Annotated in this window: 106 protein-coding genes (2 of these 106 only partly in view); 56 read left to right on the top strand and 50 right to left on the bottom strand. The window is 76.0% G+C overall.

Features of this window, described 5'->3' with window-relative positions; genetic code table 11:
* The 4 genes from CHC04_RS08940 to CHC04_RS08925 all read right to left on the bottom strand — a co-directional run.
* A protein-coding gene (locus CHC04_RS08940) for an FAD-dependent oxidoreductase (RefSeq protein ID WP_281252209.1) crosses the window boundary here: on the bottom strand, window positions 1-1,683 show its 5' portion. It extends 33 nt beyond the left edge of the window; the window shows 1,683 of its 1,716 coding nt (coding positions 1-1,683); the start codon lies at window positions 1,681-1,683; its stop codon lies off the left edge, out of view.
* Between the two features lie 71 nt (window positions 1,684-1,754).
* Window positions 1,755-2,561, bottom strand: coding sequence for an SDR family NAD(P)-dependent oxidoreductase (locus tag CHC04_RS08935; protein WP_089403577.1), 807 nt, complete (start codon window positions 2,559-2,561; stop codon window positions 1,755-1,757).
* Entirely contained in the window at window positions 2,558-4,069 is a 1,512-nt protein-coding gene (locus CHC04_RS08930) for an APC family permease (protein ID WP_217897266.1), read from the bottom strand. Before CHC04_RS08930 ends, CHC04_RS08935 begins: the two co-directional genes overlap by 4 nt.
* 513 nt (window positions 4,070-4,582) lie before the next feature.
* On the bottom strand, window positions 4,583-5,161 hold the full coding sequence (locus CHC04_RS08925; protein WP_089403576.1) for a TetR/AcrR family transcriptional regulator: 579 nt from the start codon (window positions 5,159-5,161) through the stop codon (window positions 4,583-4,585).
* 283 nt (window positions 5,162-5,444) lie between these two features.
* Between CHC04_RS08925 and CHC04_RS08920 the strand changes: the two genes are divergently transcribed.
* The 9 genes from CHC04_RS08920 (at window position 5,445) to CHC04_RS08875 (ending at window position 15,994) form a co-directional block, all read left to right on the top strand.
* Window positions 5,445-6,215: an SDR family NAD(P)-dependent oxidoreductase gene (locus tag CHC04_RS08920; protein WP_217897265.1), complete on the top strand. Its 771-nt coding sequence runs from the start codon at window positions 5,445-5,447 to the stop codon at window positions 6,213-6,215.
* A gap of 24 nt (window positions 6,216-6,239) precedes the next feature.
* Window positions 6,240-7,073 carry a MoaF C-terminal domain-containing protein gene (locus tag CHC04_RS08915; protein ID WP_089403574.1) on the top strand — a complete coding sequence of 278 codons (834 nt, stop codon included), beginning with the start codon at window positions 6,240-6,242 and terminating at the stop codon, window positions 7,071-7,073.
* 415 nt (window positions 7,074-7,488) lie between these two features.
* Complete coding sequence (locus tag CHC04_RS08905; RefSeq protein ID WP_089403572.1) at window positions 7,489-8,451, top strand: MBL fold metallo-hydrolase; 963 nt, start codon at window positions 7,489-7,491, stop codon at window positions 8,449-8,451.
* Window positions 8,452-8,459: 8 nt separating this feature from the next.
* Window positions 8,460-10,073: an FAD-dependent monooxygenase gene (locus CHC04_RS08900; protein ID WP_089403571.1), complete on the top strand. Its 1,614-nt coding sequence runs from the start codon at window positions 8,460-8,462 to the stop codon at window positions 10,071-10,073.
* A gap of 20 nt (window positions 10,074-10,093) precedes the next feature.
* Entirely contained in the window at window positions 10,094-11,299 is a 1,206-nt protein-coding gene (locus CHC04_RS08895; RefSeq protein ID WP_089403570.1) for a homogentisate 1,2-dioxygenase, read from the top strand.
* Complete coding sequence (locus CHC04_RS08890; RefSeq protein ID WP_089403569.1) at window positions 11,296-12,135, top strand: hypothetical protein; 840 nt, start codon at window positions 11,296-11,298, stop codon at window positions 12,133-12,135. Before CHC04_RS08895 ends, CHC04_RS08890 begins: the two co-directional genes overlap by 4 nt.
* Window positions 12,132-13,340 (top strand): fumarylacetoacetase, encoded by a 1,209-nt coding sequence (gene fahA / locus CHC04_RS08885; protein WP_089403568.1) that lies wholly within the window; start codon window positions 12,132-12,134, stop codon window positions 13,338-13,340. The genes CHC04_RS08890 and fahA overlap by 4 nt, the downstream gene beginning before the upstream one ends.
* Window positions 13,337-14,785 carry an aldehyde dehydrogenase family protein gene (locus CHC04_RS08880; RefSeq protein ID WP_089403567.1) on the top strand — a complete coding sequence of 483 codons (1,449 nt, stop codon included), beginning with the start codon at window positions 13,337-13,339 and terminating at the stop codon, window positions 14,783-14,785. The genes fahA and CHC04_RS08880 overlap by 4 nt, the downstream gene beginning before the upstream one ends.
* Before the next feature lie 84 nt (window positions 14,786-14,869).
* Complete coding sequence (locus tag CHC04_RS08875) at window positions 14,870-15,994, top strand: NDMA-dependent alcohol dehydrogenase (protein WP_089403566.1); 1,125 nt, start codon at window positions 14,870-14,872, stop codon at window positions 15,992-15,994.
* Here CHC04_RS08875 and CHC04_RS08870 read toward each other — a convergent pair.
* Together CHC04_RS08870 and CHC04_RS08865 are read right to left on the bottom strand one after the other, a co-directional pair.
* Complete coding sequence (locus CHC04_RS08870) at window positions 15,991-16,743, bottom strand: IclR family transcriptional regulator (protein ID WP_089403565.1); 753 nt, start codon at window positions 16,741-16,743, stop codon at window positions 15,991-15,993. The genes CHC04_RS08875 and CHC04_RS08870 overlap by 4 nt on opposite strands.
* Window positions 16,740-18,206, bottom strand: coding sequence for an APC family permease (locus CHC04_RS08865; protein ID WP_089403564.1), 1,467 nt, complete (start codon window positions 18,204-18,206; stop codon window positions 16,740-16,742). Before CHC04_RS08865 ends, CHC04_RS08870 begins: the two co-directional genes overlap by 4 nt.
* Window positions 18,207-18,424: 218 nt before the next feature.
* Here CHC04_RS08865 and CHC04_RS08860 point away from each other — a divergent pair, with 218 nt between their 5' ends.
* From CHC04_RS08860 to CHC04_RS24535, 4 genes are read left to right on the top strand one after another with little or no spacing between them, the layout of a single operon-like run.
* Window positions 18,425-19,900: an APC family permease gene (locus CHC04_RS08860; RefSeq protein WP_089403563.1), complete on the top strand. Its 1,476-nt coding sequence runs from the start codon at window positions 18,425-18,427 to the stop codon at window positions 19,898-19,900.
* Window positions 19,901-19,911: 11 nt separating this feature from the next.
* The gene (locus CHC04_RS08855) at window positions 19,912-21,828 is read left to right on the top strand and encodes a primary-amine oxidase (protein ID WP_089403562.1); all 1,917 of its coding nucleotides are present in this window, start codon (window positions 19,912-19,914) and stop codon (window positions 21,826-21,828) included.
* A complete protein-coding gene (locus CHC04_RS08850; protein ID WP_089403561.1) occupies window positions 21,825-22,262 on the top strand; it encodes a hypothetical protein in 438 nt (145 codons plus the stop codon). Before CHC04_RS08855 ends, CHC04_RS08850 begins: the two co-directional genes overlap by 4 nt.
* A 25-nt stretch (window positions 22,263-22,287) precedes the next feature.
* Window positions 22,288-23,253: a helix-turn-helix transcriptional regulator gene (locus CHC04_RS24535; protein WP_217897264.1), complete on the top strand. Its 966-nt coding sequence runs from the start codon at window positions 22,288-22,290 to the stop codon at window positions 23,251-23,253.
* A 22-nt stretch (window positions 23,254-23,275) separates the two neighbouring features.
* On the opposite strand, the gene CHC04_RS08840 is transcribed toward CHC04_RS24535, so the two are convergent.
* Window positions 23,276-24,382 carry a class II histone deacetylase gene (locus tag CHC04_RS08840; protein WP_089403560.1) on the bottom strand — a complete coding sequence of 369 codons (1,107 nt, stop codon included), beginning with the start codon at window positions 24,380-24,382 and terminating at the stop codon, window positions 23,276-23,278.
* 195 nt (window positions 24,383-24,577) lie between these two features.
* On the opposite strand from CHC04_RS08840, the gene CHC04_RS08835 reads away from it, so the two are divergent.
* On the top strand, window positions 24,578-25,933 hold the full coding sequence (locus CHC04_RS08835) for a cytochrome P450 (RefSeq protein WP_217897263.1): 1,356 nt from the start codon (window positions 24,578-24,580) through the stop codon (window positions 25,931-25,933).
* 72 nt (window positions 25,934-26,005) lie between these two features.
* Here the strand turns inward: CHC04_RS08835 and paaZ are convergent, their stop codons facing one another.
* Genes paaZ through paaK form a run of 3 tightly spaced genes read right to left on the bottom strand, consistent with a single transcriptional unit; the run spans window position 26,006 to window position 30,014 of the window.
* Entirely contained in the window at window positions 26,006-28,063 is a 2,058-nt protein-coding gene (gene paaZ, locus CHC04_RS08830) for a phenylacetic acid degradation bifunctional protein PaaZ (protein WP_089403559.1), read from the bottom strand.
* Window positions 28,064-28,080: 17 nt separating this feature from the next.
* A complete protein-coding gene (locus tag CHC04_RS08825; protein ID WP_089403558.1) occupies window positions 28,081-28,677 on the bottom strand; it encodes a TetR/AcrR family transcriptional regulator in 597 nt (198 codons plus the stop codon).
* The gene (paaK, locus tag CHC04_RS08820; protein WP_089403557.1) at window positions 28,674-30,014 is read right to left on the bottom strand and encodes a phenylacetate--CoA ligase PaaK; all 1,341 of its coding nucleotides are present in this window, start codon (window positions 30,012-30,014) and stop codon (window positions 28,674-28,676) included. The genes CHC04_RS08825 and paaK overlap by 4 nt, the downstream gene beginning before the upstream one ends.
* A gap of 223 nt (window positions 30,015-30,237) precedes the next feature.
* Here paaK and paaA point away from each other — a divergent pair, with 223 nt between their 5' ends.
* The 6 genes from paaA (at window position 30,238) to CHC04_RS08790 (ending at window position 34,568) form a co-directional block, all read left to right on the top strand.
* Window positions 30,238-31,224, top strand: coding sequence for a 1,2-phenylacetyl-CoA epoxidase subunit PaaA (gene paaA / locus CHC04_RS08815; RefSeq protein WP_089403556.1), 987 nt, complete (start codon window positions 30,238-30,240; stop codon window positions 31,222-31,224).
* Window positions 31,221-31,589 carry a 1,2-phenylacetyl-CoA epoxidase subunit PaaB gene (gene paaB, locus CHC04_RS08810; RefSeq protein WP_089403555.1) on the top strand — a complete coding sequence of 123 codons (369 nt, stop codon included), beginning with the start codon at window positions 31,221-31,223 and terminating at the stop codon, window positions 31,587-31,589. The genes paaA and paaB overlap by 4 nt, the downstream gene beginning before the upstream one ends.
* A 93-nt stretch (window positions 31,590-31,682) precedes the next feature.
* Complete coding sequence (gene paaC / locus CHC04_RS08805) at window positions 31,683-32,591, top strand: 1,2-phenylacetyl-CoA epoxidase subunit PaaC (protein WP_089403554.1); 909 nt, start codon at window positions 31,683-31,685, stop codon at window positions 32,589-32,591.
* 5 nt (window positions 32,592-32,596) lie between these two features.
* On the top strand, window positions 32,597-33,091 hold the full coding sequence (paaD, locus tag CHC04_RS08800) for a 1,2-phenylacetyl-CoA epoxidase subunit PaaD (protein WP_245817078.1): 495 nt from the start codon (window positions 32,597-32,599) through the stop codon (window positions 33,089-33,091).
* A complete protein-coding gene (gene paaE, locus CHC04_RS08795) occupies window positions 33,091-34,167 on the top strand; it encodes a 1,2-phenylacetyl-CoA epoxidase subunit PaaE (protein WP_089403552.1) in 1,077 nt (358 codons plus the stop codon). The genes paaD and paaE overlap by 1 nt, the downstream gene beginning before the upstream one ends.
* Entirely contained in the window at window positions 34,164-34,568 is a 405-nt protein-coding gene (locus tag CHC04_RS08790; RefSeq protein WP_089403551.1) for a thioesterase family protein, read from the top strand. The genes paaE and CHC04_RS08790 overlap by 4 nt, the downstream gene beginning before the upstream one ends.
* 18 nt (window positions 34,569-34,586) lie before the next feature.
* Here the strand turns inward: CHC04_RS08790 and CHC04_RS08785 are convergent, their stop codons facing one another.
* The gene (locus tag CHC04_RS08785) at window positions 34,587-35,432 is read right to left on the bottom strand and encodes a DivIVA domain-containing protein (protein ID WP_089403550.1); all 846 of its coding nucleotides are present in this window, start codon (window positions 35,430-35,432) and stop codon (window positions 34,587-34,589) included.
* Complete coding sequence (locus tag CHC04_RS08780) at window positions 35,429-36,568, bottom strand: globin domain-containing protein (RefSeq protein WP_089403549.1); 1,140 nt, start codon at window positions 36,566-36,568, stop codon at window positions 35,429-35,431. The genes CHC04_RS08785 and CHC04_RS08780 overlap by 4 nt, the downstream gene beginning before the upstream one ends.
* 175 nt (window positions 36,569-36,743) lie before the next feature.
* On the opposite strand from CHC04_RS08780, the gene CHC04_RS08775 reads away from it, so the two are divergent.
* Window positions 36,744-37,991, top strand: a complete 1,248-nt coding sequence (locus CHC04_RS08775; RefSeq protein WP_089403548.1) for a globin domain-containing protein — start codon at window positions 36,744-36,746, stop codon at window positions 37,989-37,991.
* A 136-nt stretch (window positions 37,992-38,127) separates the two neighbouring features.
* Here CHC04_RS08775 and CHC04_RS08770 read toward each other — a convergent pair whose 3' ends face one another.
* Complete coding sequence (locus CHC04_RS08770) at window positions 38,128-39,423, bottom strand: FAD-binding oxidoreductase (RefSeq protein ID WP_176449909.1); 1,296 nt, start codon at window positions 39,421-39,423, stop codon at window positions 38,128-38,130.
* Window positions 39,424-39,599: 176 nt separating this feature from the next.
* On the opposite strand from CHC04_RS08770, the gene CHC04_RS08765 reads away from it, so the two are divergent.
* Entirely contained in the window at window positions 39,600-42,518 is a 2,919-nt protein-coding gene (locus CHC04_RS08765; RefSeq protein ID WP_089403546.1) for an AfsR/SARP family transcriptional regulator, read from the top strand.
* On the opposite strand, the gene CHC04_RS08760 is transcribed toward CHC04_RS08765, so the two are convergent.
* On the bottom strand, window positions 42,497-42,925 hold the full coding sequence (locus CHC04_RS08760; RefSeq protein WP_245817120.1) for a mismatch-specific DNA-glycosylase: 429 nt from the start codon (window positions 42,923-42,925) through the stop codon (window positions 42,497-42,499). The genes CHC04_RS08765 and CHC04_RS08760 overlap by 22 nt on opposite strands.
* A gap of 101 nt (window positions 42,926-43,026) precedes the next feature.
* Window positions 43,027-43,407: a hypothetical protein gene (locus CHC04_RS24070; RefSeq protein ID WP_176449891.1), complete on the bottom strand. Its 381-nt coding sequence runs from the start codon at window positions 43,405-43,407 to the stop codon at window positions 43,027-43,029.
* Between the two features lie 207 nt (window positions 43,408-43,614).
* Between CHC04_RS24070 and CHC04_RS08755 the strand changes: the two genes are divergently transcribed.
* Window positions 43,615-44,304, top strand: coding sequence for an alpha/beta fold hydrolase (locus tag CHC04_RS08755; RefSeq protein ID WP_245817077.1), 690 nt, complete (start codon window positions 43,615-43,617; stop codon window positions 44,302-44,304).
* A 9-nt stretch (window positions 44,305-44,313) separates the two neighbouring features.
* Here CHC04_RS08755 and CHC04_RS08750 read toward each other — a convergent pair whose 3' ends face one another.
* Window positions 44,314-45,057 carry an alpha/beta hydrolase gene (locus CHC04_RS08750; protein WP_089403545.1) on the bottom strand — a complete coding sequence of 248 codons (744 nt, stop codon included), beginning with the start codon at window positions 45,055-45,057 and terminating at the stop codon, window positions 44,314-44,316.
* Between the two features lie 64 nt (window positions 45,058-45,121).
* On the opposite strand from CHC04_RS08750, the gene CHC04_RS08745 reads away from it, so the two are divergent.
* Entirely contained in the window at window positions 45,122-46,318 is a 1,197-nt protein-coding gene (locus CHC04_RS08745) for an MFS transporter (RefSeq protein WP_089403544.1), read from the top strand.
* A 10-nt stretch (window positions 46,319-46,328) separates the two neighbouring features.
* Here the strand turns inward: CHC04_RS08745 and CHC04_RS24065 are convergent, their stop codons facing one another.
* Both CHC04_RS24065 and CHC04_RS08735 read right to left on the bottom strand, forming a co-directional pair.
* Window positions 46,329-46,484 (bottom strand): hypothetical protein, encoded by a 156-nt coding sequence (locus CHC04_RS24065; protein ID WP_176449908.1) that lies wholly within the window; start codon window positions 46,482-46,484, stop codon window positions 46,329-46,331.
* A gap of 68 nt (window positions 46,485-46,552) precedes the next feature.
* On the bottom strand, window positions 46,553-47,737 hold the full coding sequence (locus CHC04_RS08735) for an FAD-dependent oxidoreductase (RefSeq protein ID WP_089403542.1): 1,185 nt from the start codon (window positions 47,735-47,737) through the stop codon (window positions 46,553-46,555).
* Window positions 47,738-47,865: 128 nt separating this feature from the next.
* Between CHC04_RS08735 and CHC04_RS08730 the strand changes: the two genes are divergently transcribed.
* A complete protein-coding gene (locus tag CHC04_RS08730; RefSeq protein ID WP_089403541.1) occupies window positions 47,866-48,609 on the top strand; it encodes a dienelactone hydrolase family protein in 744 nt (247 codons plus the stop codon).
* Here the strand turns inward: CHC04_RS08730 and CHC04_RS08725 are convergent.
* Window positions 48,599-49,078, bottom strand: coding sequence for a VOC family protein (locus CHC04_RS08725; RefSeq protein ID WP_176449907.1), 480 nt, complete (start codon window positions 49,076-49,078; stop codon window positions 48,599-48,601). The two genes, CHC04_RS08730 and CHC04_RS08725, sit on opposite strands and share 11 nt — an antisense overlap.
* Before the next feature lie 160 nt (window positions 49,079-49,238).
* Between CHC04_RS08725 and CHC04_RS08720 the strand changes: the two genes are divergently transcribed.
* A complete protein-coding gene (locus CHC04_RS08720) occupies window positions 49,239-52,001 on the top strand; it encodes an AAA family ATPase (RefSeq protein ID WP_141233743.1) in 2,763 nt (920 codons plus the stop codon).
* Between the two features lie 23 nt (window positions 52,002-52,024).
* On the opposite strand, the gene CHC04_RS08715 is transcribed toward CHC04_RS08720, so the two are convergent.
* Window positions 52,025-52,306, bottom strand: coding sequence for a PspC domain-containing protein (locus CHC04_RS08715; RefSeq protein WP_089403539.1), 282 nt, complete (start codon window positions 52,304-52,306; stop codon window positions 52,025-52,027).
* A 140-nt stretch (window positions 52,307-52,446) separates the two neighbouring features.
* Here CHC04_RS08715 and CHC04_RS08710 point away from each other — a divergent pair, with 140 nt between their 5' ends.
* Window positions 52,447-53,421, top strand: coding sequence for a YihY/virulence factor BrkB family protein (locus tag CHC04_RS08710; protein ID WP_089403538.1), 975 nt, complete (start codon window positions 52,447-52,449; stop codon window positions 53,419-53,421).
* 132 nt (window positions 53,422-53,553) lie between these two features.
* On the opposite strand, the gene CHC04_RS08705 is transcribed toward CHC04_RS08710, so the two are convergent.
* Together CHC04_RS08705 and CHC04_RS24060 are read right to left on the bottom strand one after the other, a co-directional pair.
* Entirely contained in the window at window positions 53,554-54,582 is a 1,029-nt protein-coding gene (locus tag CHC04_RS08705) for an LLM class flavin-dependent oxidoreductase (protein WP_089403537.1), read from the bottom strand.
* A 141-nt stretch (window positions 54,583-54,723) separates the two neighbouring features.
* Window positions 54,724-54,879, bottom strand: coding sequence for a hypothetical protein (locus CHC04_RS24060; protein WP_176449906.1), 156 nt, complete (start codon window positions 54,877-54,879; stop codon window positions 54,724-54,726).
* A gap of 213 nt (window positions 54,880-55,092) precedes the next feature.
* Here CHC04_RS24060 and CHC04_RS08700 point away from each other — a divergent pair, with 213 nt between their 5' ends.
* Both CHC04_RS08700 and CHC04_RS08695 read left to right on the top strand, forming a co-directional pair.
* The gene (locus CHC04_RS08700; RefSeq protein ID WP_089403536.1) at window positions 55,093-56,745 is read left to right on the top strand and encodes a glycoside hydrolase family 13 protein; all 1,653 of its coding nucleotides are present in this window, start codon (window positions 55,093-55,095) and stop codon (window positions 56,743-56,745) included.
* Window positions 56,746-56,749: 4 nt separating this feature from the next.
* The gene (locus CHC04_RS08695; RefSeq protein WP_089403535.1) at window positions 56,750-57,127 is read left to right on the top strand and encodes a YchJ family protein; all 378 of its coding nucleotides are present in this window, start codon (window positions 56,750-56,752) and stop codon (window positions 57,125-57,127) included.
* Between the two features lie 6 nt (window positions 57,128-57,133).
* Here the strand turns inward: CHC04_RS08695 and CHC04_RS08690 are convergent, their stop codons facing one another.
* The gene (locus CHC04_RS08690; protein WP_089403534.1) at window positions 57,134-57,802 is read right to left on the bottom strand and encodes a response regulator; all 669 of its coding nucleotides are present in this window, start codon (window positions 57,800-57,802) and stop codon (window positions 57,134-57,136) included.
* The gene (locus tag CHC04_RS08685; RefSeq protein ID WP_089403533.1) at window positions 57,799-59,433 is read right to left on the bottom strand and encodes a sensor histidine kinase; all 1,635 of its coding nucleotides are present in this window, start codon (window positions 59,431-59,433) and stop codon (window positions 57,799-57,801) included. Before CHC04_RS08685 ends, CHC04_RS08690 begins: the two co-directional genes overlap by 4 nt.
* A gap of 125 nt (window positions 59,434-59,558) precedes the next feature.
* On the opposite strand from CHC04_RS08685, the gene CHC04_RS08680 reads away from it, so the two are divergent.
* Complete coding sequence (locus tag CHC04_RS08680; RefSeq protein WP_089403532.1) at window positions 59,559-60,941, top strand: cation:dicarboxylate symporter family transporter; 1,383 nt, start codon at window positions 59,559-59,561, stop codon at window positions 60,939-60,941.
* Between the two features lie 67 nt (window positions 60,942-61,008).
* Window positions 61,009-62,181 carry a lycopene cyclase family protein gene (locus CHC04_RS08675; RefSeq protein ID WP_176449905.1) on the top strand — a complete coding sequence of 391 codons (1,173 nt, stop codon included), beginning with the start codon at window positions 61,009-61,011 and terminating at the stop codon, window positions 62,179-62,181.
* Here the strand turns inward: CHC04_RS08675 and CHC04_RS08670 are convergent.
* Window positions 62,147-63,691, bottom strand: coding sequence for an APC family permease (locus CHC04_RS08670; RefSeq protein WP_089403530.1), 1,545 nt, complete (start codon window positions 63,689-63,691; stop codon window positions 62,147-62,149). The two genes, CHC04_RS08675 and CHC04_RS08670, sit on opposite strands and share 35 nt — an antisense overlap.
* A gap of 117 nt (window positions 63,692-63,808) precedes the next feature.
* On the opposite strand from CHC04_RS08670, the gene CHC04_RS08665 reads away from it, so the two are divergent.
* Window positions 63,809-66,139: an ATP-binding protein gene (locus CHC04_RS08665; protein WP_141233742.1), complete on the top strand. Its 2,331-nt coding sequence runs from the start codon at window positions 63,809-63,811 to the stop codon at window positions 66,137-66,139.
* Here the strand turns inward: CHC04_RS08665 and CHC04_RS08660 are convergent.
* Window positions 66,109-66,780, bottom strand: a complete 672-nt coding sequence (locus CHC04_RS08660) for a hemerythrin domain-containing protein (protein ID WP_089403985.1) — start codon at window positions 66,778-66,780, stop codon at window positions 66,109-66,111. The two genes, CHC04_RS08665 and CHC04_RS08660, sit on opposite strands and share 31 nt — an antisense overlap.
* A gap of 158 nt (window positions 66,781-66,938) precedes the next feature.
* Between CHC04_RS08660 and CHC04_RS08655 the strand changes: the two genes are divergently transcribed.
* Complete coding sequence (locus CHC04_RS08655) at window positions 66,939-68,420, top strand: HNH endonuclease signature motif containing protein (protein WP_089403528.1); 1,482 nt, start codon at window positions 66,939-66,941, stop codon at window positions 68,418-68,420.
* A 200-nt stretch (window positions 68,421-68,620) separates the two neighbouring features.
* Here the strand turns inward: CHC04_RS08655 and CHC04_RS08650 are convergent, their stop codons facing one another.
* From CHC04_RS08650 to CHC04_RS08630, 5 genes are all read right to left on the bottom strand, one after another.
* Complete coding sequence (locus tag CHC04_RS08650; protein ID WP_089403527.1) at window positions 68,621-69,064, bottom strand: hypothetical protein; 444 nt, start codon at window positions 69,062-69,064, stop codon at window positions 68,621-68,623.
* 161 nt (window positions 69,065-69,225) lie between these two features.
* Window positions 69,226-70,440 carry a low temperature requirement protein A gene (locus tag CHC04_RS08645; RefSeq protein WP_089403526.1) on the bottom strand — a complete coding sequence of 405 codons (1,215 nt, stop codon included), beginning with the start codon at window positions 70,438-70,440 and terminating at the stop codon, window positions 69,226-69,228.
* A gap of 25 nt (window positions 70,441-70,465) precedes the next feature.
* Window positions 70,466-72,253: a potassium channel family protein gene (locus tag CHC04_RS08640; RefSeq protein WP_245817076.1), complete on the bottom strand. Its 1,788-nt coding sequence runs from the start codon at window positions 72,251-72,253 to the stop codon at window positions 70,466-70,468.
* A gap of 23 nt (window positions 72,254-72,276) precedes the next feature.
* Window positions 72,277-72,663 (bottom strand): DUF6394 family protein, encoded by a 387-nt coding sequence (locus CHC04_RS08635; RefSeq protein ID WP_089403525.1) that lies wholly within the window; start codon window positions 72,661-72,663, stop codon window positions 72,277-72,279.
* Window positions 72,664-72,791: 128 nt separating this feature from the next.
* Window positions 72,792-74,615, bottom strand: a complete 1,824-nt coding sequence (locus tag CHC04_RS08630) for a flavin-containing monooxygenase (RefSeq protein WP_089403524.1) — start codon at window positions 74,613-74,615, stop codon at window positions 72,792-72,794.
* Between the two features lie 103 nt (window positions 74,616-74,718).
* Here CHC04_RS08630 and CHC04_RS08625 point away from each other — a divergent pair, with 103 nt between their 5' ends.
* The 5 genes from CHC04_RS08625 (at window position 74,719) to CHC04_RS08605 (ending at window position 80,183) form a co-directional block, all read left to right on the top strand.
* Window positions 74,719-75,918 (top strand): GAF domain-containing protein, encoded by a 1,200-nt coding sequence (locus tag CHC04_RS08625; RefSeq protein ID WP_089403523.1) that lies wholly within the window; start codon window positions 74,719-74,721, stop codon window positions 75,916-75,918.
* Between the two features lie 39 nt (window positions 75,919-75,957).
* Complete coding sequence (locus tag CHC04_RS08620) at window positions 75,958-76,272, top strand: DUF2795 domain-containing protein (RefSeq protein ID WP_089403522.1); 315 nt, start codon at window positions 75,958-75,960, stop codon at window positions 76,270-76,272.
* Window positions 76,273-76,366: 94 nt separating this feature from the next.
* Window positions 76,367-77,899, top strand: a complete 1,533-nt coding sequence (locus CHC04_RS08615; RefSeq protein WP_089403521.1) for an ATP-dependent DNA ligase — start codon at window positions 76,367-76,369, stop codon at window positions 77,897-77,899.
* A 76-nt stretch (window positions 77,900-77,975) separates the two neighbouring features.
* Window positions 77,976-79,577: a GGDEF domain-containing protein gene (locus CHC04_RS08610; protein WP_089403520.1), complete on the top strand. Its 1,602-nt coding sequence runs from the start codon at window positions 77,976-77,978 to the stop codon at window positions 79,575-79,577.
* Between the two features lie 18 nt (window positions 79,578-79,595).
* A complete protein-coding gene (locus CHC04_RS08605) occupies window positions 79,596-80,183 on the top strand; it encodes a peroxidase-related enzyme (RefSeq protein ID WP_089403519.1) in 588 nt (195 codons plus the stop codon).
* A gap of 12 nt (window positions 80,184-80,195) precedes the next feature.
* Here CHC04_RS08605 and CHC04_RS08600 read toward each other — a convergent pair whose 3' ends face one another.
* On the bottom strand, window positions 80,196-81,317 hold the full coding sequence (locus CHC04_RS08600) for an alpha/beta hydrolase fold domain-containing protein (RefSeq protein ID WP_089403518.1): 1,122 nt from the start codon (window positions 81,315-81,317) through the stop codon (window positions 80,196-80,198).
* Between the two features lie 221 nt (window positions 81,318-81,538).
* Between CHC04_RS08600 and CHC04_RS08595 the strand changes: the two genes are divergently transcribed.
* On the top strand, window positions 81,539-82,996 hold the full coding sequence (locus tag CHC04_RS08595; protein ID WP_089403517.1) for a M1 family metallopeptidase: 1,458 nt from the start codon (window positions 81,539-81,541) through the stop codon (window positions 82,994-82,996).
* 32 nt (window positions 82,997-83,028) lie between these two features.
* Window positions 83,029-84,045: an LLM class flavin-dependent oxidoreductase gene (locus CHC04_RS08590; RefSeq protein WP_089403516.1), complete on the top strand. Its 1,017-nt coding sequence runs from the start codon at window positions 83,029-83,031 to the stop codon at window positions 84,043-84,045.
* On the opposite strand, the gene CHC04_RS08585 is transcribed toward CHC04_RS08590, so the two are convergent.
* Window positions 84,031-84,954: a diacylglycerol/lipid kinase family protein gene (locus CHC04_RS08585; RefSeq protein WP_245817075.1), complete on the bottom strand. Its 924-nt coding sequence runs from the start codon at window positions 84,952-84,954 to the stop codon at window positions 84,031-84,033. The genes CHC04_RS08590 and CHC04_RS08585 overlap by 15 nt on opposite strands.
* Before the next feature lie 57 nt (window positions 84,955-85,011).
* On the opposite strand from CHC04_RS08585, the gene CHC04_RS08580 reads away from it, so the two are divergent.
* Window positions 85,012-86,166, top strand: a complete 1,155-nt coding sequence (locus CHC04_RS08580; protein ID WP_217897260.1) for a MalY/PatB family protein — start codon at window positions 85,012-85,014, stop codon at window positions 86,164-86,166.
* 9 nt (window positions 86,167-86,175) lie between these two features.
* Here CHC04_RS08580 and CHC04_RS08575 read toward each other — a convergent pair whose 3' ends face one another.
* From CHC04_RS08575 to CHC04_RS08565, 3 genes are all read right to left on the bottom strand, one after another.
* A complete protein-coding gene (locus tag CHC04_RS08575) occupies window positions 86,176-86,649 on the bottom strand; it encodes a DUF3237 domain-containing protein (RefSeq protein WP_089403514.1) in 474 nt (157 codons plus the stop codon).
* A 151-nt stretch (window positions 86,650-86,800) separates the two neighbouring features.
* Window positions 86,801-88,177 (bottom strand): FAD-dependent oxidoreductase, encoded by a 1,377-nt coding sequence (locus CHC04_RS08570; RefSeq protein WP_089403513.1) that lies wholly within the window; start codon window positions 88,175-88,177, stop codon window positions 86,801-86,803.
* Window positions 88,178-88,203: 26 nt separating this feature from the next.
* On the bottom strand, window positions 88,204-88,644 hold the full coding sequence (locus tag CHC04_RS08565) for a flavodoxin family protein (RefSeq protein ID WP_089403512.1): 441 nt from the start codon (window positions 88,642-88,644) through the stop codon (window positions 88,204-88,206).
* 140 nt (window positions 88,645-88,784) lie between these two features.
* Here CHC04_RS08565 and CHC04_RS08560 point away from each other — a divergent pair, with 140 nt between their 5' ends.
* On the top strand, window positions 88,785-89,354 hold the full coding sequence (locus tag CHC04_RS08560) for a hypothetical protein (RefSeq protein WP_089403511.1): 570 nt from the start codon (window positions 88,785-88,787) through the stop codon (window positions 89,352-89,354).
* Between the two features lie 74 nt (window positions 89,355-89,428).
* Here CHC04_RS08560 and CHC04_RS08555 read toward each other — a convergent pair whose 3' ends face one another.
* Both CHC04_RS08555 and CHC04_RS08550 read right to left on the bottom strand, forming a co-directional pair.
* Window positions 89,429-90,121 (bottom strand): hypothetical protein, encoded by a 693-nt coding sequence (locus tag CHC04_RS08555; protein WP_089403510.1) that lies wholly within the window; start codon window positions 90,119-90,121, stop codon window positions 89,429-89,431.
* An 83-nt stretch (window positions 90,122-90,204) separates the two neighbouring features.
* Window positions 90,205-91,578 carry a vanadium-dependent haloperoxidase gene (locus tag CHC04_RS08550; protein ID WP_141233740.1) on the bottom strand — a complete coding sequence of 458 codons (1,374 nt, stop codon included), beginning with the start codon at window positions 91,576-91,578 and terminating at the stop codon, window positions 90,205-90,207.
* Between the two features lie 263 nt (window positions 91,579-91,841).
* On the opposite strand from CHC04_RS08550, the gene CHC04_RS08545 reads away from it, so the two are divergent.
* Genes CHC04_RS08545 through CHC04_RS08535 form a run of 3 tightly spaced genes read left to right on the top strand, consistent with a single transcriptional unit; the run spans window position 91,842 to window position 93,696 of the window.
* Entirely contained in the window at window positions 91,842-92,444 is a 603-nt protein-coding gene (locus CHC04_RS08545) for a TetR/AcrR family transcriptional regulator (RefSeq protein WP_089403508.1), read from the top strand.
* Window positions 92,445-92,465: 21 nt separating this feature from the next.
* A complete protein-coding gene (locus tag CHC04_RS08540) occupies window positions 92,466-93,137 on the top strand; it encodes an enoyl-CoA hydratase-related protein (protein ID WP_089403507.1) in 672 nt (223 codons plus the stop codon).
* 22 nt (window positions 93,138-93,159) lie between these two features.
* Window positions 93,160-93,696, top strand: coding sequence for a putative immunity protein (locus CHC04_RS08535; RefSeq protein ID WP_089403506.1), 537 nt, complete (start codon window positions 93,160-93,162; stop codon window positions 93,694-93,696).
* A 12-nt stretch (window positions 93,697-93,708) separates the two neighbouring features.
* On the opposite strand, the gene CHC04_RS24055 is transcribed toward CHC04_RS08535, so the two are convergent.
* Together CHC04_RS24055 and CHC04_RS24530 are read right to left on the bottom strand one after the other, a co-directional pair.
* Window positions 93,709-94,062, bottom strand: a complete 354-nt coding sequence (locus CHC04_RS24055; RefSeq protein ID WP_176449904.1) for a DUF1036 domain-containing protein — start codon at window positions 94,060-94,062, stop codon at window positions 93,709-93,711.
* Between the two features lie 2 nt (window positions 94,063-94,064).
* Entirely contained in the window at window positions 94,065-94,274 is a 210-nt protein-coding gene (locus CHC04_RS24530) for a hypothetical protein (RefSeq protein ID WP_217897259.1), read from the bottom strand.
* Between the two features lie 181 nt (window positions 94,275-94,455).
* Here CHC04_RS24530 and CHC04_RS08525 point away from each other — a divergent pair, with 181 nt between their 5' ends.
* Window positions 94,456-95,352: an SDR family NAD(P)-dependent oxidoreductase gene (locus tag CHC04_RS08525; RefSeq protein ID WP_245817074.1), complete on the top strand. Its 897-nt coding sequence runs from the start codon at window positions 94,456-94,458 to the stop codon at window positions 95,350-95,352.
* Here the strand turns inward: CHC04_RS08525 and CHC04_RS08520 are convergent.
* Window positions 95,330-96,133 carry a helical backbone metal receptor gene (locus tag CHC04_RS08520; protein WP_245817073.1) on the bottom strand — a complete coding sequence of 268 codons (804 nt, stop codon included), beginning with the start codon at window positions 96,131-96,133 and terminating at the stop codon, window positions 95,330-95,332. The two genes, CHC04_RS08525 and CHC04_RS08520, sit on opposite strands and share 23 nt — an antisense overlap.
* The gene (icmF, locus tag CHC04_RS08515; protein ID WP_089403503.1) at window positions 96,130-99,366 is read right to left on the bottom strand and encodes a fused isobutyryl-CoA mutase/GTPase IcmF; all 3,237 of its coding nucleotides are present in this window, start codon (window positions 99,364-99,366) and stop codon (window positions 96,130-96,132) included. Before icmF ends, CHC04_RS08520 begins: the two co-directional genes overlap by 4 nt.
* Before the next feature lie 90 nt (window positions 99,367-99,456).
* Between icmF and CHC04_RS08510 the strand changes: the two genes are divergently transcribed.
* The 3 genes from CHC04_RS08510 (at window position 99,457) to CHC04_RS08500 (ending at window position 102,661) form a co-directional block, all read left to right on the top strand.
* The gene (locus CHC04_RS08510; protein WP_089403502.1) at window positions 99,457-101,202 is read left to right on the top strand and encodes a SpoIIE family protein phosphatase; all 1,746 of its coding nucleotides are present in this window, start codon (window positions 99,457-99,459) and stop codon (window positions 101,200-101,202) included.
* An 83-nt stretch (window positions 101,203-101,285) separates the two neighbouring features.
* Window positions 101,286-102,065 carry a sporulation protein gene (locus CHC04_RS08505; RefSeq protein ID WP_089403501.1) on the top strand — a complete coding sequence of 260 codons (780 nt, stop codon included), beginning with the start codon at window positions 101,286-101,288 and terminating at the stop codon, window positions 102,063-102,065.
* Complete coding sequence (locus CHC04_RS08500) at window positions 102,056-102,661, top strand: NUDIX hydrolase (RefSeq protein ID WP_342743493.1); 606 nt, start codon at window positions 102,056-102,058, stop codon at window positions 102,659-102,661. The genes CHC04_RS08505 and CHC04_RS08500 overlap by 10 nt, the downstream gene beginning before the upstream one ends.
* Before the next feature lie 90 nt (window positions 102,662-102,751).
* Here CHC04_RS08500 and CHC04_RS08495 read toward each other — a convergent pair whose 3' ends face one another.
* The 6 genes from CHC04_RS08495 to CHC04_RS08470 all read right to left on the bottom strand — a co-directional run bounded on the left by CHC04_RS08495 (window position 102,752) and on the right by CHC04_RS08470 (window position 107,017).
* Complete coding sequence (locus CHC04_RS08495) at window positions 102,752-103,909, bottom strand: RNA polymerase sigma factor (RefSeq protein ID WP_217897258.1); 1,158 nt, start codon at window positions 103,907-103,909, stop codon at window positions 102,752-102,754.
* Window positions 103,906-104,313: a YciI family protein gene (locus CHC04_RS08490; RefSeq protein ID WP_089403500.1), complete on the bottom strand. Its 408-nt coding sequence runs from the start codon at window positions 104,311-104,313 to the stop codon at window positions 103,906-103,908. The genes CHC04_RS08495 and CHC04_RS08490 overlap by 4 nt, the downstream gene beginning before the upstream one ends.
* A gap of 217 nt (window positions 104,314-104,530) precedes the next feature.
* Window positions 104,531-104,911 (bottom strand): DUF4267 domain-containing protein, encoded by a 381-nt coding sequence (locus CHC04_RS24050; RefSeq protein WP_089403499.1) that lies wholly within the window; start codon window positions 104,909-104,911, stop codon window positions 104,531-104,533.
* Window positions 104,908-105,465 (bottom strand): hypothetical protein, encoded by a 558-nt coding sequence (locus CHC04_RS24045; protein ID WP_089403498.1) that lies wholly within the window; start codon window positions 105,463-105,465, stop codon window positions 104,908-104,910. Before CHC04_RS24045 ends, CHC04_RS24050 begins: the two co-directional genes overlap by 4 nt.
* Window positions 105,462-106,094 carry a class I SAM-dependent methyltransferase gene (locus CHC04_RS08475; RefSeq protein WP_089403497.1) on the bottom strand — a complete coding sequence of 211 codons (633 nt, stop codon included), beginning with the start codon at window positions 106,092-106,094 and terminating at the stop codon, window positions 105,462-105,464. The genes CHC04_RS24045 and CHC04_RS08475 overlap by 4 nt, the downstream gene beginning before the upstream one ends.
* 32 nt (window positions 106,095-106,126) lie before the next feature.
* The gene (locus tag CHC04_RS08470; RefSeq protein ID WP_245817071.1) at window positions 106,127-107,017 is read right to left on the bottom strand and encodes an alpha/beta fold hydrolase; all 891 of its coding nucleotides are present in this window, start codon (window positions 107,015-107,017) and stop codon (window positions 106,127-106,129) included.
* 50 nt (window positions 107,018-107,067) lie between these two features.
* Here CHC04_RS08470 and CHC04_RS25235 point away from each other — a divergent pair, with 50 nt between their 5' ends.
* The 4 genes from CHC04_RS25235 to CHC04_RS25230 all read left to right on the top strand — a co-directional run bounded on the left by CHC04_RS25235 (window position 107,068) and on the right by CHC04_RS25230 (window position 109,131).
* On the top strand, window positions 107,068-107,193 hold the full coding sequence (locus CHC04_RS25235) for a hypothetical protein (RefSeq protein ID WP_281252208.1): 126 nt from the start codon (window positions 107,068-107,070) through the stop codon (window positions 107,191-107,193).
* Between the two features lie 171 nt (window positions 107,194-107,364).
* Window positions 107,365-108,072 carry a GAF and ANTAR domain-containing protein gene (locus CHC04_RS08465; protein ID WP_089403496.1) on the top strand — a complete coding sequence of 236 codons (708 nt, stop codon included), beginning with the start codon at window positions 107,365-107,367 and terminating at the stop codon, window positions 108,070-108,072.
* Between the two features lie 187 nt (window positions 108,073-108,259).
* A complete protein-coding gene (locus CHC04_RS08460) occupies window positions 108,260-108,904 on the top strand; it encodes an endonuclease V (protein WP_089403978.1) in 645 nt (214 codons plus the stop codon).
* 95 nt (window positions 108,905-108,999) lie between these two features.
* A complete protein-coding gene (locus tag CHC04_RS25230; RefSeq protein WP_281252207.1) occupies window positions 109,000-109,131 on the top strand; it encodes a hypothetical protein in 132 nt (43 codons plus the stop codon).
* A 210-nt stretch (window positions 109,132-109,341) separates the two neighbouring features.
* Here CHC04_RS25230 and CHC04_RS08455 read toward each other — a convergent pair whose 3' ends face one another.
* On the bottom strand, window positions 109,342-110,904 hold the full coding sequence (locus CHC04_RS08455; protein ID WP_089403495.1) for an MFS transporter: 1,563 nt from the start codon (window positions 110,902-110,904) through the stop codon (window positions 109,342-109,344).
* A 61-nt stretch (window positions 110,905-110,965) separates the two neighbouring features.
* Complete coding sequence (locus CHC04_RS08450) at window positions 110,966-111,373, bottom strand: RidA family protein (RefSeq protein WP_089403494.1); 408 nt, start codon at window positions 111,371-111,373, stop codon at window positions 110,966-110,968.
* A 56-nt stretch (window positions 111,374-111,429) separates the two neighbouring features.
* Here CHC04_RS08450 and CHC04_RS08445 point away from each other — a divergent pair, with 56 nt between their 5' ends.
* The 3 genes in view from CHC04_RS08445 to CHC04_RS08435 are tightly spaced (at most 54 nt apart) and all read left to right on the top strand, a layout consistent with a single transcriptional unit that may run on beyond the window.
* The gene (locus CHC04_RS08445) at window positions 111,430-112,041 is read left to right on the top strand and encodes a TetR/AcrR family transcriptional regulator (RefSeq protein WP_089403493.1); all 612 of its coding nucleotides are present in this window, start codon (window positions 111,430-111,432) and stop codon (window positions 112,039-112,041) included.
* 54 nt (window positions 112,042-112,095) lie between these two features.
* Entirely contained in the window at window positions 112,096-113,031 is a 936-nt protein-coding gene (locus CHC04_RS08440; protein ID WP_176449902.1) for a helix-turn-helix domain-containing protein, read from the top strand.
* Window positions 113,028-113,549, top strand: the 5' portion of a protein-coding gene (locus CHC04_RS08435) for a dihydrofolate reductase family protein (RefSeq protein ID WP_089403492.1). It continues 21 nt past the right edge of the window; 522 of the gene's 543 nt are visible here — the first part of the coding sequence; it begins with the start codon at window positions 113,028-113,030; its stop codon lies beyond the right edge, outside the window. The genes CHC04_RS08440 and CHC04_RS08435 overlap by 4 nt, the downstream gene beginning before the upstream one ends.

Below are 113,549 nucleotides of genomic sequence, written 5' to 3'. Positions count from 1 at the left end.
CAGAGTCCGCCATGTAGCGGTGAAACCGTCGGGAAGTGAGACCACGTTGCCCGGGGTGAGTCGGATCTTCGCCCCATCGGAGGTCTCCAGTTCGGCCTCACCTTCGAGGACGTGGATGGTCTCGCTGCCGGCCACCGCGTAGGGCAGCTCGGCGCCCTCCACGGGGCCGATCCGCCAGATGCCGGCGGCCAGCACGCCCTGGGGACGCTGGCTCTGCACCAGCCAGTGGACCTCGCCGAGCTTCTGGCCCTGGACGACGAACGGCTCCCAGGTCTCGGGGGTGACGGTGGCCTGCGCAACGGTGCTGGTGGTCATGTCCTTCTCCTCGTTCTCCGGGGTGGGGGTGGTGCCGGTCGGGTCGGCCCAGGAACGGACCGTGGCCGCCGCGTCGAGACCGCTCTGGATGGCGCCGTCGACAAAGCCGGCCCAGCCGTCGGCGTAGTCGCCGCCGGCGAACAACAGCCGCCCGTGCGGACGGCGCAGCTGCGCCCATCCACCGGTCAGCTGGCCGGTGCGGAAGGTGGCCCAGGTCTCCCGGCTCAGCGGATCGGCGACCCAGTCGTAGGTGACGGACTCGACGACCTCGATGTCGGGGATCCAGCCGCGCAGGATCTCCTGGACGGCATCGGCGTCGTTGCCGTCGAACGCGGCGGCGTCGGGTCCGAAGCCGACGATGATGCTGGTGCCGTCCTCGAGGTGGTACTCCGGCCAGGCGAAGTTCAGCGGGTGGCCGGAGGGCGCCTGGACGAGGAAGGAGCGGTGCCCGCGGATCCTGGCCCAGATCTTGGTGCCTGTGGAGTTGAGGCCGGTCTCGACGAACTCGGCCTCGGCAGCGGGCAGCGGCGGGTCGAAGGTGATGCCGCGCAGCGCGTTCACCGGTGCGGTGACGATGACGGCGTCGGCGGCGAGGACCTCCCCGTCGGTGGTCCGGACCTGAGCGCCGTCCTTGAGGTAGCTGATCGCCTCCACCTGGGTGCCGAGGGTGACGGTACCGCGGACGTCGGCGGCAATCCGCTCGTACAGCCCACGCATCCCGTCGGCGAGCTTGTAGGCCAGCGTCGTGTCGTTGAGCAGGTCGAAGTCGTTGCCCGCCAGCGCGAACCAGCGCAAGGCCATGGTGGCTGACCCCGTCTGCGAGCTGCCGTTGAAGCAGGCCGTCCAGAACGCGTCGGCGAGGTCGATCTCCTCCCGGCTGAGACCGGACTCCCGCAGGCGCTCGATCAGTGGCTGCTGGTCGAGGGCGAGGAACTCCTCGCGCCGCTTGCGGCCGTCCTCGTCCGCGGCGTCCAGCACAGCGAGCACGTCGTGCGGCTCGGGGAAGTACCTGGCCGAGCCGGCGACCACGGCTTCATGCGCCCGGGCGCCGCGTTCGGCCAGCTCCTCGGGCGAACCCTCGACGAGCTCGCCGTCGGCGATCCAGTAGGCATGCTCGGGGATCGGGCTGCGCACGATCTTCTGCCGGTAGCGGGTGATCTCGGCCCAGATGTGCGGCTGGAGCCAGTGCACCCACGTGCCACCCATCTCGAGCTGGTGGCCGAGGCGGTGGTCGGTCCAGGTGCGCCCGCCGATGCGGTCCCGGGCCTCCAGCACGGTCACGCGGTGACCGGCCGCACCCAGCTCCCGGGCGGCCACCAGCCCGGCGAATCCGGCGCCCACGACGATGACGTCCAACTGCGTGTTCATGACGGGCCTTCCTGGGCCGGTGGGTCGAACGACCGAAGGTTCGTCGCCCGGCCTCGTTGGCGAGGTGGTGGTCATGCCGCTCCCTCCGTGGTCGGAAGAGTCGCGTCCGGCAGGAAGGCGAGGCTGCCGGCGTCCATGGCCGTACTGCCGCCGTCGACAGGCAGCACGACGCCGTGCACGTAGGAGGCGGCCGGGGACAGCAGCCACGCGATGGCCTCGGCGACCTCGGTCGGCGCGGCGGGCCGTCGCTGCGGAACGGCGGCGGTGACCCGGGCGTAGGTCTGCTCGAGATCGAGGCCGAGCGGGCCGCCCAGATCGACCATCTCCTGGTCCGCCATCTCGGTGCGGACCCATCCCGGAGCCACGCAGTTGACGCGCACGCCACGCGGCCCGAGGTCGACGGCGAGGTCCTGGGTGAACATGTGCAGCCCGGCCTTGCTGGCTCCGTAGGCCACGTAGGACGGTGCGCCCCGCAGCCCGGCGACCGAGCCGACAGTGACGACGGCCCCGCGACTCGCGACCAGCGCGTCGACGGCGGCGCGGACCATGAGGAACGGCGCGGTGAGGTTGATCCGCAGCGTCTCCTTCCATGCCTCCACAGTCGTCGTGCCGACGGTGCCCGGGTACGCCACACCGGCGTTGAGGACGAGGGCGTCCAGGCCGCCGAACCACTCCTGCGCCGCGGCGACGGCCGCCGCGGCACCCTCGGGGGTAGCCACGTCACCTGGCAGCGCCCGGGCACCGGTGCGAGCGGCGACCTCGTGCAGCGGGCCCGACCGGCGCCCGCAGGCCACGACCTGGTCGCCGCGGGAGGTAAGGGCCTCGGTGACGGCAGCGCCGATCCCGGAGCCCGCGCCCGTCACGACGACGACGCTCACGGGGTGCCGCTTGACAGGTCCGTGGAGAAGTCCACGGAGCGCTTGACCGTCGCACGCGCCCACCCGGCAGCGGCGCACAGCGGGATGCCCAGCAGCAGCCACTTTCCCGCACCGGTTCCGCCCAGGATGTCGTAGTTGGCGATCGCCAGGTACAGCACGGTGGCGAAGCCGATCAGGGCGATGGCCGGTGCGGCCTTCGTCTGCCAGGCGCTCTCCTCCACCTCGGTGCGAGAGAAGAAGGCGAGCATGGCCACGCAGGTGAGGACGAGGACGGCGATCAACGCGACGGTGCCCAGCGCCAGCAGCCAGAAGAAGGTGATCCCGATCGGGTCGGCGCCGGCGAGCTCGAACCCGGTCAGCACGAGAATCTCCATCACGCCGATGGCGATGGCAGCCACGGCCGGCGTGCCGTTGCGAGCGGTAGTACGTCCGAGAGACGCGGGAAGGACTCCGGCGCGGCCGAGGGCGAAGAGGTAGCGGGCGAACATGTTCGCGAAGCCGATGAGCATCGCCAGGAAGCTGGTCACGACCAAGACGTCGAGCAGGGTGACGAACCAGCCGCCCACGTACTCGCCGGCCAGGTCAGGAACGAAGGTGCCGGTGGCGAGCTTGTCGCCAGCCTGCTGCTGGACGGCGTCGAGCCCGGCCGCGTTCGACAGGCACCAGGTGGTGAAGGCGTAGAAGATCCCGATGAAGGCGATGGACAGGTAAGCGGCCCGCGGGATGGTGCGGCGTGGGGTCTTGGCCTCCTCGGAGAAGACCACGGTCGCCTCGAAGCCGGTGAAGCATGCGAAGGCGAACAGGAACGCCACGCCGAGCCCGGCATTGAAGACGTTGCCGGGGTCGAACCCCGCCAGGGACGCTCCGGAGGTGCCACCGCCGTCACCGAGGATCGCCAGGTCCAGAACCACGAAGGTGAGCACCTCGATGGTCACCAGCACACCCAGGACGCGCAGGCTCATGTCCACTCCGCGCGCCGTCAGGGCGGTCACCAGGATGATGGAGAGCAGCAGGATGATCTCGCGGGGGACGTCGAGCCCGAGGCGGACGGACAGCAACTGCTCGGCGAAGACGCCGTACTGGCTCAACAACCCGCACAGCAGCGACACGTAGCAGAGCACGGTCACCCCAGCAGCAGCGGCGCCCGCGCGAGCGCCGAGGCCGCGGGCGATGTAGGCCACGAATCCGCCGGCGTTGGTGATGTGCCGGCTCATCGTCACGTAGCCCACGCTGAAGACGGCGAAAAGCAGTGCAGCCAGGAGGAACACCGCGGGTGTGCCGGGACCCACAGTGGCGAAGACGACGGGAGATCCGCCGACGATCGCTGCCATGGGGGCGACGGCCGCGATGACGAAGAAGGCCACGCCGAACACCCCCAGCCGATTGCGGCGTAGCCCGCTGCCCTGCATGAGGGTGGCTGTCTGGGTGGGGACCTGGCCGGTGCGCCTGTCCTGCCCGCTGGGGGCAAGTGGCTGGCTCGGCCCGTCGAAGGAACCGGTGTCGACCATCGAAGGTCCTTCCTGCAGAGCTTCCGAGGAAGTCGCGAGGGGCGTCGGGGAGGCGGTGGCAGAGCCGGACGCAACGGGGGTCCGCGGGATCGGGGACCGGCAACGCCATGGAGCCCGTCCTGGCCCAAACTGGCCAGTTGGACAGTGACGGGTGACACAGGATGGTGCCGGTCACGGCGGGACTGGTCAAGTGGATAGCGAGGGATTCTTCCCGTAGCGCTCGGCGCGACCTGGAGGGAGGCCGCGTCAGCGGCCTACAGCCCTTCCCCCGTCCGTTTCCCCGGCGGAGGACTCCTCAGAAGACCCCGCGCGACGAGCGCCTCAAGGCGGACGCCCGGGCCCACAGCAGTCCGAGTCGCGATGGTGAAGCGATCCCCGGACGCGGAAGCCGGCGACGGCGGCGCGGTCGCCGGGTGGTAGCTGCCCCTGCGTTCAGACCACGCCCGCCAGGCGGTGGGCCGAGATCGCTCCTAGACGCGCTCGACACAGCCCTGGCGTGCGAGCCCAGCTACCTCAGCGCAACCGGCCGAGCAGCCCGCGCAGTCGGTCGAGCGCCCCCTGCGTCGCCTCGGTCTCACCGAGGGAGACCTGCTGGAACACGAGACCGTCGAGCGCCGCGAACACCAGATGCACCAGGTCCGGATCGTCGGGCAGACCACAGGCTTGCAGCTCGGTGTGCAGAGCCTCCCGATACGCCTGGTAGAGGCGCTCCACGTGAGGGCGGAGGGCCGGTCGCCGGCGCGATTCGAGGATGAGCTCGTACTGGAACACCGCGTCGTCGGTCTCCTGCTCGAACCACGTCTGAACGCCCACGAACAGCGCCTCGACGTCGCCACTTCCGGGGGCCGAGCTGAGCGAGGCCACGCCGTGCTCGAGGGAGTACTGCAGGGCCTCTTCGATCAGAGCGTCCCGCGTACCGAAGTGGTGGGCGACGAGCCCGTGGGCCACGCCTGCCTCCGCCGCGACCGAGCGGTAGGTCAGGTGACGCAGCCCCTGGGTCGCACCCACATGCACCGCGGCGGCCAGTAGCGCGGTCCGCCCCTCTCCGTACCGAGGTCCCTCCCGCTGGGGCGAGGTCCTGGCGACAGTCATGGCGTAGCTCCCGGCGACGAAGTTCCAGTTCGGTGGTGCCACAGGTCCGCGCTCGCTGCAACGAGCCTCGCACGACCACGAGGACGTCCCCGACATCGAGCGAGCATGCCCTCGCGGAATCTCGCTGTCCACTTGACCAGTTCTGTGAGCTTCGTGCATCGTGTGCCAGCGGTCACTCCCGCCCGGGATGTTCGGAGTCCATGTCGGCGGGACCGTCGCGTTCGACCGCGCTCACCAGTGGATCTCGACCGGCCGCAGCCGCATTCCCTCGACAGGAGCACCCGTGGACCTGCACCTGACGAACCGCGTCGCGCTCGTCACGGGCGGCGCCTCGGGCATCGGGCGTGCCTGCGTCGACGCCCTGCTCGCCGAGGGCGCCCGCGTGGCCGTCCTCGACCGCAGCGCCGACGGCGAGACCGTCGTAGACGGGCTGCGGCAGCGGGGGCTCCCCGTCGAGTTCGTCCAGGCGGACGTCACCGTCGAGGCCGAGGTGGCCGACGCGGTGGCTCGGACCGTCGACTCCTTCGGCCGGCTGGACACCGTGCTCGGCTGCGCAGGCGTCTCCGGTCCGGTCGGGACCCTTGCGGCCGATGTGTCCGAGCGGGACTGGGACCGGGTGATGGCCGTCAACGTCAAGGGCAACTTCCTCGTCGCCAAGCACAGCATTCCCCGGCTGGCCGGAAGTGACGTCGGGACCATGGTCTTCATCGCGTCGGATTCGGCTCTCGTCGGGTTCGAGGGCATGACGCCCTACTGCACCTCCAAGGGCGCGGTCCTCCAGCTCACCCGGGCGTTGTCCGTCGATCACCCCGGCATCCGCGTCAACTGCCTGTGTCCGGGCGTTGTGGACACCCCGATGTCCCGCGCAGACCTCGGCCGCCCGCAGGGCTTCGCGGGGGTCGGCCTGCCGGTGATGCAGCCCGAGCAGATCGCGGCGCACGCCGCCTTCCTCGCCTCGCCCGTGAGCGCGCCGATCAACGGGTCACCGATCGTGTCCGACTTCGGCTACGTCGCCCGCTCCGCGCTGCCCCCGCTCGACTTCGACACCCCCTGACCGAATCCCCATGGAGGACCTGACATGACCACCACCCCCGCCTTCAGCTGGGCGAAGGACGACTGGGCGTCGTTGACCGAGATGGCCGACGGATTCGACGAATACCGCCCACCGCTGTCCGCTGCGCTCGCGGGCCGACGTCTGGAACTGCGATGCCGCGTTCCGGGCGAGGCTGGCACGGACTTCACGCTGATCCACGAGTTCGAGGCGGAGACCCTGCGATGGACGGTGCAGGACGGCGCCGGGACACGCGACGGGTCCGAGACCTACGAGCTGTTCGAGATGCAGCCGGGCCTGTTCTTCCTGCACTACCGGCGCAGCGGTGAGGACCACCCGGTCGTCGTCACCATGGCGCTCGACACCGACAGCGGCCAGGCCACCGGCACCGTCGGCGAACTCGGCCTCCGGCCGGAGCCTCACCTGGCTCGTCAGCGCTGGTTCCAGGGGCAGCTCGCCGGAACCGACGCCACCGGCAACGGTGCGCACCAGCGAACGACCGAGCTGATCGGCCACCGAGTCCGGTACGCCTACAGCAGCGACGACGTCTACGACCACGTCTACCTCAACGAGAACCTGTTCACGTGGCTGTGCCTCGGCGGCGCCGAGCTCGGCGTCGGGGACACCGACAGCGCCACGTACTGGAAGCTGCGGGACGAGACCTATCTGTTCTCCTGGCTGGAGAAGAACGTCGGCGTCGAGGGCATGGTGCTCATCGACCTGGCCGCCCTGCGCACCGTGGGCATCCAGTTCGGCCTCGATCAGCAGAGCGGTGATCTGGTGAACCTGACGATGGGGGCCTACGCGCAGGACTTCGGCCGGGTGCCCGGGGTGGACGAGAGCCGCCCGCGCCCCGCCTGACCGGCCCCCCATCACGAGTCGGCGCTGTGGCCGCACCGGTCACACGCCGGCCGTGGCACCGTCGTCGCGATCATCCCTGGCTCGTCGCCGTACCGGTCATCGGGGCCGACGTCTGGTCCACGACAGCCTCGAGCAGGCCGAGGCGGCCAACGCGGAGGCCGTCGAGATGCCTGCTGTCGGCCGGATCGCCGCCGTCCCCCAGACCGTCTCCATCGACACCGCCTGGATGCCGGTCGACCGACCACCCCCAGGCCAGCCGCGCCCGGGTGCCCAGCACGCGCTTGGCACCCGGACGTCGCCATTCGAGCGACTTCGCAGTCCCCCCTTGTGTCACAGGCCACTCGCCCGTACCGTTGAACCGGTAAAGGAACGTGCTGTTCGACTATCGAACGGCGGCGGATCAGGAGATCCCCTCATGGCAACCAAGCCCTTTGCTTCTTCCGCTGATCTGGGCGTCAAGGAGCAGACCCTCGAGGTGCTCGCCGACGGCGTGTACGCGCTGACCGCCGAGGGCGACCCCAACCTCGGTGCCATCGAGGGTGAGGACTTCCTCGTCTGCTTCGAGGCGCTGGCCACCCCCGTCGCGGCCCGCCGCTGGCTGGCCAAGCTGCGCGAGCACACCGACAAGCCGGTCCGCTACCTGGTGCTCAGCCACTACCACGCGGTCCGCGTGCTGGGCGCCAGCGCCTTCGACGCCGAGGTCATCGTCAGCTCCGAGCAGACCAAGGGCCTGATCGCCGAGCGCGGCCAGCAGGACTGGGAGAGCGAGTACGGCCGCATGCCACGGCTCTTCGAGGAGCCCGAGTCCATACCCGGCCTCACCTGGCCCACGATGACGTTCCGCGACAAGCTGACCATCGAACTCGGCGGCGACCGCGGCGAGCTGGTGCTCGAGTTCCTCGGCCGCGGTCACACCGAGGGCGACATCGTCGCCTGGATCCCGAAGCACGAGATCCTCTTCGCCGGCGACCTGGTCGAGTCCCAGGCCGCGCTCTACACCGGCGACGCGTTCCACTTCGACTGGGCCGCCGGCACCCTCGACCGGGTCAAGGCCCTCGGCGCCCGCCAGCTCGTCGGCGGCCGCGGCGCCATCGCCCGGGGCCGGGACCAGGTCGATGCCGCGATCGAGCAGACCCGCGACTTCCTCCTCACCATGCAGCGCACCGTCGGCGACGTGCACCGCGCCGGTGGCACCCTCAAGCAGGCCTTCGAGGCCACCCACACCGCCCTGGCCCCGAAGTACGGCAAGTGGCCGATCTTCGAGCACTGCCTGCCCTTCGACGTCCAGCGCATCTGGGACGAGATGGACGGCATCGAGCGCCCCGTCATCTGGACGGCGGAGCGCGACCGTCAGGTGTGGGACGAGCTGCAGGGCTGACGACGGCGATGACTACTCCCTCCACGAGCGCGCCGGTCCTGGTGCTGGGTTGCGGTCCGGTCGGCCAGACCACCGCCCTCCTGCTGGCCCGCTGGGGCCTGTCCGTCGTCGTCCTGGACGGGCGCCCCGAGCGGGACGTGATCGGCAGCAAGGCCATCTGCCAGCAGCGCGACGTCCTCGATGTCTGGGACGCCGTCGGCGTCGGCGCGGAAGTGGCCCGCCGCGGCGTCACCTGGACGACCGCCCGGACGTTCCACCGCGACAAGGAGCTCTTCAGCTTCCAGTTCGCCGACCGCGGGAAGTCCCCATTCCCCCCGTTCGTCAACATCTCGCAGTGCGAGACCGAGCGGCTGCTCGACGAGCGCATTGCCGCCGAACCGCTGATCGAGGTCCGCTGGGGGCACCGCGTGACGGCCATCCAGCAGGACGGGTCCGGCGTGACCGTCACGTGCGCGACCGCGAACGGCGCCACGTCGGTGCGAGGCTCGTACACGGTCGCGTGCTCCGGCCCCCGCAGTGACGAGGTCCGGGCGGCCCTCGGGCTCACCTTCGAGGGCGAGACGTTCGACGACTACTTCCTCATCTGCGACATCCGCACGGACATGCCGGGCTGGGAGACCGAGCGGCGGTTCTACTTCGACCCGGAGTGGAACCCCGGCCGGCAGGTGCTGATCCACCCCTGCCCCGACTCCACGTTCCGCATCGACTGGCAGGTGCCGCCGCACTTCGACCTCGCGGAGGAAGAGGCTTCCGGCGGCCTCGACCGGCGGATCCGCCAGGTGATCGGCGACCGGCCCTACGAGATCGTGTGGAAGTCGGTCTACCGCTTCCACTCCCGGGTCGTCGACCGGATGCGGGTCGGGCGGGTGCTCATCGCCGGCGACGCGGCGCACCTCGTCTCCCCCTTCGGTGCCCGGGGCCTGAACTCGGGCGTGCTGGACGCCGAGAACGCCGCCTGGAAGATCGCCTTCGTCCTCCACGGTTGGGCCCCCGAGTCGCTCCTGGACAGCTACCACGACGAGCGGCACGCCGCGGCGCTGGAGAACCTGGCGGTCACCGGCGACACCATGCGGTTCCTCGTGCCGGGTAGCGACGAGGAGGCAGCCCGCCGCCTGGACGTCCTGGAGCGGGCGGCGACCGACGCTGCCGCCCGGGCCCAGGTGGACTCCGGCCGGCTCGCCGAGCCGTTCTGGTACGTCGACTCGCCGCTGACGACCCCCGACGAGCGGCGGCCGTTCCCCGGCCGGCCGGCTCGCGGCGACGTCCCCGTGCCGGCACCGGGTGTCCTGGTTCCCGACTGCCCGATCAGCGTGCCGGGCCGGCCCGAGCCGGGGCGGCTGCGGCAGCTGGCCCGTTCCGGAGTCACCGTGCTGGTCGGGGACGACGCCGCGCTGCCCTCCCTGCCGGAGACCCTGGCAGCGCACCTGCCCGTCGCCGTGCACCGCATCAGCGATCTCGACTCCGGCCCCACCCTGCGCGACGCGCTCGGCGCCCGCCCGGACGAGATCTGGGTGCTGCGCCCCGACGGTCACGTGGCGGCCGTCCTCACGCGCTCCGCCGACGTCGCCCCCGCGGTGGCCCGGCTGCTCGACCGCTCGGTTCTCAGCCCTGTCCTGGCCTGACCGTTCCTGGAGGCACTCCCATGGCGTTCTACAAGCAGGTGGGCAGCGTCCCGCCGAAGCGGCACACCCAGTTCCGCGCCCCCGACGGCAGCCTCTACTCCGAGGAGCTGGTGGGTGAGGAGGGTTTCTCCTCCGACTCCTCGCTGCTCTACCACCGCGGCGTCCCCTCGGCGATCGTCGACGCCCGCCCCTGGGAGCTCCCCGACCAGACCCTCACCCCCAACGCCCCGCTGACGCCTCGGCACCTCAAGCTGCACGACCTGTTCGCCGGCGAGGAGCACAAGGCCACCGACCCGGTGACCGGCCGGCGGCTGGTGCTCGGCAACGGCGACGTCCGCATCTCCTACGCCGTGTCGTCGCTGACCAGCCCGTACTACCGCAACGCCACCGGCGACGAGTGCGTCTACGTCGAGCGTGGCAGCGCCACCGTGGAGACCACCTTCGGCGGACTGGAGGTCGGCCAGGGCGACTACGTGGTCATCCCGCGCACCGTCACGCACCGCTGGATCCCGACCGGCGCCGAGCCGCTGCGCACCTACGCGATCGAGGCCAACAGCCACATCGCCCCGCCCAAGCGGTACCTGTCGAAGTACGGGCAGTTCCTCGAGCACGCGCCGTACTGCGAGCGCGACCTGCGCGGCCCCACCGCGCCGCTGCTGGCCGAGGGCACCGACGTGGAGGTCTACGTCAAGCACCGCGGCAGCGGTCCCGGCGGGCTCAGCGGCACCGTGCACGTCGTCCCGGAGCACCCCTTCGACGTCGTCGGCTGGGACGGCTGCCTCTACCCGTACGCGTTCAACATCGCCGACTACGAGCCGATCACCGGCCGGGTGCACCAGCCGCCGCCGGTGCACCAGGTCTTCGAGGGCGCCAACTTCGTCATCTGCAACTTCGTGCCGCGGAAGGTCGACTACCACCCGCAGGCGGTGCCGGTGCCCTACTACCACTCCAACGTCGACTCCGACGAGATCATGTTCTACGTCGACGGCGACTACGAGGCCCGCAAGGGCTCCGGCATCGGCAAGGGCTCGATCTCGGTGCACCCCGGCGGGCACTCCCACGGGCCGCAGCCCGGCGCGGTGGAGCGCTCGCTGGGCGTCGAGTTCTTCGACGAGCTCGCGGTCATGGTCGACACCTTCCGGCCCCTCGACCTCGGCGAGGCCGGCCTCGCCGTCGACGACGGGAAGTACGCCTGGACCTGGTCGGGCCGGGGCCCCTCGGCATGACGGGCCTGTTCACCGGGTTCTTCGACGACGCGGCGCTGTTCCCGCCCGGCGACGCGCCGATGGCCGCCGCCGTGCCGGCGCACCGCGAGCTGCGGGCCCGGCTCGGGGACCTGGTGGGGCCGTTCGTGGTCCCCGCCGCCCGGCTCGACGAGCTGGCCGCGCACCTCGGGGACGGCGGTCCGCTGGGCGTCTCGCTGATCGCGGCGGCCGGCGACCTGCCGGCCGCCGCGGCAGGAGTCGGGTCCGACCCGCGGCTGCGGCTGGCCGCCGTCGAGGTGCCCGTCGTCGCCGACGCGGACGCCGCGCGGGAGGCGCTCGCCGTGGCCGCCGGCGTCGTGCCCGACGGCGTCCCGGTGGCCGTCGAGGTGCCGCGCACCGCCCCCCGCGACGCCGTCCTCGACGCGCTCGCCGGCACCGGCGCCCGCGCCAAGCTGCGCACCGGGGGGCTGCGGGCCGACCTGTTCCCCTCCGCGGGCGAGCTCGCCGGCACGCTGGCCGCCTGCGTCGCCCGCGGCGTCGCGGTCAAGTGCACCGCCGGCCTGCACTCCGCGCTCGCGCACACCGACCCCGCCACCGGCTTCGCCCACCACGGCTTCCTGAACGTCCTGCTGGCGGCCGACGCGCTGGCCTCGGGGGCGACGGCGGAGGCCGCGTCGGACGAACTGGCCCGCACCGACCCCGCTGCCGTGGCCGGTGCGGTGCGCTCCTGGCCGGCCGACCGCGCCGCCCGCGCCCGCGCCGTGTTCACCTCCTTCGGCACCTGCAGCGTGCTCGAGCCGGTCGACGACCTCGTCGCCCTCGGCCTGCTGCCCTCCCTCGACAGGACCCCGGCATGAGCTGGCTCGACCTGCCCGACGACACCGGCTTCGGCGTCGACAACCTGCCCCACGGCGTCTTCTCCACGCCCGGCACCGCACCGCGCACCGGGATCGCCATCGGCGACGCCGTGCTCGACCTCGCCGCGGCCACCGGCGACGAGGTGCACGCCACCGGCTCGCTCAACGCCTTCCTGGCGCGCGGGCCGGGGGCCTGGGCCGACCTGCGGGCGCAGCTGACCGGGTGGCTCACCGACGAGGCGCACCGCGGCCGGGTGGAGCCGCACCTGGTGCCGCGGTCGGAGGTGACGCTGCACCTGCCGGTGGAGGTCGCCGACTACGTCGACTTCTACAGCTCCCGGCACCACGCCGAGAACCTCGGCCGGATGTTCCGGCCCGACTCCCCGCCGCTGACGCCTAACTGGCAGCACCTGCCCATCGGCTACCACGGCCGCGCCGGCACCGTCGCCGTCTCCGGGACGCCGGTGGTGCGACCCAGCGGGCAGCGCAAGGGCCCCGCCGACGACGCCCCGACCTTCGGCCCCTCACGGCGCCTCGACATCGAGGCCGAGGTCGGCTTCGTCGTCGGGGCCGGCTCGTCGCTGGGCGCGCCGGTGCCACTGGGCGCCTTCGCCGACCACGTCTTCGGCGTCTGCCTGGTCAACGACTGGTCGGCCCGCGACATCCAGTCCTGGGAGTACGTGCCGCTGGGGCCCTTCCTCGGCAAGAGCTTCCTCACCTCGGTGTCCCCCTGGGTGGTGCCGCTTGCAGCCCTGGAGGCCGCGCGGGTCGCCCCGCCGCCCCGCGACGTGCCGCTGCTGCCCTACCTCGACGACGCCGGCACGCAGCCCTGGGGGCTCGACATCGCGATCGAGGTCCGCCTCAACGGGGAGCTCGTGTCCTGCCCGCCGTTCGACCTCATGTACTGGACCGCCGCCCAGCAGCTGGCCCACACCACGGTCAACGGTGCGAGCCTGCGCACCGGGGACCTGTTCGCCTCCGGCACGGTCTCCGGCCCCCGGCCGGACCAGCGCGGCTCGTTCATCGAGCTCTCCTGGGGCGGCGAGGAGCCGCTCACCCTGTCCGACGGCTCCACCCGCACCTTCCTCGAGGACGGCGACGTCGTCACCCTCACCGCCACCGCGCCCGGCACCGGCGGCGGCCGCATCTCCCTCGGCGAGGTCACCGGCCGCGTCGAGCCCTCCCAAACCGAAGGACCGCGATGACCACCCCCACCGTGACCGAGCCCGTGACCACCACGGCGCAGACCCCGACCTACGACGAGCTGCTGGCCGCCGTCACCGACCCCGCCGGCCGCGAGGTCCTCGACCCGGCCACCGGTGAGGCCGTCGGCCGGGTCGCCGACCGGTCCGCCGACGACGTCGACGCCGCCGTCGCCCGGGTCCGGGCCGCGCAACCGGCGTGGGCCGCCCGTCCCGACGCCGAGCGCATCGAGCTGCTGCTGGGCGCGGCCGAGGCGATCGAGGCGGCCGCCGAGCCGCTGGCCGAGCTGCTCTCCCGCGAGCAGGGCAAGCCGCTCAACGGCCCCAACGCCCGCTTCGAGGTCGGCGCCTGCGCCGCCTGGCTGCGCGCCACCGCGGCCACCGAGCTGCCCGTGGAGACCGTCGTCGACGACGGCAAGACCCGCGCCGAACTGCACTACCGCCCCGTCGGCGTCGTCGGCGCCATCGGCCCGTGGAACTGGCCGATGATGATCACCGTCTGGCAGGTCGCCCCCGCGCTGCGGATGGGCAACACCGTGGTGGTCAAGCCCTCGGAGTACACCCCGCTCAGCGTGCTGGCCCTGGTGCACGTGCTGAACGGCGTACTGCCCGCTGACGTGCTCACCGCCGTCGCCGGCGGCCGCGACGTCGGCGCGCGCCTGTCGGCCCACCCCGACGTCGACAAGGTGGTGTTCACCGGCTCCACCGCCACCGGCCAGGCCATCATCAAGAGCTCGGCCGACACCGTGAAGCGCCTGACCCTGGAGCTCGGCGGCAACGACGCCGGCATCGTGCTGCCCGACGTCGACCCCGCGGCCATCGCCGAGGGCCTGTTCTGGGGCGCCTTCATCAACACGGGCCAGACCTGCGCCGCCCTCAAGCGCCTCTACGTGCACACCGACGTCTACGACGACGTCGTCGCCGCCCTCACCGAGGTCGCCAAGGCCATGCCCATGGGCCGCGGACTCGACGAGGCCAACGTGCTCGGCCCGCTGCAGAACCGCGCGCAGTACGAGATCGTCGCCCGCCTCGTCGACGCCGCCCGCGACTCGGGCGCGCGGATCCTGCTCGGCGGCGACCCCGACCCCGACGCGCCCGGGCACTTCTACCCGACGACGCTGGTCGCCGACGTCGACGACGACAACCCACTGGTGGCCGAGGAGCAGTTCGGCCCCGCGCTGCCGATCGTGCGCTACGACGACGTCGAGCAGGCGATCGCCATGGCCAACCGGCTCGACGTCGGCCTCGGTGCCTCGGTGTGGAGCAGCGACCGCGACGCCGCCCGCGCCGTCGCCGCCCGGCTGCAGGCCGGCACCGTGTGGATCAACTCCCACGGCGGCGTGCACCCGATGATCCCCTTCGGCGGGCACAAGAGGTCCGGCTACGGCCTCGAGTTCGGCGTCGAGGGCCTCAAGGCCGTCGCCGTCCCCCAGGTCATCAACGGCTGAGCCGTCAACGGCTGAGGCGTCAACGGCTGAGGCGGGCACGTCCGCGGAAGTGCCCGAGCCACCCCTGCTCAGAGAGGAGCCCCCGTGCCCATCACCACGAAGGTGTCGCTGGTCCGCCAGGCCCCCGGCACGTACGAGACCGCCACCGTCGAGCTCGACGACCCCCGCCAGGGCGAGGTGACCGTCAAGATCGCCGCGTCGGGGCTGTGCCACTCCGACGACCACGTGGCCACCGGGGACGTCCCGGTCGGGATCTACCCGTTCGTCGGCGGCCACGAGGGCGCCGGCGTGGTCACCGCCGTCGGGCCGAACACCCCGGGCTTCGAGGTCGGCGACCACGTCGTCTTCTCGTTCCTGCCCGCCTGCGGGAAGTGCGAGTTCTGCGCGCAGGGGATGAGCAACCTGTGCGACCTGGGCGCCTCGCTGCTCACCGGCGCCCGCGCGGAGGACCCGACCAGCTTCCGGATGAGCGAGAACGGGCAGCCGGTGGGCCAGCAGTGCGGCATCTCCACCTTCGCCGAGTACACGACCGCCTCCGTCGACAGCGTCATCAAGATCGACCGGGACATCCCGCTGAAGGCCGCCGCGCTGGTCGGCTGCGGCGTGCCCACCGGCTTCGGCTCGGCGGTCAACTCCGCGAACATCAAGCCGGGCGCCACGGTGATCGTCATGGGCATCGGCGGGATCGGCGCCAACGCGCTGCAGGGCGCGGTGCACGCCGGCGCGACGACGGTCATCGCCGTCGACCCGGTGGCGGCCAAGGCCGAGTGGGCGCAGCAGTTCGGCGCCACCCACTTCTTCGAGGGCATCGACGAGGCGGCCGAGTACGCGCGGTCGATCACCAACGGGCAGGGCGCCGACGCCACGATCGTCACCATCGGCGTCGTGCAGGGCGAGCACGTGGCGCAGGCGCTGGCCAGCGTCCGCAAGGCGGGCACCGTGGTGCTCACCGGGCTGGGCGACCTCACCGCCGTCGGTGCGCCCATCTCCCTCGGCGACCTCACGCTCATGCAGAAGCGGCTGCAGGGCTCGCTGTTCGGGGAGTCCAACCCCCGCCACGACGTGCCCAACCTGCTGCGCATGTACCAGGCCGGCCAGCTCAAGCTCGACGAGCTGGTGACCAGGGAGTACACGCTCGACCAGGTCGCGCAGGCCTACGAGGACATGCACGCCGGCCGCAACATCCGCGGCGTCGTCGTCTTCGACTAGCCGAGCAGCGGGCCGAGGCGGCGGGCGAACCCCTCCGCCAGCCCGGCGGGCGCGGCCAGCGCGGCGGGGGCGGCGCCCCGGACGGTGACCACGACCGCGGCCACCAGCGCCCCCGCCGGCGCCCGCACGGGGACCGCCGCGCACGTCAGGTCCTCGTGCACCTGCCCGGCCTGCACCGCCCACCCGCGCCGGCGCGTCTCGCGCAGCTCGGCGTCGAGGTCGGCCGGCCGCACGACGGTCCGGTCGGTGAGCCGGTGCAGCCGGGCGGGGCTGAGCACCTCCTGCCAGTCGGCCTGCTCGGCCAGCAGCAGCTTGCCGGGCGCGGAGGCGTGCAGGTGGCGCTCCACGAGCTCCGGGGCCTGCAGCGGGTGGTCGGGGTCGACGTCGGCGCAGTGCAGCGTGGAGGACGTGCACAGCACCAGGTGGACGCCGGAGCGCACCTGACCGCGCAGCTCGGCCACCACCTCGCGGGCCGCGGTGCACAGCGGCGCGGTGGCGGCGGCGCCGGTGAGGCGGGCGGCCTTGCGGCCCATCGCGAAGCCGTGCAGGTCGGGCAGCCGCACCAGGTACTCCTCCCCCACCAGCAGGTTGAGTAGCCGGTAGGTGGTGGCCGGCGGGAGCCCGAGCTCGTCGGCGACCTCCTTCGCCGTCACGCCGGCCCCGACCCGGGCCACCGTCTCGAGGATGGCCAGCGCGCTCTGGACGGCCTTGGGCTGGCGCCCGGTGAGCCCCCGGTCGATGGCCGTCATCGCGGCGGCTCGGCCGCGACGCTGCCCGGGAGCACGCTGCTGGCCGTGGCCTGGTCGTACACGCCGACCCCGCGCAGCCGCTCCGGGGCGCGCCACCGCAGCCACAGCGCCCACGCCACCCCGGGCGCCAGGGCGGCGAGGAACACCGTCGCCGTCGCCTCGCCGTCCCACCGCGCGGCGCCGCCGACGGTGACCAGCAGCCCGGCCAGGCCCACCGCCGCGGCCAGCACGCCGCCGAGGAGCGGGAGCACGGTGAGCTCCCCGATCCGGCGCAGGAACAGCGGCATCGCCAGGCAGGCCAGCACGTAGGCGACCAGGTAGCCGAAGGCCGAGACGGTGAGCGAGCCGACCAGCACCGACAGCGGCCGGGCCCCGAGGGCGAGCGCGACGACCGGCACGCCGACGACCGCCGGCACCACCAGGGCCAGCGCCCGGTGCGGGGTCTCGAACCGGCGGTGCGTGCGGCCCAGGGTCCGCGGCAGCACCTCCTCGCGGGCCATCGAGAACAGCACCCGCCCGAGGGCGTTGGTCGAGCCGGTGACGCAGGCGAAGAACGACGCGGCGATGCCCAGGTCCAGCAGCCGCCGCAGGACCACCAGACCGTTGCGGTCGGCGAGCTCGGCGACCGGGACCGGGCTGGTCAGCACGTCCAGCGGAGCGGCGCGCAGGAGCACCACCTGGGCTCCCGCGGCCGCGAACACGAGCACCCCGGCCACGGCCGGGGTCCACAGCACGGCACGGGGGACGGCGACGAGCGGGCGGCGCGCCTCCACCCCGAGCACGGCGGCGCTCTCGAAGCCCATGAACGCGGTGACGCCGAGCACCACGCCCACGGCCAGCCCGCCCCCGTGCAGCGGCGCGTCGACGACGGGCGCCGCGGTGTCGGGGGCGCCGCGGGCGACGACCAGCAGCACCCCGAGCACGACGACGACCAGCAGCACCGACACGACCTCGAGGACCAGGGCGACCCGGGCCGACAGCTGGATGCCGCGCACCGCGAAGGTGGCGGCCAGCAGCCCGAGCCCGCCGGCCAGCAGGGCGACGACCGACGGCGTCGGCTCGAGCCCGAACAGCCCGGCGCCGTAGAGGGCCGAGCCGACCAGTGCCGACATCGCGACGGCGGCGTAGCCGATCAGCAGCGCCCAGCCGCCGACGAGCGCGCCGACCGGGCCCAGGCCCTTCGCGGTGTAGCTGTACGTGCCGCCCACCGCGGCCATGCGGCGCCCGAACTGGGTGAGACACCAGCCGATGAGCAGCACCAGGGCGGTGGCCGCGACGAACGCCGGCAGCGTGGCCGCCCCGGCCTCGACCAGCACGATCGAGGGGACGACGACCATCGCCGCCGTCGGGGCCAGTGCCGACACCGACTGGGCGAGCACCTCGGCGAAGCTGAGCCGCCGCCGGCGCAGCCCCTCGACCGGCGACCGCGCGGGCAGCCGGACGGCGGTGCTGCGCTGCGCCATGCCACTCCCCTCGACTGCTGCGCGAGGGTAGGGCAGACCGCGTGTCGTCGAGGCCCTCCCCGAATGAGAAAACGTGACCGCCGTCTCCCGTTCGGTGTAACGAGAACGTTTCCGCTTCATGACGGCCGTGTAACCGCGCACCTCGCGGGCCGGGTCAGGCTTCCCAGCCATCGCCGTCCGCCCGGCAGCCCGCGCTGCCGCCGCCCCGGAGGTCGCCCATGGCCACCGTCTCCGACCCACCACCGGCCGCGCCGGTCACCGGCACCGCCGAGCGCCACCGGCTGACCGGCCGCCTCGGTGCCGGCGCCATCGTCTTCATGGTGGTGGCCGCCGCCGCCCCCCTGACGGTCATCGCGGGCTCGGTCCCCATCGGCATCGCCGCGGGCAACGGCGCCGGCTACCCGGCGATGTACGTCGTCGCGGCCGTCGTCCTGCTCTTCTTCGCCGTCGGCTTCACCGCCATGACCCGCCACGTGCCGAACGCCGGCGCGTTCTACTCCTACGTCGGCACCGGGCTCGGCCGCGGCGCCGGGCTGGGCAGCGCCCTGGTCGCGCTGATCAGCTACGTGACCGTGCAGGGCGCCGTCTACGGCTACGTCGGGTTCCTCGTCGACGACCTGGTGACCGGCTACGGCGGGCCGTCGCTGCCCTGGTGGCTGTGGACCGCCGTCGTCCTGGCCGTCACCGGCCTGCTCGGCTACCGGCACATCGAGCTGTCCAGCAGGGTGCTCGGGGTCCTGCTCGTCGCCGAGGTGGGCATCGTCCTGGTGCTCGACGCCGCGGTCGTGTTCCAGGGCGGCGGCGACGAGGGCCTGTCCACCGCGCTGGTGCGGCCCGACGAGGTCCTCTCCGGCGCTCCCGGCATCGGGCTGATGTTCGCCATCGCCGGCTTCATCGGCTTCGAGGCGACCGCGATCTTCCGCGACGAGGCCCGCGACCCCGAGCGGACCATCCCCCGGGCGACCTACCTGGCGCTGGCCATCATCGGGGTCTTCTACACGCTGTCCTCCTGGGCCATCGTGAGCGCATGGGGCGACAGCGCGATCGTCGACGCCGCGGCCGCCGACCCGGGCGGGATCGTGGTGACCACCGCCGCGGACTACGTCGGCACGGCCGCGGCCGACGTCATGCAGGTGCTGTTCGTGACCAGCCTGTTCGCCGCGATCCTGTCGTTCCACAACGTGCTGTCGCGCTACGTCTTCTCCCTCGGCAACACCGGCGTCCTGCCGATCGCCTGCGGCCGCAGCCACACCCGGCACGCCTCACCGCACGTCGCCTCGCTGGTCACCACCGCGGTCGGCGGCCTGCTGATGGCCGTGTGCGCCCTCGCCGGGCTCGACCCGGTGCTGGAGATCTTCACCTGGCTGGCCGGCATCGCCAGCGTGGGCATCGTCGTGCTGATGCTGCTGGCCTGCGTCGCCGTCGTCGTCTTCTTCCGCCGCACCGGCCTGGACCGGCGGCCGTGGCACACCCTCGTCGCCCCCGGCCTCGGCGCGGTCGGCCTGGCGCTGATCCTCGTGCTGCTCGTCCGGAACCTGCCGCTGCTCATGGGCGGCTCCACGCCGCTCGGCGTCGGCGCCGGCGTCCTGCTCGCCGTCGCCCTCGCCTCGGGCTGGCTGCTCGCCCGCGCCCGCCCCCACGCCGCCCGCGACCTCACCGCCGCCACCCCCGCCGACCACGCACCGCAGATCTGAGGAGGAACCCGATGACCCTGACCGCCCCCCGGTCCACCGCCACCCACCCGCTGTCCCGGCTCACCGCCGAGGAGATCACCGCCGCCGCCGCGATCGTCCGCGACGCCGGGCTGGTGAAGGAGAGCTCGAAGTTCGTCTACGTCGGCCTGGTCGAGCCGCACAAGCGCGACGTGCTCGCCTGGACCCCGGGCGAGCCGATCGAGCGGCGGGCGCGCGTGCTGCTGCTCGACCGCGCCACCGGCGACGGCCGCGACCTGACCGTCTCGATCACCGGCGGCACGGTCGTCGAGGACCTCGAGATCGACGGCGCCGCCGACGGCCAGGTGCCGATCCTCGACGCCGAGTTCGAGGCCATCGAGCCGATCCTCGCCGCGGACGAGCGCTGGGTCGCGGCGATGGAGAAGCGCGGCCTGCAGGTGGCCGACGTGCGGGCCGTGCCGCTGTCGGCCGGCTCGTACTTCCCGGACGAGTCCGGGCACCGGATCGTCCGGGTCCTCGGCTTCCACCAGGCCGACCCGGCGGACCTGCCCTGGGCGCACCCGGTCGACGGCGTCGTCGCCTACGTCGACATCACCCGCGGGGTCACCACCGCCGTGCACGACCACTTCGACCTGGCGGTCCCGGCCGAGCGCGCCGACCTCGACCAGGACACCCACCCGCACGCGGTGCGCGACCTCAGGCCCATCGAGATCACCCAGCCCGAGGGCCCGAGCTTCACCGTCGAGGACGACGTCGTCCGCTGGGCCGGCTGGGAGTTCCGCGTCGGCTTCGACGCCCGCGAGGGCCTGGTGCTCCACCAGCTGTCCATCGACGGCCGCTCGGTCGTGCACCGCGCCTCGATCGCGGAGATGGTGGTGCCCTACGCCGACCCCTCGCCGGTGCGGTTCTGGCAGAACTACTTCGACGTCGGCGAGTACCTCTTCGCCCGCTACACCAACTCCCTCGAGCTGGGCTGCGACTGCCTGGGCGAGATCCACTACTTCGACGCCACCCTGGCCGACGAGGACGGCGCGCCGCGGACCATCGGCAACGCCGTCTGCCTGCACGAGGAGGACTACGGCGTCGCCTGGAAGCACACCGACCTGTTCAACGGGATGGCCGAGACCCGGCGCTCGCGCCGCCTGGTGATCAGCTTCTTCACGACCATCGGCAACTACGACTACGGCTTCTACTGGTACCTCTACACCGACGGCACGATCCAGCTGGAGAGCAAGGCCACCGGCATCGTGTTCACCTCCGCCTACCGCGGGGAGGACCACCCCTACGCCACCGAGGTCGCCCCGGGGCTGGGCGCGCCGTTCCACCAGCACCTGTTCTCCGCCCGGCTGGACATGGCCGTGGACGGCACCGGCAACACCGTCCACGAGGTGGACGCCGTCCGGCTGCCGGTGAGCGACACCAACCCGTACGGCAACGCCTTCCAGCGGCGGCTGACCCCGCTCACGCGGGAGTCGGAGGCGCAGCGGGTCAGCGACGCGACGGTCGGGCGGACCTGGCACGTGGTCAACCCGTCGAAGACCAACCGGCTCGGCCAGCCCGTGGGGTACGCGCTGCACCCGCAGGCCTCGCCGGTGCTGCTCGCCGACGACCGGTCCTCGATCGCCCAGCGCGCGGCGTTCTCGACGAAGACCCTGTGGGTGACCGAGTACGACCCCGCCGAGCGCTATCCGGCCGGCGACTTCGTCAACCAGCACCCCGGGTCCGGCGGGCTGCCGTCCTTCGTCGCCGACGACGCCCCGCTGGAGGACACCGACGTCGTCCTGTGGCACACCTTCGGGCTCACCCACTTCCCGCGCCCGGAGGACTGGCCGGTCATGCCGACCGACTACACCGGCTTCACGCTCAAGCCGGTCGGCTTCTTCGACCGCAACCCCGCGCTCGGCCTGCCGCGGTCGACCTCGTCGCACTGCGCGTCGCACGGGTCGTGACGGCCGCTGCCGTCGCCGCCCGGCCGGGGGCACCCGCCCTCGGCCGGGCGGCCGCCGCCCTGGCCGTGGCCGGCGGCCTGGTGCACCTGCTGCTGCTCGACCTCACGTCCCTGGCCTCGCTGGCCATGGCCGCGACGGCGGCGGTCTGCCTGCCCTGCGCGTGGCGGCTGTGGCGGCGGCCGAGCCGCTCGGCGTGGCAGGTGACGCTGCTGGCCGACGTCACCATGCTCGCCCTGCACGTGCAGCTGCTCGCGGGGCCGGCCGGCGGCGGGACGGGGCACGCGGCGCACCCGGGCGCGGCTCCCGGCGGCCTGGCGTGGTCCGGGATCGTGCTCGTCGCCGGGTCGCTGGGAGCCGGCGCCCTGGCCCTGGCCCGCGACCGCCGGACGCGGCCCCGGCAGGGCCTGCTGCCCTCGGTCCGCACCCAGGACTGAGCCGGCCGGAGGGGAGGTCGCGCCCGTGCCGGACCCGCTGGACCTCGCGCTCGGTCTCGTCACGGCCGCGTCGTCGGCCTCGACCGCCCGCGCCACGGCCGACGAGGTCATCGCCGAGCTCCGCGACCAGCCGGCCGTCGCCGCCGTCGCGGTGCACGTCCGCGAGCCCCTGAGCGGACGGCACGTCGCGCTCGCCTCCGACGGCTACCCCGGCCCGGTCCTCGACCACCTCGGCGGGCCGGGGTTCCTGGTGGACGACGTCGGCTACCGGCTCCTGGTCACCGACCCCACCCGGCGGGCGCGGTGCTGGCGCGACGTGGAGAGCTACACGTCCACGCCCTCGGTGCGCGAGGTCTTCGGCCCGGCGGGGTTCTGCGGCGGGGCCACCGCGCGGCTGGTCACGCGGGACGGCCGCTGGACCGGTGACCTGCACGTCAGCTCGAGGACCGAGGGCGGGCCCGCTCCCGACGTGGTCGCCGCGCTGCACCACGCCGCGCCGGCACTGGCGGCCGCCGTGGACGGCACCCGCTGGCTCGGCGTGCTCTCCACGGCCCTCGCCCCGGGTGAGGCGGCCTGCCTGGTCCCCCGGGAGGGCGGGCCGCCGCACCCGCTGCCCGGCCGCGTCCCCCTGCCGGTCGACCCCGGGCTGCTCGCTGCCGTGCGGGCCCGGCACCGGGACGAGGGGGACGGTGCCTGGTTCTGGCGCGGCCCGTCGGGCTGGTACCGCGTGCGGCTGCTCGCGGTCGCCGGCGGGACCCTGGTCACCGGCCGGCCCGCGGACCTGCCGGGGGGACTGTCGCCGCGGGAGCTGGAGGTCCTCACGCTGCTCGCCGAGGGGGCGTCCAACCACGCGCTGGCGCGACTCCTGGGCATCAGCGAGCGGACGGCCGCCCACCACGTCGAGCACGTCCTGGCCAAGTGCGGGGCACCCAGCCGGGCGGCGGCCGCGGCGCGTGCGGTGCGCGACGGCTGGCGGCTGCTGTCCGGCTGAGTGCCCCGGCCGGGCGCGTCCGTCAGGCCGTCGGCACGGCGTCCACGACCGGCGACAGCGCGTCGACGACGTCCTTCTGGTGCGGCTGCAGGTCCATGCCGCCGATCGCCGACAGGAAGTCGAGGAACGGGTCCTCGACCCCGGTGCGGACGCCGCTGAGCTGCTCGATGGTCGCCAGCCCGCAGAAGGGCACGTACGCGGCGGAGTAGCCGCCCTCGTGGACGACGAGCAGGCGCCCGCCGGCGGTCTCGGCGGCCACGTCGCCGACCATGCGGGTCATCTCCCGGTAGGCGTCCGAGTGGAGCATCTGCCGGCCGAGGGGGTCCAGGGCGCTGCTGTCGAAGCCGGACGCCACGAAGACGAAGTCCGGGGCGAAGCGGCGCAGCGCCGGGACCACCAGGGTCTCCATGGCGTAGAGGTAGCCGCCGACGCCGGTGCCGGGCGGCAGGGGGACGTTCAGGTTCGTCCCCGCCCCGGCGCCCTCGCCCGTCTCGTCCCCGGCGCCGCTCTCGTGCGGGTAGTAGGAGTCCTGGTGCAGCGAGACGGTGAGCACGTCGGCGTCGCCGTAGAAGGCCTGCTGCGTGCCGTTGCCGTGGTGGACGTCCCAGTCGACGACGGCGATCCGGCGCACGCCGTGCACCGCCTGGAGGTGGCGGGCGGCGATCGCCACGTTGCCGAACATGCAGAACCCGCGGCCGCGGTCGCGCTCGGCGTGGTGGCCCGGCGGGCGGACCAGCGCGTAGGCGTTGTCGACGGTCCGGGTGTGCACGGCCTCGGCGGCCACGATCGCCCCGCCGGCGGCGAGGCGGGCGATGTCGTAGCCGCCCGGGCCGAACGGCACCAGCTCCCCGGCGTCGCCGCCGCCGGCGGCCGACATCTGCTCCATGCGCCGCACGTAGTCCTCGTCGTGCACGCGGCACAGCTCCTCGACCGTGGCCGGCCGGGCGTCGAGCCACTGCAGCTGCTTCCACAGCCCGGAGGCGTCGAGCAGGTTCTTCAGCCGGCGCTTGGTGCGGGGGTTCTCCGCGTGCTCGTCCGGCTCGATCCACCCGCCGGCGGGGATGAAGGCCCCGGCCGAGCGGGTGTCCCACCACATGTACTTCTCGTCCCACAGCGCACCGGTCGTCATCGCCGTCTCCTCCCGACTGGGGCCCCTCCCCGGGCTGGACACAACCCCCCGGGCGGCCGGGTCCTCAATGGGCGGTTGTGCCCATCGCCCCGGTGCCCGCCGGGCCTTGTGCGCCTGCCGGGCCTTGTCCGCCTGCCGGGCCTTGTCCGCCTGCCGGGCCTTGTCCGCCTGCCGGGCCGACACGAGACTCGCGGGGTGAGCAGCCGACCGCCGGGGACCGCCCACCCGCTGTCCGACGCGGACACCCTCGCGCTGGTCGACCCGGTCACCTACGAGGCGGGCCCGCCGTTGGACCTGCTGCGCCGGCTGCGCGCCGAGGCCCCGGTCGCCTGGGTGGAGGAGCCGGCGCTGCACGGCCAGCCGGCCGGTCCCGGCTTCTGGCTGGTGCTGCGGCACGCCGACGTGGAGCGGGTGCTGCGCGACCCGGCGACGTTCTCCTCGTGGCTGGGCGCCACCCAGGTCCGCGACGCCGCCGACCTCGCGTGGGTGCGCCGGATGATGCTCAACACCGACCCGCCCGACCACTCGCGGCTGCGGCGGCTGCTGTCGCGCTCGTTCACCCCGCGCGCGGTCGCCGCGCTGACGGAGGCGATCGGGGCGACCGCGGCCGGCCTGGTCGGCCGGATGACCGCCGCCGCCGCCGCCGAGGGCCGCTGCGACTTCGCCAAGGACGTCGCCGCCGACCTGCCGCTGCTGACCCTCGCCGACGTGCTCGGCGTGCCGGCGGAGGACCGCTGGCTGATGTTCGACTGGTCCAACCGGGTGATCGGCTGGCAGGACCCCGACTACGCCACCTCGGCCGCGTTCGACGGCACCGGCGGGACGGCGATGGCGCGGGAGGCGCTGGCGCTGCGGCCGGGGCCCGGCCCGGACGGGCGGATGCCCGACCCGCGCACCCGTGCCGGGATGCCCGACCTCTACGCCTACGCCCGGCTGCTGGCCGAGGAGAAGCGGCGGGCGCCGGGTGAGGACGTCATGTCGGTCCTGCTGGCGCAGGTCGACGACGACGGCGGGCGGGTCAGCCCCGAGGAGTTCGAGAACCTGTTCTGGCTGTTCGCCGTCGCGGGCAACGAGACCCTGCGCAACGGGCTGCCCGGCGGGCTGATCGCGCTGCTGCAGCACCCCGACCAGCTGGCCGCGGTGCGCGCCGACCCGTCGCTGCTGCCCGGCGCGGTCGAGGAGATGCTGCGCTGGTGGACCCCGGTCATGGTGTTCCGCCGCACCGCCACCACCGACGTCGACCTCGCCGGGGTGCGCGTCCGGGCCGGGGACAAGGTGGTCGTGTCGTTCACGTCGGCCAACCGCGACGAGGCCGTCTTCGCCGACCCCGACCGCTTCGACGTCGGCCGCGCCCCCAACCCGCACCTGTCCTTCGGCCACGGGCCGCACTTCTGCCTCGGGGCGCAGCTGGCCCGCGTGCAGATGCGCGCGCTGTTCGCCGCGCTGCTGCGCGCGACCGCCGTCGTCGAGCCGGACGGCCCCCCGGCGCTGCTGCGGTCGAACTTCCAGCGGGGGGTCAAGCGGCTGCCCGTCCGCTGGACGGCCGCCTGACGGTGAGCCGATCGGTCGGCCCCCTGCAGGGCCCCGCCGCGAGCTCGCGAGTGGGGGGCAGGGGGTCCTTCATCAGCTGCCGGCCGCCGCCGGCGGCCAGGTACTGGCCACCATGGTGAGCACGTCGTAGGTGGCCACCGGCGTCCCCTCGCCGTTGACGACGACGGCGTCCCAGCGGACCTCGCCGTGGTCGGCGCCGCCGCGCGGGGTGATCTGCTTGGCCGTGAGCGTCACCGTCAGTTCCTCCCCCGGCCTGACCGGCGTGAGGAACCGCAGGTTGTCCACACCGTAGTTGGCGAGCACCGGGCCGGGTGCCGGGTCCACGAACAGCCCCGCGGCCCAGGAGACGATCAGGTAGCCGTGCGCCACCCGGCCGCCGAAGAGCGGGTTGGCGCGGGCGGCCTCCTCGTCCGTGTGCGCGTAGAAGGTGTCGCCGGTGAAGTCGGCGAAGTGCTCGATGTCGGCGAGCGTCACCGGGCGCGGGCCGGCGGTCACCGAGTCGCCGATGCGCAGCTCGGCCAGCGACTTGCGGAACGGGTGGACGCCGTCGTCACGCCGCTGCGCGCCGGTCACCCAGCGGCCGCCGACCGCGGTGAGCACGTCGGGCGAGGCCTGCACGGCGGTGCGCTGCATGTGGTGCAGCACGCCGCGGATGCCGCCGAGCTCCTCCCCGCCGCCGGCACGGCCCGGTCCGCCGTGCACCAGCACCGGCAGCGGCGAGCCGTGCCCGGTGTTCTCCGCCGCGTCGTCGCGGTCGAGCACCAGGATCCGGCCGTGCGCGTGCGCGGCGCCGAGCACGAACGCCCGCGCGAACTCCCGGTCGTAGGTGACCACCGAGCCGACCAGGCTGCCCTGACCGCGCGCGGCCAGCGCGACGGCCTGGGTGACCCCGTCGTAGGGCAGCACGGTGCTGACCGGGCCGAACGCCTCGACGTCGTGCGGCTCGGCGGCGGCGGGGTCGTCGCAGCGCAGCAGCAGCGGCGGGAGGAAGGCGCCGCGGTCGCGGTCGGCGCCGACGACCTCGAAGTGCTCGGGGTCGCCGGCGACGAGCTCGGCGACGCCGCGCAGCGCCTTGACCGCGCGCAGCACCTCCTCGCGCTGGTCGAGGCCGGCCAGCGCGCCCATCGTCACGCCGTCGGCCCCCGGCGCGCCGACGACGACCTGCGCCAGCCGCTCCCGGGTGGCCTCGACGACGTCGTCGACCAGCTCGCGCGGCACCAGCGCCCGGCGGATCGCGGTGCACTTCTGGCCGGCCTTGACGGTCATCTCGGTGACCAGCTGGTCGACGAACAGGCCGAACTCGGGGGTGCCCGGCGTCGCGTCGGGGCCGAGCACCGCGCAGTTGAGGGAGTCGGCCTCGGCGTTGAACCGGACGGAGTTGGCCACCACCGCCGGGGAGCTGCGCAGCTTGCGGGCGGTGGCGGCCGAGCCGGTGAAGAACACCAGGTCCTGCCCGGCGAGGCCGTCGAGCAGCCCGGCGGGGCTGCCGGCCAGCAGCTGCAGCGACCCCTCGGGCAGCAGCCCCGAGTCGACGATCGCGCGGACCACGGCCTCGGTGAGGTAGGCGGTCTGGCTGGCCGGCTTGACGATCGTCGGCACGCCGGCGAGGAAGGCCGGCGCCAGCTTCTCCAGGAACCCCCACACGGGGAAGTTGAAGGCGTTGACCTGCACCGCGACCCCGCGCAGCGGCGTGTACAGGTGCTGGCCGACGAAGGTCCCCCGCCGGCCCAGCGGCTCGACCGCGCCGTCGAGGACGACGGTGTCGTCGGGCAGCTCGCGGCGGCCCTTGCTCGCGTAGGACAGCAGCGTGCCGAAGCCGCCGTCGACGTCGACGGCGCTGTCGCCGTCGGTGGCGCCGGTGCGCCGGGACAGCGCGTAGAAGGCGTCCTTGTCGGCCATCAGCCGCAGGCCCAGCTGCTTGAGCAGCCCGGCGCGCTGGTGGAAGGTCAGCTCCCGCAGCGCCGGGCCGCCGACGGTCCGGGCGTGCTCGAGCATGGCGGGGACGTCCAGGCCGGTGCTGCTGATCCGGGCGACGGTCTCCCCGGTGACGGCGTCGGCGATCGGCGTGCCCTCGTCGGGCGCGGCGTACCACCGGCCGGCGGCGTAGCTCTCGAGCAGGGGGGTGGTCATCGCAGGTCTCCTGGGGTTCAGCGGGCCCGCAGGCCCTCGAAGGTGGTGGTGACGAGGGCGTCGGCGAGGGCGTCGACCGACAGGCTGCCGCCGGGGCGGAACCACTCGGTGAGCGAGTTGACGGTGCCGAACAGCAGCCGGCTGGTGACGGCGGGGTCGACGTCGGGGCGCACGTCGCCCTGCTCCTCGGCGGCGCGCACCAGGTCGGTGACGACGCGGTCGAACTCGCGGCGCCGCTGCAGCGCGGCCTGCTCGACCGGCGAGTTGCCGCGCACCCGCAGCAGCAGGGTGACGAACGGGAGCTCGGCGGCCAGCACCCGCACCGACCCGCGCACGACGTGCTCGAGCCGGTCGATGGCCGGGCCGGTGGTGGCCGCGGGCTCCTCGGTGACGGCGAACAGGGCGTCGAGCGCGCGGTCGAGGGCCAGCCGCAGCAGCTCGACCTTGCTGGTCACGTGGTGGTAGATCGCCGACTTGGTGACCCCGAGCCGGGCGGCCAGCTCCTCCATGCTCGTGGCGTCGTAGCCGCGCTCGTTGAACACCGCGACGGCGACGTCGAGCAGGCTGTCCAGCGAGTGCCCGGGCCGCCCGCGCCGCACCCGGGTCTCCGTCACCTCTTCGCCCGGGAGTCGACCATCCGCTGCAGCTTGCCCATCGACCGCGGCAGCGTCTCGGGGTCCACGACGAGGACCTCGACGGTCGAGCCGACGGTGTCCTTGACGCCCTCGACGACCTCCCGGGCCGCCACCGCGCGCCGCTCGGCCGGGCAGTCGGGCCGGGCCTCGACCCGGACGACGAGGTGGTCGAGGCGGCCGCGGCTGACCAGCTCCAGCCCGAAGTGGGGCGAGAGCCCGGGCGTGCGCAGCACGACCTCCTCGATCTGGGTGGGGAAGAGGTTCACGCCGCGCAGGATGATCATGTCGTCGGTGCGGCCGGTGACCTTCTCCATCCGCCGCATGCCCGGCCGGGCCGTGCCGGGCAGCAGCCGGGTGAGGTCGCGGGTGCGGTAGCGGACGACCGGCATGGCCTCCTTGGTCAGCGAGGTGAACACCAGCTCGCCGACCTCGCCCTCGGGCAGCACCTCGCCGGTGGCCGGGTCGATGACCTCCGGGTAGAAGTGGTCCTCCCAGACGTGCAGGCCGTCCTTGGTCTCCACGCACTCCTGGGCGACGCCGGGGCCCATCACCTCCGACAGGCCGTAGATGTCGACGGCCTGGATGTCGAGGCGGTCCTCCATCTCCCGGCGCATCTGCTCGGTCCACGGCTCGGCGCCGAAGATCCCGACCTCGAGGCTGCTGGCCCGCGGGTCGAGGCCCTGCTTCTCGAACTCGTCGATCAGGGCGAGCATGTACGACGGCGTCACCATGATCACGCGGGGCCGGAAGTCGGTGATCAGCTGCACCTGGCGGGCCGACATCCCGCCGGAGACCGGGACGACGGTGCAGCCGAGCTTCTCCGCGCCGTAGTGCGCGCCCAGCCCGCCGGTGAACAGGCCGTAGCCGTAGGCGTTGTGCAGCGTGTCCCCGGGCCGGCCGCCGGCGGCGCGGATGGAGCGGGCCATGACGGTGGCCCAGGTGTCGATGTCGCGCTCGGTGTAGCCGACGACGGTCGGCCGGCCGGTGGTGCCGGAGGAGGCGTGCACGCGGCGCACCTGCTCCTGCGGGACGGCGAACATGCCGAACGGGTAGTTCTCCCGCAGGTCGGCCTTGCTCGTCGTCGGGAACCGCGCCAGGTCGGCGAGCTCGCGGCAGTCGTCGGGGTGCACGCCGGCGTCGTCGAAGGCCCGCCGGTAGTGCGGCACGTTGTCGTAGGCGTGGCGCAGCGACCACCGCAGCCGCTCCAGCTGCAGGGCGCGCAGCTCGTCGACCGACATCCGCTCGGCCGCGTCGAGCGTCCCGGGCTCGGGGGCGACGCCGAGGCGCCGGGGCGTCTCGCTGGTCAGGACCGTCATGTCGGCAGGCCTCCGGGAGGTGCGCGCGGGCGTCGTCGCCGGGCGGCCGGCACCCGCCGCGGGGGCGCCATTACCGACCGGATGGTCAGGTATCGGACTCCCCCCGGCCGGGTGCTGTCAAGCCCTCCGGTGCCCGGGTTGTGCCGGCGCGCGGCGTCGTGCACACTTATACCGACCGTCCGGTCAGTAATTGACCTCCCGCCGTCGCGAACGAGGGACCCCGATGTCAGCGCCCACCCTGGACCGCCCCGCGGCCGGCACCCCCGACGAGGCGTCGCTGCAGGAGCGGTTCGACGCCACCATCGCCGCCGAGCACCGGATCGAGCCGCGCGACTGGATGCCCGAGGGCTACCGCAAGACGCTGGTCCGCCAGATCGCCCAGCACGCCCACTCCGAGATCATCGGGATGCAGCCCGAGGGCGACTGGCTGCTCGCCGCCCCGAGCCTGCGGCGCAAGGCGATCCTGCTGGCCAAGGTGCAGGACGAGGCCGGCCACGGGATGTACCTGTACTCGGCCGCCGAGACCCTCGGCGCCGACCGCGCCGACCTCACCGACAAGCTCATCGAGGGCCGGCAGAAGTACAGCTCGATCTTCAACTACCCCACGCTCACCTACGCCGACGTCGGCGTCATCGGCTGGCTGGTCGACGGCGCGGCGATCTGCAACCAGGTGCCGCTGTGCCGCTCCTCCTACGGGCCCTACGCCCGCGCGATGATCCGCGTCTGCAAGGAGGAGTCCTTCCACCAGCGGCAGGGCTACGAGCTGCTGATGACGATGATGGGCGGCACCGACGAGCAGCGGGCCATGGTGCAGGACGCCGTCGACCGCTGGTGGTGGCCCTCGCTGATGATGTTCGGCCCGCCCGACGACGACAGCCCCAACTCCGCGCAGTCGATGGCCTGGGGCATCAAGCGGCACAGCAACGACGAGCTGCGCCAGCGCTTCGTCGACATGACCGTGCCGCAGGCGGAGTTCCTCGGCGTGACCCTGCCCGACCCGGACCTGGTGTGGGACGAGGCGGCCGGCAGGCACCGCTTCGGCGCCATCGACTGGGCGGAGTTCAAGCGGGTCATCAGCGGCGAGGGCCCGATGAACGCCGTCCGCGTCGCCCGCCGCCGGGCCGCCCGCGACGACAACGCCTGGGTGACCGAGGCCGCGGCCGCCCACGCCGCCAAGCACGCCGGTGGGCACGCCGGGAGCGCCGCGTGAGCACCGACGTCACCGCCGAGGGCGGGCACGGCGCCGTCCCGACCGGGCCGGAGGTGCCCGTCGAGCCGAAGGCGTCGACCGCCCGGCGCGACTGGCCGCTCTACGAGGTGTTCGTGCGCGGCAAGCGGGGCCTCAACCACGTGCACGTGGGCTCGCTGCACGCGCCCGACGACGAGATGGCGGTGCACGCCGCCCGCGACGTCTACACCCGCCGCAACGAGGGCGTGAGCATCTGGGTGGTGAGGGCGGCCGACATCACCGCCTCCAGCCCCGACGAGAAGGACCCGATGTTCGCCCCCAGCGGCGACAAGGTCTACCGGCACCCGACGTTCTACGACATCCCCGAGGACGTCCCCCACATGTAGGAGGGGACCCTCCCGCCCACCTCGGCCCGCCGCCCGCTGCGGGCCAGGAAGGGTGCCTTTGTAGCGCTAATGGCTCTCCCGAGAGGTCAGGTCATGCACGAGGAAACGGTGTACGACGCGCTGGACCACGCGCACGGGGGCGAGGGGCACTGGGCGTTCGGCACCGGCTTCGACGAGCCGCTGGCCGGCGTCGACACCACCGTCCCCGACGGCGTCGACCACGCCGACCTCGGCACCTACTGCCTGATGCTCGGCGACGACGCCCTCGTGCTCGCCCAGCGCCTCACCCAGTGGGTGACCGCCGCGCCCGAGCTCGAGGAGGAGGTGGCGATCGCCAACGTCGCGCTGGATCTGCTCGGGCAGGCCCGGCTGCTGCTGGCCCGCGCCGGCTCGGTGGACGTGCTGGGCCGCTCCCGCGAGCGGGCGTCCGCGTCGATCCCCGACGAGGACGCGCTGGCCTACTTCCGCGACGCCGACGAGTTCCGCTGCACCGCGCTGTCCGCCGCGGACAACGGCGACTTCGGGCAGACGATGGTGCGCCTGCTGGTGGCCGCCACCGTCCGGCTGGCGGTGTTCGCCCGGCTGCGGGACTCCCGCGACCCGGTGCTCGCCGCCATCGCCGCCAAGGGCGTGCACGAGCTCACCTACCACCGCGACCACGCCGCCCGCTGGGTGCTGCGCCTCGGCGACGGCACGGCCGAGTCCTCCCGCCGCGCGCAGGCCGGCGTGGACGCGGTGTGGCCGCTGCTGGCCGACCTGTTCACCGCCACCGACGTCGAGCGGCGGCTGGCCGCCGCCGGCGTCGCCGTCGACCCCGCCGACGTCCGCGCCGAGGTGCACGACGTGCTCACCACCGTGCTCGACCGCGCGACGCTGCGGGTGCCCCCGTGGCCGGCCGACGCGCCGCCACGCGGCCGGCTCGGCGAGCACGGCCCCGAGCTCGTCGCGCTGCTGGAGACCCTGCAGGGCCTGGCCCGGCAGCACCCGGCGGCCACGTGGTGACGGCGGTGAGCACCGACCCGCGGGCGGTCGCCGAGACCGTCACCGACCCCGAGCTGCCCACGCTCACGCTCGCCGACCTCGGCGTGCTGCGCGACGTGCGGGTGCACGAGGGCACCGTCGTCGTCGACATCACGCCCACCTACAGCGGCTGCCCGGCGATGGGCGTCATGCGCGCGGACCTGCTGCACGCGCTGCACTCGGCCGGCTTCGACGACGTCGAGGTGCGCACGGTGCTCTCCCCCGCGTGGAGCACCGACTGGATCACCGACGACGGCCGCCGCAAGCTCGCCGCCGCCGGCATCGCCCCGCCCGGCCCGGCGCCGCACCGCCCCGCCGGCCCGGTGCCGCTGCAGCTGGGCCCCACCCGGCGGACGGCGTCGTGCCCGCTGTGCGGCTCCCCCGACACCGAGGAGCTCAGCGAGTTCGGGTCGACGGCGTGCAAGGCGCTGCGCCGCTGCCGGAGCTGCCGGGAGCCCTTCGAGCACGTGAAGGAGATCTGATGAGCGCGCCTGCCCGGCGCCGGCCGCAGTTCCACCCCCTGCGGGTCGCCCGCGTGGAGCAGCTCACCGACGACGCCGTCGCCGTCACCTTCGACGTCCCGCCCGAGCTGGCCGAGGACTACGCCTTCCGGCCCGGGCAGGCGCTCACCCTGCGCCGGGTCGACGGCGACCGCGACGAGCGCCGCTCCTACTCCATCTGCGCGCCGGTGGGCGCACCGCCGCGGGTGGGCGTCCGCGAGGTCCCCGGCGGCTTCTTCTCCTCCTACCTGGTGCACCAGGTGCGGCCCGGCGACGCGATCGAGGTGCTGCCCCCGTCGGGCACCTTCACCGCCGACCTCTCGCAGCCGGCCGACCACGTCTTCGTCGTCGCGGGCTCCGGCATCACCCCCGCGCTGAGCCTGGCGAGCACGGTGCTGCGCGACGGCGAGTCGACCGTCACCGTCTTCTACGGCAACCGGCGCACCAACACGGTCATGTTCGCCGACGAGCTGGCCGACCTGAAGGACCGCTACGGCACCCGGCTGCAGCTGGTGCACGTGCTCTCCCGCGAGCCCCGCGACGCCGAGCTGACCACCGGCCGGCTCGACGGCGAACGGCTGCGCACCCTCGTCGACACCTTCGTCGACGCCGGGCACGTCGACCACTGGTGGCTGTGCGGCCCGCACGGCATGGTCACCGACGCCCGCGCGCTGCTCGCCGACCTCGGCGTCCCGCCCGAGCGGGTGCACCAGGAGCTGTTCTACGTCGACGACGTCCCGCCGCAGCCGGTGCGCGGCGACGACGAGACCGTCGAGGGCCCCAGCAGCCAGGTCACCGTCGTCCTCGACGGCCGCTCGACCACCCTCGCCCTCCCCCGCGACGTCCCGGTGCTCGACTCCGCGCAGCGGGTCCGCTCCGACCTGCCCTTCGCCTGCAAGGGCGGCGTCTGCGGCACCTGCCGCGCGCGGGTCACCGACGGCGAGGTGGAGATGCGGCGCAACTACGCGCTCGAGGCGGAGGAGGTCGAGGCCGGCTACGTGCTCACCTGCCAGACCCTGCCGCTGTCCGACGCGGTCACCGTCGACTTCGACGCGTGACCCCGATCGCCGCGGGCGAGACCGCCGTCCTCGACGTCGTCGTCACCGCGGCGATGACCGTCGACTTCGACGAGCTCGGCCCGGTGCACCCGGTCTACGCGACCTACGCGATGGCCAAGCACTTCGAGGAGGCCGGCCGGAAGCTGCTGCTGGCCCACCTCGAGCCGGGCGAGGCCGGCGTCGGGACGGCGGTGTCGGTGGAGCACCTGGCGCCGGCGTGGGTGGGCGACCGGGTCCGGGTCACCGCGACCTGCACGGAGGTGCGGGGCAACCGGCTGACCTGCGCGCTGACCGCCGTCGACGCGCACGGCCGGCTGCTCGGGCGCGGCACGACCGGGCAGGCGGTGCTGCCCGGGGACGTGCTCGCCGCCCGGCTGGTCCGCCCGGGCCCCGCGGCGTGAGGGGGCCGGGCCGCCGCGTCACTGGCGGCGGCCGGCCTCCTGCCCGCGCAGCGACTCGTCGCTGAGCAGCACCGCCGCCGCCTCCACCGTCCGCGGCTCGGCCGCGCCGGACCCCTCCCCATCGGGAGCCGCACCGGACGCCGCCGGGTCGGGTGCCGCGGTCACCGCGGCCGGCGCCGGGTCGGCCGACGCCCGGCCGGCCCGGAGCGGCTCGGCCTGCGGGCGCGGTGCGACCGGCACGGCCTGGGGGGAGGCGGCGCCCCACTCCCGCTCGACGTCGGCGAGCAGCGCCTCGAGGTAGGCGCGCAGCTGCGCGCGGCACGCCTGCCCGAAGGCCTGCAGGTACCGGACCTGCTCCTGCAGCTCCTCCTCGGTCCGGGTGTCGACGGTGCCGGACTGGGCGGCGACGGCCGCCGTGCCCTGGGCGGCGGCGATGCGGGAGGCGGCCTCGTGGGCGGCCTGGATCATCGCGCCGACCTTCTCGCGCGCCTCCCGCACCTGCTCCTCGTAGTGCTCGCGCGCCTCGGCGGTCATCACCCGGCTGATCGCCTCGGCCTCGGCGACGTACTGGTCGGCGGTCTGCTGCGCGGCCGCGAGGATGCCCACGGCCTGCGCCGAGGGGGCCTCCGGCCGCGGGCCGTCGTCGTCGAGGCGGGCCTGCAGGGCGTGCACCCGGTCGCGCAGCTCCGCCTTCTCCGCGTGCAGCCGGGACAGCTCCTCCCCCACGCGCTCGAGGAAGCGGTCGACCTCGACGTCGTCGTAACCCGGGCGGAAGACCGAGGACCGGCCGAACCGGACGTCGCGGACGTCGGCCGGGCTCAGCCGCCGGCCGCCGAAGCCGGCGGGCTCGGGGGTCGTGCTCATGTCGTCACCTCTCCGTGCACATCGGGTCCGGGGCGGCTGGGTGCGAACACCTCGGTGCGGATGCGCTCCTCGGGCAGCCCCTGCTGCCGCAGCCTGCCGACGGTGTCGTCGACCATCGCCGGCGGGCCGGCGACGTAGGCCTCCCTGCTCCCCCACGGCCCCGAGCGGGCGACCACCTCACCGACGTCGCCGTGGGCGAACTGCGTGTGCTCGTCCTCGGAGACGGCGACGGTGACGGTGAGCCACGGGTTGTCCTGCGCCAGCCGCGTGAGGTCCTCGCGATCGTAGAGGTCCTCCTCGAGGCGGACGCCGACGAAGAGGTCCACCCGCCGCTGCGCGCCGTTGCGCGCGACGTGGTCCACGATCGCCTTGAGCGGCGCCAGACCCGTCCCGCCGGCCACCAGCAGCAGGTCGCGGTCGGAGTCGGGGTCGAAGCGCATGTGGTCCACCGGCGGGCCCAGGCGCAGCACGTCCCCCACGTGGACCTGCCGCACCAGAGCCGTGCTGACCGGTCCGCCCGGCTGGGCGCGCGCGTGGATCTCCAGCTCGCCGTCGGGCCGGAAGGCGTTGGCCGGCGAGTAGTAGCGCCACAACCGGGGCCGCAGCTCCGTCTCCAGCGAGATTGACTCCCCCGGGCGGTAGGGCAGCGGGACCTTCGACCGCAGCCGCAGCACGGCGGTGTCGACGGTGCGCCGCTCGTGGGCGACCACCTCGGCGTCCCACCAGGGCGGCTGGTCGGACATCTCGTCGGCGGCCTGCACCATCACCGAGGCGACCAGCTCGTAGGCCGCCGTCCAGTCCGCGGCCAGCGCCTCGTCCCACTCCTCGTCGAAGTGCTCGAGGGTGGCCAGCAGGCTCGCCCCCACCGCCGGGTAGTGCTCGGTCACCGTGCCGAACTTGCGGTGGTCGCGGCCGAGCTGCTGCAGGATCGGCACGAGGGAGTCCAGGTCGTCGACCCGGGCCACCACCTCGCCGAGCGCGGCGAAGAGCCGGTCGCGCTGGTGGGCCATGGAGACCGGGAACAGCTGCCGGGTCTCGGGGTGGGTGAGGAACAGGTGCGCGTAGAACCACAGCGGCGCCTCGTCCCCCGCGGCCGCGGCCTTCGCGAAGTTGGCGCGCATCGCAGCGATGTCCACGCGGACCCCCCGTGAGCGTGGCCTCGGCCGGCCGGGTGGCCGGACCGTCGTCCGAGGCACTGTAACGACGATCACAACGGACGGCCAGAGTCGTACCGGTACCCCAGCAGTCGCCGTGCGCAGTCCCTCCTGGCAGGGTCGGGGGCCGCGTCCGTCGACCGTCCGAGGAGGACCGATGCTGTCCGACCGTTCCCGACCCGTCATCGAGGCGACGCTGCCGGTGGTCGCCGAGCACGTCGGCGAGATCGCCCAGCGCTTCTACGCGCACCTGTTCGGCGCCCACCCCGAGCTGTTCGACGGCGTCTTCAACCGCGGGAACCAGGCCACCGGCGAGCAGCAGGTCGCCCTCGCCGGGTCGGTCGCCGTCTTCGCCAGCACGCTCGTGCAGACACCCGAGCAGCTGCCCGAGCGGCTGCTGTCGCGCATCGCGCACAAGCACGCCTCGCTCGGCATCACGCCCGCGCAGTACGACGTCGTCCACGAGCACCTGTTCTGGGCCATCGCCGACGTCCTCGGCGACGCGGTGACGCCGGAGGTCGCCGCCGCCTGGGACGAGGTCTACTGGCTGATGGCCTACGCGCTGATCAACCAGGAGCGCGGCCTGTACAGCGCCCGCGGGGTGCGCCCGGAGACGGTCTGGCGCGAGTGGGAGGTCGCCGAGAAGGTCCAGGAGACCCCCGAGGTCGTCACCTTCCGGGTCCGGCGGGTCGACGACCGGCTGGTCAAGACCTCGCTGCCCGGCCAGTACGTGACGGTGCAGGTGCCGATGCCCGACGGCGTGCGCCAGCCGCGGCAGTACAGCCTCACCCGGGCCGACGACGGCGAGCACCGCCAGTTCTCGGTCAAGCGGGTCCGCGGCGACGGCAGGCCCGACGGCGAGGTCTCCAACCACCTCTGCGACCGGGTCGGCGTCGGTGACCGGCTGACGATGTCGCTGCCCTTCGGCGACGTCGTCCTCGACGACTCCGGCCGCCCGGTGGTGTTCGCCAGCGCCGGCATCGGCGTCACGCCGATGGCCGGGATGCTCTCCCACCTGACCGCCGCCGGCTCGCACCTGCCGATCACGCTGCTGCACGCCGACGTCGACGAGGAGTCCTTCGCGCTGCGCGAGCAGGTGCTCGGCGACGTCCGGCGGCTGTCCGGCGCGCGGATCCACGTGTGGTACGAGCGCGGGGCCACCGGGACCCTGCCGGTCGACGGCGTCCACGCCGGCGTCATGGACCTCGACGCGGTCGACCTCCCCGAGGACGCCGTGTACTACCTGTGCGGTCCGCTGCCGTTCATGCGGGCCGTGCGCAGCGCGCTCGTCGACCGGGGCGTGTCCCCGCGCGACGTGCAGTACGAGGTCTTCGGCCCCGACCTGTGGCAGGCCGACTTCCAGGCCGAGCCCTCCCCCGACGCGGTGCACGCGACCGCCGGCTGACGAGGCGCCACCGCCGGACTCGCCGCCCGGTGCCCGACCTCGCGCTGCAGGGTGAGGTCGGGCACCGCGGGGTGGGGTCGGCGGGGTGGGGTCGGCGGGGTGAGCCCCGCGCGGGGCCGGCCGAGACCGGCCGGCCTCAGTCCCCGCGGCGGTCGCCGCCGGCGGCGCCCTCGAGGATGCGGTGCGGGTCGGCGGTGGCCGCCAGGGCCGCCAGCCGGTCGCGCGCGGACGGCGTGGGGGTGCGCGCCAGCACGTCGGGCACCGCGGCGAACCCGTGCGCCGGGGGGCGGCCGGCGAGGTCGGCGCCGAACGCGGCGGCCAGCTCCGCCGCGGCCGCCCGGGTGGCGGCGCGGTCCTCCGCGCCGGTGGCGCCGACCAGCCGCACCGCCAGCCGGGCGTCGCGGTGGCAGACGGCGCTGGCCCGCTCGGGCACCCAGCCCAGCGCGCCGCCGAGCAGCCGCAGCTCCAGCGTGCGCGGCCGGGCACCGCGCACGGCCCGCAGGAGCGCCGCGGCGGCGTCGTCGGGGACCCGGTCGGGCAGCAGCGAGGACCCGATCCCCGGCTCCTGCTCCCGGGTGGCCAGCCCGGCCGGCCCGCGGGGCGCGATCTCGGAGTCCAGCGGGCGCGCGGTGGCCGCCAGGGGGCCGAGCAGCCCGTCGAGGACCTCGACGCCGTCCTCGGTGTCCCCGGCCCACGCGAAGCGCACCGTCACGCCGCACTCGCCGGAGCGCGGCCGGGTCAGCAGCAGCGAGGTGCCGGCCTGGGCCGGCAGCGTCGGCGTCCACGCCCGCCAGGCGTCGAGCACCCGCTGCGCGTCGGCCGCCGCCCAGCGCAGCTGCCCGCCGTAGCGGGGGCCGGCGGCCAGCAGGTCCAGCTCCACGGCGGTCACCACACCCAGTGCCGCGCCACCGCCGCGCACGCCCCAGAACAGCTCGGGCTCCTCGGCCGGCGTGACCCGCCGCAGCGCGCCGTCGCCGGTGACCAGCTCCACCGCCCGCACCCGGTCGCCGGCCAGGCCGTAGGTGCGCGCCAGCGGGCCGACGCCGCCCCCGGTCACGGTGTCGGCGACCCGCTCGGCCGCCGACCCGCCGGTCAGCGGGGTCAGGCCGCGCCGGCCCGCCTCCCCGGCCAGGTCGCGCCAGCGCACGCCGGCCCCCACCCGGGCCCAGCCGGAGGAGGACACGGTCACCTCCGACAGGCGATCGGGGTCGACCAGCAGCCGCCGCGCCCGTCCCGTCCCGCGCCCGGGGCCGCGGACGGCGAGCCCGACGCCGTGCCGGCCGGCCAGCCGCACCGCCGCGACGACGTCGGCGGCCTCGGCCACCTGGACCACCGTCCCCTCGCGGACCTCCGCCGCGGGCGAGAGCCGGGACCGCAGCGCGGCCGACAGGTCGGGCGGGAGGACGGCGGACAGGACGGGTGCGGAGGTCACGGGGGTTCTCCCAGGTGCGCGGCGACGGTGCAGCGCGAGGGTCGGCCGCCGTCCTTGGTGCGCCCTTGCCGGGCGCTTGGGCGCCAGGTCAGCCGCCCGCCCGGCAGGTCACGGACCGGACTCGATGGAGCGGCTACACCACCACGGACCGGTTCCGGTTCCTAGGCTGCCGCGCGATGACCGGCACCTCGTTCCGCGTGCTGGGACCCGTGGAGGTCCGGCGCGACGGCACCCTCCTCGCGCCCCAGTCCCCCAAGCACCGCGCCGTCCTGGCCGCGCTGCTCGTCGACCCGGGCCGCACCGTCCCCGTCGACCTGCTCGTCGACCGCGTGTGGAGCGGGCAGCCGCCCGCGGCGGTGTCGGCGACGCTGCAGTCGATCGTGTCCCGGCTGCGCCGCGAGCTCGAGCCCGACGTCACCGGCGGCCGGTGGACCCTGCTGGTCACCCGCGAGCCCGGCTACCGGCTCGAGGTCGCCCCCGAGGACGTCGACGCCGTCCGGTTCGTGCAACTGCTGCGCGCCGCCCGCGACCTGGCCGCGCGCGGCGACGTCGAGCGGGCGCGCGAGTCGGTCAGCGAGGGACTGGCGCTGTGGCGCGGCCCGGCCTACGCCGACGTGTCGGCGACCTTCGCCGTCGAGGAGTCCGAGCGGCTCGAGCAGCTGCGGCTGGCCGCCCGCGAGCTCGCCGCCGAGCTGGACCTGCGGCTGGGCCGGCACGCCGAGATCGTCGACGACGTCCGCGAGCTGCTGCGCGCCGAGCCGCTGCGCGAGGGGCTGCGCGCCTCGCTGATGCTGGCGCTGTACCGGTGCGGCCGGCAGGCGGAGGCGCTGGAGGTCTACGAGGAGGGCCGGCGGCTGCTCGCCGACGGCCTCGGCGTCGATCCCGGCCGGCCGCTGCAGGCGCTGTACGGCCAGATCCTGCGCCAGGACCCGGCGCTGGCCGCGGCCGGCGCGCCCCGTCCCGCGCCCGCCGCACCCGCCGCGCCCGCGGCGTCCGCGGCCGAGCGGCCCGCCGTCCGGCTGGGCCGCCCGCTGCCGGTGCCGCTGACCGCCTTCGTCGGCCGCGAGCGCGAGCTCGCCCAGGTCGCCGCCGCGCTGGCCGGGCCGCGGCTGGTCACGCTGGTCGGGCCCGGCGGCAGCGGCAAGACCCGGCTGGCGCTGGAGGCCGCCCGGCGGCGCCCGGACGGTGCCCCGCCGGCCGCGCTGGTCGAGCTGGCCGGCGTCACCGACCCCGACCTGGTCGCCGCGCAGGTGGCCACCGTCCTCGGCGTCACCCTCGCCGGCGGCGACCCGCTGGGCGCCGTCGCCACCGCCGTGGCCGACCGACCGCTGCTGCTGCTCCTGGACAACTGCGAGCACGTGGTCGAGGCGGCCGCGGCCGCCTGCGCCGAGCTGCTGCCGCGCTGTCCGGAGCTGCGGGTGCTGGCCACCTCCCGGGAGCCGCTGGGCCTGCCCGGCGAGGCGGTGCTGCCCTGCGGGCCGATGCCGGCCGGCGCCCCCGGCAGCGACGCCGAGCGGCTGTTCCTCGACCGCGCCCGGCTGGCCGCGCCGCACCTGGCCGACCCGTCGGAGCAGGACCTGGCGCAGGTCCGCGAGCTGGTGGCCGCCCTCGACGGGCTGCCGCTGGCCGTGGAGCTGGCCGCCGCCTGCCTGACCACCCTGCCGCTGGCGGAGGTGGCCGGCCGGGTCGACGACCGCTTCGCGCTGCTGTCGGGCGGCTGGCGCACCGCCGTGCCCCACCAGCGCACCCTGGCGACCACGGTGCAGTGGAGCGTGGACCTGCTCTCCCCGCCGGAGCTGGCGGTCTACCGCGCCGTGGCGGTGCTGCCGGGCACCTTCGGCCCCGACCTGGTCGAGGCCGTCGCCGGCCCGGAGGTCGACGGCGGCGCGCTGGAGCTGCTGCGGGTGCTGGTGGCCAAGTCCCTGGTCGAGCTCGACCACCGCGCCGGCCGCTACCGGATGCTGGAGACGCTGCGGCAGTACGCCGAGCAGGGTCTCGACGAGGCGCAGGCGCGGCGGCTGCGCGACCGGCTGACCGGCTTCGCCGTGCAGCTCACCGAGCGGCTCGAGCCCACCCTGCGCCGTCCGGAGTGGACCGCCAGCGCCCGCCGGCTCGACGCCGAGCAGCCCGCGCTGCGCGCCGCCCTGGGGCACGCGCTGGCCACCGGCCAGGGCGAGCTCGCGCTGCGCATCGGCTCGGCGCTGTCGTGGTGGTGGTACCGGCGCGGGCACGTCGCCGAGGGCCGCCGCTGGCTGGCCGCCGCGCTGGAGGCCACCCCGGACGCACCGCCGCAGGTGCGCAGCGGCGCGCTGCTCGGTGACGCGCTGCTGGCCTACCTCTCCGGTGACGTCCCCTCGATCTGGGCGCGGACCAACGAGATCGTCACCTCCGCCGTCGACGAGTCCGACGGCGTGCTGGCGCTGGCGCTGGTCCTGCGCGGCTTCGTGCGGGCGCTGATCGGCCAGCCCGACCCCGACGGGCAGACGCCGCAGGACATCGCCCGCGGCCTGGAGCTGGCCCAGGCGTCGGGCATCGAGTGGGTGCAGGTCGAGATCGCCATGACGCTCGGCCAGTTCTCCCGCGCCGCCGGGGACGTCGACGGCGCGCTGGACCACCTGGCCCGAGCCGAGCGGCTGGCCGTCGACCTGGGCCACTCGTGGGCGCACTCGTCGGTGCTGTGGATCCGCGCCAAGGTGCTCACCGACGCCGGGCGGCCGGCCGAGGCGCTGGCCGACCTGTGGCAGATGCTCGAGCTGACCCACCGCGAGGGCGACGCCACCGGCACCCTCGCCGGGCTGCTGGCCGCCGTCGGCACGGCCACCGCGGCCGGGGAGCCGCACACCGCCGCGGTGCTGCTGGGCGCCGTGCAGGCCAACGCCCGGCTGGTCGGCTACGACCCGCTGCGGATGGACCCGCTGGACGGGCAGCGCTACGTGGCGGCCACCGAGGAGGCGCTGCCCGACGACGAGCTGGTCGCCGGGCAGGCCGAGGGCGCGGGGCTCGACCTCGGCGGTGCGGTGGCGCTGGTCGGGCGGCTGGCGCAGGAGGCGCAGGCCGGCGCCCGCCGGCTGCCTCAGCGGCGCAGGCCGGCGTAGAGGCGGGCGAGGTCGGGCAGCTGGAAGTGCGCGTTGAGCCCGCTGGGGTTCGGCAGCACCCACGTCTGCGCGCCGCCGATCGAGACGTCCTGCCGGCCCCACCCGGCGCGCGGGGAGCCGGTGGCCGGCCGCCAGGCCGTGATGCCCAGCACCGCCACGGCGCGCGGCCGGTGGCGGGTCACGAGGTCGGTGAGCGCCGCGGCGCCGTCGCGCAGCTCCTCCGGTGTGAGCTCGGCCGCCGTCCGGGTGGGCCGGTGCACCAGGTTGGTCACCCCCAGGCCGTGGCGCAGGAGCTCCCGGTCCTCCTCCGGCGCCAGCCGGCGCGGGGTGAGCCCGGCCAGGTGCAGCGCCGGCCAGAACCGGTTGCCCGGCCGCGCGAAGTGGTGACCGCGGGCGGCCGAGAGCAGCGAGGGGTTGATCCCGCAGAAGAGGACGTCGAGGTCCGGGGCGACGACGTCGGGCAGCGGCTTGCCCGGGAGCTGCTCGCCGGTGCGCCGCTCGTCCGCCGTCAGTCCCGCATCGCGCGGACCGCCAGGGCCGCCGCGCCGTAGACCGCCGAGCTGGCCACCGCCCGCACGGTGGTGGTCCGGCCCGATCCGGCGGCCGCCGCGAGCGCGGTGACCACGTCGAGGAGGTTCGCCGCGGCGACCAGGGCCAGGTTGCGGTCGACCTCCTCGGGGGTGCGGGCGGTCAGCGCGGTGGCCGAGACGGCCAGCGCGCGGCTGCCGAACAGGCGCTGCAGCTGCAGCCCCTGCGGTGTCGGGGGGACGCCGTAGCCGGCCGCGACCGCGCGCGGGGCGAGGACGCTGAGCGCCCCGAACGCCACGCCGGCGGCTCCCAGCGCCCGCGCCGCCGTCTGCTTGGACATCCCTGCGATGGTCGTGGCCACGTCGTCTCCCGTCAGCGTCCCGGGCGGCCGACCTGCTCCGGCCGCGTGCGGCGAGCCAACCAGCCACCCGGACGGCGCGCACCCCGGAGCCGGCGCGGCCACACTGGCCCTGGTGCCGCACCGCCCGGCCGCTGGAGGTGCCCGCTGTCCACCGACCTCGTCCCGGCCGACCGGGAGACGCCGTACGGGCGGGTGCACAGCCGCTCGGTGGGCCGGCCCCGCGCCGGCGTCGCCGAGGTCGCCGTCGTCCAGGGCATCGGCGTGTCCGACTACCTCGTCCCGGGACTGCGGGCGCTGGGGACCTGGACCCGCGCCCACCTCGTCGAGCTGCCCGGCTTCTCCGGCAGCGGGGAGCCGCCGCACGAGCTCGACGTCGTCGAGTTCGGCGACGCGGTGGTCGCCTGGCTCGCGGCCGCGGGGCTGGAGCGGGTGGTGCTGGCCGGGCACTCCGGCGGCACGCAGGTCGCCGCCCGCGCCGCGCTGCGGCACCCGCCCGGCGTGCGGGGGCTGGTGCTGGCCGGCCCGACGGTCGACCCGCGGTACCGCAGCCTCGGCGGCGTGCTGCGCGCCTGGTACCGCAACCACCGGCTGGAGCCCCCCGACCTCGACGAGGCCCACCGGCCCGAGCGGCAGCGCGCCGGCACGCGGCGCATCGTGCACGCCCTGCGGGCCCACCTGGCCGACCGCCTCGAGGACGCCGTCCCCCGGGTGCCGGTCCCGGTGCTGGTGCTGCACGGCCGCGAGGACCGGATCTGCACCGAGGAGTGGGCCCGCGCGCTGGCCGGCCTCGCCCGCGACGGCCGGTTCGCCCCGATGCCGGGGGCGCACAGCTTCGTGTGGACCACCCCCGGGGCGTGGTCCGGCCCGATCCGCGCCCTCGCCGCGGAGGTCGGCTGACGCCGCCGCTCAGTCGAGCAGGCCGGCGGCCTCCCGGGCCACCTCGGGCGGGACGACGTGGCCGCCGTGGAACTCCCGGTAGGTGACGTCGTACCCGTCGTCGCGCAGCGCGGGCACGACCCGCCGGCTGGTCCGGTCGACCGGCAGCACGCCGTCGGCGGTGCCGTGGGACACGAACACCGGCGGCCGGCCGGTGCGCGGGCCCGGCGGGAGGAAGCCCGGCGAGAAGGCCACGACGTGCCGGAACAGCCGCCCGTTGGCCAGGCCGAGGCCCAGCGCGTAGGACCCGCCGTCGGAGAACCCGGCGACGGCGACCCGCGCGGGGTCGACCGGGACGGTGCGCGCGACCGCGGCCAGCGCCCGGTCGAGCACGGCGACGTCGGGGCCGTAGCCCCCGGCGACGGCGTCCCAGGTCGGGCCGCGGGAGGCCGGCGCCAGGAGCAGGAGCCCGTGCTCGCCGGCCGGCCCCTCCAGCAGCCCCAGCCCGGCCCCGGCGTCCCCGCCCGCGCCGTGCAGGACGACCACCAGCGGCGCGGGCACCCCGACCCCCGCCGCCGGGACGTGCAGCAGGGTGTCCCGGGTCTCCTCGAGGCCCAGGGCGCGGGTCCCCGGGGCCGGGACCGGCCCGTCGCCGGTGCCCGGGAGGCGCGCGGTCAGGAGGGCCGCGTCCCCGTCCCCCGGCAGCTGCCGGGCACCGCACCCGGCGAGCAGGCCGGCGCCGGCGGCGAGCAGCACCTGGCGGCGGGTGGGCACGCAGGCCCGGTACCCGGGGGGTCCGGTCGACGACCCCCCGGCGCGACCTGCGAGCATCCAGCCCGTGCTGCGACGGGGGTCCGGCGGGCTCCCCCGCGAGGTCGGCGTGCTGGCGGTCGTGGCGTTCGTCGTCGCACTCGGCTTCGGCATCGTCGCCCCGGCCATCCCGCTGTTCGCCCGCTCCTTCGGCGTCGGGACGACGGCGGTGGGCCTGGCGGTGAGCGCCTTCGCGTTCTTCCGGTTCGTCTCCGCCTTCGGCGGGGGCTCGCTGGTCGAGCGCGTCGGGGAGCGCCTGGTGCTCGCCACCGGGCTGGTGCTGGTCGCGGTCACGACCGGCCTGGCCGGGCTGGCGACCTCGTTCCCCACGTTCCTCGCGCTGCGCTCGGCCGGCGGCATCGGCAGCGCGATGTTCACCGTGGCCGCGCTGGCGCTGCTGCTGCGGGTGTCACCGCCGACGCACCGGGGGCGCGCCGCGGCCACCTACCAGGGCGGGTTCATCCTCGGCGGCATCGCCGGGCCCGCGGCCGGCGGCCTGCTGGCCACCCTGTCCCCCCGGCTGCCGTTCCTCCTCTACGCCGGGTTCCTGCTCGTCGCCGGCGCGGTGGCGCTGGTCCTGCTGCGGGCACCGGACGTCGTCGGGGCCGGCGCGCGCGAGGACCCCACCGAGCCACCCGTCGAGCCGCTGCCGCTGCGCACCGCGCTCCGCTCGCGGGCCTACGTCGCGGCCCTGGTGGTCAACCTCGGCATCGGCTGGGTGCTCTTCGGCGTCCGCAACTCGCTGGTGCCGCTGTACGTGACCGAGGAGCTGGGGCGCAGCGCGGCCTGGGCCGGCGCCGGCCTGCTGGCCGGCTCCGCGGCGCAGGCGCTGGCGCTGCTGCGGTCGGGCCGGCTGGCCGACACCTGGGGACGGCGGCCGAGCCTGGTGCTGGGGACGGCGACCGGCACCGCGGCGCTGGCGCTGCTCGTGCTGCCCCCGCAGACCGGCGTCTTCCTGCTGTCCATGGCGACCTACGGCCTGGCCGCCGCGCTGCTGGCCAGCGTGCCGGCCGCGCTGGTCGGCGACGTGAGCCCGGCGCGGGGCGGCCGCGTCGTCGCGGTGTTCCAGATGGCGGCCGACCTCGGTGCCGTCGCCGGCCCGCTGGTGGCCGGCTGGCTCACCGACGTCGCGTCCTACCAGGTGGCGTTCGCCGCCAGCACCGCGGTCGTGGCCGCCGGGCTGGTCGCGGCGCTGGCCCTCCCCCGCGCGCAGCCGCGGACCTGACGCCCCCGGGTCAGCCCGGCGGCTCGGCCTCGCTGCCCATCGCCTCGTCGACCGACGTCTCCCCGCCGGTCCGGCCGCCCTCGGCCCGGGCCGGGTCCTCCCCGACGCTGGCGTGCGACCCCTCGTCCTCGGTGCCCGGCTGAGCGCCCGGATCCGTTCCGCCCACGACCGCCTCCTCGTGCCGTCCGACGGCGGTGCCGTTCCCGCCCGGGGGCCGCGCCACACGCGCCGGCGTCAGGCAGGTACCGGCACGGCGGGCGCGTCCCAGTCGACGGCGTGGGCGCGCATCCACGCCGTCGGGTCGCGGTGGCGCAGCACCAGCGGCATCACCAGGTCGCGCACGAGGCGGCCCACGGCCGGCGGCGACTTGGCGCTGCTGGTGGCGAAGCCCTGCGCGACGACCCGCTCCGCGCGGGCCCGCCGCAGCTCCTCGAACGCCCGCAGCGCCTCACCGACCGGCAGGTCGCGCAGGCAGCGGGCCAGGACGACGGCGTCCTCCACCGCCAGCGACGAGCCCTGCCCGGCGGCCGGCGAGGTGGCGTGCGCGGCGTCCCCGACCAGCACCGTGCGCCCCCGGTGCCAGCGGCCCACGCGCGGGACGTCGTACGTCGTCCAGCCGCGCAGCGGGCCGGGGGTGGCCTCCACCAGCGCCACCACCGGGGACCGGTCGTGCCGGTGCAGGTCGTAGAGCCGGGCCCGCCACTGCAGGTCGGAGGTACCGGCGACCTCCTCGGGCGAGGGCTCGCGCGTCAGCGGCGGGTTGGCGAACCACCAGGTGCCGCCGGTCGGCGCGGCCAGGTAGCCGGCGAAGCCGCGCCGGCCGAAGACCATGGTCAGCCGGCCCACCTCGGCGTCGTCCGGGGTGTGCGTGGAGTAGCCGGCGGTGTTGAGCACCGGGACGAAGCGGGGCGGCGGGCAGCCGGGGTCGACCAGGGTCCGCACGGTCGAGCGGACGCCGTCGGCGCCGATGAGCAGGTCGGCGGTCTCGGTGCGGCCGTCGGCGAACCGCGCGGTGACGCCCGCGCCGGCGTCCTGCACGCCGGTGAGCCGGGAGCCGTAGCGGACCTCGATCCCGCGGCGCAGCGCCTCGGCGTGCAGGGCCCGGTAGAGGTCCGAGCGCCGCAGCGAGACGCCGGGCGGCTGCCCGGGCGCGCCGGTCGGCACCGAGCCGAGGACGCGGCCCGCGGCGTTGCGGAACTCGATGACGGGGGTGGGGAAGCCGGCGTCGCGGACGACGTCCTCGGCGCCGACCGCCCGCAGCGCGTCGAGCCCGTTGACCTGGACGCCGAGCCACGCGCCGACGTCCCCGGCCGGCGCCGGGTGGGCCTCGTGGACCGACGCCTCGATCCCCGCCCGCTGCAGCGCCATGGCCGCCACCGGACCGGCGACCCCGCCGCCGACGACGATCGCCCGTGTCATCCGCGCACCTCCGTCCGGCGCCCGCCGCCGGGCGCGTACCGGCATCCCCTCACACGGCGCGGCCGGATCCAAGCCCTCCGTGCGCGCAGCCGGTGCGCAGCGGCGCGCCGCTCTGCCAGCATCGGCGGATGACCGATCTGCAGCGCGCCGCGATCAGCGACGTCGAGATCCCCGCGGCGCCGGGCGGCACACCCCGGCTGCGCGGCGTCCTCGGCGTCCCCGGGGGGCCCGGTCCGTGGCCGGGGGTGGTGCTGCTGCACGAGGCCTTCGGCGTGGACGGCGTCATGCGCCGGCAGGTGCAGCGGCTCGCCGACGCCGGCTACCTGGCGCTGGTGCCCGACCTGTTCAGCGACGGCGGCGCCCGCCGCAGCCTGGTCCGGACGTTCAAGGCGGTGGCCGCCGGCGAGGGCCGCCCCTTCGCCGACCTCGAGGCCGCCCGCGCGCACCTGGCCGCGCTGCCGGGGTGCACCGGCCGGCTCGGCGTGCTGGGGTCCAGCGTCGGCGGCGGCCTGGCCCTGCACGTGGCCGCCCGTGGCTTCGACGCCGCCGCCGTCTTCTACGCCCGGCTGCCGGAGGACCCGCACACCGCCCTGCTCGGCGCCTGCCCGGTGGTGGCCGGCTACGGCGGTGCCGACCCGGGGCTGCGCGGCACCGCCGCCGAGCTGACGGCGGTGCTGACGAGGCTCGGCGTCCCGCACGACGTCCGCGAGTACCCCGGCGTCGGCCACGGGTTCCTGCACGACGCCCCGGTCGGCCCCCGGCCGCTGCGCCCGCTGCTGCGGAACGTGCTGCGCATCCGGCCCGACCCGGCCGCGGCCGCCGACACCTGGGCGCGCACCGAGACCTGGTTCGCCCGACACCTCAGGGGCTGACGCCGGCCTCGGCCAGGACCTCCCGCGCGCGCACCTCGATCTCCTCCGGCGACAGGGCGGTGTCGCGCAGCTCGGCGTAGGCCTCGCTGAGGCGCGCGTCGGGGACGGTGAACTCCAGCGCGATGCCGTCGGGGTCGCGGAGGTTCAGGTGCCAGCCGAAGGCCGTCTCCCGGACCGGCGTGTACGTCGCCCCCATCGCCGCCAGCTGCGCCTCGCGGGCGGCCAGCTCCTCCCGCGAGGCGGCGACGAGGCCGAGGTGGTCCAGGCCGGTGCGGGTCTCGTCGAAGCGCCCGCCGCCGTCGCCGTGCCGGGCCAGCGAGAGCGTGAAGCCGCTCGCCGGGTGCACCAGGACGCGGACGTCGCCGAAGTCGGCGAGCCGGACGAGGTCGAGGACCTCGCAGTAGAAGCGCTGGCTGCGGTCGAGGTCGGTGACCGTCAGGGTCAGGTGGTCGACCGCCGGGGCGGTCACCGGGGCCCTCACCGGGACCACCGCCGCGGCAGCAGCCGCGGGTCCAGCGGGGCGCCGAGCCAGAAGGCCAACCACCTCAGCTGCACTCCCAGCGGCGTTAGGCTCCGGTCCGGTGTCGTGGTCATGGCGTCCTCCCGAGGGGCTCCTGCCGGACGAGCGTGTGGCCGGCGGGCACCCCGTCGCGTCGGGGGAAACCCCCGACCTGCTGGGCCGCGCGGCCGAGCTCGACCGGGTCGGCCGGCTCCTCGACGGCGCCCGCGCCGGCCGCCCCGGGCTGCTCGTCGTCGAGGGCGAGGCCGGCGTCGGCAAGACGGCGCTGCTGCGGGCCACCGCCGCCCGGGCCGGGGGGTTCACCCGGCTCACCGCGCGCGGCATCGAGTCGGACGCGGCGCTGCCGCACGCGGTGCTGGGCGAGCTGCTCGCGCCGCTGCGCGCGCTGCTGGGCGAGGTGCCGCCCGGCCAGGCCGCGGCGCTGGCGGCGGCGCTGGGCTGGGGTCCGGCCGGCGTCCCGGGTGACCGGCACCTGGTGGCGGCCGGCACGCTGTCGCTGCTGGCGGCCGCGGCGGGGACCGGTCCGGTGCTGGTGGTCGTCGACGACCTGCAGTGGGCCGACCGCGAGTCGGCCGGCGCGGTGCTGTTCGCCGCGCGCCGGCTGCACGGGGAGGGCGTGGCCGTCGTCGTCGCCTGCCGCCCGGGGACGGACCTCGCGACCGGCGCCGACACCGTGCGCCTGCCCGGTCTCGGCCCCGAGGCGGCCCGGGCACTGCTGGCCGGCACGGTCGCCGCGCCGGTGGCCCGCCGGCTGGCCGACCGCCTCGGCGGCAACCCGCTCGCCCTGCTCGAGGTCGCCGCCTCGCTCAGCCCGGCCCAGCGGGAGGGCACCGAGCCCCTCCCGGCTCTGCTGTCCGCCGGCCCGGCGCTGGCCGGCGCGCTGGAGCCGGAGGTCGCCGCGCTGCCCCCCGGCGCGCAGCAGGCGGTGCTGCTGCTCGCCGCCGCCTACGACGGCCGGGCCGGTGCCGTGGCCGCCGCCCTCGGCCGGGCCGGCGTCGACGCCGAGGCCGCCCTCGACGAGGCCGAGGCACGCGGCGTCGTCGTCCGCGCCGGTGACGCCCTGGACTTCCGGCACCCGCTGCTGCGCAGCCTCGTGTGGCGCCGCGCCTCCCCCGCCGACCGCCGCCGCGCCCACCGGCTGCTGGCCGAGACCGCCCGCAGCGGCGACGACGTCGTCGGCACCTGGCACCGGGCGCTGGCCACCACCGGGCCGGACGAGGCGCTGGCCGCGCAGCTGGCGGAGGTGGCCGGTCGGGCCCGCGCCCGCCGCGGGTACGCCGCGTCGTCGGCCGCGCTGGAGCGGGCCGCCGCCCTCACCGCCGACGCCGGCCGGGCGGCGGAGCTGCTGGCCGCGGCCGTCCGGGACGCCGCCGTGGGCGGGGACACCGCCCGCGCCCGCGCGCTGGCCGGTGAGGTGCTGCGCGCACCCGCCCCGGCCGCGGCCCGCGCCGAGGTGCTGCACGTGCTCGGCCGCGTGGAGCAGGACTCCGGCTCGGTGCCCGCCGCCCGCGACCTGCTGCAGGCCGCCGCCGAGCCGGCGACGGGCCGCACCGCGGCCTGGGTGCTCACCGACCTCGCCGTCGTCCAGCACCGGCTCGGCGACGTGGCCGGGATGCAGGCGACGGCGCAGCGGATCGCCGCGGCCGACGCGCGCGACCCCCTGCAGCGGGTGCTGGGGGCGTGGGTCACCGGGATCGCCGCGCTGCACGCCGGTGACCCCGACCGCGGCCGGCCGCCGCTGCGGGAGGCGCTGGAGGGCATGGAGGCCGATCCGGAGCTGCGCGCCGAGCCCCGGCTGCTGCCGCTGCTCGTCCTCGCGGTGGGCTGGCTGGCCGACCCGCTGGCCGTCGTCCCCGTCGTGGAGCGCCGCCTCCGGGAGGCCCGGGCCCTCGGCGCCCTCGGGGTGCTGGTGAGCGTGCTGGCGATGACCGCCCACGGCCGCGCCTGGATGCTGGGGGACCACCCGGGCGCCTACGCCGACGCCGGTGAGGCCGTCGAGCTCGCCGAGCAGCTGGGGTACGTCGCCGACGCCGCGCCCGCCCTGGAGCTGTTGGCCTCGGAGGCGGCGATGCGCGGCCGGCACGAGGAGGCGGCGGCGCACCTGCAGCGCGCCCGCGCCCTGGTCACCCGGGCCGGCACCGTGGCGGTGGCGGCGCACCTGCCGGTCCACGAGGCCTTCTGCGCCCTGTGCCGCGGTGACCTGGCGACGGCCGCCGGGCTGCTGGAGGCCCGGCTGACCGCCGACGGCGGGGCCGGCCCGCTCGGGGAGCCGCTCGGGGTGGCCCCGGTGCTCGTCGAGGCCTGGGCGGGGCTGGGGCGGCAGGCCGAGGCCGCCGCGCTGGCCGCCGAGTACGAGCGGGTGTCGCGGTCCCCGCTGCCGCCGACCGCGGCGCTGGTCGCCCGCTGCCGCGCCCTGGCCTGCCCCGACGACGACGAGGCCGCGGCGCTGTTCGAGCGTGCGCTGGCCGCTCACGCCGTGGCGCCGGACTCCTTCGAGACCCCGCACACCCGGCTGCTGTTCGGCGAGCGGCTGCGCCGGGCGGGGCGGCGCACGCGCGCCCGGGAGGAGCTGGCCGCGGCCGCGGACGCCTTCGCCGCGATGGACCTGGTGCACTGGGCCCGGCGGGCGGAGGAGGAGCTCGCGGCCACCGGGCGGACCGCGCGGCCGCGGCGACCGCTGCCGGAGGAGCCGCTCACCCCGCAGGAGACGCGGATCGCCGTCCTGGCGGCGGGGGGTGCGTCCAACCGGGAGATCGCCGCGGAGCTGTTCCTCAGCCCGAAGACCGTGGAGCACCACCTGACCAGCGTCTACCGCAAGCGCGGGCTGCGGTCCCGGGTGCAGCTGGCCCGGCTGGTGCCCCCCGGCGGCTGAGCGGCCGGCCCGGGCCGCCCGGCTCAGGCCGCGCTGTCGGAACGGCCGGCGAGCCGGTCGACCCACTGGTCCACCGGGCGGGGCTGCTCACCCGGGGCCAGCGGCTCGGCCGGGGCGAGCACCCACAGCACCGCGTAGAGCACCAGGCCGACGCCGCCGGCGAGGGTGAGGGCCACGAAGGCGGCCCGCCAGATCACCGCGTCGACGCCGGTGTAGTCGGCCAGGCCGGTGCTGACGCCGCCGAGCATCGCGCCGGTGCGGGTGCGCCGCAGCTGGGGACGGGGGGTGGTGGGGATCGATGTCATGGCACAGAGCCTCCCGGCAGCGGGGTGCTCGGGGTATCCGGAGACGCCCGGACCCGTCCCTGGTCCTGCGGCTCGGGGGATCCCCGGGCGGTGTGTCCGGGGCGGCGTGTCGGGGGGCGGGAGTGGGCAGACTCCCGGGCATGGCTGACGCGAGCGGCGGGGCCCCGGCGCAGCGCGCGGGCGCCGACGCCCGCTCCCCGCACCACATCCCGCCCCGGGAGTGGGGGCACGTCCTCGGCCGGGCCGCCCGGCAGGCGTTCGGCGAGCGCCTGATGGTGCAGGTCTCGGCGGTCGCCTTCTTCGCCCTGCTGTCGATCGCCCCGGTGCTGGTGACGGCGCTGTCGATCTACGGCGCGGTCAACACCCCGGAGCAGGCCCTCGACCAGCTGTCGGACATGGCCGCGGTGCTGCCCGACGACCTCGAGCCCCTCGTCGCCGACCAGCTGACCAGCATCACCACCGCGTCGGGCCAGGTGCTCACCTGGCGCGGGATCAGCGGGCTGGTGGCGGCGCTGTGGACGGCGACGACCGCCGCCACCTACCTCGTCGACGCGCTGACCCTGGCCTACGACGAGCGGGAGACCCGCGGCTTCCTCCGCCGCAGCGGGCTCGGGCTGGCCGTGGTGCTCGGCGGGGCGGCACTGCTGGGCGGGGTGATCGCCGGCGCCGCGCTGCTGTCGTCGGCGCTGGCCGCGGCACCCGGACCGGTGCGCGTCCTCGAGCCGGTGCTGACCTGGGCCGGCCTGGCAGCGCTCGTGGTCCTCGTGCTCGCCGTCCTCTACCGGGTCGGCCCCGACCGGCGGCAGGCCCGCTGGCGCTGGATCAGCGGCGGCGCGGTGCTCACCACGGTCCTGTGGCTGGCGACGTCGGCCGGCCTGTTCGCCTACGTGCAGAGCCTCGGGGACTACACGGCCACCTACGGCTCCCTGGCCGGCGTCGCCATCAGCATGGTGTGGCTGTGGCTCACCGTGTTCCTGGTCGTCCTGGGCGCGACGGTGAACGCCGAGGCCGAGCGGCAGACCGAGCGCGACTCGACCGTCGGGCCCGAGCGGCCGCGCGGCGAGCGGGGCGCGGTGGTGGCCGACGACGCCCCGCCCTTCCCCCGGGAGCCCTGAGCGGTCCGGTCACCCGGCCCCGGGGCGGCGAGTGCGCAGTCGCGGTCGGCGACACGCGCCGACACGCCGCGCCGCGCGGCACCGACTGCGCACCCGCCGCCGCGGGCGGGCCCGCGGCGGCGGGGCGAGCGCTCAGGCGCCGGCCACCCGGGGCGCCACCTCGGTGCCCAGCAGCTCGATGCCGCGCAGCAGGTCGGCGTGCGCCAGCCGCGGGTTGGTCATCTGGATCGACACCCGGTCGACACCGCCGAGCTGCCCGGAGATGCGCACCAGCTTCTCGGCCACGGTGCCGGGGTCGCCGGTGAAGAAGGCGCCGTCGGGCCCGCTGGTGGCGTCGAACTGTGCGCGGCTGGGCGGGGGGAAGCCGCGCTCCCGGGAGACCTTGGTGAACATCTCGTGCCAGCCGGGGTAGATCGTGTCGGCCGCGGCCTGCGTGGTCTTGGCGACGAAGCCGAACACGTGCAGGCCCACCCGCAGCCGCTCCGGCGGGTGCCCGGCCTGCTCCCCGGCCTGGCGGTAGAGGTCGATCAGGGGCGCGAACTGCCGGGGCTGACCACCGATGATCGCGACCATCAGCGGCAGGCCGAGCAGCCCGGCGCGGACGAAGGACGTCGGGGTGCCGCCCACGCCGATCCAGACCGGCAGCGGGTCCTGCAGCGGCCGCGGGTAGACGCCCTGCCCGGTGAGCGCCGGGCGGTGCCGACCGGACCAGGTCACCCGCTCGGAGGCCCGGATCCGCAGCAGCAGGTCGAGCTTCTCGTCGAAGAGCTCGTCGTAGTCGGCCAGCGACAGGCCGAACAGCGGGAACGCCTCGGTGAACGAGCCGCGGCCCACGACGAGGTCGATGCGGCCCCGGCTGATCAGGTCCAGGGTGGCGAACTGCTGGAAGACCCGGACCGGGTCGGCGGCCGAGAGCACCGTGACCGCGCTGTTCAGCCGGATCCGCGAGGTGCGGGCGGCCGCGGCGGCGAGGATGACCGGCGGGGCGGAGTCGTAGTACTCGGGACGGTGGTGCTCGCCGATGCCGAAGGAGTGCAGCCCCACCCGGTCGGCGGTCTCGATCTCCTCCAGCAGGTCGGCCATCCGCTCCTCCGGCCCGATGGCGCGGCCGGTGGCGGGGTCGGTCACCGCCGCCACGAAGCTGTCGATGCCCAGGTGCACGGCGGTCCTCCTGCAGTGGGAACGGGTCGTCGAGCGTTCAACGAGCAGTGAACCAGCCGGGCGGTCCGGGCCGCCGGGCGCGGCGGGGACGACGACGCCCCTCCGGCCGCGGGGACCGGAGGGGCGTCGGGGCAGGAGGACTCAGGCGGCCCGCACGGGACTGCCCGCCGCCGCGTCCTCCCCGCGCCGGGCCCGCAGGCCGGCGAGGTGCCAGGAGGTGCAGTCGGGGCAGCTGGCGATCCAGACGTGCCGGGGGTGACGGTGACAGACGGCGCGGTCGGCCATCGAACTGCTCATGGCGGTCGTACTCCCTGCCGCCGGCGCTGCGGCGGCTCGTGACTCGTGGGACGGCTGGTGCAACGTCGCCATGCCACTCGCCCATCCGGGTGTGCGCGAGCACACCATCGGGTGCTGCGGACCTGCGCGTTCGGCAGAACGTGACGAGGAAGACACCACTCTTTGGCGTCAGGGGGGCACCTCACCACACCGGAGAGTGCCGATCCTGGGCGCATGTCCGCTCGACTCGTCGCTGCCGGCACCGCCGCCGAGCAGCAGCCGTGGTCCCGGCCGGCTCCCGCGCAGGAGCAGCAGGCCGACTCCCCGTGGTGGCGTTCGGCCGTCGTCTACCAGGTCTACCTGCGCTCGTTCGCCGACGGCAACGGCGACGGCATCGGAGACCTGGCCGGGCTGCGGGCGCGGCTGCCGTACCTGTCGTGGCTCGGCGTGGACGCGCTGTGGATCAACCCGCACTACCCCTCCGGCGGCGCCGACGGCGGCTACGACGTCGTGGACTACCGGGCGGTGGACCCCGAGTACGGCGACGTGTCCGACGTCGAGGCGCTGGTCGACGACGCCCGCCGGCTGGGCCTGCGCGTGGTGCTCGACGTCGTCCCCAACCACACCTCCGACCGGCACCCCTGGTTCCAGGCGGCGCTGGCCGACCCCGACGCCCCCGAGGCCTCGCGGTACCACTTCGCGCCGCCGTCGGAGGAGCCGCCGAACAACTGGCGCTCGCTGTTCGGCGGCCCGGCCTGGTCGCGCACCCCCGACGGCCGCTGGTACCTGCACCTGTTCGCGCCCGAGCAGCCCGACCTCAACTGGCGCGACCCCGTCGTCGCCGAGGACTTCGAGCGGACGCTGCGCTTCTGGCTCGACCGCGGGGTGAGCGGCTTCCGGGTCGACGTCGCCTACGGCCTCTACAAGGACGCCGGCCTGCGGGACAACCCCGGCGAGTACTCCCCCACGCTGTTCGGCCACGGTCCCGAGCAGGCGATGACCTGGAACCAGCCCGAGGTGCACGACGTGTGGCGCCGCTGGCGGGCGATCTGCGACGAGTACCCGGACACCATGCTGGTGGGCGAGGTCTGCCTGGCCGACCTCGAGCAGGTCGCGCTCTACTCACGGCCGGACGAGATGCACCAGTCGCTGTCGTTCCGGCTGCTCAAGTCGCGGTGGGAGACCCCCGCCTTCGCCGAGGCCATCGGCAGCGCGCTCGACGCCTTCGGGCGGGTGGGCGCCCCGGTGTCGTGGGTGCTGGGCAACCACGACAAGGACCGCATGGTCACCCGCTTCGGCGGCGGGGAGACCGGCCTGGCCCGCGCCCGCGCCGCCGCGCTGCTGCTGCTGGCCCTGCCGGGCTCGGCCTACGTCTACGCCGGCGACGAGCTCGGCCTGCCGCAGGCGCACGTGCCCGACGAGGCCAAGCGCGACCCGATCTTCCTGCGCAGCAACGGCGCGCGGGCCGGTCGCGACGGCTGCCGCGTGCCCATGCCGTGGAACGCCACGGCCGGCGTCGGCTTCTCCCGGGACCGCTCGGCCAGGCCGTGGCTGCCGGTGCCGGCGGAGTGGAAGCGGCACGCCGTCTCGCGGCAGACCCGCGACTCCGACTCCGTGCTCCACCTGTACCGCCAGGCGCTCACCGTCCGCGCCGAGCACCCCGCGCTCGGCAGCGGCGAGGCGACGGTGAGCACCCGCGGCGACGTGCTGACCGTGCGCTGCACCGGAGGCGGCCGCACGGTCCGCTGCGTGGTCAACATGGGCACCGGCACCGCGCTGGTCCGCTCCCGCGGGCAGGTGCTGCTCGAGTCCGGCCCGGGGGTGCACACCTCGGCCCGCTCCGTGGCGCTCCCGCCGGACACCGCCGTCTGGATCGCCGAAGACTAGGGGCATGGCTCGCTGCCCCTGCGGATCCGGCCTGGCCTACGCGGAGTGCTGCGGCCGCCTCCACGACGGGACGGCTGCCGCGGCCACCGCCGAGCAGCTGATGCGCTCGCGCTACAGCGCCTTCGCCGTCGGCGACCCGGCGTACCTTCTCGCCACCTGGGACCCGGCCACCCGGCCGCGCACGCTGCGGCTGGACCCGGGCGTGCGCTGGACCGGGCTGGAGGTGCTGGCGACGACCGGCGGCGGCCTGTTCGACGCCGAGGGCACGGTCACCTTCCGCGCGCACGCCCGCGCCGGCGGGGCCGAGCAGGTGCAGGCCGAGCGCAGCCGGTTCCGGCGCGACGGCGGCCGGTGGGTGTACGTCGACGGCGACCCGGCGTGAGGCCGGTCAGCGCCAGCGGTACTCGAGCTCCGGGCGCCCGGTGCCGCCGTAGCGGGGCACCCGCTCGACCAGCCCCGCCTCGGCGAGGTACTCCAGGTAGCGGCGGGCGGTGATCCGCGAGGCCCCGATCACCTCCGCGGTCTCCCCCGCCGACACCCCGCGGGCCCGGCGGACGGCGGCCACCACGGCGTCGAGGGTCTCCCGGCCCATGCCCTTGGGCAGCGGCGCGGACCGGGACGGGCGCGCCGCGCCGAGCACCCGGTCGATCTCGGCCTGCCCGGCGGCCTCCCCGCCGGCGGTCAGGCCCGAGCGGTACTCGGCGTAGGCGACCAGCCGGTCGCGCAGCGCCGGGTAGGTGAACGGCTTGAGCAGGTACCCCACGACGCCGTGCACCGCGGCGGCCCGCACGGTGGCCAGCTCCCGCGCCGAGGTGACGGCGAGGACGTCGACGTCGGCGCCGGCCCCCCGGATCCGCCGGCACAGCTCCAGCCCCGACGCGTCGGGCAGGTGCAGGTCGAGCAGCACCAGGTCGACCGGCGTGCGGGCCAGCGCGTCGAGCGCCGCGGCGCCGGTGCCGGCGACGGCCACCGTGCCGAAGCCGGCCGTGCGGTCGACGTAGGTCCGGTGCGCCTCGGCGGCCACCGGCTCGTCCTCGACGACGAGCACGCGGATCACGGGGCGGTCCGGGCGGGGACGGCCAGCGGGAGGGAGACGGTGAACTCCGCCCCGGGACCGGGGCGCACCGACACCGTGCCGCCGTGCCGGCGCACCGTCTGCTCGACCAGCGCCAGCCCCAGGCCGCGGCCGAGGCCCTCGGGGGCGCCGTCGGGCGGGGGCTTGGTCGTGAAGCCCCGGCGGAACACCTCCGCGGCCTGCTCCTCGGGGACGCCGGGGCCGCTGTCCTCGACCCGGATCTCCAGCCGGTCGCCGTCGACGGCCAGCCCGACGGCGACCTCGCGGGGCGGGTCGCCGGCCAGGGCGGCGTCGACGGCGTTGTCGAGCAGGTTGCCGACGACGGTCACCAGGTCGCCGGCCGGCAGGCCGGTGACGCCGACGGCGGTGCCGGGGTCGATCTCCAGGGTCACCCCGCGCTCGGCGGCGCCGGCCGCCTTGCCGAGCAGCAGCGCCGCCAGCACCGGCTCCTCCACCGCGCCCACCACCCGGTCGGTGAGCGCCTGCGCGGTGGCCAGCGAGGCGGTCGCGAACTCGACGGCCTCACCGCTGCGGCCCAGCTCCACCAGCGAGACGGTGGTGTGCAGCCGGTTGGCCGCCTCGTGGGCCTGGGCGCGCAGCGAGTCGGCGAAGGCCCGGACGCTGTCGCGCTCCCCGGTGAGCGCCTGCAGCTCGGTGTGGTCGCGCAGCGTCACCACCGAGCCCGCCGACCGGCCGGCGGCGCGCGTCGGGGACCGGTTGACCAGCAGCACGCGGCTGCCGCTCAGGTGCACCTCGTCGACCGCACGCCCCGGCGCGGCGAGCGCGGTGGCCAGCGGGCCGGGCAGGCCGAGCGCGGTCACCGGCCGGCCGGCGGGGTCGCCGTCGAGGTCGAGCAGCCGGCGGGCCTCGTCGTTGGCCAGCTCCACCCGGCCCTCGCGGTCGACCAGCAGCAGGCCCTCCCGGACGGCGTGCAGGACGGCCTCGTGGTGCTCGACCATGCGGGCCAGGGTCGTCGCGTCGAGCCCCCCGGTCTGCCGGCGCACGCGGCGGCTGATCGCCCAGCTGCCCAGCGCGCCGGCGGTGAGGGCGAGCGCCGCGGTGCCGAGGATGCCGGGCACCGCCTCGGCGAGGTCGGCGCCGACCCGGTCGACGGTGATGCCCGCCGAGACCAGCGCGACGACGTCCCCGTCGGCGTCGAGGACCGGCCCGGTGGAGCGCACCGAGGGCCCCAGCGTGCCGGTGTAGGTCTCGGTCAGCGTGCGCCCGGCCAGCGCCTCGGCGACGCTGCCCCGGAACGGCCGGCCGATCTGCGCCGGGTCGGGGTGGGTGAACCGGGTGCGGTCGGGCGCCATGACCGTGACGAAGGACAGCCCGGCGTCGGCGCGGACCTGCTCGACGTAGGGCTGCAGCACCGCGGTGGGGTCCTCCCCGGTGACCGCCTCGACCACCAGCGGGGAGTCGGCGATGCTCTCGACGACGGCGGTGGTGCGCTCCTCGGCGGTGCTCTGCACCGCCTCGCGGGCGTCGAGGTAGGCCACGGCCGAGGCGGCGGCGACCAGCACCGCGACGACCAGCGCCTGCAGCCACAGCAGCTGCCGGGCGAGGCTGACGCCGCCGCGACGGCGGCCGGGAGAGCGCCGGAGCGGGGACACGGCAGCAGTGTCCCGCCGCGGCCCGGTGAGGCGCAGGTCACGTACGCAATGAACGGAAGCGTGACCGCGGTCACCGGCTCCGGCTCACTGGGGGACGCCCCGCCCCCGACCCCTCAGGAGCAGTCATGACAGCAGGCACCGCGGCGAGCGGTCGGCGTGACCGCACGCACTGGCTCTACCTGTCCGTCATCGGCGCCGTCGTCCTCGGCATCGTCGTCGGGCTGGTGTTCCCCGAGTTCGCCGCCGGCCTGAAGTGGATCGGGACGGCGTTCGTCGCGCTGATCAAGATGCTCATCGCCCCGGTGATCTTCTGCACCATCGTGCTGGGCATCGGCGCGATCCGGCAGGCGGCCAAGGTGGGCCGGATCGGCGGCCTCGCGCTGGGCTACTTCCTGCTGATGTCCACCGTGGCGCTGGCCATCGGCCTGGTGGTGGGCAACCTGCTGCACCCCGGCGACGGGCTGGCGCTGTCGGAGACGCTGCGCGGCGAGGGGGCCGCGCTGGCGGGCACGGCGGAGGAGAGCGGCGGCACGGTCGACTTCCTGCTGGGCCTGGTCCCCACGACGCTGGTGTCGGCGCTGACCGACGGCTCGGTGCTGCAGGCGCTGCTGGTCGCGCTGCTCGTCGGCTTCGCCATCCAGTCGATGGGCCGCGCCGGCGAGCCCCTGCTGCGCGGCATCGGGCACTTCCAGAAGCTCGTCTTCCGCATCCTCGCGATGGTCATGTGGCTGGCCCCGGTCGGGGCGTTCGGCGCCATCGCCGCGGTCGTCGGCGAGACCGGGGTCGACGCCCTGAAGAGCCTCGCGGTGATCATGCTCGGCTTCTACGCCACCTGCCTGGTGTTCGTGTTCGTCGTCCTCGGCCTGCTGCTGCGCCTGGTCGCGAAGGTCAACGTCGTCAGGCTGCTGCGCTACCTCGGCCGGGAGTTCCTGCTCATCGTCTCCACGTCCTCCTCCGAGACGGCGCTGCCCCGGCTGATCGCGAAGATGGAGCACGCCGGCGTCAGCAGGCCGGTCGCCGGGATCGTCGTGCCGACCGGGTACTCCTTCAACCTCGACGGCACCGCGATCTACCTGACGATGGCCTCGCTGTTCATCGCCTCCGCGCTCGGCGACCCGCTGAGCGTCGGTGAGCAGATCGGCCTGCTGGCCTTCATGATCGTCGCCTCCAAGGGCGCGGCGGGGGTCACCGGCGCGGGCCTGGCCACGCTGGCCGGCGGGCTGTCGGCCCACCGCCCCGACCTGCTCGACGGCGTCGGGCTGATCGTCGGCATCGACCGGTTCATGTCCGAGGCGCGGGCGGTGACCAACTTCGCCGGCAACGCCGTCGCCACGGTCCTGGTGGCCACCTGGACCCGGGAGCTCGACCGCGACCGGCTCGACGCGGCGCTGTCGGGGACCGCGCCGTTCGACGAGGCGACCATGCTCGACGAGGACCCCGACCCGCTGCCCGCAGCCCCCGTGGCGGGGGCCGAGGCGCGGGAGCGGGCGGCCGCCGGCGTCCGCTGACCCGTCCCGGCCGCACCCCCGTCCCCCCGCCTGGCGCGGGGCGGCGGGGGTGTGGTCGTCTCCTGCGGTGCCCCCCGCCGAGCTCGACGTCCTGGTGGCGGGCTCCGGTCCCGCCGGGCTGTCGGCCGCGGCCGGCTGCGCGGCGGCGGGCCTGCGGACGGCGCTGGTCGCCCCCTCGCTGCGCGTCTGGCCGGCCACCTACTGCCTGTGGGCCGACGAGCTCGACGCCGCGGCCGGCCCGCTGGGCCTGGACCCGGCCGCCGCCGCGGCGCGGTACTCCCCCACCGTCGTGCGCACCGCGGCCGGCGGCGAGCGGCGGCTGGCGCGCGGCTACGCCCGGCTGCGCAACGACGTCGTGCACGCGGCGGTGCTCGACCGGTTCCGCACGTCCGGCGGGACGGTGGTCACCGACCGGGTGACGGCGGTCTCCGGGCGGACCGTCGTGCTCGCCGGCGGGGAGCGGCTGACGGCGCGGGTGGTCCTCGACGCCCGCGGCAGCGGCCCCGGGACGGCGCAGCAGCGGGCCTGGGGCGAGGTGGTCGCCGGCCCCGTCCCCGACCTGGTGCCGCCCGGCGGCGCGCTGCTCATGGACTGGACGGCGCTGGCCGCCCCCGGCGCGCCGCCGGCCTTCCTGTACGGCCTGCCCCTCGACGACGGCACCGTGCTGCTGGAGGCCACCTCCCTGGCCGCCCGGCCGCCGCTGCCGCTGCCCGGCCTGCGCGACCGGCTGGCCGCGCTGCTCGCCGCGTACGGCCTGCGCCCGGCCGGGGAGGCCGAGCGGGTGGCCATCCCCCTCGACGGCGCGTCCCGCGCCGCCGGGACCGGCACCCGCCTGGGCGCCGCCGCCGGGCTGGTGCACCCGGCCACCGGCTACAGCGTGGCCTCGTCGCTGCGGCTCGGGCCGCAGGTGGCCGCGGCGCTGGCGGAGGGCCGCGACCCGCACGTGGTGGTGCGCGCGGCCCGGCCCCGGACGACGGCGGCGCTGCTGGCGCTGGGCCGGGAGGTGCTGCTGCCGCTGGACGCCGCGGCCACCGACGCCTTCTTCGCCGCGTTCTTCACGCTGCCCGATCGCGCGTGGAGCGCCTACCTCGACGTCGGGTCGCCGCCGCCGGCGGTGGCGGCGGCGATGGCGCGGGTGTTCGCCGCGCTGTCCCCCGCCCAGCGCGCGCGGCTGCTGGGCGGGGTGGCCCGGGGCGCGCTGCGGCTCACGCGGGCGTGGGCGGCGGGATCGGGTCGATGACGGCGGCGTGCTCGGGCAGCACGCCGGTGCGCTTGCGCTGGCGCAGCAGGTACCAGGCCAGCCCGACGGCGACGATCGCGCCGATGAACAGCGGCGCGGCCCACTGCAGGTACCAGTGCTGCGGGCCGGTGGCGTTGTAGATCTCCCGCCGCGGCCAGGCCAGGTTCACCGCCATGCCGGTGCCCCACGCGACGGCGAGGACGTTGACCGGCAGCCCCCAGCGGCCGAGGGAGAACCGCCCGGGCTGTGCCGGGCCCGGCCAGCGGCCGCGCAGCCGGGCCACCAGCATCGGGCCGGTCACCAGCAGGTAGGCCAGGTAGATCATCACCACGGCCATGCTGGTGAGGGCCGTGAACACCTGCGGCTGCCGGACGTTGAGCAGCAGCACGCCGACCGCCAGCGCCCCGACCAGCACGGCGGGCACGACCGGCGTGCGGCGCCGCGGGTCGACGTGGGCCAGCCGCGTGCCGGCGGGCAGGGCGTTGTCGCGGGCCATCGCGAAGGTCATCCGGATGGCGGCGGTGTGCACCGCCAGGCAGCAGACGGTGACCGCGACGACGATGCAGACGAGGAACGCCTTGCCCAGCCCCGTGCCGGCCACCGAGAGCAGGACGTACTGCAGGCCGCCGCTGCCCGAGGACAGCTGCGGGTCGGTGAGCGAGGGCGCGGCCAGGAGCCCGAAGAACAGGATCAGCCCGCCGAGCACGAACGACGCCGTGATCGCCCGCAGGATCGCCCGCGGCGCGGTGCGGGACGGCTCCTTCGTCTCCTCGCCGAGGGAGCTGGCGGTGTCGAAGCCGTACATGACGTATCCCGAGGCGAGCGCGGCGACGAGGAAGGCGCCCAGGTAGCCCAGCGGCTGCCCCTCCCCGCGGCCGCCGGTGTCGAACAGGACGTCCTGCGGCCCGCGGGTGACCGCCAGGGCCAGCACGACGACGATCAGCACCGCCGCGACCAGCTCGATGAACACCCCGGCGCTGTTGATCCGCGACATCAGCCGCACGCCGAACGCGTTGACCAGCGTGGTGAACGTGATCAGCAGCCCGCCCAGCAGGACGGCGTTGACGGCGACGTCGTAGGTGCCGGTGCCGTCGCCGACCAGCTGGAAGCCCGACCACAGCTGCGGCAGCGTGATCTGGTAGGCCAGCGCGGTCGCCGCGAGCGTCACGATGGAGGCGGTGAGCATCACCCAGCCGGCCAGCCACGACGTCGTCGCGCTGCCCAGCCGCTTGGTCCAGTTGTAGAGCGACCCGGCCACCGGGTAGCGGGCGGCGAGCTCGGCGAAGCACAGCGCCACCATCAGCTGCCCGGCGAAGACCAGCGGCCAGGACCAGACGTAGGCCGGCCCGCCGGCGGCGAAGCCGAAGTAGAACAGCTGGAACGTGCCGGTGAGGATCGAGATGTAGCTGACGCCGGCCGCGAAGCTGGAGAACCGCCCGATGCTGCGGTCCAGGTGCTGCCGGTAGCCGAACTCCGCGAGGTGCGGGTCGCCGTCGTCCGAGGGGGGCACGTCGAGGGGCCTTCCGGTGAGTGAGTGCAGGGCCGCACCACTGTCGCCGACGGCACGGACCGCGGCGAGCCGGGGACACCGGCCCCGTGGGCCCGCGCCGGGCTACCCTCCCCGCCGATGAGCGCCTCCCCCTCCGGCACCGGCTCCCTGGCCGGGCTGCTGCGGCGGTGGCGGGAGCGGGCCGCGCTCAGCCAGGAGGAGCTCGCGGCCCGGGCGGGGCTGACCGCCAAGGCGGTGAGCGCGCTGGAGCGCGGGGAGCGCCGCCGCCCCTACCCGCACACCCTCCGCGCGCTGGCCGACGCGCTGGACCTCGACGACGCCGACCGGGCGGCGCTGACCGCCGCCGCCCGGCCCGGGACCGGGCCCGAGGGGCCGCCGGCGCCGCCGGTCCCGGTGCTGCCGCTGCCGGCCGCGCCGCTGGTCGGCCGGGACGCCGAGCTCGCCGAGGTCACCGGGCTGCTGCGCTCGGGCGCGACCCGGCTGCTGACGCTCACCGGCCCCGGCGGCGTCGGCAAGACCACGCTCGCGCTGGCCGCGGCGCGGGCGCTGGCACCGGACTTCCCCGACGGCGTCACGCTGGTCGAGCTCGCGCCGGTGCGGGAGGCGCGGCTGGTGCTGCCCGAGCTGGCCCGCGCGCTCGGCGGCCGGCAGCTCGCCGGCGACGTCGCCGACGCCGTCGCCGCGCGCCTGGGCGGGCGGCGGCACCTGGTCGTGCTGGACAACGTCGAGCACGTCCTCGACGCCGCCCCCGACGTCGCCGCGCTGCTGGCCCGCTGCGGCGGGCTGGCCGTCCTGGCCACCAGCCGTGCGGCGCTGCGGGTGCGCGCCGAGCGGGAGCGGCCCCTGGGCCCGCTCCCGGTGCCGGAGCGCCCGGACGCCGCCACCGTGGCCGCCTCGCCCGCCGCGCGGCTGTTCCTCGACCGGGCGGCCGCCGCCGGCCGCACGGTCGCCCTCGACGACGCCGCGGCCGACGTCGCGGCGATCTGCCGCCGCCTCGACGGCCTGCCGCTGGCCCTCGAGCTCGCCGCGGCGCACGCCCGCTATCTGCCGCCGTCGGCGCTGCTCGGCCGGCTCGACGACGCCCTCGGCGCCGGGCGCTCCCGGGACCTGCCCGAGCGGCAGCGCACGATGCGCGCCGCGCTGGACTGGAGCCACGAGCTGCTCACCGCGGGGGAGCAGGCGCTGCTGCGCCGGCTGGCGGTGTTCGCCGGCGGCTTCGACCTCGACGCCGCCCGGGCGGTCGCCGGCGGCGCCGACGTCGTCCCGCAGCTCGGCGGGCTGGTCGAGCAGTCGCTGGTGGTCGTGGAGGACGGGCCCGCGGCCCGCTACCGGCTGCTGGAGCCGGTGCGCCAGTACGCCGCGGCCCGGCTGGCCGCCTCCGGCGAGGCCGACGCCGTGGCCGAGCGGGCCACCGCGGCGGTGCTGGACCTCGCCGACGGCGCCCGGACCGGGCTGACCGGTCCCGAGCAGGGGCCCTGGCTGGACCGGCTCGAGCGCGACCACGGCAACCTCGCCGCCGCGCTGGGCCGGCTGGTGGCCGCCGGGCGGGCGGCCGACGTCGCCCGGCTGACCGAGGCGACCTGGCTGTACTGGGCGGTGCGCGGCAACGCCGTCGAGGGGCTGGGCTGGGTCACGCGGGTGTCCCGGGACGGGCTGGCCCCCGCCGACGACGCCCGGCTGCTGCTGGGCCTGGCCGCGCTGCGCTACGCGTCGGGCGACATCCCGGGCACCCGCGCCGCCGCCGCCGACGCCGCCCGGCTGGCCGCCGTCGCCGGCGCCGGTGACCTCCGGGCGCTGGCGCTGGTGCTCACCGGCTCGGCCGCCGTCTTCCTCGGCGACCTGCCGGCCGCCGCCGCCGACCTCGACGAGGCGCTGCGCCTGGCCGCCGAGACCGGGCAGACCTGGGCGCGGGCGCACGCGGTGACCGCCCGGGGCCAGCTGCTGCTGCAGTCCGGCGACCACGCCGGAGGAGCCGCCGAGCTCGCTGTCGCCGAGCGGCTGGCGCGGGAGCTGGGCAGCCCGTTCACCCTGGCGACGGTGCTCAACGTGCAGGCCTCGCTCGCGCAGCTGGCCGGCGACGAGGACACCGCGCTGGCCCGGTGGACCGAGGCCGCCGACCTCGCCGCGGAGGTCCGCACCACCTGGACGCTGGCGTACACGCTGCCGGGGCTGGCCGTCGTGGCCGCCCGGCGCGGGTCGCCGGAGCTGTCGGCCCGGCTGTTCGCGGCGGGCTCGGCGACGGCGGAGGCGGCGTCGGTGGCGGTGGCGTTCCCGCCCGACGTCGAGCTGGCCCGGCTGGTGCTGCCGGAGGTGCGCGCCGCGCTGGGCGAGGAGGCGTTCGGGCGGGCCTGGGACGCCGGCCGGCTGCTGCGGCCCGGCGACGTCCCGGCCCTCGCCCGGCAGATCGGCCCGGGCGATCAGCGGGTCCCGCGCACCCGGCCGGCGTAGCGGCGGTACTGCCGGGCGAAGACGGTGCGGAGCAGGACGCGGACCGGGAACGGGACGACGTGCAGCATCATCTCCCGCTCCTCGGGGCTGCACTCCTCGAGCAGCGCGCCGAACAGGATCGGCAGGTCCTTCTTGGCCATCGTGCCCTCGCCGTGCTGGCCGAGCTGAGCCCACTCCTCCTGCGTGACGTGCCGCTCGGCCAGCGGGAGGATCTCGCGCTCCTCCTCCGCGAGGTGCTCGAGCAGGACGGCGCGCAGCGCGTCGAGGGTGCCGGCGACCTCCTCGGCCACGGCCGGCCGGGCCTCGACCTCCCAGCGGTCCAGGGCCGGGCCGAGCTGCTCGGTGAGGTGCTCGACCTGCTCGTGCTGGGCCTCCATGCGGTGGACGACCGCGGCGTCGGGCGGGCAGCGCTCCAGCAGCTTGGGCCACAGGAGGTCGTCCTCGCCGGTGTGGTGCATGTGCAGGCCGAGCAGCACCAGGCGGGCGTGGGCGGCGAGGACGGCGGCGCGGTCGGTGTCCCCCGGTGCGACGGCGCGGATCAGCTCGGGCAGCAGCCGGAACTCGCGCCGGAAGGCGCGGTGGACGACGTACATGTCGCGGACGTCGGCCATCGGGACGGGGGCGGGGGCGGTGTCGGTCATGGCGGTGAGCCTGTCGGCGGCCCCCGGCACGGGACACCTACAGCGCACCCACGCCTCCCCCACAGTCCGGGGTGACGGCCGGCCCCGTTCCTGCCCAGCAGCGGGATCTGGGCCGCTGACCTGCGAGAACTGTCACACCCGCCCGTAGGTTCGGGGTCGTGCAGGAGGTCGCGGAGTACGTGCCACCCGTGGAGCGGGCGCTCGCCGGGTTGCTGCTCGCGCGGCCGGTGACGGTGCCGCGGCTGCCGGTGGGGGTGTCGTCGCGGGAGCAGAAGGCCGCCGAGCTGCAGCGCCTGCAGGCCCGCCAGGCGATGACCGCCGCCTACGAGGCCGAACTGGTCCTCGCCCTGGCCGACGACTCTCCCGATGACGGCGACCCCGCGCCGGGCACGCCCGGTGCGCGGTCGTGCAAGCCCGACACCGAGCTGCCCGGGGTGTCGAAGTTCTGCACCGCCGAGCTGGCCGTGATCCTCAACTGCGGCCGCGGTACCGCCGACCACCTGGCCACCCGCGCCTGGACCTACCGCGAGCGCCTGCCCGCCACCTGGGCCGCCCTGACCGCCGGCGACCTCGACGAGGCCCGCGCCAAGGCACTGGTCGACGTGCTGCAGCACACCGACCCCGCCCTCGCCTGGCGCATCGAGGCCGCCGTGCTGCCCGACGCCACCGCCCTGACCGTCGGGCGGCTCAAGAAGCGGGCGATCGAACTGCTGCTCGAAGCCGACGCCGACGCGGTCGACCAGCGGCGCAAGACCGCCGAGCGGCGCTCGGACGTGCGGGTCTACCCATCGCCGTCCGACGGGATGAGCACCATCGCCGCCGACCTGCCCACCGACGTGGCCGCCGCCTGCCAGACGACCGTCGACGCCCTCGCCCGGATGCTCAAGGCCGACGGCGATCCGCGCCCGATCGGGCAGCTGCGCACCGCCGTGTTCGCCGACCTGCTGCAGCGGCCGTGGCAGACGGGGACGGCGGTGACGGCGCACCTGCAGATCGTCGCCACGCTGGCGTCGCTGGCCGGGCGGTCGGCGCAGGCCGGGGAGGTGAACGGGTTCCCGATCACCGCCGCGCACCTGCGCGAGCTGCTGCGCGAGTTGGACGCGCTGGGGGTGCAGGCGCCCGAGGGCAGGTCGGTGACGGTGACGCTCACCGACGACGGCACGCTGCGGGCCACCGCGACGCTGGACCGGCTGCGGAGGCTGGCTCAACGGGGTTGCCCTCACCACCCCGACGGCGACTGCGGGTGCACGGTGCTCGACCGGCCGGCGAGCAGGGACGGCTACACACCCTCGGCGCAGCAGCAGGCGTTCGTGCGCACCCGCGACCGCACCTGCCGGATGCCCACCTGCGGCCAGCGGGTCGGCTGGGCCGACGCCGACCACGTCATCCCGCACGCGCACGGCGGGGCCACCGACTGCGCCAACCTGTGTTGCCTGTGCCGCTCCCACCGCCGGGTGAAGACCTGTGCCCGCGGCTGGCGGTTCGAGATGAGCCCCGACGGGACGCTCACCGTCACCACCCCGTCGGGCACCACCCGGACCACCCGGCCACCGGGCGTCCGGCCACCACCGCCGAAGGCACCCGACCCACCGCCCGCGGACCAGCCGGCCGACCCGGACGACGACCCACCGCCCTTCTGAGGGGTGCTCGAGGGCCGCCCGGTGGACGACTCGACTCGGCGACTGGTCGACGTGCGGACCACTCGACTCGGCAACTGGTCGACGAGCCGACGACTCGACTCGGCGACTGGTCGACGTGCGGACACCTCGACCAGTCGCCGCATCGACATGGCGACCCGGCGGGCCGGCGGGCCGGCGGGGCGCCGGGTGACCGGCGGGCGTCAGTGCTCGGAGGCGTGGTGCCGGAACCGCCGCCACGGGTGGCGGCGGGCCGGCGCGGGATCCTCGGCGGCCTCGGCGGCCTGGGCGGCGGCCCACGGCGCCACGCACACGTCACCCTCGCCCATGCCCGCCGCCGCGTCGTCGGGAGCCGGCCGCGGCACGGCCGCCCCACCCGACGCCCCGGCACGCGACGCCCCGGCACGCGACGCCCCGGCACGCGACGCCCCGGCACGCGACGATCCCGCACCCGACGCCGTGGCGCCGCGGCGGGCGCAGTCGGCGAGGCGCTCGCGGGTGAGCGAGCGCTGCAGCCCGAGCGGGTCGCCGCGGTGCCCGCGGGCGGCGACGTCGTGCTGCGCCTCCCACTGGGCGATCAGCTTCTCGTCCGGCGACATCTCCGGCCGCCGGTCGTCACCGGGGGTCGGGGTGGTGGGTGTGGCCATGGCCGTCCTCCCTGCCGGTGCCCGCCCGCCGGCCGGGCACCGTCCCGCTCGACCGGTCCTCGCGGCCACCGGGTCCAGTGCACGCCGCACCGCCGGGCGGTGGCAGGGTCGGAGGTCCCTGCGGCACACGGCGGTCGGACTCGGCGGTCGGACCCCGGCGGTCAGACCTCCTCGGTCTCCAGGCGCCCCGACGAGCGCTGCACCAGGCCCGCCACGACCACCAGCGAGACCAGCAGCGCCAGGGCGCCGACCACCACCCAGGCCGGCAGCTCCAGCAGCGCGTCCAGCGCGGCCACCACCGCGGCCAGGAGCGGCCACCACCACCCGTGCCCGGCCTGCCCCGTCATCGCCGACGCCGTGACGCTCGCGGCGACGAGGTAGACCGCCACCCCGCCGGCCACCAGCAGCCGGGTCCCGGCCGGCACCTCCCCGGCCGCGGCCTCCACGACCGCGAGTTCCAGGCCGGCGCCCACCGAGGCGAGCGCCAGCGTCAGCGGCAGGTGCCCGAAGACGTAGACGTCGTGGGAGTGCGCGCCGTTGGACTCCCCGGCCTCCCCCAGCAGCTTCTTCGCCCGCGCTCCGGCGAGGTCGAAGTAGCTCCACCACAGCGCCGCCGCGAGCACGAACCCCAGCACGGCCACCGGCAGCGCGGCGCCCGACCACCCCGCGTCGTACAGCCCGTGGGCGACGGCGGCCACCGGCTCACCGAGCACGAGGATGACGAACAGCGCGAACCGCTCGGGCAGGTGCTCGACGTGCAGCGGCACGTCGGCAGAGGACCGCGTGGCCAGCAGCGGCACCAGCGCCTCGACCAGGACCGCGGCGGCCCACAGCGCGTAGGCGGCCGGCCGCGGCACGGCCAGCGACACCGCCCACAGCGTCGCGCCGGCGCCGGCGCCCAGCAGGTACAGCCGGGTGATCGGCCGCGCCTCGGGCACGTGCACGTGCGCCCGGCGGTACTGCAGCAGGAGCAGCAGCCGCAGCACGACGTGGCACAGCACGAAGACGGCGAACCGCTCCCCCGTCGCCTCCGACGCCGACGCCGCCAGCCCCACGACGGCGGCCATGCTGCCGAGCTTGTACAGCCGGTAGACGACGTCGTCGTGGTCGAAGCGGTTGGCGTAGAGCGTCGAGCTCACCCACGACCACCAGACCGTGGCGAACAGCCCGGCGAACACGAGGAACCCGTGCAGGGTGACGTCCTCGCGCAGCGCGATCGCCAGCTCGGCCACGACGAGGACGAACGCCAGGTCGAAGAACAGCTCCAGCCGCGAGGCGGAGCGGTGGTCGTCGGTGCGCAGCTGGGGCGGCCGGACGGCGTCCCGGCGGCCGCGACCGCCCCCCAGGAAGGTCCGGACGGGCCCCTGGTCGGCCACGGGTGCTCCCCCCGTCGGCGGCCGGTCAGGACGCGGCGGTCGCGTCCGGCACGGGCCTCGACCGGCTCAGCTTCCGCCAGATCCAGCTCGACGGCACCCGCTGGCCGGTGACGAGGTAGTCGGCGACGCCGTCGAGGAACAGCGTGGCCTCCACCTCCCGGTGCACCGGGGCCCGGCCGGCGAAGAGCAGCTCGTCGTCCGGCTCGAGCACCAGGTCGCCGTCGGGCGCGAGCAGCGCCTCGCCCCCGCGCAGCGCCATCAGCGGCACGGCCAGCAGCGTCTCGTCGCGGTCGGCGGGGTCGCGCAGCAGGTCGCAGAGCCGGAACCGCCCGCCGGCCAGGTGGGGGTGCAGCGCCGGCGCCTCGTCCTCGGTGAGCCGCACCTTCCACAGCGCTTCGAGGTGGGTGCCGCACGCCTCGAGCAGCCGCTCGATGATGCCGGCCGACCACTCGTCGCTCTGCCCGGGCAGCTCGCGCAGGAACCGCCACAGCAGCGGCGTGCTGAGCCGGGCGTAGGCGTCGTGCGCGACCACCTCGGTGGGCACCAGCAGCGCGTCGACGTCCATCGCGGCGAACAGGGCGGCGTCGGTGGGCTGGTTCTGGCGGGCGGCGACGAACAGGTCGGGGTTGATCCGCCGGGCCTCGGCCACCAGCGACAGGTTGGTCGTGTCGTTGTCGGTGGCCGCGACCAGGCCGACCGCGGTGGCGGGGTCGGTCCGCCGGATGACGTCGGGGTCCGCGGAGTCCCCGACGACGGTCGGCTCCTCCTCCGGCGAGGGGTCGACGGTGGTCACCTCCAGGCCCTCCGCGCGCAGGTCGGCGGCGAAGTGCCGGCCGAACCGGCCGTAGCCGCACACCACCCACCGGCCGGGCGCCGGCGCCTTGCCCCGGGACGGCACCTCGGCGCCCGGGCCGCTCTCCAGCCAGGTCATGAGCTGGTACGAGGCCGGGGTGCGCAGCGCGAGCCGCAGGTGGTCGCCGAACCGGTCGAAGGGGTTGATGACCGTCGGCGACCCGAAGCCGCACATCCGCTCGGCCACCGTCGCCGACGTCGTGCGGGCGACCACCGGGAGCTCCGGGCGCAGCAGCGCGGCGGCCATCGTGACCGCGAGGTTGGCCTCGTCGTCGCCGGTGACGGCCAGCACGCCCTCGCAGTACGGGTGTCCCAGCCCGGCGACGCCGAGCACGTGCGGGTCGCGGGCGTCGCCGACCAGTCCGGGGACGTCGGCCCGGTGGCTGGCGATCTCGAGGGCGTCGATGCGGCTCTCGGCCATGTCGACGACGGTGAACCGGCGGCCCAGGGCGTCGAGGGAGAGCCCGAGCTGCTCACCGGCCTGCCCGTAGCCGCAGATCAGCAGGAACGGCTCGCGCAGCCGGTTGACCTTGCGGGACACGTGCCGCAGGGCCAGCGCCTGCCGGAACGCGCGGTCCTGCAGCAGCGCCAGCAGCGACCCGATCGCGTAGGCCCAGCCGACGACGGTCAGGTAGATGGTCGCGGTCACCCACATCCGCTGGGCGTAGCCGAACGCGTAGGGGATCTCGCCGAAGCCGATCGTCGTCGCCGTGTAGCTCATGACGTAGAAGGCGTCGAACAGGCTGAGGCGGGCCGGCCGACCCGACGCGTCGACGCCCGGGATCAGCGAGAGCCCGAGCACGCTGACGAAGAAGATGACGATGAGCGTGATCAGCGGGGCGCGCATCCGCCGGAGGACGACGAACACCGTCGCCGACCCCTCCGCGCGGGGCACCACCGGGGCCCGGCGCCGCCGGCGCCGGCTGCGGGTCGTGACCGGGGGCGGCGGTGCGGATTCCACGGCGGCGGCGTCGGTCGCGCCGGTCAGTGGCGCTGGAAGGACACGGTCTCGACGACGAGCAGCACCACCGAGACCACGTTGGCCAGCAGCGCCCCTCCCGAGAGCGAGACCATGCTCGCCGTCGTCACGTCGGTGAGGCCCTCGGCGGAGACGTGCACCGCCCAGGCCCAGGTGATGGTGGCCGCGACCAGCTGCAGGTCGGCGACGAGGCTGGTGGCCAGGTGGACGGCGCCGATCTGCGTGCGGTCGCCGAACTTGAGCACCGTGGCGATGAGGCTGACCACCAGCGCGGCGAACAGCTCGTAGACGTTGTGCAGCGCGGGGTCGGAGATGTCCCCGAGGAAGAAGCCGAAGTTCAGCGTCGCGGCGAGCAGCACGAAGAACCCGAAGACGACCTTCTCGAGGTTCATGCGGCTCCCACGACCGGCTCGCTGGTGACCGCGCCGACCCTAGCGCCGGACACGCACCGGCGCCGGGGAGACCGGACTCCCCGGCGCCGGGCGGCTCGGCGGGCTCGGCGGCCCGGTGACCCGGCGGCTCAGCGCAGGTGGTGCACCTCCGCCAGCCCGTACACCGGCGTCGGGATGCCGGCCTGCCGGGCCTTGAGCTGCAGCGCCAGGTAGAGCGAGTAGTGCCGCGACTGGTGCAGGTTGCCGCCGTGGAACCACAGCCCCTCCTGCCGGGTGGGCTTCCACATGTTGCGCTGCTCGCCCTCCCAGGGCCCGGGGTCCTTGGTGGTGTCCGAGCCCAGGCCCCAGACCTTGCCGACCTTGTCGGCGACCTCCTGGGAGATGAGGTCGGCGGCCCAGCCGTTCATCGAGCCGTAGCCGGTGGCGTAGACGACGACGTCGGCCGGCAGCTCGGTGCCGTCGTCGAGCACGACGGCGTCCTCGGTCAGGTGGTCGACCTGCCCGTGCACGAGCTCGACGTCGCCGTTGGCCACCAGGTCGGCGGCGCCGACGTCGATGTAGTAGCCGGAGCCGCGGCGCAGGTACTTCATGAACAGGCCCGAGCCGTCGTCGCCCCAGTCCAGCCAGAACCCGGCCTTCTCCAGCCGGTCGTAGAAGTCGGCGTCGCGCTCCTTCATCTGCTCGTACGCCGGGATCTGGAACTCGTGCAGGATCCGGTAGGGCAGCGAGGCGAAGGTGAGGTCGGCCTTCTCGGTGGTCATGCCGCCGGCCACCGCCTGCTCGCTGTAGAGCGCGCCGAGGCCGATCTCCATGAGGCTGTCGCTCTTGACGATGTGCGTCGAGGAGCGCTGCACCATCGTCACGTCGGCGCCGTGCTCCCACAGCGCGCCGCAGATGTCGAAGGCGGAGTTGTTGCTGCCGACGACGACGACCTTCTTGCCGGCGTAGTCGTCGGGGCCCGGGTGGGCCGAGGAGTGGTGCTGCTCGCCGCGGAACACGTCCTGCCCGGGCAGCACCGGCACGTTCGGCTTGCCGCTCATCCCGGTGGCCAGCACCAGCTGCTTCGGGCGCAGGGTGAGCTCCTCGCCGTCGCGCACCACCTCGACGGTCCACTCACCGGCCGCCTCGTCGTACCCGGCGCGGCGCACCTCGGTGCTCCCCCAGTACGGGATCTCCATGACCTTCACGTAGGACTCGAGCCAGTCGGCGATCTTGTCCTTCGGGGAGAACACCGGCCAGTTGTCCGGGAACGGCAGGTAGGGCAGGTGGTCGTACCAGACGGGGTCGTGCAGGCAGAGGGACTTGTAGCGGCTGCGCCACTGGTCCCCGGGGCGGGCGTGCCGGTCGACGACGAGTGCGGGCACGTCGAGCTGGCGCAGCCGGGCCCCCAGCGCGATGCCGCCCTGCCCTCCCCCGACGACGAGCACGTAGGGCTGGGTGGTGCGGCCGAGTTCGGCGGCCTCGCGGGCCCGGCGCTCGGCCCAGGTCAGGCGCTGCCGGTTGACGCCGTGCTCGGCGCCCATCGGCCGGTCGGTGCCGCGGGGCTCCTCGTGGCCCTTGAGCTCGTACAGGGTGGTCAGCAACGTCCACGCCCGCGGCTGCCCGTCCTCCTCGACGAGGCGCACGAGGCCCTTCCCGCGGCCGACGGCCGTCTCGAAGGTGAACCAGGCGGTGGTGACGCCGTCGGCCTCCTCCGGCTCCTCGCTGACGGTGAAGCCCGACGGGTCGGTGCGGTCCAGCGTGGCGCTGAGCAGGTCGGTCACGCCCGCGCGGTGCTCGACGGTGGTGACGTTCCAGCTGAAGGCGACCAGGTCGCGCCAGTAGCTCGTCGTGGCGAACAGGCCGGCGGCCCGCTCCACGTCGCGGGCGCGCAGGGCGTCCTCGAACGCCGTGAACCAGTCGGCCGCGCGCCGCGCGGGGCTCTCCGGAGGTGCGTCGAGCGTCTGCGTCACGGAGGGACCTCCTCGTCGTCGGGACGTGGTGTGATGTGCAGCACAGCGCCCCGCGGGCCGGAGCGGGAGCGTTGCAGCGGATTGCACGCCCGAGGAGGCGCCGGTGCCCCCGTGGTCGGCGGTCGCGCCCGGTACCGACCTGTCCACGCACGCCCGGGTGCTCTCCCGCGTGCACGACGCCGTCCTCGCCGGCGGGCGCCCGCCGGTGCGGCCGCGCGGGGTGGTCGAGCGGTCCTGGTCGCGGGTGCTGGGGCTGGGTCTGGACCCCGACCGGCCCCGCCCCCGCGACCCGCTGCCCGCCGACGCGGTGGAGGGGCGCCGCCACGGCTCGGGGCTGGCGCTGGTCGTCGACGAGCTGCGCCGGGTGCTGGTCGGCGTCGCCGACGCCTCGCACGGCCTCGTCGTGGTCACCGACGCCGACGGCGTCGTGCTGTGGCGGGAGGGGGCGGCGGCCACCCGGCGGCACGCCGACCGGCTCGGCTTCGCCGAGGGCGCGACGTGGACCGAGGCGGCGGTGGGCACCAACGCCATCGGCACCGCCCTGGCCGAGGCGGCGCCGGTGCAGCTGTTCTCCGCCGAGCACTTCGAGTCCGCCCAGCACCCCTGGTACTGCTCGGCCGCGCCGGTGCACTCACCGGTCACCGGGGAGCTGCTCGGCATCGTCGACGTCAGCGGCCCGGCGCTCACCCTGCACCCGGCCATCGGCGCGCTGGTGGAGACCTCCGTGCGGCTGGCCGAGTCCGGGCTGTGGCGGCGGCACGAGCAGCACCTGGAGCGGCTGCGCCGCAGCGCCGAGCCGGTGCTGGGGACGGTGCGCGGGCCGCTGCTGGTGGTCGACGACGACGGCTGGGTGGCCGCGCGGTCGGGCATCGCCGCCGGCCCGCGGGTGGCCGTGCCGCGCGCCGGGCGGCCGGTGGCGGTGCCCGGGCTGGGGCTGTGCACCCCCGAGCGGCTCGGCGAGGGCTGGCTGCTGCGCCCGGCGGAGTCCCGCGCGCCGGTCACCGCCGAGCTGGACCTGACCGCCGCGCCGGTGCTGCGGGTCGCCGGCGGCCAGGACTCGTGGTCGGCGGCGCTCACCCGCCGGCAGGGGCAGGTCCTCGCGCTGGTCGCCGGCGCCGGGCGGCGGGGGCTCGACGCCGCCGCCCTCGGGCGCGGCCTCTACGGCGACGACGGGCACGTCGTCGCCGCCCGCGCGGAGGTGTCGCGGCTGCGCCGCGTCGTCGGCGACCTGGTGTCCACCGGGCCCTACCGGCTGGCCGACGGCGTCGCGCTGACGGTGCGTACCGGTCCCGGCGACGGGTAGCCCCGCCCCGAGTCCCGTCCCGAGTCCCGAGGAGATCCCGTGGCCGACACCGTTGCCGTGCAGGACGTGCTCGCGCACCTGGGCGAGGTCGACTACCCCGCCGACAAGGACGCGCTGCTGGACGCCGCCCGGCGGCACGGCGCTCCCGACGAGGTGCTGCGCACCCTGCGCACGGTGCCGCCAGGGGTCGACTTCGCCAACGTCGACGAGCTCGTCCGCTCGCTGCGCCCGGCCGCCGTCCCCCGCTCCGACACCGAGGGCCACGCCGCCGAGGCGGCCCGGGCCGACGCCCGGGCGGCCTTCACCGGGCACCCGGACGACGCGGGCTCCGGCCGCGGGGACACCTCCGGCTGACGCCGGCCGCGCCGGGTCCCCGGCCTCCCCCGGAGGGGCGGTGGGCACGGCGCGGTGGCCGCCCGGTGTCGTACCCGGCTGTCAGCATGGCGGCGTGCTGCTCGCCGACGTCGTGGCCGCCTCCGCCGCGGTGGCGGCCACCCGCGCCCGCACGGCGAAGGCCGCGGCGATCGCAGCGGCGCTGCGAGGCGCCGGGCCGGGTGAGGTGGGGCCGGTGGCGGCGTGGCTGGCCGGGGAGCTGCCGCAGGGGCGGGTGGGCGTCGGCTGGCGCACGCTGTCGCGGGCGCTGCCCGACCCCGCGCCCGCGCCGTCGCTGACCGTCGCGGCGGTCGATGCCGCGCTCACCGCCCTCGCCGCCACCACCGGCACCGGGTCCACCGCCCGCCGCGAGGCGCTGCTGGCCGAGGTGCTGGCCGCGGCCACCGCCGAGGAGCAGCGCTTCCTCGTCCGGCTGCTGGGCGGTGAGCTGCGCCAGGGCGCGCTCGAGGGCGTCCTGCTCGACGCCGTGGCCGCCGCGGCGCAGGTGCCGCCGGCCGCCGTCCGCCGCGCGGCGATGCTCACCGGCCGGCTCGACGAGACCGCCGCCACCGCCCTGACCGGCGGGGAGCGGGCGCTGGCCGCCGTCGGCCTGCGGGTGGGCCGCCCGGTGCGGCCGATGCTGGCCAGCCCCGGCTCCTCGCTCGAGGCGGCCCTCGACGACCTGGGCGGGGAGGTCACCGTGGAGCACAAGCTCGACGGCGCCCGCGTCCAGGTGCACCGCGACGGCGACGTCGTGCGGGTGTGGACGCGCACGCTGCGGGAGGTCACCGACGGCGTGCCCGAGCTGGTCGAGCGGGTGCGCGCGCTGCCCTGCCGCACCGCCGTCCTCGACGGGGAGACCCTCGCCCTCGACGACGACGGCCGTCCGCGCGCGTTCCAGGACACGATGAGCCGCTTCGGCAGCGACGAGGCCGACGCCGGCGTGCTGCTGTCGCCGTTCTTCTTCGACGTGCTGCACCTCGACGGCCGTGACCTGCTCGACGAGCCGCTGGCCACCCGACTGGACGTCCTCGACCGGCTGCTGGCCGCCGAGGAGGCCGCGCCGCTGCGGATGCCCGGGGTCCGCCGGCCCGGCCCCGGGCAGGCCGCCGCCGTCCTCGACGCCGCGCTGGCCGCCGGCCACGAGGGCGTGGTGGTCAAGGCCCTCGACGCGCCCTACGCCGCCGGCCGCCGCGGCCGCGCCTGGCAGAAGGTCAAGCCGGTGCACACCCTCGACCTCGTCGTCCTCGGCGTGGAGTGGGGGTACGGCCGCCGCAGCGGGAAGCTGTCGAACATCCACCTCGGCGCCCGCGACCCCGACGGCGGCGCCCCGCTCATGGTCGGCAAGACGTTCAAGGGCATGACCGACGAGCTGCTCGACTGGCAGACGCGCACGTTCCCCGGGCACGCGCGCGCCGAGCACCCGTGGGGGCTGGAGCTGCGGCCGGAGGTGGTCGTCGAGGTGGCCCTCGACGGCGCCCAGCGCAGCACCCGCTACCCCGGCGGGGTGGCGCTGCGCTTCGCGCGGGTGCTGCGCTACCGCCCCGACCGCAGCCCCGCCGACGCCGACTCCGTCGACGCGGTCCGCGCGCTGCTGGCGGGGGGCTGAGGCGGTGCTCACCCGGAGGAGTGGAGCCGGCCCGGCAGGGCTCACGGGCGCCGACGGCACGGCCGATGGGACGGCCGTGACCGGTCTCGCCGTCGAGCAGGACGCCGTCCCCGGAGGGGACCCGGGACCTCCGGCGGGTGCGGTCACCGCGCTGCAGGCGACCCTCGACGAGCTGGAGACCCTCTCCCGCTTCGCCACCGGGTCCGCGCCGGAGCGCGCCGAGGCCGCCGCCGAGGCCGCCCGCGCGCTCGGCCGGCCCGACCTCGAGCAGCGCGCCCGGCTGGTCCGTGCCGACCTGCAGCGCCGCCGGGGCGCCGTCGCCGAGGCCGGCCGGACCGCCTCCGAGGTGCACCGCTGGGCCAGCGAGACCCGCGACCGGTACCTGCTGGCCCGCAGCTCCTTCGTGCTCACCGCCGTCCTCCAGGAGGTCGGCGACCTGGCCGGGGCGCTGGAGCACGCCGTCTCCTCGATCGACCTGCTCGACGAGACCGCCCTGCCGGCGCTGCGCATCGACCACCTGGTGCGGCTCGCCGACGTCCTGGGCCTGGCCCGCGACCCCGCGGCACCCGAGCGCTACACCGCCGTGCTGCGGCTGGCCGAGGAGCTCGGCGACGTCGACCGGCAGCTGCGCATCCTCAACAACCGCGCCTACACCGACACCCTGGCCGGTCGGTTCGACGACGCGCTGGTGTACAGCGAGCGGCTGCAGCAGCTCGCGCGGGCGCACGGCAGGCCGCTCGACGTCGGCGACCTCGACACCGTCGCCCGCGCGCTGATGGGCGCCGACCGGCTGGTCGAGGCCGAGGCGGCGCTGCGGCTCGGCCTCGCGCCCGAGGTGCTGGACACCTCCTCCGACGGCGACGCCGGCGCGGACTTCCTGCTCACCCTGGCCGAGGTGCAGCGCCGTCGCGGCGAGGTCGACCGTGCGCAGGACACCCTGGCCGAGTGCGTCCGGCGCTGCGACCTGCACGGCCTGACCTCGATCCGGGTGCGCGCCCGCGCCGAGCAGGCCGAGCTGCACGCCGCCCGGGGTGACCACCGGGCGGCGTTCGAGGAGCACAAGCGCTACGTCGCCGAGCTGGTGGAGCTGCAGTCGGCGCAGCGCGAGGCCCGCGCCCGCGCGCTGCAGGCGGTGTACGAGACCACCGAGGCGCGCCGGCAGAGCCGCCGCTGGCGCGAGCTGTCGCTGCGCGACCCGCTCACCGGCCTCTACAACCGCCGCTACGTCGACGAGGAGCTGCCCCGGCTGCTCGCCGACGGCACCGGCCGGGTGTGGGTGGCGCTGCTGGACCTCGACCACTTCAAGCGGGTCAACGACACCTGCTCGCACGCCGTCGGGGACGAGGTGCTGCGCGCGGTGGCCACGCTGCTGCAGGAGACCGCCGCCCCGGGCGGCGCGGGCTCGTTCGCCGCACGGCTGGGCGGCGAGGAGTTCCTCCTCGTCCTGCCCGGCGTCGACGCCGGCGCCGCGGCCGCCCACCTGGAGGCGGTGCGCCGCGCGGTCGCCGCGCACCCGTGGGACGGGCTGACCCACGGGCTGCCGGTGACGGTGAGCGTCGGCGCGGCGAGCACCGCCGAGGTGCCCGACCGGACGCCGGCGCAGCTGCTCGGTCTCGCCGACGCCCGCCTCTACCACGCCAAGCGGGCCGGCCGGGACCGGGTCGTCGTCGACGGCTGAACGCGGCAGGCTGGTCCGGTGACCGCCGAGCAGACCCCGATCAGCCGCTTCCCCCTCGCCGACCCCGCCGGCCTGCCGGCCGACCTCGCCGAGCGCTACGCCGACGTGCAGGAGCGCTCGGGGTTCCTGCCGCACGTCTTCGCCGCGCTGGCCTGGCGCCCGGAGGAGGCGCGCGCCTTCTTCACCATGCACGACGCGCTCATGGACAAGGACACCCCGGGCCTGTCCACCGGCGAGCGCGAACTGATCGTGGTGGCCACCAGCGCGGCCAACGACTGCGCCTACTGCGTCGTCGCGCACGGGGCGATCGCGCGCATCCGCACCCGCGACCCGCTGCTGGCCGACCTCGTCGCCGTCGACTGGCGCAAGGCGCCGCTGTCCGAGCGGGTGCACACCGTGCTCGACGTCGCCGTGCGGCTGGCCACCGACCCGGCCGCGGTGGGCGCCGCCGACCTCGACCGGCTGCGCGCCGCGGGCCTGTCGGAGGACGACGTGTGGGACGTCGGCGCGATCACCGCCTTCTTCGCGCTGTCCAACCGGCTGGCCCACTTCGCCGCGATCCCGCCCAACCCGGAGTTCCACCTGCTGGGCCGCCTCCCCCGCTGACGGCCGGGCGGGCTACCCGGCCGGCGCGAGGCTCCGGGCGAACCGGCAGATGTCGGCGATCGTCGCGTCGTAGACGTCCCCGACGGCGGTCTTGAAGATCAGCTCGCCGGCGTGCGTGAGCCCCAGGTTCACCCGCCCGGTCGCGCGCACGCCGGCCGCCTGCAGCCGGCGGTAGTAGGCGATGCCCTCGTCGCGCAGCGGGTCGAGCTCGTTGACCGTGACCACGTGCGGCGGCATCCCGGTCAGGTCCTCGACGGTGGCGAAGTACGGCCAGGCCAGCGGGTCGCGGCGGTGCTCGTCGGCCGGGTCGTAGGCCGACACCAGCAGGTCCATCATCAGGGTGTTGAGGAACCAGCCCTCGTTCTCGACCAGTGAGGGCAGCTCGGCGCGCTTGGCGTCGTCGTCCCAGCCGTAGCCGCCGGAGATGTAGGGGACCATCGCGTAGACCCCGGCGATCGCTGCCAGCCGGCCCTCCCGCTTGGCCAGCAGCGCCGAGGCCAGGCACAGGTTCGCCCCGCCGGACTCCCCCTGCAGCACCAGCGAGGTCGCGCCGATCTCGTCGCGGTGGGCGTCGAGCCAGGTGAGCGCGTCGGCGCAGTCGTGCAGCCCGGCCGGGAAGGGGGCGTGGCCGTCGGTGCTCACGGCGTTGCGGAAGTCGACGGCGACGACGACCAGCCCGGTGGCGGCCAGGTCCTCGCACCAGCGGGTGTGCAGGCGGTTGGCGCAGTCGAGGATGGTCATGCCGCCGCCGTGGAGGTAGACCAGCCCGGGCAGCGGCCGCCCCTCGGTGCCGGCCGGCCGGAAGACGTACAGCGGGATCCCGGTGCCCTCCCGGCCCGGGGCGGTGTGCGTGGTGCGGGTGACGTCGTCGCGGTGGGTCTCCTCCGCCGCGACCGCGGCGTAGAGCTGCTCGAAGGCGTCGTGGGCGCCGCGGACGAAGGCCAGCCGGTCCTCCAGCGGGGCGTGGCGCGGGAAGGGGGGCGGCGCGGCGGGGGCGTCGAGGCCGTACCGGGCGAGGGCCTCGCGCAGCCGGCGGTCGGCGCGGTCGTCGGTGCGGTACTCGGCGGCCGGGTCCCCCAGCCGGCCGGGCTGCGGGGTGGCGGTGCCGGTCGTCGGCTCGGACGTCGTCGTCACGGTTCCTCCTGGGCGGGTGTCGGGGACCGGCCGCCGCACCGGACGCCGTCGGGCAGCACCCGCGCGGGCCGGCCGTCGTGCCGGACGACGGTAGTGGCGTGGCTCGCACCGGTGCCAGGTCCCCGGCGGCGGTCCGCGGCGGAACCGGCCCGTGACGGATCCGTGACCTGGCCCTACGGTGTCCGGGCCGGCCCACGGTGGGCCGGCGGAGGAGGAGATCCGTGCGCACACCCCGGACAGCCCGCACCACCGCCGTGCTCGTCGCGGCGGCCGCCCTCGTCGCCGCAGCGGGCCCGGCCGCCGCCGCCCCCGGCGCGCCGGGCACCCCCCGCTACACCGACGGCAGCACCTCCGGGGGCGACCCGTACTTCCCGGCCGCGGGCAACGGCGGCTACGACGTGCAGCACTACGACCTCGGCCTGTCCTGGTTCCCCGGGGCGACGCCCGACCAGAGCCGGCTCGACGGCACCGCCGTCGTCACCCTCACCGCCACCGCCGACCTGGCGAGCTTCTCCCTCGACCTGCGCCGGCTGACGGTGTCCTCGGTGCTGGTCGACGGCAAGCCGGCCCGCTACCAGCAGCTGCCGCCGGGCGAGGACGGCCTCGGCGGCGAGCTGGTCGTGCAGGCCGCGCCGAAGCTGAAGGCCGGCACCACGCACGAGGTCACCGTCGTCTACTCCGGCTACCCGGGGCGGCCCACCGACCTCGAGGGCTCGCTCTACGGCTGGGTGACCTTCGCCGACGGCGTCCTGGTCGCCAACCAGCCCGAGGGCGCACCGACCTGGTTCCCGGTCAACGACGTCCCGTCGGACAAGGCCACGTACGACTTCCGGATCACCGTGCCCCAGGGCAAGACGGCGATCGCCAACGGCGAGCCGGTGGGCCAGCCGGTGACCACGGACGGCCGCACCACGTTCACCTGGCGCGCCACCGACCCGATGGCCAGCTACCTGGCGACGGCGTCGATCGGCGACTACACCGCCACCACCCAGGTCGGCCCCAACGGGCTGCCGATCCTGAACTACGTCGAGACCGGGCTGAACGCGACCCGGCGGGCCACCACCGAGGCGAGCCTGGCGCTCCAGCCGGCGATGATCGACTACTTCGACGACCTGTTCGGGCCCTACCCGTTCACGTCCTTCGGGGCCATCGTCGACGACGACACCGTCGGTTACGCCCTGGAGACCCAGACGCGCCCGGTGTACTCGCGGCAGGCCAGCGAGGGCACCGTGGCCCACGAGCTGGCCCACCAGTGGCTCGGCGACAGCGTGACGCCCGCGAGCTGGCGCGACATCTGGCTCAACGAGGGCTTCGCCACCTACGCCGAGTGGCTCTGGTCCGAGCGGCAGGGCCGCCAGACCGCGCAGCAGCAGTACGAGGCGGTGTACGCCACCCCGGCCGACGACGCGTTCTGGTCGGTGGTCGTCAGCGACCCGGGGGCCACCGGCCTGTTCGCCGGCGCGGTGTACGACCGCGGCGCGGCCACCCTGCACGCCCTGCGGAACCTGATCGGGGACGAGGCGTTCTTCGTGCTGCTGGAGCGCTGGGCGACCGAGAACGCCGACAGCACGGTGACCACGGCGGACTTCGTCGCGCTGGCCGAGGAGGTCAGCGGGCGGGAGCTCGACGGCTTCTTCACCGACTGGGTGGTGACCCCCGCCAAGCCCGTCGGTTACTGAACCGGGCGCCGGGGGCGGGCAGGATCGTCGTCATGCCCGCCCCCGGCACCCCGCTCGAGCACCTCGGCTTCCTCACCATCGGCACCTTCGACCCCGCCGACCCCCGGGGCGGCCACGAGGCCACGCTGCGGATGGTCGAGCTCGGCGAGCGGCTCGGTCTCGACAGCGCCTGGCTGCGCCACCGACACCTGCAGTACGGCATCTCCTCCCCGGTCGCCGTGCTGGCGGCGCTGACCCAGCGGACGTCGCGGATCGCGCTCGGCACCGCCGTCACCCCGTTGGCGTGGGAGAACCCGCTGCGGCTGGCCGAGGACCTCGCCACCGTCGACGTGCTCTCCGGCGGGCGGCTGCACCCCGGCGTGAGCGTCGGGCCGCCGATGCACTGGGACGACGTGAAGGGCGCGCTCTACCCGGACACCGCCGACGCCGAGGACTTCACCCACACCCGGGTCGAGCGGCTGCTGCGGTTCGTCGCGGGCGAGCCGGCCGCGACGTTCTCCGGGCGCGAGGGCGTCGTCGAGGAGTGGTCGGACCGGGTGCAGCCGCACTCCCCCGGGCTGCGCGGCCGGATGTGGTACGGCGGGGGCAGCACCCGCTCGGCGCAGTGGGCCGGGCGCGCGGGCACCAACCTGCTGACCAGCAGCGTGGTGCGGGCCGAGGACGACCGCACCGACTTCGCCGCCATCCAGGCCGGGCAGATCCGCGCCTACCGGGCCGCCGGCGGCACCGGCCGGGTGTCCCAGGGGCTGGTCGTCATCCCCACCGACGGCGCGACGCCCGCGCAGCGCGAGCGCTACGCCGCCTACGTCGCGGCCCGCACGCCGCGGACCGGCAGCCCGCAGGGCCCGGCGCGGCTGCTGTTCGCCGCCGACCTGCTGGGCACCAGCGAGCAGATCACCGAGGCGCTGTACGCGCACGAGGGCTTCCGCGAGGTCTCCGAGGTGGTCTTCGCGCTGCCCTTCAGCTTCGCCGAGGCCGACTACGAGCAGATCCTCACCGACGTCGCCACCCGCCTCGGCCCGCTGCTGGGCTGGTCACCGGCCGCCTGACCCCGGGCGCGGGAGGACCACCGACCAGGCGCCGGCGGCCAGCCGCCAGGTGCGCGCCGGCACCGGCGGCAGCAGGTCGCCATCGGCGTCGAGGGCCACCGGCTCCCCGGACACGGCCACCTCGCGGCCCCGGACGTGGACGACGTCGTCGCGGTCGACGTGCCGCCCGGTGGTCAGCGCCAGCGCGTAGGCGGCGCGGGCGGCCGGACCGGTGGCCGCGCTGACCACGAGGTCGGCCAGCCCGTCGCCGGGGTCGGCACCGGGGGCCAGCGCCGTCCCGCCGCCGATGGTGGGGCCGTTGCAGACGCCGACCATGAGCAGCGGCGTGCCGCCGTCGGCCGCCCAGCCGGCGGGGGAGGTGACGACGGCGCCGTCGACGGTGACCCGCAGCCGCTGCTCGGCCCCGGCGAGCCCGGCGACCGCGGCCCCGATCGGATAGGCCAGCGCGCCGAACCGCTCCTTGAGTCCCGCGGCCTCGTCCGCGGCGCGCACCCCGATGCCGGCGTGCACGGCGTTGACCACCACGCCGCCGGCGTCGTCGAGCAGCAGGTCCAGCCGGCGCGGGTCGCCGTCGAGGACGCACCGCGCGGCGCCGGCGGGGTCGTCGGGCACGCCGAGGGCGCCGGCGAGGTCGTTGCCGGTGCCCAGGGGCACGACCCCCAGCGGGTCGGCGGGGTCGAGCGCCCCGGCGCGGTCGAGTGCGGCCACGACCGCGTGCACCGACCCGTCGCCGCCGGCCACGACCAGCCGGCGGCCTGCGCGGTCGGCGACCACCCGGTCGAGGTCGGCGGCGTCGGCGGTCACCGCCACCTCGACGGCGGCGCCGGCGCGCAGCACGTCCAGCGCGCGGGTCAGGCGCTCCTCGTCGGCGCTCCCGGCGTTGCGGTTGGCCACCACCAGCAGGTCCACGGGAGGCACCCTCCCAGCCCGCGCGCCACCCCGGCGGGCCCGGGCAGGATCGCCACCGTGACGAGCGACGTCGACGACCCCGTGGACACCCTGGTGGCCGGCCTGCGGCGGCGCGGGAGCCTGAAGTGGACCCGCCACCCGGAGGCGCTGGGCGCGTGGGTGGCCGAGTCCGACCTCGGGACGGCGCCGGAGGTCACCCGGGCGCTGCAGGACGCGGTGGCCCGGGGGCTGTTCGGTTACCTGCCCGACTGGCTGGCCGACGACGTGGCCGCCGCGTTCGCCGGCTTCGCCCGCGACCGCTACGGCTGGGGAGTGCCGCCGGAGCGGGTGCGGCCGCTGCCGGACGTGCTGGCCGGGCTGTCGGCGGCGATCACCCACCTGTCCCGGCCGGGCTCGCCGGTGGTGCTGCCGACGCCGGCGTACATGCCCTTCCTCGAGGTGCCGCCGGCGCTGGGCCGGGAGGTGCTCGAGGTGCCGATGGCCTCCGACGGCGACCGGTACGTCTACGACCTCGACGCGCTCGACGCCGCCTTCCGCGCCGGCGGGCACCTGCTGGTGCTGTGCAACCCGCACAACCCGATCGGCCGGGTGCTCGAGCCGGCCGAGATGCTCGCCGTCGCCGAGGTCGTCGACCGGCACGGCGGGCGGGTGTTCGCCGACGAGGTGCACGCCCCGCTGGTCTTCCCCGGCCACCGGCACGTGCCCTACGCCTCGCTCGGCGACGTGCCGGCCGGGCACGCGATCACCGCCACCAGCGCGTCGAAGGCGTGGGACCTCGCCGGCCTCAAGTGCGCGCAGCTGGTGCTGAGCAACGACGCCGACGCGCGGCTGTGGGCGCAGGTCGGCCACCCGGTCGAGCACGGCGCCTCCACCCTCGGCGCGGTGGCCAACGCCGCCGCCTACCGCGACGGCGTCGCCTGGCTCGACGAGACCCTCGCCGTCCTCGACCGGCACCGCCGGCTGCTCGCCGATCTCGTCGCGGCCTCGCTGCCCGGCGTCCGCTACCGCCCGCCCGAGGGCACCTACCTCGCCTGGCTGGAGGGGTTCCCCCTCGACGGGCCCGGTGACCTGCTGCTCGAGCGGGCCGGCGTGGCCGTCGTCGACGGCGCCCGGTGCGGTGCCGCCGGCCGGGGCGCGGTGCGGATGGACCTGGCCACGCCCGAGCCGGTGCTCGCCGCGATCGTCGAGCGGATGGCCACCGTGCTCGCCTAGGTCGCTCGCCTAGGGCGCCGCGTCCCCCGGGGCGACCCGGTAGACCCGGTACTCGACCCGGGGCCCGGGCACCAGGCGACCCTCGGCCACGAACACCGTCTGGTTCACCCACGCGTAGCGCTCGTCACCGGTCTCCAGGCGCGGGGTGGTGATGAAGTAGCCCTCGCCGAACTGGGTGGGGGTGTCCCCGCCGTCCATCAGCGCGAGCACGGCCGGGGTCATCTCCCAGATCCCGGTGTACTGGACGTAGACGTGGGCGCCGTCCACCGTCCGCACCGTGGTGCGCACGTCGAGCCGGGCGAACCCGTCGGGACCGACCAGCAGCCAGTCGGCGCCGCCGCCGACCACCGTGGCCTTCAGGCGCTCACCGGACATCTCCCCGGCGGTGATGGTGCCCTCGAGGCGGTTCCCGAAGGGCCCGGGCCCGACCGGGTGGGGCTCGACGTCGGCGTGGTAGTCGAACTCCGGCACGAGACGGGGCATGACGTCCCTCCCCCGGGACGGGGGCGGGCCGGGAGCCCGCCCGGGACCGGGACGGTCCGCCGAGGGGCACCGGCCGTCAAGGGACCCGGTCCCGCCCGGGCGTTCCCGACACGGCGCGTACCCGCGGTTCGTCATCGGGTGACGACCCGGGTCAGCAGGAGCGCAGGTCGGCCTCCACCGCCTCCGACGCCTTGCGGGCGGCGATGAGCACCGGGTCCCAGACCGGGGCGAACGGCGGGGCGTAGGACAGGTCCAGCGACAGGATCTCGTCGACGGTCATCTCGTTCCAGATGCAGATGGCGAGGGCGTCGATCCGCTTGCCGGCGGCCTCCTTGCCGACGATCTGGGCGCCGAGCAGCCGCCCGGTGCGCCGCTCGGCGGTCATCTTGACCCGGATGGGCTTGGCGCCCGGGAAGTAGCCGGCCTTGGTGGTGGAGTCGACGGCGGCGGTCAGGAACTCGTAGCCGGCCGCCTCCGCCTCGTGTTCGGCCAGCCCGGTGCGGGCGGCCTCGATGGAGCAGGTGCGGGTGATCGCCGTCCCGATGACGCCGGGGAAGGTGGCGTACCCGCCGCCGATGTTGATGCCGGCCACCCGGCCCTGCTTGTTGGCGTGCGTGCCCAGCGCCACGACGATCCGCTGCCCGGAGAGCCGGTGCACCGACTCCACGCAGTCGCCGGCCGCCCACACGCCCGGCACCTCGGTGCGCATCCGCGCGTCGACGGCGATGCCGCCGGAGGTGCCCAGCGGGATGCCGGCCTCCTGGGCCAGCCGCACGTTGGGGCGCACGCCCAGGCCGAGGACGACGAGGTCGGCGGGCAGCTCCCGGCCGCTGGCGGTCACCACCGCGCGGGCCCGCCCGTCGGGGCCGACGTCGATCGCCGCGACGCCGTCGGAGAGCACCAGGTCGACGCCCTCCTCCCGGACGGCGTCGGCGATGAACCGGCCGACGTCGGGGTCGAAGGTGCCCACCGGCGTGGCCGAGCGGTCGACGACGGTGACGTCGAGACCGCGCTCCCTGCACGCCTCGGCGATCTCCAGCCCGATGTAGCCGCCGCCGACGACGACCACCCGCCGCACCCGGCCGCTGTCGAGCTCGGCCCGCAGCGCGACGCCGTCGTCGAGCACCTGGACGCCGTAGACGCCGTCGGCGTCGATGCCCTCGACCGGCGGGCGCATCGGCACGCTGCCGGTGGCGTACACCAGCTCGTCGTAGGGCTCGGTGCCCTCGGTGCCGGCGTCGAGGTCGTGCCAGTGCACGACGCCCTTGTCGGTGTCGATGCCGACGACCTCGGTGCGCATCCGGACGTCGAGGCCGTTGGCGCGGTGCTGCTCGGGGGTGCGCGCGACCAGGTCGGACTCGTGCTCGACGGCGCCGGAGATCCAGTACGGGATGCCGCAGGCGGAGTAGGACGTGGCGCGGCCGCGCTCGAACAGGACGACGTCGAGGTCGGGACGCCGCTTCTTGGCCTGGGACGCCGCGCTGCCTCCGGCGGCGTCGCCGCCGATGACGACCAGTCGGGTGCTCACCCCCCGCAGGCTAGGACCGCGGGCGGCTACAGGCTCACCGCGACGGTGGCGGCGAGTTCCCGGGCGGCCTCGAGGTCGTCCTCGGTGGGTGGCCCGGTGAGCGACAGGGGGGCGGCGACCTGCTTCCACCGCAGCGCCCCGGCGATCGTGCCGATGGACTTCAGCGCCCCGGCGGTGTCGTCGCCGCCGTGCACGTACACGCCGTAGGGCAGGCCGACCGTGGCGTCGAGGCAGGGGTAGTAGACGGTGTCGAAGAAGTGCTTGAGCGCTCCGCTCATGTAGCCGATGTTGGCGGGGGTGCCGAGCAGCACGCCGTCGGCGGCGAGCAGGTCGGCCGGCCCGGCCGAGAGCGCCGGGCGCACCTCGAGCTCGACCTCCTCGACCATCGCCGCGCCCTCGCGCACCGCCTCCAGCACCGCCTGCAGGTTGGGCGAGGGGGTGTGGTGGACGACGAGCAGCCGGGGCATGCCCGCCATCGTGCCCGCGGCGGGGTCGGCTCCGGCGCGTCCGGTGTCGACCTGACGTCGTCTCGGCCTCCCGCAGGCCGCACCGGGTCGACACCGGGCGCGCACCCGGCGGCGTCGGATCCCCTCGCTACGGTCCGGGGATGGCGACGAACCCCCGCATCGGGCCGGTCGAGCGGGCCACGAAGCGGTCGTGGGACGACTGGCTGCGCTTCATGGACGCGATCGGGGCCCCGCAGCTCGACCACCGGCAGATCGCGCTGCGGGTCTACGACGAGCTCGGCGACACCGTCGAGCAGCGCGGCTGGTGGACCCAGTCGGTGACCGTCGCCTACGAGCAGCACATCGGCCGGCGGATCCCGGGGCAGCGGTCCGACGGCACCTTCCAGACCAGCGTGAGCCGGTCGACGCCGCTCGGCATGCGTGAGCTGATGGAGCGGTGGCGGTCCTTCGCCGACGGGGACGCGGCCGTGCAGCAGGTCGTCGGCGGCGGCGAGGTGCGGGTGAGCGGCACCGACCGGCGCGCCACGTGGCGGACGAGGACCACCGACGGCTCGTCGGTGGTGGTCACCAGCGAGCCGAAGAAGGACGGGACGGCGTCGCTCGTGGCGACCCAGGTCGGGTTGCCCACGCTCGAGGCGAACGGCGCGGCCCGCGAGTGGTGGACGGCCGTCGTCGAGCGCTTCCTGGCGGGGGTCCGGGCGGGGCGGTGAGTCGGCCTCCCCGCGCCGTCCTCACGGCGGTGCCGCGTGCCGGGCCGCTGGCAACGGCCCGGCACGCGGCCGGCTCAGGAGCGCTGGCGGTCCGACGAGCGGTACCTGCCGATCCGCGAGTCGGAGTGCTCACCGGCCTCGTCGTCGAAGACCATCGGCCCGATCCTGCTGCCCGGCGCGACGGCGGCGTCCCGCCCGGTGAAGTCGTACCGGTAGCGGTAGGTCCCGTACTCGTCCACGAACGTGCCGCTCTGCCGTTCGCTGTAGATGTCCCCCACGCCGGTCCAGGTGATGGACACCGGCGGCGCGGAGGCCGGGGTCTCCCCGTGCCCGCTGCCCACCGCCAGCGTCCCGGTGAGGGTCGCCGTCGTGAACTTCCGGTCGATGGTGAAGGTGACCTGCCCGCCGTCGACGAAGCGGATGCCGAGGAGGCGGCAGGGGCCGTCCTCGGGCGCCGGCTCGCCGTGCCCGCCACCGGGCAGGTAGGGCGTCACCCCGTCGTCGCACTGCACGTCGTGCACGGAGCCGAAGACCGAGGCCCGGCCGCCGCCCAGGTCGTCGACGAAGAGGTCGCCGAAGTGCGCGTTGCCCGGGGCGTTCGCGGCCTCCGGTAGTTCCCCGACCTCGAGCCACGTGACGGAGGCCGTGGTGCCCGAGCTCTTGGAGAAGAAGAGGTCGCCGGCCAGTGCGGGCGACGGGGCGACGACGGCGAGGGCCGCCGTGGAGACGGCGACCGTCCCCAGACGGCGCAGGGTGGAGGCGGACACGCAGACCTTCTCTCGGTAGTGCACGGGCGGGCCGTGCGGGAGGGCAGGACGCCCGGCGGGCGCCCCGGATCGGGACGGCGGGTCTAGCGGCGGGTGCGGATCCGCCGCAGGACCAGTGCGCCGACCTGCGCACCCTGGGCGAGGCCCGCCTCGATGGCGTGCGGGAAGTGGATGCCGCCGTAGAGCCGTGAGTCCGCGGCTTCCCGGGCTGCGTCGGCGAAGGACGCGAAGGTGCGCGGCGCGTGTCCACGGACGTCGTGCGACCGGTCCGTGAAGGGGAAGACACCCAGCCGGTCGGTGAGCACGGCGGCCGCGGCCGGGGACGCGACGCTGTGTCCCGACGTGTGCTCGGGGAACTGCGGGCTGTTGACGTACGTCGTCCAGCCCGGGTCGATGTACCGGTTCACGTAGGTGACCGGCCGGAGCAACTGGTACCGGTACTTCCACGTCCAGCAGTTGAGGAACGCCTCGTGGAGGGCGACGCCGGTCATCGCGAGCGTGTCGAGGGCGACGTCGAGCCGTGCGCCGCGGAGCGCGAGCGCCTGGGTGGCGATGAGCATCCAGTGGCCGGACGGCAGACCGGTCGGCGTGCCGGCGGGCGGGGTGGACGAGCCGGGGTTGTCGGTCCAGAACCTGGCGATCGCCCGGTGCTCGTCGGTGTTGGCGGCCGACTGACGGTGGACCGCCGCCGCCTGGGCGTGGAACGCCGATCCCGGCTCGGTCGAGAAGGGCAGGGGCGGCTCGGGTTCGACCTCGTCGGCGCTCGTGAGGACCATCGGGCGCACCTCGGACCAGTACGGCTCGACCGCCGGCCGGAAGTTGGGCGGTGTCGAGACCCAGTGCCACGGCTCGGTCGCGGGCGGTGTGTAGGGCCGGCCGAGGGTCCCGGCGTGCCCGTCGGCCGCGATCCAGGGCGCCAGGTGCCCTGCCACCGCCCTCCCGTGCACCACGGAGGCGTCCAGTGCCCGTTCGGGCACCCCTGCGGCGCGGCGTCGCAGCAGCGCGCCGGCCTCGGCCGCGTCCAGCCGCTCCCGGGTGTCGGCGCCGGCGAAGGGCAGCACCTGACGGAGCACGGTCGCGGCCGACGTCACCACCGCGGCCGGCCAGTCCACGAGCGCGGCCGGTGGGCGCGGGGCGGGAACCGGCAGGTCCCGCAGCTGGCCGCCCAGGGACCGGTGGGCGGGCATCCCTCGGACGGCGGCCTCGTACATGGCGATCGCCGTGTGGGCGTAGGTGCGGGCGGCGGCCGGTGGGCTCAGGTTCTCGGCGAGCACGAGGTCGTAGGTGGTCTGGAGCCAGCGCAGCGCCTCGTCGGCGCCGTACCCGGCCGCGGTTGCGCCGCCGGGGCCGAGGAGGTCCACCGGCGCGGCGGCCGCCGTCCGCGGGAGCGCGACCGCAGCCGTTCCCGTGCCGAGGGCCGCGAGGAGCACCTGTCGTCGGGACACCGGACCGGGCATGACGCTCCTCCGCGGAGGCGAGCGCTCCCGGAACCTCCGGCGTGCTCCTCCGTGATCAGAGCGTGACGAAGAGCACACGGACCGGGAAGGAGACGGTGCACCCTCGTGACCGATTCGTGATCGGCCAAGCACACTGTGTCACCGGTGCGCAGCCCCGCGCGAGAGCCGCTCACCCTCCGGCCCCAACGGGCCTCGGACGCTTCTGGAGCAGGTGCTCCACTATGCTTCCGGCGTCCCTCACGACCGCTCCCGAGGAGTCGCCGGTGCCCCGGCCCCGCGTGCACGCGCCCGACGCGGTGCTCGACGCAGCCGAGGAGCTGCTCGTGGAGCAGGGCCGCGCGCAGCTGACCGTCCGGGCGCTGGCGGCCCGGTCCGGGGCTTCGAACGGCAGCATCTACCACGCCTTCGGCTCGCTGGAGACCGTCGTGGGCGCCGCCTGGCTGCGCCGCGCGCGGCAGTTCCTCGACCTGCAGCGGGCGGTCGTGGCCGAGGCCGGCCGGGACGGCCGGCGGGCGGTGCAGGCCGCTGCCGACGCCCCGGCCCGGCTGGCCGCGCGGGAGCTGCGGGCCGCGCAGCTGCTGTTCCGCCTGCAGCGCGACGAGGTGCTCACCGAGGCCGTCACCCCGGAGGTCGCCGACGGCCTCCGCGCGCTCGACACGGCCCTGCTCGACACCCTGCAGCTGCTCGCCCGCACGGTCTGGGGCCGCGACGACGGCGCCGCGGTCGGCGTCGTCACCGCCTGCGTCGTCCGCCTGCCCACCGCGCTGCTGTTGCCCGAGATCCGCGCCGGGCGGGTGCGCCCGCACACCCGCAGCCAGCTCGCCGCCGCCGTGGCCGCCGTCGTCGACTGCGGCCTGCCCTCCTGACCCCCGACCCGAGGAGCCCCCGTGCCCACGCTCGACCGCCACGACGACGTCTTCGTGCTCGACCTCGGCGACGGCGAGAACCGCTTCTCCCCCGACTGGCTCGCCGCCGTGGACGCGGCCCTGGACGAGGTCGAGGGCGCCGACGGGCCGCGCGCGCTGGTCACCGCGGCCACGGGGAAGTTCTTCTCCAACGGCCTGGACCTGGCCTGGCTGCTCGACCACGCCGACCAGCGGGAGGCCTACCTCGGCACCGTCGAGCGGCTGTTCGCCCGGGTGCTGTGCTCCCCCGTCTTCTCCGTCGCCGCGGTGCAGGGCCACGCGTTCGCCGCCGGCGCGATGCTCGCCCTGGCGCACGACCAGCGGGTCATGCGGGCCGACCGCGGGTTCTGGTGCCTGCCGGAGATCGACATCGACCTGCCGTTCAGCCCCGGCATGTCCGCGCTGATCCAGGCCCGGCTCAGCCCGCAGGTGGCGCACGTGGCGATGACCACCGGACGCCGCTACGGCGGCTCCGACGCGCTCGCCGCGGGGATCGTCGACGCCGCCGTCGGCGAGGACGCCGTCCGCTCGGCCGCCGTCGAGCTCGCCGCCGCGCACGCCGGCAAGGCCGGCCCGGTCCTCGGCACGATCAAGTCCCGCCTGTACGCCCCGGTCCTCGCGCTGCTGCGGGGCCGCACCGCGCCCGTCGGCTGACCGGCCGGGCAGCAGGCGCCCCGTGACGGACGGTCCGACGCTCGAGCTGAGCCGGGCCGAGCTGCGCGCGGTCGCCGCCTTCGCGGCGGCGTGCGCGCGGCCGGCGCTGGCGCTCTTCGAGCGCGACCGACCCGGCGACCCGCGCCCCCGGGCCGCGGTCGACGCCGCGCAGGCCTTCGCCGACGGCGCGGAGCGGACGAAGGCGCTCCGGGACCGCGCGTGGGACGCGCAGCGGGCCGCCCGGGAGGCCCGCGACGCCGGGCTGGCCACCGCGGACGCCGCCGCGCGGGCGGCCCTCGACGCGGCCGGCGCGGCGTTCCTGCACCCGCTGCCGAAGGCGACGCAGGTCCGGCACGTCCTCGGGGCGGCCGCGCACGCCGCGCGGGCGTTCGAGCTCGCCACGGGGGACGATCCCGCCGCCGCTGCCGACCACCTCGCGCGGGCGCGGCACCTCGCCGGTCCCGTCGTGGTCGACGTGCTGCGCCGCTACCCGCCCGCCCCGCCCGGCGGCGGGCGGGCCGGGGAGCTGATCCGCGGGCTGGACGCGTCGCTGCGGTGACCCGGTCGGGGGTCAGGTGAAGGTGACGCCGCCGAACCGGTCGAGGTCCAGTTGCCGCATGCCCACCTCGTGGTACGGGTTGACGCCGCCCTGCAGGACGCCGAGGCACGCGCACTTGTCGAACCGGGCCTGCCGGACCTCCGCGGGGAACGGCCCCGCCCACACCGAGCCGTCCTCACCCTCGGCGTAGTAGTAGAACCACCGGTTGCCCGTGTCGTTCGGCCGCGTCTCCGTCTCGCCCGGGTCCAGGACGACCCACCCGCGGACGTCCCACGGGTCACCGCAGAAGCCGCAGTCGTGGTCGAGGCGCATGTAGGCGACGAACACCCGGCTGCCGTGGGAGTTGGTGAACCGCACGTCCGCCACGGTCAGCTCCCGTCCTGCTCGCGGATGCGCTCGGCCAGCGGCCGGCGGATCGCGTCGGGGACCTCGGACGGCTCGCGGCGCAGGTGGCGCCCGTCCGTCCGCTCCGCCGTCACGACCTCCGCCGACTCGAAGCCGGGCCCGGTCTCGTACTGGTCGGACCGGACGGGCGCGAAGGACCCGTTGTCCTCGTCTCGCGACCCCGACCGCGCCATCTCGCCTCCCCGACGTCGACCCGATGCGCCCGTCCCATCGTCCGCAGGGCGCGTCACCGCCGCGTCACCGCCGCGTGCCCGGCGGAGCCGGGACGGTTGCCCGGGGCCGGGAGGCGGGCCACGCTGGCCGGCGCGGGGGACGTCGACGGAGCCGGGCAGCCGGAGGTGGACCGTGCCGCGCGTGGCGATCGTGACCGGCGGGACCTCGGGGATCGGACGGGCGCTGAGCGCGGCGCTGGTGCGTCGCGGCGACACGGTGGTCCTCACGGGCACCGACGGCGCGGCGGCGGCCCGGGTCGCGGAGCAGGTCGCCGCGGGTGGACCGGGCGCGGCCTCCGGCGCCGAGCTGGACGTGCGGGACGCGGCGGCCGTCGGGGGCCTGGTGGCGGGCACCGCGTCGCGGTACGGCCGGCTCGACCTGCTGTTCAACAACGCCGGCGTGGGCATCGGCGGCCGCATCGAGGAGCTGTCCCTGGCCCACTGGGACCGGGCCGTCGACGTGAACCTGCGGGGCGTGGTGCACGGCGTGCACGCCGCCTACCCGGTGATGGTGCGCCAGGGAGCCGGGCACATCGTCAACACCGCGTCGGTGGCCGGGTTGCTGCCCAACCCGGGGTTCGCTCCCTACGCCATGACGAAGTGGGGGGTCGTCGGCCTCTCGCTGGCGCTGCGCGGGGAGGCCGCCTCCCACGGGGTGCGGGTGACCGTGGTGTGTCCCGGCGGAGTGGACACCCCGATGCTGGACAGGGGGATGCCACCGGACCTCCCGCGGCTGCCGAGCGTCGAGGCGATCGACGTCCGGACGGTGATCCGGAAGCTGAACGGGGGCCGGCTCCACGACGCCGACGACCTGGCCGCCGACGTCCTGCGCGGGGTCGACCGGAACCGGCCGATCGTCGTCGCGCCCCGGCAGGCCCGCATCGCGTGGCGCCTGATGCGGCTGTCGCCGTCGCTGTTCCTGCGCCTGTCCCAGGTGCTCGCCGCCCGCGACCCCGATCTGCGGTCGGCCACCGGCGTGGCGGCGCCCGCGACGGGCGAGCTCCCTGGCCGGCGCCTCAGCGGGGGCCGAGAGCGGTGAGCAGGTCGGCGCGGGCGGTGGTCAGCGAGGGCCCGTACCAGGTCAGCGCCCGGCCCGACACCAGCACCGACCGGACGCCGGGGAGGGCCTCCGGGCCGTCGTCGGCGGTGAACGGGTAGGGCTCGTCGGGCAGCAGGACGACGTCGGGCCGCGCGGCCAGGACGTCGTCGACCGCCACGTGCGGATAGCGGTCCTCCCCCGCCACGAACACGTTGACCAGCCCCAGCCGTGCCAGCACGTCCCCGGTGAAGGTGCGCGGGCCCACGACCATCCACGGGTCGCGCCAGACCGGGACGGCGCAGCGCAGCGGCGGCGCCGGCACCGGCCGCGCCCACTCGGCGGCCGCCGCGGTCAGCCAGGCCGGCTCGCCGACGCCGAGCGCCTCGGCGGACAGCCGCCGCATCGAGGCCAGCGCCTCGTCCACCGACTCGATGACCGTCACCCAGACCGGCACGCCGGCCGCACGCAGCCGGTCGACGTCGAGACGCCGGTTCTCCTCCCGGTTGCACACGACGAGGTCGGGCGCGAGCGCCTCGATGGCCGCCCGGTCGGGGTTCTTCGTGCCGCGGACCCGCGCCACGTCCAGGCCGGCCGGGTGGGTGCACCAGTCGGTGGCGCCGACCAGCCGCTCCGGGACGGTGACCGCCAGCGCCTCGGTCAGCGAGGGCACCAGCGACACGATCCGCCGGGGCGGCCGCGGCAGCGCGACCGGGTGGCCCAGGTCGTCGACGGAGCAAATATCGCGATATTGGCACCTGTCGGGCGGGGGGTCCGCGCTCACACGTTGCGCCGGTACTGGCCGCCCACCTCGAAGAACGCCTCGCTGATCTGGCCCAGCGAGCACACCCGGACGGCGTCCATGAGGGCGGCGAACACGTTGCCGCCCGACGTCGCCGCCTGCTGCAGCGCGGCCAGCGCCGCCGGTGCCTCGTCGGCGTGCCGGGCCTGGAAGTCGGCGAGCCGGCGCAGCTGTGACTGCTTCTCCTCCTCGGTGGCCCGGGCGAGCTCCAGAGGCTTGGGTGGGCCGGAGTCCCGGTGCGGGTCGAGGAAGGTGTTGACGCCGACGATCGGCAGCGAGCCGTCGTGCTTGCGGTGCTCGTAGAGCATCGACTCGTCCTGGATCCGGCCGCGCTGGTAGCCGGTCTCCATGGCGCCCAGCACCCCGCCGCGCTCGGCGATCCGGTCGAACTCGGCCAGCACCGCCTCCTCGACCAGGTCGGTGAGCTCCTCGACGATCGCCGACCCCTGCAGCGGGTTCTCGTTGCCCGCCAGGCCCCACTCCCGGTCGATGATCATCTGGATGGCCAGCGCCCGGCGCACCGAGTGCTCCGACGGCGTGGTCACCGCCTCGTCGTAGGCGTTGGTGTGCAGGCTGTTGGCGTTGTCGTAGATCGCGCACAGCGCCTGCAGGGTGGTGCGGATGTCGTTGAAGTCCATCTCCTGCGCGTGCAGCGACCGTCCCGAGGTCTGCACGTGGTACTTCAGCTGCTGGGAGCGGGCGTTCGCGCCGTAGCGGTCGCGCATCGCCACGGCCCAGATCCGCCGCGCCACCCGGCCGATGACCGTGTACTCGGCGTCCATGCCGTTGGAGAAGAAGAAGCTCAGGTTCGGCGCGAAGTCGTCGATGGCCATGCCGCGCGCGAGGTAGGCCTCGACGTAGGTGAAGCCGTTGGCCAGCGTGAAGGCGAGCTGGCTGATCGGGTTCGCCCCGGCCTCGGCGATGTGGTAGCCGGAGATCGACACCGAGTAGAAGTTGCGCACCCGGTGGTCGATGAACCACTGCTGGATGTCGGCCATGCAGCGCAGCGCGAACTCGGTGGAGAAGATGCAGGTGTTCTGGCCCTGGTCCTCCTTGAGGATGTCGGCCTGCACCGTCCCGCGGACGGTGGACAACACCCAGGCGCGGATCTCCTCGGCCTCCCCCGCGTCGGGCTCGCGGCCCTCCTCCTCGCGGAAGCGGTCCAGCCGCTGCTCGATCGCGGTGTTGAGGAACATCGCCAGCACCGCGGGCGCCGGCCCGTTGATGGTCATCGACACCGACGTGGTCGGGGCACACAGGTCGAACCCGTCGTAGAGCACCCGCATGTCGTCGAGCGTGGCGATCGAGACGCCGGAGGTGCCGACCTTGCCGTAGACGTCGGGACGCGGGTCGGGGTCGCGGCCGTAGAGGGTCACCGAGTCGAACGCCGTGGACAGCCGGGTGGCCTCGCTGCCGGCCGACAGCACCCGGAACCGCCGGTTGGTGCGGAAGGCGTCGCCCTCGCCGGCGAACATCCGCGCCGGCGCCTCGCCGGTGCGCTTGAACGGGAAGACGCCGGCCGTGTAGGGGAAGGCGCCGGGCAGGTTCTCCCGCCGCAGGAAGCGCAGCAGGTCGGCGTCGTCGGTGGTGCGCGGCAGCGCCACCCGCGGCACCTTCGTCCCGCTGAGCGTCTCGCGGGTCAGCGGCGTGCGGACCTCCGTGCCGCGCACCGTGTAGACGTACTCGTCCCCGGAGTACTGCTCCACCCGGGCCGGCCACTCCTCGAGCAGGGTGCGCACCTCGGGCAGCAGCTCCCGCGCGGCGGCCTCCGCCGCCTCCCGCGCCGCCTCGGCGGCCGCGCCCTCCAGCACGCCGGCCGCGGTGGTCAGGTGCTGCCGGCGCCGGGCGAGCGCGGCCTGCTCCTCGGTGACCCGGTGGTGGCCGCGGACGGCGTCGGCGACCTCGGCGAGGTAGCGCGCCCGCGACGACGGCACGACGCTCGACAGCCCGGTCGAGGCGCGGACGTCGACCCGCGGCAGCACGCCCGCGCCGGCGGGCAGGCCCTGCTCCACCAGCAGGCCGAGCAGGTGCTGGTAGAGCGCGGTGACGCCGTCGTCGTCGAACCGGGCGGCGCTGGTGCCGAACACCGGCATCTGCTCCCACGGCTGCCCGAACGCCTCGCGGTTGCGCACCATCTGACGGGCCACGTCGCGGCGGGCGTCCTCGGCACCGCGCCGCTCGAACTTGTTGATCGCCACGACGTCGGCGAGGTCGAGCATGTCGATCTTCTCGAGCTGCGAGGCGGCACCGAACTCCGGCGTCATGACGTAGAGCGAAACGTCGCTGAACGGCACGATCGCCGCGTCGCCCTGCCCGATGCCCGGCGTCTCGACGACGACGAGGTCGAACCCGGCGGCCTTGACCGCGGCGATGACGTCGTCGAGGTGCTGGGGCACCTGCGCGCCGGCGGTGCGGGTGGCCATCGAGCGGAAGAAGGTGTGCGACCCCTCGCCGGACTCCAGCGCGTTCATCCGGATCCGGTCGCCGAGCAGCGCTCCCCCGCCGCGGCGGCGGGTGGGGTCGATCGCGACGACGGCGACCCGCAGCTTGTCCTCCTGGTCGCGGCGCAGCCGGCGCAGCAGCTCGTCGGTGAGGGAGGACTTGCCCGACCCGCCGGTGCCGGTGATGCCGAGGACCGGCACGGTGCGCCCGGCGGCGGCCTCGCGGACCCGGGCGGCGAGGTCGGCGTCGGCACCGGCCTCCAGCACGCTGATCGCCCGGGCCAGCGCCCGCGGGTCGCCGGTGAGCAGCGCCTCGACGTCGGGCCGCTGCGCGGTGAGGTCGACGTCGCAGGCGCGGATCAGCTCGTTGATCATCCCCGGCAGGCCCAGCCGGGCGCCGTCCTCGGGGCTGAACACCCGCACGCCGCGCTCGGCCAGCAGCGCGATCTCCTCGGGCACGATCACGCCCCCGCCGCCGCCGAACACCTGCACGTGCCCGGCGCCGACCTCGGCCAGCCGCTCCTTGAGGTAGCTGAAGTACTCGACGTGCCCGCCCTGGTAGGAGGAGATCGCGACGCCCTGCACGTCCTCCTCCAGCGCGGCCCGGACGACGGCGTCGACCGACCGGTCGTGGCCCAGGTGGACCACCTCCGCGCCCTGGCTCTGCAGCAGCCGGCGCATGACGTTGATCGCCGCGTCGTGCCCGTCGAACAGGCTCGCCGCGGTGACGAACCGGACGGGGTGGACGGGCACGTGCAGCTCCGCGGAGGCCATGCCCGCACGGTAGGCCCGATTTAGTAGGACGTCCAACTACCCGTGGGTAGCCCGTGTGTCCCCGCTCTCCCACCGGGGCACGGGGAGCGGATGGAACAGGAGCTGCCGGTTCCCGACTGGAGGCGGGTGTTCGACGTCGCCCCGGTGCCGCTGGTACTGCTGACCCCCGACCTCGTGGTCGTGGACGCGAACCGGGCGCTGCTGCAGAACGCCGGGAGGACGCACGAGGACACGGTCGGCCGCCGGCTGTTCGACGTCTTCCCCGTGCCGCCCGACGACCCGGCGGCCGACGGTCCGGCCAACCTGAGGACGACGCTGGAGCAGGCCCGCGACACCGGCCGGCCGGTGGTGATGCAGATCCAGAAGTACGACATCCCGCGGCCCGACGGCACCTTCGAGGAGCGGTACTGGAGCCCGGTGCACGTGCCGGTCCTCGACGACGAGGGCCGGGTGGCCCTCCTGCTGCACCGCACCGAGGACATCACCGACTACGTGCGGCTGCGCGACGAGGCGCGCGGGGAGGCCGACCGGGAGCAGCGCCGCGTGGCCGACGTCGAGGCCGACCTGCTCAGCCGCACCCGGGAGCTGGAGACCGCCGTCGCCGAGCTGCGCGCGGTCGGTGCCCGCCAGCAGCGCACCGCCCGGTCGCTCGCCGGCCTGGCCGCCATCGTCTCCGCCCTCGCCGCCGCCGAGAGCCGTCACCACCTGGTCGACCTGCTCGCCGAGCACGGCGGCGCCGCCCTGGGCGCGTCGCTGCACGCGCTCGCGCTCCCCGGGCCGCGCGGCGGGGACCTGCTGCTCACCGCGTCCGGCGCGCCGGGAGCCCTCCGGCTCGCCGCCGACGCGCAGCACCCCGCGGCGGTCGCCGCCCGGGGGCGGACGGTCCTGGTCGGCGACGCCGGCGCCCAGCCGCCGCCGGCACCGGGGCTGCGGTCCTGGGCGGCGCTGCCGCTGCGCTCGGGCGAGCGCCTGCTCGGCTCGCTGACCGTCGGCTGGGCCGGGCCCCGCGTGTTCGAGGACCACGACGTGCGAGTCCTCGAGGCGCTCGCCGTCCAGACCGTGCAGGCCGTGGATCGGGTGACCCGCCTCGAGGACGAGCGGCGGCTGGCCTCGGCCACCCGCAGCCTGGCCGAGACGCTGCAGCGCTCCCTGCTCACCGACCCGCCGCACCGGCCCGGGCTCGACCTCGCCGTCCGGTACCGCCCGGCCGCGGTGGAGGCACAGGTGGGCGGCGACTGGTACGACGCGTTCACCTCGGGCGAGGGCACCACCCTCGTCATCGGCGACGTGACCGGCCACGACCGGATGGCCGCCGCGGTCATGGGCCAGGTCCGCAACGTGCTGCGCGGCATCACGGCGGCCGTCGGCGGACCGCCGTCGCGGGTGCTGACCACGCTCGACCGGGCGCTCGACGGCTTCGGGACGGCGACCCTGGCCACCGCCGTCCTCGCCTGCGTCGAGCCGGCGCGCGCCGGTACCCACACCCTCACCTGGTCCAGCGCGGGGCACCTGCCGCCGCTGCTGGTCCCCGCCGCCGGGCCGCCCCGCCTGCTCGACCGCCGGCCCGACCTGCTGCTGGGCGTCCGGCCGGACAGCGTCCGCTCCGACGCCGTCGAGGTGCTCGCCCCCGGCACCACGCTGCTGCTCTACACCGACGGCCTCGTCGAGCGCCGCGACGCCGACCTCGACGCCGGGCTGGCGCGGCTGCTCGCCGCGGCCGTCGACCTCGCGGGCCTCCCGGCCGGCGAGGTCTGCGACACGGTGCTGGCCCGCCTGGCGCCCGACCGCGCCGACGACGTCGCACTGCTGGGCCTGCGGGTGCTCCCCGCCGGCTGACCGCCGCGCGGGAACCCCTCGCCAGTCGCCGGGCGTGGTGTCAGAGTGCCCGCCGTCCCCGAACCGAACGGAGCACCTCCCCCATGGCCTTCCGCAACCTGATGGCGAAGCTCGGCGCCGGCAACGCCACCGTCGACGCCGTCCTCGACACCCCGGTCACCACCCCCGGCGGCACCGTCACCGGCACCGTGCACCTCACCGGCGGCCAGATCGCCCAGGAGATCAACGAGCTGCGGGTGTCGCTGCAGGCCACCGTCGAGGTGGAGAGCGGTGACCACGAGTGGCGCGAGAACGTCACCTTCGGCACCGCGGTGATCGCCGGCGCCGGCCGGATCGAGGCGGGCGCGCGGGCGGCCGTCCCGTTCAGCTTCCCGGTGCCCTGGCAGTGCCCGTTCACCACGCTCGACGGCTGGACGCTGCGCGGGGTGAAGATCGGCCTGCGCACCAAGGTCGACGTCCCCGGCGGGGTCGACCCCGGCGACCTCGACGCGGTCACCGTCGAGCCGCTGCCGGTGCAGCGCACGGTCATCCAGGCCCTGTCCGGCCTCGGCTTCGCCTTCCGCGGCGCCGACGTCGAGAAGGGCCGCCTGGCCGGCAGCGACCTGCCCTTCTACCAGGAGGTGGAGTTCGCGCCGCCGTCGTCGCTGCGCGGGCGGGTCAACGAGCTGGAGGTGACCTTCCTGGCCTCGCCGCACGGCGTCGAGGTCGTCCTCGAGGTCGACCGGCGCGGCGGGCTGCTCACCGAGGGCCGCGACGTGGGCGGCCGGCTGCACCTGTCCCACCACGACACCGACGTGTCCGCGGTGGCCGCCCAGCTCGACGCCGCGGTGCGCCAGCTCGGCGGCCGGCGCGGCTGGTTCTGACGCTCGACCGCGCGACGGCGGCCGCGCGGCTGGGGCAGTTCCCCCGCCGCGCGGCCGGCCGTCCCGAGCTGCGCCAGGCCGCCGTCACCGTCTGCGTGACCGGGCCGCCGGAGCGGCCGGCGCTGCTGCTCACCCGCCGGGCGGCGGGCCTGCGGGCCCACGCCGGGCAGTGGGCGCTGCCCGGCGGGCGGCTCGACGACGGCGAGACGCCCGTCGAGGGCGCGCTGCGCGAGCTGGCCGAGGAGGTGGGGCTGCACCGCGGTCCCGGCGACGTGCTCGGCCTGCTCGACGACTACGTGACGCGCTCGGGCTACGTGATGACGCCGGTGGTCGTGTGGGCGGGCGAGGTGGGCGACCTCTCCCCCGCCGAGGCCGAGGTGGCCGCGGTGCACCGCGTGCCGCTGGCCGACCTCGACGTCGACCCGGTGCTGGTGACCATCCCGGAGTCCGACGCGCCGGTCATCCGGCTGCCGCTGCTCGGCGGGTGGCTGCACGCCCCCACCGCGGCGGTCGTGTACCAGTTCTGCCAGGTCGCCTGCCGCGGCCGGCACACCCGCGTCGCCCACCTGGAGCAGCCGGTCTTCGCCTGGCGGTAGCGCACCAGGCGGGCACTTCCGCGGAGGTGCACGGTCCCGTCCGGTGCACTTCCGCGGAAGTGCACGCCGACCGGCCCGGGCGGTGGGGCCTCAGGGACGCGGGCGGGTGTTGAGCCGGGCGGCCCGGCGGGTCAGGTGGTCGCGCTCGGCGAGGTCGGGTGCCCGCCGGGCCGCCTCGGCGTAGAGCCGTGCCGCCGTCTCCAGGTCGCCGGCGGCCTCGTGCAGGTGCGCGGCCACCGCGGCGTGGCGGGGCAGGGAGTCGTCCAGCTCCGCCAGCGCCGCCAGCCCGGCTCGCGGCCCGTCGGCCTCGCCGACGGCGACCGCGCGGTTGAGCCGCACGACCGGGCTGTCGGTGAGGCGCACCAGCTCGTCGTACCACTCGACGATCTGCACCCAGTCGGTCTCCGCGGCGGTGGGTGCGTCGGCGTGCAGCGCGGCGATGGCGGCCTGGGCCTGGAACTCGCCGAGCCGGTCGCGGGCGAGGGCGGCCTGCAGGACCGCGACGCCCTCGGTGATCGCCGCGGTGTCCCACCGCGTGCGGTCCTGCTCGGCGAGCGGCACGAGGCTGCCGTCGGGCGCCGTGCGGGCAACCCGCCGGGCGGAGTGCAGCAGCATGAGCGCCAGCAGCCCCGCCACCTCGGGGTGGTCGACGACGGCGGCGAGCTGCCGGGTCAGCCGGATCGCCTCGGCGGCGAGGTCGACGTCGCCGGAGTAGCCCTCGTTGAAGACCAGGTACAGGACGCGCAGCACGGTGGCGACGTCGCCGGGCCGGTCGAACCGCACGCCCGAGACGGTGCGCTTGGCCCGGCTGATGCGCTGGGCCATGGTGGCCTCGGGCACCAGGTACGCGCGGGCGATCTGCCGGGTGGTGAGCCCGCCGACGGCGCGCAGGGTGAGCGCGACCGCCGACGACGGCGTCAGCGACGGGTGGGCGCACAGGAAGTACAGCGCCAGCGTGTCGTCCACCCCGGACGCCGGCCCGGGCTGCGGCTCCTCCTCGACGAGGTCCTCGCGCCGGCGCCGGGCGGCATCGGCGCGGGTGGCGTCGAGGAACCGCCGCCAGGCCACGGTGACCAGCCAGGCCCTCGGGTCCCGCGGCGGGTCGGCCGGCCAGACGCGCAGCGCCTCGACCAACGCCTCCTGGACGGCGTCCTCGGCCGCCGCGAAGTCGGCTCCGCGGCGGACGAGGACGCCGAGCACGCCCGGGGTGAGGCTCCGGAGGAGTACCTCGTCCAGGGGCGGGGTCACTCCGTGACGGTGGGGGCCGCGCCGAGGAACGGGCGCACCTCGAGCCACTCGTGGATCGGCTCGCCACCGGCCCCGGGAGCCGCCGACAGCTCGCCGGCCAGCTCGATCGCGCGCTCGCGGCTGTCGACGTCGACGACCATCCAGCCGGCCACGAGGTCCTTGGTCTCGGCGAACGGGCCGTCGACCACCGGCGGGCGCCCCTCGCCGTCGTAGCGGACCCACATCCCGTCGGGGGCGAGCGCCTGGGCGTCGACGAACTCGCCGGTCCCCTCGAGCCGGGCCGCGAAGTCGTCCATGTACCGCACGTGCGCCGAGATCTCCTCCGGCGTCCACTTCTCCATGGGGACGTCGTTCACCGCCGCCGGGGCGCCGCGGTAGTGCTTGAGCAGCAGGTACTTGGCCATGTCGTCTCTCCTCGGTGTCTGCGGCCCATCCTGGCCGCGTGCACCCCGGGGACGGAGCAGGTCTGCGGTTCTCGACATCCCGGGCGGCGGTTTCTCGACAGCGGTGGCCCGTGCAGCCGTGCACTTCCGCGGAAGTGCACGGTCCCTCCGGTGCACTTCCGCGGAAGTGCACGGCCTGTCCTGGGCACTTCCGCGGAAGTGCACGGGAGGCGGTGTCTCAGCGGCGGTGCCAGCGGGCGGCGCCGTAGGAGGCCAGCGCCAGCACGAGCCCCGACAGCACGGCGCTGCGCGGGCGCACGTCGCCGGTGGCGCGCGAGGTCCACACCGCGGCCGCGTCGAGGGCGGTCAGCAGCAGCGCCACCTCGGTGGTGCGCCGGGCCTGCGGTGCCGGGGTGACGAGCAGCGCGGCGCCCATCGCGATGTTGCGGGCCGCGCCCAGCCGCACCAGCAGCGGCAGCGCGACGTCGTCGCGGGCGGCGTCGGGCCGCACGCCGAGGGTGCCGGCGATCCACCGCGGCGCGAACAGTGCCGCCGTCCCGATCCACACCGACAGCGACCCGACCGCCCGGCGGGTGACGTCCCAGTCCCGATCCCTCACGCCCGGCCCTTGCCCGCGAACCGCCTGGTCGAACCGGCGGTCAGCACCAGCACGACGGCGAGGAAGGGCAGCGTGACCCAGCTGGCCACGACGTCGCTGACCGTGGCCACGGTGAACGCCGCCGCCGACGGCGCGTCCAGCGGCCCGAGCACGCCGTCGACGCCGAGCGCGGCCACCGACGGCGGCAGGGTGAGCAGCGCCGACACCGACCCGCCGAGGACGACGCCGGCCAGCACCGCGGCCGGGGACACCCGCACCGCCCGCAGCGCCGTCGCCGTCCCGCGGCCCAGCGCGCCGCGCGGCCGCACCCGGCCGGTGCCGGGCAGGTCGGTGAGCGCGCCGGTGAGCCACAGCTGGGCGAGCAGCCCGGTGGTGAAGCCGACGACGTCGACCAGCAGCGCGTGCCCGACGCTCGGGTCGCGGTACACCAGCAGCTGGCGGAGCACGTCGGGCACGGTGTTGACCAGCGTGACCGCGAGCGAGGTGGTGTAGACCGGCCCGGCGTGCCGGCGCAGCAGCGCCAGGGCCTCCCGGACGGTGCCGCCGACGCTCACGCCCGGGTCGCGACGGCCTGGATCCACCGGTCGCCGGCGGCCCGCCGCAGCCGGCCCTCCGGCACGCGCAGGCCGGAGGCGGCCAGCTCCGCGAGGAGCTCGTCGGTGGAGAACCGGTCGGGCGGGTGCCACGACACCGCCCGCAGCGCGGGCGCGTCGACGAACCGGCGGGTCATCTCGGTGAGCGCCAGCTGTCCGCCGGGCCGCAGCACCCGCGCGGCCTCGGCGACGGCGGCCCGCCAGTCGACGACGTGGTGCAGTGCGTGGAAGTCGACGACGAGGTCGACGCTCGCGTCGTCGACCGGCAGCGCGGTGGCGTCGCCGACCCGGAAGGTGACCCGGTCGGCGAGGTCGGCGCAGCGGATCCGGGCGCGGCCGACGCTGGCCGGGTGCAGGTCGAACGCCGTCACCTCGGTCGCGCCGAGCCGCTCGACGGCGACCCGTGCGCCCAGGCCCCGGCGGCCGGTACCGATCTCCACCGCGCGGGTGCCGTGCGCACCGAGCCGGCGCAGCACCGCCCCCTCCACCCGGTACCCGATCTCGTAGCGCAGGCGGGAGTCCACCCACAGCCGGTTGGCGTTCACGAAGGTCGGGGGCACGGCGCGGCTGCCGCGCTGGTCGGGGTGCATGCCGCGCGGCTACCCCGTCCGCGGCGGGACACTCACGGCGCGAGCGCGGCGTACACCTCGCGGGCGTGGTCGAAGACCAGGAAGTGCCCCTCGCCGGCGTACCAGTGGGCGCGGCAGCGCGGCAGCATGGCCGCCAGCACCCGGCCCAGCCCGACCGGCACCTGCCAGTCCTGGGTGCCGTGCCAGACGTGCACCTGCTGGCGCACCTCCCCGACCGGGAAGCCCCACGGCCGGAACAGCAGCGCCCGGTCCTCGGCCAGCGACGCCGCGCCCTGGCGCAGCCCCTCGGTGAACGTCGCCGACAGCACCCGGCGCACGGCCGGGCGGCCGATGACCCGGCGGTCGGCGGGGTTGAGCCGCAGCTGCAGGTAGCGCGGCAGCAGCGCCGGGCGGACGGTCAGCGGCGCGAACACCGGCCGCAGCAGCGCCGACGTCGCCGGTGAGGGCCGGTGCACGGCGGCGCGCACCGTCGGCGGCAGCCAGCCCGGCCACGGCCAGGGCACGTCGGGGGGCGGCGCGCCGCCGAGGACGCCGACGGTGTGCACCCGGTCGGGCAGCGCGTGGGCGCAGGCCAGCGCGTACGCGGCGCCCCCGGACAGGCTCAGCGTGGCGAACCGGTCGACGCCGAGGGAGTCGAGCAGCTCGACGACGTCGCCGGGCCAGTCGGTGACCCGTCGCCCCGGCTGCGGGTCGGACCGGCCGAACCCGGGCCGGTCCGGGACGATCAGCCGCACGCCCCAGCGGCGGTAGGCGCCGGGGTCCTCGACGTGCCGCTCCAGGCGCGAGCTCGGCGAGCCGTGGCAGCCGAGCACCGGCCGGCCCTCCGGGTCGCCCCACTCGGCGTAGGCCATCGTGCGCCCGTCGCGCAGCTGCAGCCGGCCCTCGCGGGGCCCGTCGGCGGGGTCGGTGCTGGGGGTGTGCACGCTGCCGGGCTACCCACCGCACCGACGGGTCAGGCGCGGCGACGTGGCTGGTGCAGGGGCGCCGGCTGCAGGAGGCGGCCGGGAGGCCGCGGGAGCGCGCGGTGACCCTCGCGGAGGTCGCCGCCGACCAGCCGCACCTGACCCGCGACGTCGCCGCCCGCTGCGGCGAGCCCTGACCGCCGGGCCCGGCCACCCGCCCCGTCCCCGGTATCCTGCTGGGCGCGCGTCACACAGCCGGCGTGCAGGAGGGGCTCGCCCTCACCCGTTCGGGGTCCTGGAACCACCGGGCCCCCGATCCTGCGGCCGGCACGCCCCCGCCGGCTCCACGGCCCCCCGGAGTACGACTCGTGACCCGCCCCGACGGCGACCCCTTCTCGGCTGCCCTCCTCGACCTCGGCCTGATCCCGCTGGACCGGCCCCTGCCCCTGCTGCTCGAGCAGGTCGCGGATCTCGCCGCCGACGTGCTGGGGGGCCGGCCGGCGCTCTCGGTGACCGTCGTGGGCGCCGACAGCCCCCGCACGGTGGGGACGAGCTCCCAGGTCGCGGCCGCGCTCGACGAGGTCCAGTACACCGCCGGCGAGGGCCCGTGCGTGCACGCCGCGAGGACCGGCGAGGTGGCGGTGGTCGCCGACACCGAGCGCGAGGAGCGCTGGCCGGGGCTCGCCACGGCCGCCGCCGCGGCCGGCCTGCGCGGTGTGGTGTCCATGCCCCTCCCCTCCCCGCGGCCCGTGGCCGGCGGGCTCAACCTGTACCTGCAGCTCCCGCTGGGCGCCGGTGGGGCCCGAGAGCGCGCCGAGCGGTTCGCGCACCACGCCGCGGTCCCCGTGGCGAACGGCCAGCTGCACGCCCGCAGCGTGCAGCTGGCCCAGAACCTGCAGGCGGCGCTGGAGTCCCGGGCGGTGATCGACCAGGCCAAGGGGATCCTCATCGAGCGCTACCGGCTCACCGCGTCCCAGGCGTTCGACGCGCTGGCCCGCGTCTCCAACGAGACGAACACGAAGGTCCGCGACCTCGCCGCGCACCTGGTCGACACCGGCGAGTTCCCCCCGGCCTGACCCGGCCCGGCGCAGGCGGCCCTGCCGCCCGGGGATCTCGAGCGGCAGGGCCTGACCGGCCCCGGCCCCCCGGGTGGCGGCGCCGGCTGCGACCAGTGTCCCGGCCCCTGCGGTCCGCCGCGACCGGCGTCCCCCGGCCGCGTGCCCCGTGGTGCCGGTCCTCGCCGGGGCGGGCAGCGTGGCGGCCGTGACCGCTCCCGGCTGGCCGGACGACGCCGTCGCCCTCGAGGCCCTGCAGGACCGGCTGGCCGCGCAGCGCCCGCCGCCGTGGCGGCCGGCCGGGGAGCCGCTGGTCGCCGCGGTCGCGGCCGCCGACGGTGGCGCCGGGCTCGTGGCCGCCGCCGTCCTCGCCCGCGGGCCGCGGGTGCTCGCCGGCACCACGGTGACCGGCCCGGCTCCGGGTCCGTACGCACCGTCGCTGCTCGCGCTGCGCGAGGGCCCGCTGCTGGCCGCGGCGGTGGCCGCGCTCGGGCGTCGTCCCGACGTCCTGCTGGTGGCCGCCGCCGGACGCGACCACCCGAGGCGGGCCGGGCTCGCGCTGCACCTCGGGGCGGCGCTGGACCTGCCGAGCGCCGGGGTCACCGACCGGCCGCTGGTCGCCGTCGGACCGGAGCCGGGGCCGGCCCGCGGGGACACCGCCCCGCTGCTCGCCGTCGGCGAGGAGGTGGCCCGGGCGGTGCGGACCGCGCCGGGCGTGCGGCCGGTGGTGGCGTCGGCCGGCTGGCGCACCGACCCGGCCACGGCCGCCGCCCTCGTCCTCTCGACGACGGCCGGCGTCCGGCTCCCCGAGCCACTGCGCGCGGCGCGTCGCCGCGCACGGGAGGCGCGCTGACCGGGAGGCCGCGTCACGGGACGGGCCGCCCCGTGGGACGTTCGCACCGACCTCCGCCGCGCTCCCGTGCCGGCGATCCCGACGGGAGGGGCGCCGTGCCGCGCGAGAGGCCCTGGGACCTGCTGGTCGCCGACGGCTTCGCCCGGCTGGCGCTCGGGCGCCGGTCGCGGATCGAGGGCGCCACCGTCGTGGGGCCACGGGCCGGTGAGGCGCGCTCGCGGAGCTGACCCTCGCCGTCCGCACCGGGCTGCGCACCACCGACCTCGCGGCCGAGGTCCACCCGTACCCCGCGCACGCCGACGGGCCGTGGAACGCCGCGCTCGACGACGTCTGGGCGCGGCCGGCCGCCCGTCCCGTGCGGTCGGCCACCGGCGCGGTGGTCCGGCTGCGCCGGCTGCTCGACCGGCTCCCGGGCGGCGTGCGGTAGGTGCTCCGGGTCAGCCGTGCCAGGCGTGGCCGTGGCTGTGCACGCCGTCGGGACCGTGCCGCTCGCCGGGCACCGGACCCCCGTCGCCGGCCGCGCGGTCGGCGCCGTCGCGGTCCCCGGCCCGGTTGCGCCGCAGGTCGACCACGCCGAGCACCAGCGCGGCGGCGGCGCCGAGCACCGACACGGCCAGTCCCGACGCCGCGGCGACGGGGTAGTCGTCGCCAGTGGCGCCGAGGACCAGGTAGAACAGGCCCGGCAGCGCCGCGGTGCCGACCGCCGCGCCGAAGCGCTGGGCGGTCTGCAGGCCGCCGCCGGCCGCGCCGGCCATGGCCACCGGCACGTCGCGCAGGGTCATCGTGATGTTGGGCGAGATGACCAGGCCACCGCCGACGCCGCCCAGCAGCAGCGCCGGCGCGATGGCCCACCCGGCCGCCGACGGCGGGACGAGCAGCAGCACGCCCGCAGCCGCCGCCAGGCCGGCGATCACCGTCACCAGCCCGAGCACGGTCAGCCTCCGCCCGTACCGCTCGACCAGCCGCCCGGCCACCACGGCCGAGGACGCCGACCCCAGCGCGAAGGGCGTCACCGCCAGGCCCGACTGCAGCGGCGTGTAGCCCAGGCCGGTCTGGAAGAACAGCGCGAGCACCAGCCAGATGCCGCTGAAGCCGACGAAGTACACGGTGCCCAGCGCCGCCCCGATGCCGTACCCGCGGGTCTGCGTGACCAGGCGGGGATCGAACACCGGCTGGCCGTCGCGGGCCACCACCCGCCGCTCCCAGGCCACGAAGGCGCCCAGCAGCGCCACGCCGACGGCGAACAGCCACCACAGCCGCGACAGCCCGCCGGCCTCGGCCTGCACCAGCGGGAACAGGACGGCCAGCGCCCCGGCGCCGAGCAGCAGCACCCCGACGACGTCGATCCGCCCGCGCCCGCCCGACCCGCCTCGCGGCAGCAGCCGCAGGGCCAGCAGGAAGGCGACGACGCCGATCGGCACGTTGACGTAGAACAGCCAGCGCCAGCCGTCGGGGCCCGACGCCAGGCCGAGGATCGCCCCGCCGGCGACCGGCCCGACGGCGGTGGAGATGCCGACCGTGGCGCCGAACAGGCCGAAGGCACGGCCGCGCTCGGCGCCGCGGAAGAGCTGCTGGATGAACGCGGAGTTCTGCGGCGCGAGGCACCCGGCGGCCAGCCCCTGCACCAGCCGCGCGGCGACGAGCCAGCCGATCGACGGCGCCGCGCCGGCGGCCGCGCTGGCCAGCACGAACCCGGCCAGCCCGGCGAGGAACAGCCGCCGCCGGCCCAGCGCGTCGCCCAGCCGTCCGGCGGGGACCAGGGCCAGCCCGAAGGTCAGCGCGTAGCCCGACACCACCCACTGCACCGTGGCCGGCGTGGCGCCGAGGTCGCTCTGCAGCGAGGGCAGCGCGACCGACACGATGCTGACGTCGAGCAGCGACATGAACCCGACGACGAGGGTGACCGACAGCGCGTGCCAGCGCCTGGGGTCGGGCCGGTACCCCTCGTCCGGGCCGGCGGCGGAGCGGGGAGCGGCCTCGGCCGGGGAGCGGGGTGGCACGACGGGGGGCCCTACCCGGTCGTGCGCGACCGACACCAGCCGCCCCGCGCGCCGCGGCGGCTCAGTCGAGGACGGCGGTGGCGTCGACCTCGATGAGCAGGTCGGGCTCGCCGAGCGCGACGACCGGGATCAGCGTCACCGGCCGGGTGAGGTCGCGCCCGAGCCGCGCCGAGGCCCGGGCCACGCCCTCGCCGAGCGCCGGCAGCTTGCCCGCGTCCCAGTCGACGACGTAGAGGACGAGCTTCGCCACGTCGTCGAAGGAGCCGCCCGCGGCCTCGAGCGCGGTGGCGACGTTGAGGAACGCCTGCTCGGCCTGCGCGGCGAGGTCACCGGCGCCGACCGGCTGCCCCTCGGCGGTGCGCGCGACCTGGCCGGCCAGGTAGACGGTGCGGCTGCCGCGGGTGACGGCCATCTGGCGGTAGATCCCGGGAACGGGCAGTCCGGGCGGGTCGATCAGCTCGACGGTCATGACTCCTCCTGGGGTGTGAGGCGGATAACATAGCAACGCTATGACATACTGCGCCAGTGGCCAGACGACCCGATCCCGCCGTCCGCGACCTGCTGGTCGAGCGGGCGGCGCGGATGCTCGCCGAGCGGGAGCCGGTGACCCTGCGCGCGCTCGTGGCGGGCACCGGCGCCTCGACCATGGCCGTGTACACGCACTTCGGCGGCATGCCGGGACTGTGGAGCGCGGTCCGCCAGGAGGGCTTCACGCGGCTGGCCCGCAGGCTCGACGCCGTCCCGCACACCGGCGACCCCGTGCACGACCTCGCCGCCCTGGGCGTCGCCTACGCGCGCAACGCCCTCGACTCCCCCGAGCTCTACCGGGCGATGTTCGACACCCGCGCCGACCTGGCCGACGCCCCCGCCGCTGACGCCACCTTCGACCGGCTGGTCGTCGCGGTCGCCCGCGCCCGCGACGAGGGCCGGCTGGACGCCGGCACCGACCCCGGCGCGCTCGCCACCCGCTACTGGGCGGCGGGGCACGGCCTGGTGTCCCTCGTCGTCCAGGGCGTCCTGCCGGCCGGGGTCCTCGGCCCGCTGGCCACCGACACCGCCGTCGCCCTGCTGACGGCGGCCGGGGACGACCCCGCCCGGTGCCGCCGGTCGGTGGAGCGGGCCTGGGCTCCCGGCTGAGGAGCGCAAGAACGGTCGGGCGCCGCGGCCGCCGCGCTCGCCAGACTGGTCCCCGTGACCCCACCCGGACGCGACCGGCTGCGCGAGCTGCTCGACGCCGTCCTCGACGAGGACAACCGCACGCTCACCGACATGGCCGGCGACGCCTACGCCTCCCCGTTCCACTTCAGCCGGCAGGTGTCGGTCGGCGCCGGGGAGTCACCGGTGGCGCTGCGCCGCCGGGTGGTCCTGGAGCGCGCGGCCTGGCAGCTGCGGCAGGGCGCGAGCGTCACCGAGGTGGCCCTCGCGGCCGGCTACGAGTCGGTCGAGGGGTTCAGCCGCGCCTTCGCGCGGGCCTACGGCCGCACGCCGGGCAGCCTGGCCACCACCGGGGACGGCGGCGTGCGGGCGCGCGACGAGCACTGGCTGCCCGCGCCCAACGGCCTGCACTTCCACCCGCCGTCGTCGCTGTGGGTGTCCGACGAGCCGGTGCGCCGCGGCGGCGACGAGGTCACCGCGCTGCTGGTGCACCACGGCGTCGAGGACACCCGGGCGCTGCTGGAGCTCGCCAAGGGCCTGCCCGACGAGGAGTACCGCCGGGTGCGCACCCCCGGCCTGTCGGTGCTCGCCTGGAGCGGCACGGAGGAGACGCTGGCCGCCGTCCTCGACGAGCTGGTGTGGACCCTCGAGGTCTGGGTGGCCTCCATCGAGGGCGCCGACACCCCGACGCGCGGCGCCGACGACCCGGCCGCGCTGCTCGACCGCCACGACGCGGTCGCGCCGCGGTGGCTGGCGGCCGTGCGGGAGGTCTCCCGGCGCGGCGCGTGGAACGACCGGCTGGTCGACGCGCTGTGCGAGCCGCCGGAGAGCTTCGTCCTCGGCAGCGTCGTCGCGCACGTCCTCACCTTCTCCGCGCACCGCCGCCTGCTGGCGCGGCACTGGCTGCGCGCGGCCGGCGTCGCGGTCGACGCCGGCGACCCCATCGAGTGGCTCTCCCGGAGGGACCGATGACCCGCACCGTCTACTACACCGCCACCTCGCTCGACGGCTTCATCGCCGACGCCGACAACTCGCTGTCGTGGCTGCTGTCGCGCCAGGTCGACCAGGAGGGGCCGATGGGCTTCTCGACGTTCGAGAAGTCGCTCGGGGCGATGGTCATGGGCGCCACCAGCTACCGGTGGATCCGCGAGAACGGCGGCCCCGACCCCTGGTCGTACACCCAGCCGGCCTGGGTGCTCACCCACCGCGAGCTTGAGCCGTTCCCCGGTGCCGACATCCGGTTCGCCGCCCCGGCCACGCCCGAGGAGCTGCGCGCGCTGCACGCGGAGATGGTCGCGGCGGCCGGGGACCTCGACCTGTGGGTGGTCGGCGGCGGGCCGGTGGCCGCCCAGCTGGCGGAGGCGGGGCTGCTCGACGAGGTCGTCGTCGCCATCGCGCCGGTGACGCTGGGCGGGGGTGCGCCGCTGCTGCCGGCGCGGGTGGAGCTGGTGACCCGCGAGGTCGCGCAGAACGGCGAGTTCACCTGCGTC

It is taken from the genome of Geodermatophilus saharensis, assembly GCF_900188205.1.
In the GTDB taxonomy this organism is placed as follows: Bacteria; Actinomycetota; Actinomycetes; order Mycobacteriales; family Geodermatophilaceae; genus Geodermatophilus; species Geodermatophilus saharensis.
Note: the sequence above shows the minus strand (reverse complement) of the source record. Positions and strands in the feature narration are given on the sequence as shown.

Bases quoted from the DNA above. Each gene is read 5' to 3' on its own strand.
- CHC04_RS08930 (WP_217897266.1), bottom strand. From the start codon at position 4,069: ATGGTCGACACCGGTTCCTTCGACGGGCCGAGCCAGCCACTTGCCCCC.
- CHC04_RS08925 (WP_089403576.1), bottom strand. From the start codon at position 5,161: ATGACTGTCGCCAGGACCTCGCCCCAGCGGGAGGGACCTCGGTACGGA.
- CHC04_RS08915 (WP_089403574.1), top strand. From the start codon at position 6,240: ATGACCACCACCCCCGCCTTCAGCTGGGCGAAGGACGACTGGGCGTCG.
- CHC04_RS08905 (WP_089403572.1), top strand. From the start codon at position 7,489: ATGGCAACCAAGCCCTTTGCTTCTTCCGCTGATCTGGGCGTCAAGGAG.
- CHC04_RS08900 (WP_089403571.1), top strand. From the start codon at position 8,460: ATGACTACTCCCTCCACGAGCGCGCCGGTCCTGGTGCTGGGTTGCGGT.
- CHC04_RS08895 (WP_089403570.1), top strand. From the start codon at position 10,094: ATGGCGTTCTACAAGCAGGTGGGCAGCGTCCCGCCGAAGCGGCACACC.
- CHC04_RS08890 (WP_089403569.1), top strand. From the start codon at position 11,296: ATGACGGGCCTGTTCACCGGGTTCTTCGACGACGCGGCGCTGTTCCCG.
- fahA (WP_089403568.1), top strand. From the start codon at position 12,132: ATGAGCTGGCTCGACCTGCCCGACGACACCGGCTTCGGCGTCGACAAC.
- CHC04_RS08880 (WP_089403567.1), top strand. From the start codon at position 13,337: ATGACCACCCCCACCGTGACCGAGCCCGTGACCACCACGGCGCAGACC.
- CHC04_RS08870 (WP_089403565.1), bottom strand. From the start codon at position 16,743: ATGACGGCCATCGACCGGGGGCTCACCGGGCGCCAGCCCAAGGCCGTC.
- CHC04_RS08865 (WP_089403564.1), bottom strand. From the start codon at position 18,206: ATGGCGCAGCGCAGCACCGCCGTCCGGCTGCCCGCGCGGTCGCCGGTC.
- CHC04_RS08860 (WP_089403563.1), top strand. From the start codon at position 18,425: ATGGCCACCGTCTCCGACCCACCACCGGCCGCGCCGGTCACCGGCACC.
- CHC04_RS08855 (WP_089403562.1), top strand. From the start codon at position 19,912: ATGACCCTGACCGCCCCCCGGTCCACCGCCACCCACCCGCTGTCCCGG.
- CHC04_RS08840 (WP_089403560.1), bottom strand. From the start codon at position 24,382: ATGACGACCGGTGCGCTGTGGGACGAGAAGTACATGTGGTGGGACACC.
- paaZ (WP_089403559.1), bottom strand. From the start codon at position 28,063: ATGACCACCCCCCTGCTCGAGAGCTACGCCGCCGGCCGGTGGTACGCC.
- paaK (WP_089403557.1), bottom strand. From the start codon at position 30,014: ATGACGGTCCTGACCAGCGAGACGCCCCGGCGCCTCGGCGTCGCCCCC.
- paaA (WP_089403556.1), top strand. From the start codon at position 30,238: ATGTCAGCGCCCACCCTGGACCGCCCCGCGGCCGGCACCCCCGACGAG.
- paaC (WP_089403554.1), top strand. From the start codon at position 31,683: ATGCACGAGGAAACGGTGTACGACGCGCTGGACCACGCGCACGGGGGC.
- paaE (WP_089403552.1), top strand. From the start codon at position 33,091: ATGAGCGCGCCTGCCCGGCGCCGGCCGCAGTTCCACCCCCTGCGGGTC.
- CHC04_RS08785 (WP_089403550.1), bottom strand. From the start codon at position 35,432: ATGAGCACGACCCCCGAGCCCGCCGGCTTCGGCGGCCGGCGGCTGAGC.
- CHC04_RS08775 (WP_089403548.1), top strand. From the start codon at position 36,744: ATGCTGTCCGACCGTTCCCGACCCGTCATCGAGGCGACGCTGCCGGTG.
- CHC04_RS08765 (WP_089403546.1), top strand. From the start codon at position 39,600: ATGACCGGCACCTCGTTCCGCGTGCTGGGACCCGTGGAGGTCCGGCGC.
- CHC04_RS08735 (WP_089403542.1), bottom strand. From the start codon at position 47,737: ATGACACGGGCGATCGTCGTCGGCGGCGGGGTCGCCGGTCCGGTGGCG.
- CHC04_RS08730 (WP_089403541.1), top strand. From the start codon at position 47,866: ATGACCGATCTGCAGCGCGCCGCGATCAGCGACGTCGAGATCCCCGCG.
- CHC04_RS08715 (WP_089403539.1), bottom strand. From the start codon at position 52,306: ATGACATCGATCCCCACCACCCCCCGTCCCCAGCTGCGGCGCACCCGC.
- CHC04_RS08710 (WP_089403538.1), top strand. From the start codon at position 52,447: ATGGCTGACGCGAGCGGCGGGGCCCCGGCGCAGCGCGCGGGCGCCGAC.
- CHC04_RS24060 (WP_176449906.1), bottom strand. From the start codon at position 54,879: ATGAGCAGTTCGATGGCCGACCGCGCCGTCTGTCACCGTCACCCCCGG.
- CHC04_RS08700 (WP_089403536.1), top strand. From the start codon at position 55,093: ATGTCCGCTCGACTCGTCGCTGCCGGCACCGCCGCCGAGCAGCAGCCG.
- CHC04_RS08695 (WP_089403535.1), top strand. From the start codon at position 56,750: ATGGCTCGCTGCCCCTGCGGATCCGGCCTGGCCTACGCGGAGTGCTGC.
- CHC04_RS08680 (WP_089403532.1), top strand. From the start codon at position 59,559: ATGACAGCAGGCACCGCGGCGAGCGGTCGGCGTGACCGCACGCACTGG.
- CHC04_RS08665 (WP_141233742.1), top strand. From the start codon at position 63,809: ATGAGCGCCTCCCCCTCCGGCACCGGCTCCCTGGCCGGGCTGCTGCGG.
- CHC04_RS08660 (WP_089403985.1), bottom strand. From the start codon at position 66,780: ATGACCGACACCGCCCCCGCCCCCGTCCCGATGGCCGACGTCCGCGAC.
- CHC04_RS08650 (WP_089403527.1), bottom strand. From the start codon at position 69,064: ATGGCCACACCCACCACCCCGACCCCCGGTGACGACCGGCGGCCGGAG.
- CHC04_RS08635 (WP_089403525.1), bottom strand. From the start codon at position 72,663: ATGAACCTCGAGAAGGTCGTCTTCGGGTTCTTCGTGCTGCTCGCCGCG.
- CHC04_RS08590 (WP_089403516.1), top strand. From the start codon at position 83,029: ATGCCCGCCCCCGGCACCCCGCTCGAGCACCTCGGCTTCCTCACCATC.
- CHC04_RS08575 (WP_089403514.1), bottom strand. From the start codon at position 86,649: ATGCCCCGTCTCGTGCCGGAGTTCGACTACCACGCCGACGTCGAGCCC.
- CHC04_RS08565 (WP_089403512.1), bottom strand. From the start codon at position 88,644: ATGCCCCGGCTGCTCGTCGTCCACCACACCCCCTCGCCCAACCTGCAG.
- CHC04_RS08560 (WP_089403511.1), top strand. From the start codon at position 88,785: ATGGCGACGAACCCCCGCATCGGGCCGGTCGAGCGGGCCACGAAGCGG.
- CHC04_RS08550 (WP_141233740.1), bottom strand. From the start codon at position 91,578: ATGCCCGGTCCGGTGTCCCGACGACAGGTGCTCCTCGCGGCCCTCGGC.
- CHC04_RS24530 (WP_217897259.1), bottom strand. From the start codon at position 94,274: ATGGCGCGGTCGGGGTCGCGAGACGAGGACAACGGGTCCTTCGCGCCC.
- icmF (WP_089403503.1), bottom strand. From the start codon at position 99,366: ATGGCCTCCGCGGAGCTGCACGTGCCCGTCCACCCCGTCCGGTTCGTC.
- CHC04_RS08510 (WP_089403502.1), top strand. From the start codon at position 99,457: ATGGAACAGGAGCTGCCGGTTCCCGACTGGAGGCGGGTGTTCGACGTC.
- CHC04_RS08505 (WP_089403501.1), top strand. From the start codon at position 101,286: ATGGCCTTCCGCAACCTGATGGCGAAGCTCGGCGCCGGCAACGCCACC.
- CHC04_RS08490 (WP_089403500.1), bottom strand. From the start codon at position 104,313: ATGGCCAAGTACCTGCTGCTCAAGCACTACCGCGGCGCCCCGGCGGCG.
- CHC04_RS08475 (WP_089403497.1), bottom strand. From the start codon at position 106,094: ATGCACCCCGACCAGCGCGGCAGCCGCGCCGTGCCCCCGACCTTCGTG.
- CHC04_RS08450 (WP_089403494.1), bottom strand. From the start codon at position 111,373: ATGACCGTCGAGCTGATCGACCCGCCCGGACTGCCCGTTCCCGGGATC.